Origin of the sequence: Neobacillus niacini (assembly GCF_030817695.1) — a bacterium.
GTDB lineage: Bacteria > Bacillota > Bacilli > Bacillales > Cytobacillaceae > Neobacillus > Neobacillus niacini_F.
In genome coordinates this window covers 185,515-300,857 of record NZ_JAUSZQ010000003.1, presented here as the reverse complement: position 1 = coordinate 300,857, position 115,343 = coordinate 185,515, and the positions used below count along the sequence as shown (strand labels likewise).

Annotated in this window: 93 protein-coding genes and 1 pseudogene (2 of these 94 only partly in view); 18 read left to right on the top strand and 76 right to left on the bottom strand. The window is 38.8% G+C overall.

The genetic code is table 11. From position 1 onward, the window contains the following. The 7 genes from araD to QFZ28_RS24930 all read right to left on the bottom strand — a co-directional run. Window positions 1–292, bottom strand: partial view of an L-ribulose-5-phosphate 4-epimerase gene (gene araD / locus QFZ28_RS24960; protein WP_307197333.1) — the start only. It extends 428 nt beyond the left edge of the window; 292 of the gene's 720 nt are visible here — the first part of the coding sequence; it begins with the start codon at window positions 290–292; its stop codon lies off the left edge, out of view. After that, entirely contained in the window at window positions 286–1,980 is a 1,695-nt protein-coding gene (araB, locus tag QFZ28_RS24955) for a ribulokinase (RefSeq protein ID WP_307197332.1), read from the bottom strand. The genes araD and araB overlap by 7 nt, the downstream gene beginning before the upstream one ends. Window positions 1,981–2,339: 359 nt before the next feature. Then, window positions 2,340–4,619: a glycoside hydrolase family 127 protein gene (locus QFZ28_RS24950; RefSeq protein ID WP_307197331.1), complete on the bottom strand. Its 2,280-nt coding sequence runs from the start codon at window positions 4,617–4,619 to the stop codon at window positions 2,340–2,342. Window positions 4,620–4,625: 6 nt separating this feature from the next. Then, window positions 4,626–6,101: an arabinan endo-1,5-alpha-L-arabinosidase gene (locus QFZ28_RS24945; RefSeq protein WP_307197330.1), complete on the bottom strand. Its 1,476-nt coding sequence runs from the start codon at window positions 6,099–6,101 to the stop codon at window positions 4,626–4,628. A gap of 140 nt (window positions 6,102–6,241) precedes the next feature. Beyond that, the gene (locus QFZ28_RS24940) at window positions 6,242–7,084 is read right to left on the bottom strand and encodes a carbohydrate ABC transporter permease (protein WP_307197762.1); all 843 of its coding nucleotides are present in this window, start codon (window positions 7,082–7,084) and stop codon (window positions 6,242–6,244) included. 85 nt (window positions 7,085–7,169) lie between these two features. After that, on the bottom strand, window positions 7,170–8,060 hold the full coding sequence (locus QFZ28_RS24935) for a carbohydrate ABC transporter permease (RefSeq protein ID WP_307197329.1): 891 nt from the start codon (window positions 8,058–8,060) through the stop codon (window positions 7,170–7,172). 153 nt (window positions 8,061–8,213) lie between these two features. Further along, a complete protein-coding gene (locus QFZ28_RS24930) occupies window positions 8,214–9,530 on the bottom strand; it encodes an ABC transporter substrate-binding protein (RefSeq protein ID WP_307197761.1) in 1,317 nt (438 codons plus the stop codon). Between the two features lie 486 nt (window positions 9,531–10,016). Here QFZ28_RS24930 and QFZ28_RS24925 point away from each other — a divergent pair, with 486 nt between their 5' ends. Beyond that, window positions 10,017–11,138, top strand: a complete 1,122-nt coding sequence (locus QFZ28_RS24925) for a GntR family transcriptional regulator (RefSeq protein ID WP_307197760.1) — start codon at window positions 10,017–10,019, stop codon at window positions 11,136–11,138. A gap of 131 nt (window positions 11,139–11,269) precedes the next feature. Here QFZ28_RS24925 and QFZ28_RS24920 read toward each other — a convergent pair whose 3' ends face one another. Continuing rightward, on the bottom strand, window positions 11,270–11,977 hold the full coding sequence (locus tag QFZ28_RS24920) for an HAD family hydrolase (RefSeq protein ID WP_307197328.1): 708 nt from the start codon (window positions 11,975–11,977) through the stop codon (window positions 11,270–11,272). Window positions 11,978–12,084: 107 nt separating this feature from the next. On the opposite strand from QFZ28_RS24920, the gene QFZ28_RS24915 reads away from it, so the two are divergent. Beyond that, window positions 12,085–12,678 carry a YesL family protein gene (locus QFZ28_RS24915; protein ID WP_307197327.1) on the top strand — a complete coding sequence of 198 codons (594 nt, stop codon included), beginning with the start codon at window positions 12,085–12,087 and terminating at the stop codon, window positions 12,676–12,678. Between the two features lie 118 nt (window positions 12,679–12,796). Here QFZ28_RS24915 and QFZ28_RS24910 read toward each other — a convergent pair whose 3' ends face one another. From QFZ28_RS24910 to QFZ28_RS24800, 23 genes are all read right to left on the bottom strand, one after another. Next, complete coding sequence (locus QFZ28_RS24910) at window positions 12,797–13,972, bottom strand: amidohydrolase (protein WP_307197326.1); 1,176 nt, start codon at window positions 13,970–13,972, stop codon at window positions 12,797–12,799. A 3-nt stretch (window positions 13,973–13,975) separates the two neighbouring features. Beyond that, a complete protein-coding gene (locus tag QFZ28_RS24905; RefSeq protein ID WP_307197759.1) occupies window positions 13,976–15,217 on the bottom strand; it encodes a Zn-dependent hydrolase in 1,242 nt (413 codons plus the stop codon). A gap of 28 nt (window positions 15,218–15,245) precedes the next feature. After that, entirely contained in the window at window positions 15,246–16,439 is a 1,194-nt protein-coding gene (locus QFZ28_RS24900) for a hypothetical protein (RefSeq protein ID WP_307197325.1), read from the bottom strand. Between the two features lie 241 nt (window positions 16,440–16,680). After that, a complete protein-coding gene (locus QFZ28_RS24895) occupies window positions 16,681–17,304 on the bottom strand; it encodes a histidine phosphatase family protein (RefSeq protein WP_307197324.1) in 624 nt (207 codons plus the stop codon). Between the two features lie 141 nt (window positions 17,305–17,445). Continuing rightward, window positions 17,446–18,612, bottom strand: coding sequence for a TraB/GumN family protein (locus tag QFZ28_RS24890; protein WP_307197323.1), 1,167 nt, complete (start codon window positions 18,610–18,612; stop codon window positions 17,446–17,448). 157 nt (window positions 18,613–18,769) lie between these two features. Then, a complete protein-coding gene (locus QFZ28_RS24885) occupies window positions 18,770–19,483 on the bottom strand; it encodes a class II aldolase/adducin family protein (protein ID WP_307197322.1) in 714 nt (237 codons plus the stop codon). A 179-nt stretch (window positions 19,484–19,662) separates the two neighbouring features. After that, window positions 19,663–20,325, bottom strand: coding sequence for an amino acid ABC transporter permease (locus QFZ28_RS24880; RefSeq protein ID WP_045514849.1), 663 nt, complete (start codon window positions 20,323–20,325; stop codon window positions 19,663–19,665). A gap of 13 nt (window positions 20,326–20,338) precedes the next feature. Next, the gene (locus tag QFZ28_RS24875; protein ID WP_307197758.1) at window positions 20,339–20,977 is read right to left on the bottom strand and encodes an amino acid ABC transporter permease; all 639 of its coding nucleotides are present in this window, start codon (window positions 20,975–20,977) and stop codon (window positions 20,339–20,341) included. Between the two features lie 88 nt (window positions 20,978–21,065). Beyond that, the gene (locus QFZ28_RS24870; RefSeq protein WP_307197321.1) at window positions 21,066–21,872 is read right to left on the bottom strand and encodes a transporter substrate-binding domain-containing protein; all 807 of its coding nucleotides are present in this window, start codon (window positions 21,870–21,872) and stop codon (window positions 21,066–21,068) included. A 17-nt stretch (window positions 21,873–21,889) separates the two neighbouring features. Further along, complete coding sequence (locus QFZ28_RS24865) at window positions 21,890–22,618, bottom strand: amino acid ABC transporter ATP-binding protein (protein ID WP_133371458.1); 729 nt, start codon at window positions 22,616–22,618, stop codon at window positions 21,890–21,892. A 298-nt stretch (window positions 22,619–22,916) separates the two neighbouring features. Next, window positions 22,917–23,981, bottom strand: a complete 1,065-nt coding sequence (mtnA, locus tag QFZ28_RS24860) for an S-methyl-5-thioribose-1-phosphate isomerase (RefSeq protein ID WP_307197320.1) — start codon at window positions 23,979–23,981, stop codon at window positions 22,917–22,919. 5 nt (window positions 23,982–23,986) lie between these two features. Further along, window positions 23,987–25,219, bottom strand: a complete 1,233-nt coding sequence (gene mtnK / locus QFZ28_RS24855; RefSeq protein ID WP_307197319.1) for an S-methyl-5-thioribose kinase — start codon at window positions 25,217–25,219, stop codon at window positions 23,987–23,989. Between the two features lie 123 nt (window positions 25,220–25,342). Next, window positions 25,343–26,335: a Gfo/Idh/MocA family protein gene (locus QFZ28_RS24850; RefSeq protein WP_307197318.1), complete on the bottom strand. Its 993-nt coding sequence runs from the start codon at window positions 26,333–26,335 to the stop codon at window positions 25,343–25,345. A 57-nt stretch (window positions 26,336–26,392) separates the two neighbouring features. Continuing rightward, on the bottom strand, window positions 26,393–27,514 hold the full coding sequence (locus QFZ28_RS24845) for a type I phosphomannose isomerase catalytic subunit (RefSeq protein WP_307197317.1): 1,122 nt from the start codon (window positions 27,512–27,514) through the stop codon (window positions 26,393–26,395). Continuing rightward, entirely contained in the window at window positions 27,502–27,702 is a 201-nt protein-coding gene (locus QFZ28_RS29895; protein ID WP_373428159.1) for a hypothetical protein, read from the bottom strand. Before QFZ28_RS29895 ends, QFZ28_RS24845 begins: the two co-directional genes overlap by 13 nt. Window positions 27,703–27,705: 3 nt before the next feature. After that, window positions 27,706–28,398, bottom strand: coding sequence for a GntR family transcriptional regulator (locus QFZ28_RS24835; RefSeq protein ID WP_307197316.1), 693 nt, complete (start codon window positions 28,396–28,398; stop codon window positions 27,706–27,708). Between the two features lie 194 nt (window positions 28,399–28,592). Beyond that, window positions 28,593–29,876, bottom strand: a complete 1,284-nt coding sequence (locus QFZ28_RS24830) for a TRAP transporter large permease (protein WP_307197315.1) — start codon at window positions 29,874–29,876, stop codon at window positions 28,593–28,595. 9 nt (window positions 29,877–29,885) lie between these two features. Then, window positions 29,886–30,353, bottom strand: coding sequence for a TRAP transporter small permease (locus QFZ28_RS24825; RefSeq protein WP_307197314.1), 468 nt, complete (start codon window positions 30,351–30,353; stop codon window positions 29,886–29,888). 21 nt (window positions 30,354–30,374) lie between these two features. Further along, complete coding sequence (locus QFZ28_RS24820) at window positions 30,375–31,379, bottom strand: C4-dicarboxylate TRAP transporter substrate-binding protein (RefSeq protein ID WP_307197313.1); 1,005 nt, start codon at window positions 31,377–31,379, stop codon at window positions 30,375–30,377. 198 nt (window positions 31,380–31,577) lie between these two features. Then, window positions 31,578–33,020, bottom strand: coding sequence for a PstS family phosphate ABC transporter substrate-binding protein (locus tag QFZ28_RS24815; RefSeq protein WP_307197312.1), 1,443 nt, complete (start codon window positions 33,018–33,020; stop codon window positions 31,578–31,580). A 393-nt stretch (window positions 33,021–33,413) separates the two neighbouring features. Then, window positions 33,414–33,548 carry a hypothetical protein gene (locus QFZ28_RS24810; protein WP_307197311.1) on the bottom strand — a complete coding sequence of 45 codons (135 nt, stop codon included), beginning with the start codon at window positions 33,546–33,548 and terminating at the stop codon, window positions 33,414–33,416. A 238-nt stretch (window positions 33,549–33,786) separates the two neighbouring features. Further along, a complete protein-coding gene (gene brnQ / locus QFZ28_RS24805; RefSeq protein WP_307197310.1) occupies window positions 33,787–35,115 on the bottom strand; it encodes a branched-chain amino acid transport system II carrier protein in 1,329 nt (442 codons plus the stop codon). Window positions 35,116–35,336: 221 nt separating this feature from the next. Further along, complete coding sequence (locus QFZ28_RS24800) at window positions 35,337–36,569, bottom strand: Zn-dependent hydrolase (RefSeq protein WP_307197309.1); 1,233 nt, start codon at window positions 36,567–36,569, stop codon at window positions 35,337–35,339. A 247-nt stretch (window positions 36,570–36,816) separates the two neighbouring features. On the opposite strand from QFZ28_RS24800, the gene QFZ28_RS24795 reads away from it, so the two are divergent. Together QFZ28_RS24795 and QFZ28_RS24790 are read left to right on the top strand one after the other, a co-directional pair. Further along, window positions 36,817–37,059 carry a hypothetical protein gene (locus QFZ28_RS24795; protein WP_307197308.1) on the top strand — a complete coding sequence of 81 codons (243 nt, stop codon included), beginning with the start codon at window positions 36,817–36,819 and terminating at the stop codon, window positions 37,057–37,059. 47 nt (window positions 37,060–37,106) lie between these two features. Then, window positions 37,107–37,268, top strand: a complete 162-nt coding sequence (locus QFZ28_RS24790) for a DUF3934 domain-containing protein (protein ID WP_307197307.1) — start codon at window positions 37,107–37,109, stop codon at window positions 37,266–37,268. Between the two features lie 73 nt (window positions 37,269–37,341). Here QFZ28_RS24790 and QFZ28_RS24785 read toward each other — a convergent pair whose 3' ends face one another. The 19 genes from QFZ28_RS24785 to QFZ28_RS24695 all read right to left on the bottom strand — a co-directional run bounded on the left by QFZ28_RS24785 (window position 37,342) and on the right by QFZ28_RS24695 (window position 67,835). Then, entirely contained in the window at window positions 37,342–38,100 is a 759-nt protein-coding gene (locus tag QFZ28_RS24785) for an NRDE family protein (protein WP_307197306.1), read from the bottom strand. 102 nt (window positions 38,101–38,202) lie between these two features. Next, window positions 38,203–39,225: a galactose/methyl galactoside ABC transporter permease MglC gene (gene mglC / locus QFZ28_RS24780; protein WP_307197305.1), complete on the bottom strand. Its 1,023-nt coding sequence runs from the start codon at window positions 39,223–39,225 to the stop codon at window positions 38,203–38,205. A gap of 13 nt (window positions 39,226–39,238) precedes the next feature. Beyond that, window positions 39,239–40,741, bottom strand: a complete 1,503-nt coding sequence (gene mglA / locus QFZ28_RS24775) for a galactose/methyl galactoside ABC transporter ATP-binding protein MglA (RefSeq protein ID WP_307197304.1) — start codon at window positions 40,739–40,741, stop codon at window positions 39,239–39,241. 189 nt (window positions 40,742–40,930) lie between these two features. After that, on the bottom strand, window positions 40,931–41,995 hold the full coding sequence (gene mglB / locus QFZ28_RS24770; RefSeq protein ID WP_307197303.1) for a galactose/glucose ABC transporter substrate-binding protein MglB: 1,065 nt from the start codon (window positions 41,993–41,995) through the stop codon (window positions 40,931–40,933). Between the two features lie 207 nt (window positions 41,996–42,202). Then, window positions 42,203–43,789 carry a response regulator gene (locus QFZ28_RS24765; RefSeq protein ID WP_307197302.1) on the bottom strand — a complete coding sequence of 529 codons (1,587 nt, stop codon included), beginning with the start codon at window positions 43,787–43,789 and terminating at the stop codon, window positions 42,203–42,205. Continuing rightward, window positions 43,764–45,245 (bottom strand): sensor histidine kinase, encoded by a 1,482-nt coding sequence (locus QFZ28_RS24760; RefSeq protein ID WP_307197301.1) that lies wholly within the window; start codon window positions 45,243–45,245, stop codon window positions 43,764–43,766. Before QFZ28_RS24760 ends, QFZ28_RS24765 begins: the two co-directional genes overlap by 26 nt. Beyond that, the gene (locus QFZ28_RS24755; RefSeq protein ID WP_307197300.1) at window positions 45,245–46,243 is read right to left on the bottom strand and encodes a sugar-binding protein; all 999 of its coding nucleotides are present in this window, start codon (window positions 46,241–46,243) and stop codon (window positions 45,245–45,247) included. The genes QFZ28_RS24760 and QFZ28_RS24755 overlap by 1 nt, the downstream gene beginning before the upstream one ends. 160 nt (window positions 46,244–46,403) lie before the next feature. Beyond that, the gene (locus tag QFZ28_RS24750; protein WP_307197299.1) at window positions 46,404–47,393 is read right to left on the bottom strand and encodes a LacI family DNA-binding transcriptional regulator; all 990 of its coding nucleotides are present in this window, start codon (window positions 47,391–47,393) and stop codon (window positions 46,404–46,406) included. 3 nt (window positions 47,394–47,396) lie between these two features. Then, window positions 47,397–48,455, bottom strand: coding sequence for an aldose epimerase family protein (locus QFZ28_RS24745; RefSeq protein ID WP_307197298.1), 1,059 nt, complete (start codon window positions 48,453–48,455; stop codon window positions 47,397–47,399). Window positions 48,456–48,527: 72 nt separating this feature from the next. Next, window positions 48,528–50,009, bottom strand: coding sequence for a UDP-glucose--hexose-1-phosphate uridylyltransferase (galT, locus tag QFZ28_RS24740; RefSeq protein ID WP_307197297.1), 1,482 nt, complete (start codon window positions 50,007–50,009; stop codon window positions 48,528–48,530). Between the two features lie 4 nt (window positions 50,010–50,013). Beyond that, a complete protein-coding gene (gene galE, locus QFZ28_RS24735) occupies window positions 50,014–51,003 on the bottom strand; it encodes a UDP-glucose 4-epimerase GalE (RefSeq protein WP_307197296.1) in 990 nt (329 codons plus the stop codon). Beyond that, entirely contained in the window at window positions 51,000–52,181 is a 1,182-nt protein-coding gene (locus tag QFZ28_RS24730; RefSeq protein ID WP_307197295.1) for a galactokinase, read from the bottom strand. Before QFZ28_RS24730 ends, galE begins: the two co-directional genes overlap by 4 nt. Window positions 52,182–52,344: 163 nt before the next feature. Continuing rightward, a complete protein-coding gene (locus QFZ28_RS24725; RefSeq protein ID WP_307197294.1) occupies window positions 52,345–54,927 on the bottom strand; it encodes an OmpL47-type beta-barrel domain-containing protein in 2,583 nt (860 codons plus the stop codon). A gap of 1,291 nt (window positions 54,928–56,218) precedes the next feature. Then, entirely contained in the window at window positions 56,219–59,245 is a 3,027-nt protein-coding gene (locus QFZ28_RS24720) for a glycoside hydrolase family 2 TIM barrel-domain containing protein (protein WP_307197293.1), read from the bottom strand. A gap of 21 nt (window positions 59,246–59,266) precedes the next feature. After that, complete coding sequence (locus QFZ28_RS24715; protein ID WP_307197292.1) at window positions 59,267–61,117, bottom strand: DUF2264 domain-containing protein; 1,851 nt, start codon at window positions 61,115–61,117, stop codon at window positions 59,267–59,269. Window positions 61,118–61,166: 49 nt separating this feature from the next. After that, window positions 61,167–62,288 (bottom strand): glycoside hydrolase family 88 protein, encoded by a 1,122-nt coding sequence (locus tag QFZ28_RS24710; RefSeq protein ID WP_307197291.1) that lies wholly within the window; start codon window positions 62,286–62,288, stop codon window positions 61,167–61,169. 13 nt (window positions 62,289–62,301) lie between these two features. Then, entirely contained in the window at window positions 62,302–64,128 is a 1,827-nt protein-coding gene (locus QFZ28_RS24705; RefSeq protein WP_307197290.1) for a heparinase II/III family protein, read from the bottom strand. 169 nt (window positions 64,129–64,297) lie between these two features. Continuing rightward, window positions 64,298–66,079 carry an ABC transporter ATP-binding protein gene (locus QFZ28_RS24700; RefSeq protein WP_307197289.1) on the bottom strand — a complete coding sequence of 594 codons (1,782 nt, stop codon included), beginning with the start codon at window positions 66,077–66,079 and terminating at the stop codon, window positions 64,298–64,300. Beyond that, the gene (locus QFZ28_RS24695) at window positions 66,066–67,835 is read right to left on the bottom strand and encodes an ABC transporter ATP-binding protein (RefSeq protein ID WP_307197757.1); all 1,770 of its coding nucleotides are present in this window, start codon (window positions 67,833–67,835) and stop codon (window positions 66,066–66,068) included. Before QFZ28_RS24695 ends, QFZ28_RS24700 begins: the two co-directional genes overlap by 14 nt. Window positions 67,836–68,042: 207 nt before the next feature. On the opposite strand from QFZ28_RS24695, the gene QFZ28_RS24690 reads away from it, so the two are divergent. Then, entirely contained in the window at window positions 68,043–68,918 is an 876-nt protein-coding gene (locus QFZ28_RS24690) for a helix-turn-helix transcriptional regulator (RefSeq protein WP_307197288.1), read from the top strand. Between the two features lie 65 nt (window positions 68,919–68,983). Here the strand turns inward: QFZ28_RS24690 and QFZ28_RS24685 are convergent, their stop codons facing one another. The 16 genes from QFZ28_RS24685 to QFZ28_RS24610 all read right to left on the bottom strand — a co-directional run bounded on the left by QFZ28_RS24685 (window position 68,984) and on the right by QFZ28_RS24610 (window position 91,868). After that, the gene (locus QFZ28_RS24685) at window positions 68,984–70,264 is read right to left on the bottom strand and encodes a glycoside hydrolase family 27 protein (RefSeq protein ID WP_307197287.1); all 1,281 of its coding nucleotides are present in this window, start codon (window positions 70,262–70,264) and stop codon (window positions 68,984–68,986) included. Between the two features lie 197 nt (window positions 70,265–70,461). Next, window positions 70,462–72,081 carry a response regulator transcription factor gene (locus tag QFZ28_RS24680; protein ID WP_307197286.1) on the bottom strand — a complete coding sequence of 540 codons (1,620 nt, stop codon included), beginning with the start codon at window positions 72,079–72,081 and terminating at the stop codon, window positions 70,462–70,464. Continuing rightward, window positions 72,059–73,897, bottom strand: a complete 1,839-nt coding sequence (locus tag QFZ28_RS24675; RefSeq protein ID WP_307197285.1) for a sensor histidine kinase — start codon at window positions 73,895–73,897, stop codon at window positions 72,059–72,061. Before QFZ28_RS24675 ends, QFZ28_RS24680 begins: the two co-directional genes overlap by 23 nt. A 63-nt stretch (window positions 73,898–73,960) precedes the next feature. Continuing rightward, a complete protein-coding gene (locus QFZ28_RS24670; protein ID WP_307197284.1) occupies window positions 73,961–75,304 on the bottom strand; it encodes an ABC transporter substrate-binding protein in 1,344 nt (447 codons plus the stop codon). 202 nt (window positions 75,305–75,506) lie between these two features. After that, entirely contained in the window at window positions 75,507–77,786 is a 2,280-nt protein-coding gene (locus QFZ28_RS24665; protein ID WP_307197283.1) for a glycoside hydrolase family 127 protein, read from the bottom strand. Between the two features lie 12 nt (window positions 77,787–77,798). Beyond that, complete coding sequence (locus QFZ28_RS24660; protein WP_307197282.1) at window positions 77,799–78,677, bottom strand: family 43 glycosylhydrolase; 879 nt, start codon at window positions 78,675–78,677, stop codon at window positions 77,799–77,801. Window positions 78,678–78,842: 165 nt separating this feature from the next. Next, entirely contained in the window at window positions 78,843–79,439 is a 597-nt protein-coding gene (locus QFZ28_RS24655; protein ID WP_307197281.1) for a YesL family protein, read from the bottom strand. A gap of 57 nt (window positions 79,440–79,496) precedes the next feature. Beyond that, the gene (locus QFZ28_RS24650; protein WP_307197280.1) at window positions 79,497–82,325 is read right to left on the bottom strand and encodes a beta-galactosidase; all 2,829 of its coding nucleotides are present in this window, start codon (window positions 82,323–82,325) and stop codon (window positions 79,497–79,499) included. Between the two features lie 15 nt (window positions 82,326–82,340). Further along, on the bottom strand, window positions 82,341–83,243 hold the full coding sequence (locus QFZ28_RS24645) for a carbohydrate ABC transporter permease (protein WP_307197279.1): 903 nt from the start codon (window positions 83,241–83,243) through the stop codon (window positions 82,341–82,343). Continuing rightward, complete coding sequence (locus tag QFZ28_RS24640) at window positions 83,230–84,147, bottom strand: carbohydrate ABC transporter permease (RefSeq protein WP_307197278.1); 918 nt, start codon at window positions 84,145–84,147, stop codon at window positions 83,230–83,232. Before QFZ28_RS24640 ends, QFZ28_RS24645 begins: the two co-directional genes overlap by 14 nt. Window positions 84,148–84,206: 59 nt before the next feature. Then, window positions 84,207–85,502: an ABC transporter substrate-binding protein gene (locus QFZ28_RS24635; protein ID WP_307197277.1), complete on the bottom strand. Its 1,296-nt coding sequence runs from the start codon at window positions 85,500–85,502 to the stop codon at window positions 84,207–84,209. Window positions 85,503–85,725: 223 nt separating this feature from the next. Beyond that, on the bottom strand, window positions 85,726–87,138 hold the full coding sequence (locus tag QFZ28_RS24630; RefSeq protein ID WP_307197276.1) for a sigma-54 interaction domain-containing protein: 1,413 nt from the start codon (window positions 87,136–87,138) through the stop codon (window positions 85,726–85,728). Window positions 87,139–87,248: 110 nt separating this feature from the next. Beyond that, complete coding sequence (locus QFZ28_RS24625) at window positions 87,249–88,025, bottom strand: 3-hydroxybutyrate dehydrogenase (RefSeq protein ID WP_307197275.1); 777 nt, start codon at window positions 88,023–88,025, stop codon at window positions 87,249–87,251. A 51-nt stretch (window positions 88,026–88,076) separates the two neighbouring features. Beyond that, complete coding sequence (locus QFZ28_RS24620) at window positions 88,077–89,513, bottom strand: GntP family permease (RefSeq protein WP_307197274.1); 1,437 nt, start codon at window positions 89,511–89,513, stop codon at window positions 88,077–88,079. A 409-nt stretch (window positions 89,514–89,922) separates the two neighbouring features. Next, entirely contained in the window at window positions 89,923–91,395 is a 1,473-nt protein-coding gene (locus tag QFZ28_RS24615) for a PAS domain-containing sensor histidine kinase (protein WP_307197273.1), read from the bottom strand. A gap of 230 nt (window positions 91,396–91,625) precedes the next feature. After that, window positions 91,626–91,868 carry a hypothetical protein gene (locus QFZ28_RS24610; RefSeq protein ID WP_307197272.1) on the bottom strand — a complete coding sequence of 81 codons (243 nt, stop codon included), beginning with the start codon at window positions 91,866–91,868 and terminating at the stop codon, window positions 91,626–91,628. 157 nt (window positions 91,869–92,025) lie between these two features. On the opposite strand from QFZ28_RS24610, the gene QFZ28_RS24605 reads away from it, so the two are divergent. From QFZ28_RS24605 to QFZ28_RS24595, 3 genes and pseudogenes are all read left to right on the top strand, one after another. Next, entirely contained in the window at window positions 92,026–92,748 is a 723-nt protein-coding gene (locus QFZ28_RS24605; RefSeq protein WP_307197271.1) for an ABC transporter ATP-binding protein, read from the top strand. Continuing rightward, window positions 92,745–93,844, top strand: a pseudogene (locus QFZ28_RS24600) (ABC transporter permease). Before QFZ28_RS24605 ends, QFZ28_RS24600 begins: the two are co-directional and overlap by 4 nt. A gap of 34 nt (window positions 93,845–93,878) precedes the next feature. Further along, window positions 93,879–94,526 (top strand): TetR/AcrR family transcriptional regulator, encoded by a 648-nt coding sequence (locus QFZ28_RS24595; protein ID WP_307197270.1) that lies wholly within the window; start codon window positions 93,879–93,881, stop codon window positions 94,524–94,526. A 342-nt stretch (window positions 94,527–94,868) separates the two neighbouring features. Here the strand turns inward: QFZ28_RS24595 and QFZ28_RS24590 are convergent, their stop codons facing one another. The 6 genes from QFZ28_RS24590 to QFZ28_RS24565 form a co-directional block, all read right to left on the bottom strand. After that, window positions 94,869–96,251, bottom strand: coding sequence for an L-cystine transporter (locus QFZ28_RS24590; RefSeq protein ID WP_307197269.1), 1,383 nt, complete (start codon window positions 96,249–96,251; stop codon window positions 94,869–94,871). Window positions 96,252–96,531: 280 nt separating this feature from the next. Further along, on the bottom strand, window positions 96,532–97,929 hold the full coding sequence (locus QFZ28_RS24585) for a sensor histidine kinase (protein WP_307197268.1): 1,398 nt from the start codon (window positions 97,927–97,929) through the stop codon (window positions 96,532–96,534). Continuing rightward, the gene (locus tag QFZ28_RS24580; RefSeq protein ID WP_307197267.1) at window positions 97,919–98,590 is read right to left on the bottom strand and encodes a response regulator transcription factor; all 672 of its coding nucleotides are present in this window, start codon (window positions 98,588–98,590) and stop codon (window positions 97,919–97,921) included. Before QFZ28_RS24580 ends, QFZ28_RS24585 begins: the two co-directional genes overlap by 11 nt. Window positions 98,591–98,609: 19 nt before the next feature. Further along, on the bottom strand, window positions 98,610–99,326 hold the full coding sequence (locus QFZ28_RS24575; RefSeq protein ID WP_307197266.1) for a M50 family metallopeptidase: 717 nt from the start codon (window positions 99,324–99,326) through the stop codon (window positions 98,610–98,612). A 363-nt stretch (window positions 99,327–99,689) separates the two neighbouring features. Beyond that, the gene (locus tag QFZ28_RS24570) at window positions 99,690–100,358 is read right to left on the bottom strand and encodes a PspA/IM30 family protein (RefSeq protein WP_307197265.1); all 669 of its coding nucleotides are present in this window, start codon (window positions 100,356–100,358) and stop codon (window positions 99,690–99,692) included. A gap of 5 nt (window positions 100,359–100,363) precedes the next feature. Further along, window positions 100,364–100,771 (bottom strand): hypothetical protein, encoded by a 408-nt coding sequence (locus QFZ28_RS24565; RefSeq protein WP_307197264.1) that lies wholly within the window; start codon window positions 100,769–100,771, stop codon window positions 100,364–100,366. A 199-nt stretch (window positions 100,772–100,970) separates the two neighbouring features. Here QFZ28_RS24565 and QFZ28_RS24560 point away from each other — a divergent pair, with 199 nt between their 5' ends. Together QFZ28_RS24560 and QFZ28_RS24555 are read left to right on the top strand one after the other, a co-directional pair. Then, window positions 100,971–102,167, top strand: coding sequence for an MFS transporter (locus QFZ28_RS24560; RefSeq protein WP_307197263.1), 1,197 nt, complete (start codon window positions 100,971–100,973; stop codon window positions 102,165–102,167). A gap of 92 nt (window positions 102,168–102,259) precedes the next feature. Further along, entirely contained in the window at window positions 102,260–102,769 is a 510-nt protein-coding gene (locus tag QFZ28_RS24555) for a DinB family protein (RefSeq protein WP_307197262.1), read from the top strand. A gap of 63 nt (window positions 102,770–102,832) precedes the next feature. Here the strand turns inward: QFZ28_RS24555 and QFZ28_RS24550 are convergent, their stop codons facing one another. Next, window positions 102,833–103,930 (bottom strand): amidohydrolase, encoded by a 1,098-nt coding sequence (locus QFZ28_RS24550; RefSeq protein WP_307197261.1) that lies wholly within the window; start codon window positions 103,928–103,930, stop codon window positions 102,833–102,835. Window positions 103,931–104,284: 354 nt separating this feature from the next. On the opposite strand from QFZ28_RS24550, the gene QFZ28_RS24545 reads away from it, so the two are divergent. The 5 genes from QFZ28_RS24545 to QFZ28_RS24525 all read left to right on the top strand — a co-directional run bounded on the left by QFZ28_RS24545 (window position 104,285) and on the right by QFZ28_RS24525 (window position 109,063). Next, the gene (locus tag QFZ28_RS24545) at window positions 104,285–104,821 is read left to right on the top strand and encodes a ribonuclease H-like YkuK family protein (protein ID WP_307197260.1); all 537 of its coding nucleotides are present in this window, start codon (window positions 104,285–104,287) and stop codon (window positions 104,819–104,821) included. A gap of 185 nt (window positions 104,822–105,006) precedes the next feature. After that, entirely contained in the window at window positions 105,007–106,335 is a 1,329-nt protein-coding gene (locus QFZ28_RS24540; RefSeq protein ID WP_307197259.1) for a UDP-glucose dehydrogenase family protein, read from the top strand. 18 nt (window positions 106,336–106,353) lie between these two features. Beyond that, window positions 106,354–106,881, top strand: a complete 528-nt coding sequence (locus QFZ28_RS24535; protein WP_307197258.1) for a phosphatase PAP2 family protein — start codon at window positions 106,354–106,356, stop codon at window positions 106,879–106,881. A gap of 32 nt (window positions 106,882–106,913) precedes the next feature. Further along, window positions 106,914–108,056 (top strand): glycosyltransferase family 4 protein, encoded by a 1,143-nt coding sequence (locus QFZ28_RS24530; protein WP_307197257.1) that lies wholly within the window; start codon window positions 106,914–106,916, stop codon window positions 108,054–108,056. Window positions 108,057–108,082: 26 nt separating this feature from the next. Then, window positions 108,083–109,063, top strand: coding sequence for a metal-dependent hydrolase (locus tag QFZ28_RS24525; protein WP_307197256.1), 981 nt, complete (start codon window positions 108,083–108,085; stop codon window positions 109,061–109,063). Window positions 109,064–109,120: 57 nt separating this feature from the next. On the opposite strand, the gene QFZ28_RS24520 is transcribed toward QFZ28_RS24525, so the two are convergent. Next, window positions 109,121–110,212 carry a cytochrome-c peroxidase gene (locus QFZ28_RS24520; RefSeq protein WP_307197255.1) on the bottom strand — a complete coding sequence of 364 codons (1,092 nt, stop codon included), beginning with the start codon at window positions 110,210–110,212 and terminating at the stop codon, window positions 109,121–109,123. 202 nt (window positions 110,213–110,414) lie between these two features. After that, window positions 110,415–111,752: an alkaline phosphatase gene (locus QFZ28_RS24515; protein ID WP_307197254.1), complete on the bottom strand. Its 1,338-nt coding sequence runs from the start codon at window positions 111,750–111,752 to the stop codon at window positions 110,415–110,417. Between the two features lie 233 nt (window positions 111,753–111,985). On the opposite strand from QFZ28_RS24515, the gene QFZ28_RS24510 reads away from it, so the two are divergent. From QFZ28_RS24510 to QFZ28_RS24500, 3 genes are all read left to right on the top strand, one after another. Next, window positions 111,986–113,491, top strand: a complete 1,506-nt coding sequence (locus QFZ28_RS24510; protein WP_307197253.1) for a sodium-dependent transporter — start codon at window positions 111,986–111,988, stop codon at window positions 113,489–113,491. A gap of 1 nt (window position 113,492) precedes the next feature. After that, window positions 113,493–113,600 (top strand): methionine/alanine import family NSS transporter small subunit, encoded by a 108-nt coding sequence (locus QFZ28_RS24505; protein ID WP_307197252.1) that lies wholly within the window; start codon window positions 113,493–113,495, stop codon window positions 113,598–113,600. Between the two features lie 273 nt (window positions 113,601–113,873). After that, window positions 113,874–114,554, top strand: a complete 681-nt coding sequence (locus QFZ28_RS24500; RefSeq protein ID WP_307197251.1) for a GNAT family N-acetyltransferase — start codon at window positions 113,874–113,876, stop codon at window positions 114,552–114,554. 51 nt (window positions 114,555–114,605) lie between these two features. Here QFZ28_RS24500 and QFZ28_RS24495 read toward each other — a convergent pair whose 3' ends face one another. Beyond that, window positions 114,606–115,343, bottom strand: partial view of a M14 family zinc carboxypeptidase gene (locus tag QFZ28_RS24495; protein WP_307197250.1) — the end only. Its footprint extends 1,641 nt past the window's final position; only the last 738 of its 2,379 coding nucleotides appear in the window; its start codon lies off the right edge, out of view — the gene reads right to left on this strand; the stop codon is at window positions 114,606–114,608.

Genomic DNA, 115,343 nt, shown 5'->3' with positions numbered 1-115,343 from the left:
GCGAATGGGTATGTACGACGCCGCCAATCGTTGGAAAAGCACGGTAGAGTGCAAGATGTGTTGGTGTATCAGATGAAGGGCGGAGAGTTCCTTCGACAATCCGTCCTTCCAAATCTACTACTACCAAGTCCTCAATGGTAAGCTCATCATAGGGTACACCGCTTGGTTTGATAACAACAAGGTTCTGTTCACGATCAATTCCACTTACGTTTCCCCAAGTAAAAGTGACCAAGTTATGTTTTGGAAGCTGCAAATTAGCATCCAAAACCTCTTTTTTTAGTCGTTCTAGCATACTGTCTCCTCCGTTCTTTCTAAGGAGCTTGCACTCTTAATTTTTTTCAAAGTTTTCATTACGTTATTTTCGCCGCGCCCAAAATAATCATATAGGCGTGCATATTCTTTATAAAGTTGATCGTAGACAACCTTATTTTCAGACTTTGGCTGATATACATAATCTTTGACTCTTCCCATATCCTTAGCTGCTTCCGTAATGCTGTCATATCCGCCGCGTTCTTTACCTGCCGCAACGGCACCAAACATCGCAGAACCTAGCGCTGGTGTTTGAGAAGAAGCAGAAATTTTAATACTCATATTTAATACATCTGCATAAATCTGCATCATCATTGCATTTTTCTCAGCAATTCCTCCTGCAGCATACACTTCATTAACCGGAACACCATTATCACGGAAGGTTTCAACGATCATTCGAGTTCCGTATGCGGTAGCCTCAATGAGCGCACGATAAATTTCCTCAGGTTTTGTTAATAACGTTTGTCCTAGCAGCACGCCTGTAAGATCGGCGTCAACAAGTGTTGAACGATTGCCGTTCCACCAATCAAGGGCGAGGAGACCGCTTTCACCAACGTTTAACTTACTTGCTTTATCTGTTAATAACTGGTGGATATTTACGCCTTTTTCTTTTGCTTCTTCGTAGTAACTTGCTGGAACACAGTTTTCCGTAAACCATTCAAAATGGTCTCCTACGCATGATTGACCAGCCTCATAACCCATGTATCCAGGAATGACTCCATCCTCAACCACACCGCACATACCCGGTACAATCTTTTCCTCTTCACCTAGTAAAATATGACATGTAGAAGTTCCCATAATCATTAGTAGTTTACCAGGTTCTGTAATCCCAACTGCTGGGACGGCAACGTGTGCATCCACATTCGCAACTGCTACTGCAGTGCCAGGATTCAATCTTGTTAACTTAGCGCCTTCAGCGGTAATTTCTCCTGCCTTTGAGCCAATTGGAACGATATCCGTAGATAATTTATCTTCAACTACGTTTTCTAAACGAGGATCAAGCGCTTTAAAAAATTCTTTTGATGGGTAGCCGTCCTGCTTATGCCACATTGCTTTATAACCTGCAGTACAGCTGTTGCGCTTTACTTGACCAGTCAATTGAGAAATAACCCAATCCGTTGCTTCTAAAATTTGATCTGCAGCTTCATAAATTTCAGGTGCCTCATCAAGGATTTGCCATACCTTCGGAATCATCCACTCGGAAGAAATCTTTCCGCCGTACCGTTGTAAAAACTTTTCGCCGCGTTGTTCGGCAATTTCATTCAAACCGTTTGCTTCGTCTTGTGCTGCATGGTGCTTCCAAAGTTTTACATAGCTGTGTGGATTTTTACTAAATTCAGGTTTCCAGCAAAGAGGAGTCCCAGTCTGATCAACCGGTAGGACCGTACAAGCTGTAAAGTCGATTCCTAATCCGATAACATCATCCGGGGAAACTTGTGCCTTATCTAATACTTCTGGAATTGTAATCTGTAAAACTTCTAAATAATCTGTGGGGTGCTGTAAAGCCCAATCATGTTCTAATTTAGTGGTTCCATCTGGTAAAAACTCATCCATTACTCCATGTGTGTATGGTTTTACAGCTGTTGCAACCTCTTTACCAGTTCCAATCTCAACTAAGACGGCTCTTCCTGACTGAGTACCATAGTCGACACCAATTGCATATTTAGCCATTTTTCTCTCCCTGCCTTTTAGAAAGAATACGTTTACATAATCAATAAAAAATTTTTCTGAGTTTAATAGAATGAAATGACTACATTACTATCTCACTCAGGTTAAAATTAAACGCTACTTTATAAGTTAGTATGTCATCCGTACAAGAATTATGATTACTCGAGAAAACATTATCTATTAGCTCTACAAGTTTACAGATGTTGTACCCACTTTCAAAACTTGTACGTATAACCTTTAAGTTGATTGTACCACCTATCCATATTTTTTCAAGGTATTTTCCTATATATTTAAAAACTTTTTGCATACAAGTTAAATGAGTGGGAAAAAATGTTATTTTTTCCCACTCATCTATTTTATTTCTAACCTTTTACCACTCGGATTGCAAATACCTTAGGTACCTTTTGACCATCACGAGCACGGAAAGTAACCCTTACTTTTTCCTTACCGGCAGTAGCTTGATTTGGAATTTCATATTTTACTTGTACAAACGTGTTCAACTCGACAAGTTCCACTTGACCATTTTCTAATTTAACTCCATCAATGGTGATATCAAAGGATTTCATTGTCTCAATTTCTTTTGTATACATGACAACAAGATGGTTCTGCTGGTGGGATTGAACCTTTAACGTAAAGGAAAAGTGCCCGCTTGGCCATGTGTCTCGATATTTCCGATTAGACTGGATACCATATCCCACGTGTTCCCCTTCAAACTCATGATCACGCTCTGGCTGCATTTCTCCAGGCTGAACAAAATCAACGGTCCGAAGCTGCAACTCACGCTCTTTTTCGACAGAGGCTTTGTATGATAGTTCTGCTTCTTTCCATTCTTCTTCTGTAAAAACGTCCCAATAAACAGAGGTACTTCGATCATGCAGTTGATAGAAAGGGAACAATCTCACATCACGAGGATAACCCAGCTTATTCATATCAAAATGATGATTATTATCTGATACCGGCACGATACGATTAAGTACGGTTGATTCGTCGGTGACTAATACCGGTGTAAATAATAGCTCTTTCGCAGACTCATCCTGTTTTATAGGCCCTAAATCACCTGCTAAAACAAGTGGACCATTCATAAATGCTATTCGATTTGGGTTATCATTCATACTTTCAACTCTTACTGTCATAGGTATTTCTAATTCAACTGTATCTCCGTTTTCCCAAACACGATCAATGGTGATAAAACTAGAAGGCGTAGAATCGTGGGTGTACGGTTCACCGTTCACTTTTACATACACACCTTTTTCCGCCCAGTATGGATAGCGGACAGATAGGGAGAATTGCTTCGGGTCACTAGACTCTACTAGCAATTTAATAGAACCTTTGTCAGGGTACGTAGTTTCCTGATGGATAATGACTCCTTTCTCGCTCCAATTTAGTTTGGATGGAATGTATTGGTTCACCACAAGAGATTGATCGTTATAATAGTAGATCCCATTGCCATAACTAGAATGATTCTCCATTCCCGTACCAACACAACAAGTAAAATCATTAAACTGAGAATTGTAAACCTTATGGCCGCCCATATCCAAGGACACAAAGTAAGTAACTGTGCCTTCCTGCGGGTGCTGGGACGCTAAAATATGATTGTATAAAACTCTTTCATAGAAATCTCCTTGTTCAGCAAGCGCATTCCACTGAATGAGGTGTCTAGTCAGTTTTAACATGTTATAGGAGTTACATGTTTCACAAGTATTCGCCCCAAGCCGGTCAGTTAATTTGTCTGGTTCCCCAAAATGCTCATTCATACTGTTTCCGCCAATTACGTAGGAATGATGGTGGACAACCTGTTTCCAGAAGAATTCTGAAATCCGACGGTAGGATTCGTTATTGGATATTTCATATTGCCGTGCTGCCCCGATGATCTTTGGTATTTGTGTATTGGCATGCCTTCCTGCTAACACATCATTTTCAGCCTCCAGCGAATCTAATAGTTCCTTGTGATGAAAGAGTTGTGATAGCTTCCAAAAACACTCATCGCCCGTATCTTCGGCAATGTCTGCCAACACTTCTGACATTCCACCATATTCACACTTCAGGACTTCCTGTATTTGCTGGTCATTTAGGTTTTCAAACACATCGTTGAGCCATAAGCCAAGTTTTGTTTCAACCTGCAATGCTTTTTTGTTAGCAGTATATTTGAAGGCGTCACGCAGACCAGCGAATAATTTATGAATAGAATAGAGAGGCACCCATCCTCCATTCAAATCAAAGCCTTGTGAGCGGATATCTCCTGCTTTTACTTCTTCAAAAATCTCTTTGCCGCGCGGAATACCTGAAATATATCCTGTTCCATGGGCTTCCTGACAAATATCGAGTTCATCTACAATATAATTTACTCTTTGATTGAATCGCTCATCGTCTGTTGCCACCGCCATCATGGCAACTGCCGATAAATAATGCCCTAATGTATGCCCAGAAATACCTTGTGCTTCCCAGCCTTCATAGTTTGCCGCCTTTGGCTGCAGCCCAGCGTACTCTCTGAATCTAGAAAGCAGTCTATCAGGCTCTAATTTTAAAAGATATTCCTTATTTAATTCCATTGCATGCTTTAGCGGACCGCCTGTAATCCGAATAGAGTTGAGATCAAATTCTTTTAGTTTCCTATTCACATTTACCTGATTGGTGGATAGCATGTAGTGTCACTCCATTTTATTTATTTTCAACTTCTTTTTACCCCAAAGGACAGTTCCCTCTTGATCCATACCGGTGAAAACAAGCGTACCGTTCCAATTTTCCCAGTCCCAGGCCGGAATCACTTTCAACGTGTACTTCCAGTAATCATCAGGTGCTCTATCAGGGTCATAGATAGTGAGTTTTAATGTCTTATCCCCCGTTAATTCCCAATGACTCTTATCATCACCTTCAATTTTCCCATTAGATTTTAACTGTAAGTTCTGGGAAACTTGTAAACTATCATCATATCTCGGGAGAAGGATCTTTTCCCATTCGCCAATAATATTTTCTTCGTTTATTTCTTGTACTGCTTCACCTGCGTATCTTTCCGGTGAAACCACTGGCCAGCCATCATCAGTCCAAACCATTTTCCTGACATGTAAATGGGACCAATAGATATCTTCACCAGCTCTAGCATTATGAGTCAGATAATATTCTCCATCTTCCTCAAACAAGGCATTATGACCTGTCCCCAGCCAGCCATCGCTATTTTCAAATTGATAAGCTCCTACTAATTTATTCCCAGTATTGAAGGATTCATCTGTGGTATCAATCATTTCGTTGCCATTATAGTCCACATACGGTCCCGTTATATTTTTCGACCTAGCTGTCCGGACATTATATGTATCCTCCAGCCACTCATAAGATACAGTTAAGTAATAATAACCGGTATCACGGTTATAGATAATTTCAGGTCCTTCTATGCCGTAATTCATATTTTTCCTTTGCGCCACTAACGTACCCTCATCATTTGGATCGACTAATTTTCCGGTGTTAGAATCTACCTTTGTGATAAAAATACCGCCAAAATAGGAGCCATATACCATCCAGGCCTGACCTTGTTCATCCAATACGATATCGGGATCGATGGCATTTACCGTGTGTTCATCGCCCTCTTGTGTTTTAAATACGGCACCTTCGTCTTTCCATGGACCCTCAATAGAGTCACTTACCGCCACACCAATATACGAGTTCCTTTTTCCAACCGAGGAAACGGAGTAATATAAATAATATTTATCATTCATTTTCACCACATCTGGAGCCCAAAAGGTTGTTCCTTTGGTCGATTCCCATGCCTCAGGTGATACCTGTTCAAACACACGTCCGACAAATTCCCAGTTAATTAAATCCTTAGACCTTCTAATTTGGATTCCTGGTTTTGGCGGAGCCCCTACCATGTAGTCTGTGGAAAACGCATAATACCAGCCATCTGCTTTAATAATCGAAGCATCATGGGTAAAATTGGTGGTCCAATCCTTTTCCTTGTAAAGGATATCGCCGTTGACATTTTGTACCTGCTTGTCGGCCGGCGCCGCTGGTAATGTAACTCCAGACAAATTTCCTGTTTTAGGTCCAGCAAGAGTCATAACAAGCCATGCTCCTATGATTAACACTATTAAAATGACGATCCCAACTAAATACTTTTTTGTTTTAAGTTTCATTGATGGACTCCCAAGGTATGTGAGTATTTTTTAAACAAAAAGCACTTATCATCTAGTAACTCTGATAAGTGCTTTTTCATTTCTCTATTAACTTCTAAATTGTTGAGCCAAAAAATGCACATGCATTTGATTTAGTTTTATTAACCTTTTACCCCTGAAATTGCAATAGATTCGATGATTTGTTTTTGGAAGATGATGAAAACAATTAACATCGGTAATAATGCGACAACAGATGCGGCCATGATAAGTGGATAATCACTTTGGATCGCATAGGAAGCATTAAAGTTTGCAATTACAAGCTGAAGTGTCTGTTTCTCTGGTGAGTTTAGATAAAGAATCGGTCCTAGGTAATCATTCCAAATCCCCATAAACCATAAAATTAACTGTGCTGCTACCGCAGGCTTAATTAACGGGAAGATGATTTTGTAAAAGATTTGGAAATATGAACAGCCATCAATCTTTGCAGCTTCAATGATTGAGTTAGGTATACTAGTTAAAAACTGACGTAAAAAGAAAATCATGAAAATGTTTCCGAAAAATCCAGGGACGATTAATGGCAGTAACGTATCAACCCATCCTATGGAAGAGAACATGATGAACTGCGGAATCATTAGCACTGGATAGGGAATCATAACCGACGCAAATAACATCATAAAGATTTTATTTTTGCCATTGAAATGCAGCTTTGAGAATGCAAATGCCGCCAAACTTGAGGTAAATGTACCAATCACTGTTACCGACACAGCTACTATTAAGCTATTGCTAATACCTGAAAGCAGCGGTCCCATTGACCAAATTTCAGAATACTTAGCAAAAGAAATCGTTTCTGGAATCCACACTGGAGGTAAGGCAAAAACATCCTCCCGTGTCTTGATCGAAGTCGAGAACATCCATAACAAAGGCGCTACCATGAAGATTGCTCCAATGCTTAGGAAAACAAATACAATGGAATCGGTAATTCTATTTTTCTTCTTGTCAGACATAGGTTCTGCTTTAACTGACTTTTTGTTTGCAACTGCAACTTCCATTTTATACGCTCCTCTCTATTACTCTCTTACTTTACGGTTATTAATCCAGTTCGAAGGAATTTTTCTCGTTTATCTTAAATTGGATTAAAGTAATAATGAAGATGAAAAGTCCTAATACTAACGCCATTGCAGATGCATAACCTAATTGGAAGTTACCAAATGCTTTTTGCCAAATATAAAACACTACTGATGCTGAACTATATTCAGGACCACCCGTTGGAGTCATTACGTTAATTTCAGTGAAAATCTGTGCACCGCCAATAATGTTGGTTACGATGATAAAGAATGTAACTGGCTTTACCATTGGAAGAGTGATATACCAAAATGTTTTGAAAGCGTTAGCTCCATCCAATTTTGCTGCTTCATAAAATGATTTAGGTACACTTTGAAGCGCAGCTAGGTATAGAAGCATTGTATATCCTAATCCCTTCCATACCGCCATGAGAATCAAGGCTGGTTTTACCGTAGAAGTATTTTGCAGCCAGTTTGGTCCTTCAATCCCAAAGATAGCCAAGAATTGATTGACTAATCCGTAATCCCCATTATAAGCCCATTGCCATAGGATGGAGATTGCAGCGATAGAAGAGATAACCGGAATATAGTATAGAACCCTAAATGTGTTGGTTCCAGGAATCCCGCGATTTAAAGCTAAAGCTAGTAATAACGCTAATACAATACCGATTGGAATACCAAGCATCATATAAATCGTGTTAAACATTGACTTATAGAAGTACTCGTCTTGAAATACATTTTTGAAATTCTCCAACCCAATAAAAGTCATTGATCCTAGGCCGTCCCAGTTTGTAAAGGCACCATAAATGGAATACATAAGCGGAACCATTGCGAATATGAGGAATCCTAGGACAGGTGCTGCAATAAATAAATAGGCATATCTTTGCTCTGTACGATACAGTTTGGATGTCGCTTTCATCTTCCCTCACCCTTTCAAAAACTATAATTATGACACATTTCCCTTTTTCTAAATTTCTTTTAACCAAAAAATTTAGATAAAAGGAATAAATGGTGCTAGTAGTTTTCAAGAAAACTAGCACCATTTACACTGTGTCAAAGTTCAATTTGTTGCTTATTTCTTAGCTTGTTTTTCTTGTTGGATTGCTGCATCCAGTAATTTTTGCATCTTAGGCTGTGCTTCTTTAACATATTCTTCTGCTGTCATCTTACCATCAAGAACTGGCTGGATGTTTTTGAAGAATTCATCATACCATTCAGCTGTGTAAGTTTTTTCAGCTGGGAATCCACGGCCGTAATCGTTAATAATATCTAAGAATTCTTGCTTGTTTTCAGGCTTAATTGATGTGTCCGCTGCCCATTTTTCTGCAACTGTTACACTGTTTGGTAATTGAACTTGAGCATCTACTAATGCTTGGTTACCTTCTTGGTCAGCAGATAGGTATAATGCTAACTCAGCTGCAGCTTCCGCATTCTTAGTTGTAGCTCCTACACCAATACCTAGAGATCCAATCCATGCAGCAGGTTTACCTGTTTTACCAGCAGGCCATGGAATTAAGTCATATTCAAACTTTAATTGTTCTGCATATGTTGCCATATCCCAAGGACCAACAGGGAAGAAAGCCAATTCGCCCTTCATCCATCTTTGGTACGTATCAAGTGTTTGTGCTTCTGCAATAGAAGGAGTGATTTTGTATTTATTTTGTTGATCCGCAAACCATTGTACTGCTTCAGCAAATTCAGGAGTATCAATTGTTACTTTTGTGCCAGTTTCATCAATCCAGTCTGCACCATTACTCCAAGCAATTGGCTGCAATGCCCACTGAATGTTAAATCCAGCACCAAATTGATCACTTTTTCCATCGCCATTTTTATCTTTTGTCAATTGTTGTGCTACATTAATGAATTCGTCGAAAGTATAAGGCTTATCTTTGTCAGGAAGTGGAATTCCAGCTTCTTCAAACATTGTTTTATTGTAACCTAATGCGAATGGTCCTAAGTCTTTCGGCAATCCATAAATTGCACCTTGTCCTAGAGTTTCGCCATCGAAACGATACTTAGCAACACCTTTTTCCCAAATATCTTCGATGTTTACATTTTCTGAACCTTCAACATACTCAGTAATATCTTTCAATACACCAGAGTTTACATATGCTTTAACTTGAGCTGGGTTATAGAAGAATACATCAGGAATCTTCTTACCAGCAATCGCTGCTTTTAACTTTGTATCATATTGGTCCGGAGCAACTTGTACCAAAGTCACTTTCACATCAGGATGTGTCTCTTCATAACGTTTTACAGTTGCTTCATAAGCTTTCAATTCTTGAGGCTGGCCTCTAAACATAAATGTAATAGCCGTTTTTCCATCTTTTGTTTTTCCCGTTGACTCTGAACTATTGGAACAACCAGCAAGGATGGAACCGATAATCATAATAGTAAGTAGAATCAATGAACCTAGCTTTTTTGTTGATTTCGACAAAGTAATCCCTCCAGAACTATTTTAGTTAGTAAAACAATTTCGCGAAAGTCTTTGAAAACGCAACCATAATTTAATAAAATAATAGTTGAATCGTTTTAATAGGTTTGTGTATTGTACGTACATGTTGGGCGACTACATAACAATCCCTCCTGAGTATTCTTCCGCCGTAGCCTTTTACACTTAATTAAAGGCATTATAATTACGTTTCTTGTTTCTTCGTAAAACTATGAAAGCGTATTCCCTACAGTTAAAATACTAATATACCTGTTCGTACATGTCAATCTGTTTTAAAAAAATTTTACTTATGTACGTACGTGTTTTTAAGGTATAATAGATATGTATAATAAACAAAGTAATTTTTTTTATTCTTCTGTAGTGCATTATTTTATGTTTATACGTATACGTAATAAAATTGTTTATATAGAAAGTGGTGACACAATGGCGCAAAAAACCAAATACATTATGGTGAAAGAAAAGATAACGGATTGGATCACCAGTGGGAAGGTTAAGCCTGGTGAAAAAATTTACTCGGAAAATGAACTTGTTAAAATGTTCGGTGTCAGCAGGCATACAGTTCGTCAGGCAGTCGGCGATTTAGTACATGAGGGATGGCTTTATAGGGAACAAGGAGCTGGAACCTTTTGTTCATTTAAACAGGAAGAAGTTGAGCAAACGGTTCTGCCTCCTCAAACGAATGGTAAAAATATCGGTGTAATAACAACCTATATTTCCGACTATATATTCCCGTCTATAATCAGAGGAATTGAATCCTATCTTACGGACCAGGGTTATTCGTTAACCTTTGCATGTACGGATAACGACATTGAAAAAGAAAAACAGTGCCTACAAACTATGTTAAGCAGAAATATCGATGGACTTATTGTTGAACCAACAAAAAGTAGTGTTTATAACCCTAACATTCACTACTATTTGGAACTAGAACAGCATAATATTCCATATTTAATGATTAATCAGTTTTATCCACAGTTAGCCCCTCCACATATTGTTGTTAATGATGAACACGGAGGATATATTGCAACTGAACATTTAATTAACCTCGGTCATCGCAAGATTATTGGATTATTTAAAACGGATGATCTTCAAGGAGTTAACCGTATGCAGGGCTTCATCCGCGCATTCCGGGAACACGGGATTACATTCTTCCCAGACATGGTTATCTCCTACTCAACCGAAGACATGAAAGAAAAAGTAAAGGGTCAATTAATGGACATTTTTTCATCAGATAAAAAACCCACGGCAATTGTTTGCTACAATGACCAATTAGCTCTGATGGTTGTAGATGTACTAAGAACTTTTCAAATAAGTGTTCCCGACGATGTTTCAATTGTTGGTTATGATGACTCATTTCTAGCTGAGGCCTTTGAAGTGAAACTAACATCTGTCGCCCACCCTAAAATGGATATGGGGATTGAGGCAGCGAAGAGGATCGTTTCAGCCGTAGAAGGAAGGGACAATAATCCTCAATCTGTGGTTTATGAACCTGAGTTGATAGTGAGAAGTTCTACTGCTCCTGTAAAAAGCGCAGATCTGGCTATATAAGAATAAGGTAATAGGGAATCTCTAATTTGGCTAAGGCTTTTACTACTGGAGAAGTATTTATATTTGAACAAAAACACACTCAAATGGTGTGTTTTTTGTTTCCTATGGATTGTCCTATTACAATAACTTTATTAAATGTCTTTATCTAAAATATCAATAATGGATAGAAGATGATCAATTACTGCTAAGGGTTTATGGTGGGTATCTGGCAGCCTTTTTCGGTGGTTATACCAAATTGCCTGCCAACCCGCCTCCATCGGTGCCACAACATCGTTAGGCCAGGAGTCCCCAATATATAGAATCTCACTTGGTATCAAATTAACTTTTTGTGCTACATGATGAAATAATTGTTTATTTGGTTTTGCTACTCCTACTTCATCAGAAATGAAGATGTGTTCTCTAGAAACGCAACTTGTAAGGCCAAGTGAGCTAATTTTATTAAACTGATGTTGGACTGGCCCATTTGTAATGATACCAACAAGTTTACCCTTAGCTTTTATAATGTTTATTAGTTCCGGAACCTCTTCAAATAACTGGAGGTTGTCTAAATTCAACTCATAATGGGCTTGGAAATCACTTGCCTGTTCATTTGTAATGCTCTTTTGAAAATATTCAAATGCCATTACAATTCTAGCTATCCGGAGTTCTTCTAACGACAATTCTTGATTACTATATTTTTTCCATAGCAAATCGCTGAAGTCCCTAAATTTTTTGTACAATGACTCAACATCCATTTGTTCATAAAGATCAGAAAATGAGTCATTAAACGCTTTTAAAAAAGGATGCAGGTGGTCATGTAATGTATCATCTAAGTCAAAGAAAATTGCTTTAATCGCCATTCTGTCCTCCTAAAATATAATTTTACCAATGCACTTGTACTTCTTTTTTAAAAAGTTGTATGGTATTTTAATAGTACTACTGAAAATAAAATATATGGAGAGCTAACATGAAACAATTATTCAGAATCCTAGAATTTGTAACGGCCTTTTTCCAATTAAATCTCCTATGGCTTTTATTTTGTCTTCCGGTCATTACGATTTTCCCCGCTACTGTGGCAATGTTCTGCGTGATCCGCCAGTGGGTATTACATAAAGACTATAGTGTTTTTCGGAATTTTTTCCAATACTTTAAAGAAAACTTTAAACAAAGTTTTATCTTAGGGATTATCTGGATTGGTTTTGCTGGACTATTTTTCCTTAATTTTATGTTATTGAAAAACTTTGCCTCTTTCCAATATGTACTCTTAGCTGTTTTAACTTTAATTGGATTAGTCATGCTTTTCATCACCATTTTTATTTTTCCAACCATCGCAAATTACAATGTTAATTGGACGACTGCAATCAAGAACTCCTTATTCTTCTCAATCAGGTATATACTAGTTACACTGTCTCTTATCGTCTTACTCATCTTAACAATATTTATCCTATTCACCTGGAAGATAACCTTCATGTTTATCTTCTGTGTATACGCTTATTGTAACTACCATTTATGTAATATCGTTTTTGACAGAATTCAACAACTACAACCAACTCAACAATAAAAGCAGCATAAAATGGATACCGCCAACGGCAGTATCCATTTTTATTTGTAACCTCTATCTATTTCCGGAACTGTCCGCCTGAGGTGGACAGTGTCCACGAGTGGTGACAGGCACCAAGCTAATCATTTAGGTATGCCCATGCATATTGGGCGTAGAGTTCTGCGCCTGTGGCAAGGGCGTCTTCGTCGATGTTGAATTTGCCGTGGTGATGGGCCCATTCTGTGTCTTTTTCGGGATTGCCGCTGCCGACTAGGGCGAAGCTTCCTGGTGCATAGGCCAGGTATTCACTGAAGTCTTCTCCGCCCATGGTTGGTTTTTCATTAAAGACCACATCATCCCCAAATGCTTCTGCGGCAACTTTTTGAACTAGGTTTGCACTGTATTCTTCGTTAATTACCGCTTTGGTTCCTCGAATATATTCCACCTTTGCGGTTGCACCGTAAATTGCAGCTACTTGGTCAGCGTAATGCTGGAGCTGGGTTTCAATATGGTCTCTCGTTTCAGGGTGGAAACAACGTACTGTCCCTTCGATTACGGCATTTTCTGCTATTACATTGAACCTTGTACCAACAACCATTTTACCGACTGTTAGAACAGCAGGATGTTGGGCATCAATGGTTCTGGATACAACGGTTTGTACATTCATAACAAAGGATGAAGCTACGATTGCTGCATCGATGCATGCATGCGGCATGGCTCCATGTCCGCCTCTGCCCTTGAACGTAACTTTAAATAAATCCGCTGAAGCAAAGGATGGTCCTGGTGTACAAGCCACCTTGCTAGTAGGCATCTGCGACCAGATGTGGATGCCAAAAACGTTATCCACGCCTTTCATTGCACCTTGTGCCACTAACACCTTCGCTCCTTCTGCTACTTCTTCAGCAGGCTGGAACAATAAGCGTACATTACCCGGTAATTCTTCTCTTATTTCATTTAAAGCTTTAGCCGCGATTAATAACATGGCCGTATGTGCGTCGTGTCCACAGGCATGCATTTTGCCATTTTCTTTTGAAGCATATGGCAGGTCTTGGTTCAATTCTTCTACCTGCAATGCATCCATGTCTCCACGCAGGGCCACCGTTTTACCGGGTCTTCCCCCTTGAATCTCCGCAATAACCCCAGTAGGTTCAGTCTTTCTGTATGAGATTCCTAAATCATCAAGATGCTCACAAATAAACTGAGTAGTTTTGAATTCCTCCCAGGATACTTCAGGTTCTGAATGAAGTTTTCGTCGTAATTCTGTTAGTTCCTCACTGTATGTTTGAATCGCTTCTTTAATTTTTGCATGAATCATTATTTATTCCGCCTCCGTCAACTTTTTGGCTGCTTCATATAAAACCTGAACAGCATTTGCTATGTGCCTTGAGTCGGACCATTCTTCCGGACAATGACTTAACCCATCTTTACTCGGAATAAACAACATACCTACATTCGTAAAATCGGAAAACACCATCGCGTCATGACCTGCACCGCTGTTAATCGAACACTTAGGAATACCCAGCTCACTGCTCTTTCTCTTTAACAAGGAGACAATATCCTTGTTCATCTCTTTTGGTTGTATATATAAAAGCTGCTCAACACTCACTTTAATACCTTGTTTACTATAAGAATCCGCTAAGTCTTTTACTTTTTGGATCACATTCAAAACATTTTCTTCCTTACCAGAACGGATGTCCACCGAAAATACTGTCCTATCTGGGATGACATTTGCTCCATTCGGAAATACACTTAAACTTCCAGTAGTAACGACCGTTCCTTCCCCTTCTGTTTCGGCAAGGTCAGGGAATTGCGCTATCATCTTAGCTGCAGTGACTAAAGCGTCTGCTCTACGATCCATCGGAGTGGTACCGGCATGTCCGGCCTGCCCCTTTACCGTCACTTCTAATTGAGTCAAACCAACAATCGCTTCAACAACCCCAATAGGGATATCCTTTTCTTCAAGAATCGGCCCTTGTTCAATATGCAATTCTAGGTATGCCTTCATGGTTTTTGGATCTCTCTTTTTCGGAAGCGAAGGATCGAGTCCAATCTTCTTCATGGCATCGACCGCATAGATTCCATCTTTATCTTTTAAACGATTAAAACTCTCCTCATCTAATAAACCTACGATTCCGCGTGAACCCATCAGTCCGCCGCCAAATCTTGACCCTTCTTCTTCGATAAGAGCAATCACTTCTAAAGGATATTTAGGTGTTAACTTGTTTTCAATAAAAAGCGCCGCGACTTCAAGTCCTGCGACAACTCCCGCAGGCCCATCATAGGAGCCGCCATTTGGAACGGAATCAAAATGGGAACCAATTAGAACACTGGGTGCACCCTTTAAGGTTCCTTCAAGCTTCCCAAAAATATTCCCAAAACCATCTTCTTGGACCGTCAAACCGTATTCTTCCATTTTACTTTTTATATATTGGCGAGCCTGCAAATCCTCGGGACTATATGTAAGCCGGGTAGTACCTTTACCCGGTGTAGCGGTAAAGGTACTCAATGTATCAATATGGCTTTCAATTCTAGCCTGCACCAGTTCTAAATTTGTTTCTATTTTTGTTTCCATTTACTCCAATCCCTTCTTACAAGAATCCTACAAAGATACCTGCTAGTATTACCGACACCATTGTAACGGTGATGAATCCTCCGACAAGCATAGGAGGCAGCATATTACTGGTCAGCATTTCTCTTTCTTTTTCATCTTCTGTTAAGGATTTAATGACTTCGTTTGTGATAATGTAATCGGCTGGAAATCCATATAATGCTGTCAGCGAAACAGCGAAAGCCATATCTTTGCTTACTTTTAAAATCTTTCCGGCAATAAAGGAGAAAATATACATCCCGATTACCCCTAATACAATTGTACCTACAAGAGGATAGATAATTTCAAGCATCATGCTTGGTGTCGCTTGTTTTAATCCGTCAAAGATAAACAGCATAAGCGCCAAGATGGCAAATCCGAAACCATTTGCTTTTTGTAAAACCTGCTTTTCCAGGAATCCAGCACTAGTGGCAATGACCCCGAACAATAAGCAAAGTACAAACGGGCTGATTGAAACCACTGGAGCTAATAGTGTTGAAGTTAAATAAGCTAGGTATGCGACCAATGAAAGCCTCAAAAACTTAAAGAAATCTGTATTATACTTTTCAGGCATATTCTTAAAAAGCTTTAGCTCAGGCTTAGCAACCGCTGTTGCAGCTGCAGCTTTACCTTGTGCCTCTAGCGCAAGTTTTCCACTGCGGTATTGCTGCAGAAGTCTCTTTCCTTCTTTTTTCAAAACGATAGATGTGATCGGATATCCCGCAAAGCCCTGCATAACATAAATAACGATGGCGAATACAGATAATGAAGCAAGTCCTGCTTCCTTAGCACCTTCAGACATGATTAAGGCGGACACAACTCCACCTACTAAAGGAGGAATAGCTACAACGACTGTCTGATAGCCGAAAAGGAATGTGCCAATTCCAAATAATATGGCAATGATTCCCAAAATCCCTGAGAGAGCAATTACAATCGTTTTCCACTGATTCTTCAATTCTTGAAGTGATAATAAAGTTCCCATATTGGTAATTAATAAGTACATCATCATGGTTGCAACCACAGGTGGTACTCCTGCTAATGCGACGATATCTTGCGGGAAGAATGTCCAATAGCCTAAAAGGAACAAAACAGCGCATACGAATATAGAAGGTACCCATGCCTTTGTTCGTACGGCAACTAAATCTCCAATAAATAAAATGGCCAAAAGAATAACTAAAGCTAACATCTGTGACATATAAGTCCCTTCTTTCTGGTTAGTTTTACTAAATTTTCGTTTTGCGAAAGATTTATTATTACTAGAATAATAATATAATTATACTTTTCAGTCAATTAAAATAATTGGAAATATTATCGCAAGCGTTTTCATCTTGTTTTTCATCAATCAAACTATTAATTTTCTATATTAGAAAAAAATGAAATTATTCCAAGAAAACAATATACCCCCAATCGAATGATTGAGGGTATATTGTTTGGTTTTAGTTAACGACTGGTACGAAAATTTTCTCGTACTGGTAATCTCCATCTACTTCATTTATTTTAATCACAGAAGCGTTTTCTACCGGTTTGAAATTTTTTAAATCCTCTATTGGCCAATTCATCAGGAAGGTTAGAAGCATGTGGATAAAGGCTGCATGGGTGACAATCACTATATTTTCATAGCGCTGCTGCTTCCTCACACGTTCTACTACCGTATGCATAAACATTGTCGCACGTAAGTATACATCCGCGAGGGATTCCCCATTTTGAAACCTGAAATAAAATTGCCCTGCTGCTTTGAACTCCTTCTTCTTTTCAGGAGGACGATCTGTAAAATCATATAGATTTCCCAGCTCCCACTCTCTTATTAAGGGATTCTCGTAAAATGGAACTCCTTCTGGCAGTAAAGAATGAATTGCCTTAGCGGTTTGTATTGTTCTCAGATAAGGTGAACTGTACAGAACCGTCTTTGGAGTGACAATCGTTTTGAAAAATTCAGCTGTTACCTGGGCTTGTTTATGCCCCAGTTCCGTTAAACTATGCTGTGAATCATGGGTATGCGCCATCACTGTTTTATCCACATTATGTTCTGCTTCACCGTGGCGGATGAGATAAATATTCAACCAATTCCAACCCCTTTTACTAGTCTATTACTTCTATTCTACTTCAGCCTGCTGCCCCATCACCTAGTAAACGTTCGACAACATTTTTACAACCATAAAAAACACCACAGCTCCTAGAACTGTGGCAGATATAAACCACTTTTACAAATTATTAAGGAATGTACGTATGACGTCTGCTCCGCCAATAAAGGTTCCAAACGAACCTCCGATGTTGGTAAGAATAATGACGAGCAAGACCCTTGTGAATTTATTACGCCAAAAGCCCTTTAGAGAGAAAACATCTTCTGATAATGTTTCAAAGTCAGCAACACTTGGACGTTTGAAATAAGCTTGTACAATCCCCGAAACCCAGCCTGCTGCCAATAATGGATGTAAGGTAGTAATAGGTGCGGCCAAAAAGGCTGATAAAATAGCCAGAGGGTGTCCCATAGCAGCAGCAGCACCAATTGCCGCTGTGATTCCCGTCCAAAGTATCCAGCTAATTGCTTGATCCATACCAGCGGCCGGATTAAGAAAAAAGGTAAACGCAATTAGAGCAACAATAAGCACTGGGATGGCCCAGCCGATAATTTGCGGTGTTCTTGATTTTGGCTTTGTTTTAGTGAGAGCCTCTAAATCCTGATCTTTGTGAATTTCTTTTGTAATTCCTGGGACGTGTGCTGCACCTAAAACCGCAACCACCTTCTTACCAGGTGCTTCTTTAATTTTTTGAGCTAAGTATTGGTCTCGTTCATCAATCAAAGGCTTCTTTAATCGAGGAAACGCTTCCGAAATCTCAGCTAGCGAGGCATTTAATGTATCCTGCGTTTTCATTTTCTCAAGTTCTTCTTCAGAAATAGACTCTTTATTGAAAATGCTATAGAAAATAGAGGTTAGCAGCTGTCCTTTACCCCAAAAGCTAACATTACTCCAAATTCGCGAAAAAGTAATTTGGATATTACGGTCGGCTAAAACGAGCTCAGCCCCTATTTCTTTTGCTGATTCAATCCCTTGGATCATTTCCTGTCCAGGCTTTGTATCAAACTGCTTGGCTAGTCGGTTTTGGAACGAAGAAATGGCAAGATTCATCAAGAGAAGTGTAGCCTTCTTTTCTTTGATCACCTTAAAGATATCCGTTTCTCTCCATTTGCTGCCTTCCATAATCGACTTGTAGCGTTGGTCATCCAATTCAATACAAACAGAATCCGGACGTTCTCGGTCAATAACCTCTTTAACCTGTTCTACGCTTTGTTTGGAAACATGAGCGGTACCAATTAATATAATTTCTTTGCCGTCCAAATCAATTCGGGTTATATTTTCTTCTGTCATAATCTACTTCCTTCATAAAAAAAGTCTCTATCCCTATAATGAAGGACAACCAACAGAATTTCAACAGAAAGAATAGTGACAAACAGGCTTAAAAATAAATTCCGCCCTCCAGAAAAACTATCTGAGTGTCCGAATGATTTTGATTGGATATATTTTGCTATTCTTCTTCAGCTTTCCTATCTACTTCACTTATCGGTATGCCGCCTGCTTTTATTCCCATCGATTCTCGAATCTTTATTAAGTCAGCAATTTGTGAACCATTTAATTCATTCGCCTTTTTCAAAATATTATTAGAGTACATAAGGATAGTAGCGTAATGTTCAAGCGATTCCATTCGGAAGTATGCCTCCATCAGATCTCTTCCCCATGTCAGGGCCCCGTGGTTGGCCAAAAGGACAGCATTGTGTGTCTTGCAATATGGAGCAATGGAATCAGGAACTTCTAGTGTTCCAGGTAAAGCATAAGGCGCTACTGGTACATTACCTAACAACACAATAGCCTCTGGCAAAACTGGTTTATCAAGAGGAATCCCAGCTATTGCAAACGAAGTTGCAACCGGAGGATGTGCATGAACGACAGCATTGACTTCTGGATTTTCATTGTAAACCCTAAGGTGCATTTTTACCTCAGATGAAGGTTTCATATTACCGGAAAGAACCTTACCAGATAGGTCCACTTTCACCATCATTTCTGGTCTCATATAGCCTTTACTTACTCCTGTAGGTGTTGTCCAAATTGCATTAGGGCTCACTTTTACCGAGATATTTCCATCATTGGCCGCTACATAATTTCTGTTATATACTCTTCTTCCAATTTCGCATATCATTTCTCTTGCTTCGAGATCGGAATAGTATTGTTTGTTATCCTGCATATGTATTGAACTCCTTTTTCAACAGAGATTTTTCAATTTTAATCATCCATTAACAATATTCTTATTTTATGGTTGTGCAGTCAATTTGTTAGTAACTTTTTCTGTTTTTTATGATAAACTTTAAATTTTTAAAAACAAAAAGAAAAGAAAAAACCGACCCTATTAATGAGCCGGATTTCTTAAGCTTGCTTTAATTCTAACCTTCGTGCAACTAGTGACAAAGCATAATTAACGATAAAATACATCAATGCTACAATTACGAAAACAGGTATTACATACGATCCCTTTTGTGCGTAAATAATTTGTCCGTTGTGCAATAAATCGGGTAACGCGATGACGACGGCTAATGATGTATCTTTAAGTAAAGAAATAAATTGACTGACAATAGGAGGAACCATTCTTCTCAGAGCTTGGGGCATGATAATAAAGCGTAATGTCTGGATGTAGTTCAGGCCAGACGCACGTCCTGCTTCAATCTGTCCTTTTTCGATCGAGTTTAAACCGCTTCGGATAATTTCTGACAGCATGGCTGATTCAAAAACCGTCAATGCTGCGATGGCCGCAGTCGTTATTTCCATTTCAATACCAATTTCGGGCAATGCAAAATAGGTGAAGAAAATGATTAGCAGCAAAGGAAGGTTACGAATCGTCTCGACAATCACGGCTAGTAATTGAGAAACAACGGGAATCCGTGCATATCTGAGAGTTCCGATAAGACCTCCAATAATGAAGCTGAGCACGATTGAAATTGCAGCAACCTTAAGAGTTACCCCAAATCCTTCCAGCAAAAATTTAAAATGTTCAGGTGTATATACTTCAATGAACGGTGCTAGAAAATCCATCTTGCGCACCTCCTTAATTACTTCTTGCCAAGCGTTTTTCTAAATATCCTACGCCAAGACTTAAAGGAATAGTTAAAATTAAATAAAATAAGGCAACAAAAACATAGGTATCAAAGGTTACGTACGTTTTTGCAGATATTAAATCCCCCTGATACATTAAATCCCCTCCTGCCACAACTGCTAACAAGGATGAATTTTTAACTAAATTGATAAATTGGTTGCCAAGGGGAGGTATGACGATCTTAATAGCCTGAGGGAGTATAACCATTCTCATTGCCTGACCGTAAGTTAATCCTGTCGAGCGGGCAGCTTCCATTTGCCCTCTTGGTACAGACATAATTCCGGCACGGATGGCTTCGGCAATGAAAGCGGCTGTATAGATGGTCAACCCGATTGTCCCTGCAGTCATCCCGCCAAAGTTACCAGCCAAATAAGCGAAAAACACGATAACCAGAACTGGTATATTACGAATAAATTCAACATATGCCGTCCCCAACCAGTTAAGGGGTTTAAACGGGGCAATACGCATAACAGCAAGAAGTGTTCCCAAAATAAAACTTCCTAATAAAGCTATTAAACTAGCAATGACGGTTATTTTTAATCCTTCTAAAAATGAATCCATATTAGTTGTTAATATCGAGAAATCCAGCAAACGATCTCCTCCTAAATAATCAGGATGAGCCGTCCGAAAAGATTGCATACGGATTAGCCCATCCTGATGAGAAACCTGGTATTATTAATTAATTTTTAATCCATTTATCCTTAATCTCATCGTACTTTCCTGAATCCTTCAGGCTTTTTAAGGCTTTATTCAACTCATCCACAAGCTCTTTATTTCCTTTTTTAACAGCAATTCCGTAGGGCTCTTCTGTAAACGTTCCTCCGACCAATTCAAATGACGGATCTTCTTCTGCCATACCATAAAGGATGGAATCATCTGTAGTCAGGGCATCACCCTTACCTGCCTTGAGTGCTGTAAAGGCTTCAGCATAGTTTTCGAATTCAAGTACAGTTGTTTCAGGCGCTTTCTCACGAATATTTATTGAAGAAGTAGAGCCTTTTACAGCAAGTACATTTGTGCCTTTTTTCAAGTCTTCAATGCTCTGAATCTTACTGCCTTTTTTCACAAGCAATGATTGCCCAGCATCAAAATAAACATCCGTAAAATCAACTTCTTTTTTGCGTTCTTCCGTGATCGTCATCGTAGCGACAACTGCATCAACCTTACCATTATTTAAGAGACCTACCCTCGTTTTCGAAGTAACCTCAACGAACTCAGGCTTAACATCCTTGCCAAACATTTCTACTGCCAACGCTTTTGAAAGATCGATATCGAACCCTTCCACTTCACCTGTCGATGGGTTTTTTAATCCAAACAAACGCGTGTCATGTTTTACGCCAAATACAATTTTTTTGTCTTCCTTGATCTGGGCTAGTACATCCTTGCTGCTATCAGTAGAGGCCTTGTCCCCGCCGCAACCGGCAAGAAATAAGGCAGCTAGTATTGTTACTAATGCCATTTTTACGAATTTTTTTGTTTTGAACATTCCATTTTCCCCCTTGGTTAATGATTTAATATACGGCTGAGAAATAAGCGAGCCCGTTCTTCACGTGGATTCTCATAAAATTCAGCCGGAACTGCTTCTTCTAAAATTCTTCCTGCATCCATAAATACAATTCGGTCGGCAACCTCCCTGGCAAAGCCCATTTCGTGAGTTACTACGACCATTGTCATGCCTTCCCTGGCTAAGGTTTTCATTACATCCAAAACCTCCCCGATCATTTCGGGATCAAGTGCAGAGGTGGGTTCATCGAAAAGCATAATTTCTGGTTTCATTGCAAGGCCTCGGGCAATTGCTACACGCTGCTGCTGGCCTCCGGATAGCTGAGAAGGATAAGATTCAGCCTTATCCAATATCCCTACCTTTTCAAGATAATGTCGGGCTGTTTCCTTAGCTTCTTTTTCGGATTGGCCCAATGCTTTCATAGGAGCAAGAGTGATATTTTCAAGCACGGTTTTGTGGGGATATAAATAAAAGTGCTGAAAAACCATTCCAATATTGCGCCTTAGCTTATTGATATCTGTTTTTTTATCCCCTACAGATATCCCATTTACGGTGAGTGTCCCGTCAGAGATTGTTTCCAGGTGATTGATACAACGCAACAGAGTACTTTTCCCTGAACCGGATGGACCTATTACGACAACTACTTCACCTTGATTGATTGTGAGATTAATATCTTTTAAGACTTGAAAATCTCCATAAAACTTATTTACCTGATTAAATACAATCATGCTTGACCTCCTGACTACAAAACCTATCAAATATCGAGTTTCTACTTTTAAAAATTTTCAGAATTAAGTAAATTATAGTCATGTTTTGTCAAAAATGTCAAATCGTGACAAATTACCTGTTTTTTTATAGGCTTTTAATACTATCTAGTAAAGTGGAATCAAAAAGAAACCTCGCCAAGATTGTGGCGAGGTTTTGCATTTTTAATATACCCATTACTATGTCAAACCGAATGTCAATTCGGCTTTTAAATTTTTTAATGGCACTTCAAAATTTATCAGTTAGACTCAGTTAAACGTATTATTTTTTAAACATTTTTGGAAGACTTTCGGTATATGGTGCGTATGCAATTCCATTTTCCGTGACAATCCCCGTGATTAATGAATGATCGGTAACATCAAAGGCTGGATTATAAGTCTGAACACCCTCCGGTGCCATCGATTGCTCATACCATTTCGTTGTGATTTCCTCAGAAGGGCGCAATTCGATATGAATGTCATCCCCTGTTTTACATTCTAAATCAATTGTAGATAACGGTGCACAAACATAAAAAGGAATATTGTAGTGCTTTGCGAGTATCGCAACGCCAGATGTTCCTATTTTATTCGCTGAATCGCCATTTGCAGCGACACGGTCACAGCCGACTAGCACGGCTTGAATTTTGCCTTCCTTCATTACAATGGAAGCCATATTATCACAAATTAACGTAACATCCACTCCTGCCTGCTGCAGCTCCCAAGCCGTTAAGCGGGCACCTTGGAGCAATGGTCTTGTTTCATCCGCGTAGACGTTAAAGTTATAACCTTTTTCCTGACCTAAATAAATCGGTGCTAATGCCGTGCCATATTTGGCTGTTGCGATTGTTCCCGCATTACAATGGGTTAGGATTCCCCAGCCTGGCTCCAGCAAGGATAATGCATGCTCTCCAATCGCTTCGCAGATTTTTTCATCCTCCGCACGGATGTTTTCAGATTCCTCTTTCAGTGCTGCCTTCACTTTCGCCACACTTTTCCCTGCTTCTTGTTTAAATCGTTCTTCCATCCGTTTTAATGCCCAGAACAGGTTTACAGCCGTTGGCCGTGAAGTGGCTAAGTAATCCTTCACCTTTGTAAAGTCCGCAAAAAGCGCTTCATAGGTTTCTGCAGTCGATTTCTTTGTTCCTAAATAGGCGCCATATGCTGCAGCAATCCCGATTGCTGGTGCCCCGCGGACTTTTAGTTGATAAATCGCTTCCCATATATCTTCCATTTCCTTCAATTCTAAGAATTTTGTTTCGTTTGGTAAAAGTGTTTGATCTAATAATACTAATGTATCATTCTCATCATCTAGTCTCACAGATTGTATAACCGTAACTGGATTTTGCATGACGTTTAAGCCCCTTTCACAGATGAAAGTTCAGCAGATTGAATCACATTGATAAAATCTGCTCCAGTTTTGATGGATTGACGACTTAAAATAAATGTTTTTCCAGCGGTTAAACAAATTTTTTCTGCCCGGATTCTTGCTTCACGCTCCTGAATGGAGGTGATATCCTTCACCTTCGCCAGCCCGATGATTCTTCGTAAAAGTTCAAGTCCCGCTACAGCTGCTGTATCTCTTAATATCGTATCTAAATAATATTCCTTAAATCCTTCATAGCGTGCAACTCGTTCAGTCGCTTTTTCATCCCAAGTTTTGTTGAATTTAACCGTAAATAAATTTATAACATCTTTAATCGTGGTGATAAGGTAATTTATATAGTCATCCCGGGTTTCCTTATCTTCGATGGTAAACTTACCATTTGCATATGCAAAGATAAGATTAGCAATCACATTCCCGATATCATAGCCGGCAGGTCCATAAAAAGCGAATTCAGGATCTATTACCTTGGTAGAATCTTTTTTTATAAAAATAGATCCAGTATGAAGGTCGCCATGCAGCAGCGACTGAGCATTCGTCATAAACTCGAATTTTAATTTAGCACTCTCAAGTACTAATTTTTTATCATTCCAGATGACTTCTTTTACAAATTCCTTTGACCCCTCAAACACTTCATTACGAGGGCAATCATAAAAAGGTTCTGTGTAAACCAAATCCTCTGTTATTTCACAAAGCTCTGGGTTAATGAATTGTTTAACGAGTTCTTTTTTTTCCTTGTGTTCCACGACAACATCTGAGGTTAATAATAAGGTATTGACTAGAAAAGTAGTAATATGGTCAGCAAAAAGCGGAAACTTCTTATGTTTCAATAATGCTGTTCTCATAATCTCATGATTTGATAAATCATCCATTACCGTGCAATTCATTATCGGGTCATAATTGTATACTTTCGGTACAAAACCAGGTGCTAGTTTATATTGGAGTCCGAGAATTTCACTTTCAATTCGATTGCGGTCTGGTGAAAGTTTAAATTCATCAGAGATTCGTGCCACTGGTCCCGCTTGTTTGATAATGATAGATTGATGGTTTTTTATGTTAACTATTTTAAAAACATAGTTTAAGTTACCATCGCCAATTTCTTTACACGTCAACTCCGCATCTTCTGGAAAAAGATTGATTGCTTTTGCATATTCCATTGCGTCTTGTTCCGTCATGGTGAAATAATCAACTGTGAAATCCTTCATTACAAAACCCCTCCAATTTATTTCTTTTTATAGTATGTTTATGTTTTTATTTGAAAATAAAACTAGGCGAAATAAAAAAACAGCATATTCCCTAATCATTCATAGGGATTATGCTGCTTTTTATTATATTAATTTAATACTTTTTCCTGTTTTTATAGATTGATAACAAGCTTCAATGACACGCATATTTTGAATGGCGTTTTCGCCTGTATAAGAAGGTTCGCCATCCTCCAAGATTACTTGCGAAATATGCTCAACCTCAGCTCGATAAATATCAGCAACTATTTTTTCTTCTCTTGTTACTCCCTCTTTTAGAACTATAACAAGTCCTTCTCCCCCTTGATTATCTGGGCGGAACGCTCTTGGAACCTTTATCTGACCCTCGGTTCCAATCACTTCATACTCTGCTCTAAAAACCATATCAAAGCTGCAATCAAAATGAGCATGAACACCATTTTCCAATTGCATATAACCGAAGGCGGATGTATCTACTTGATAATCTGAATCTATATTAGCATGAACGTGGACTTCTACTGGCTCTGCACCAACTATATTCCGTATGGCATGAATGGCATAACAGCCAACATCATAGAGACTGCCTCCGCCTTTATTTGGGTCCGTTTTTATATTGCCTTCTGGCTGGGCAAGCAAAAATGAAAAGCTAGCCCGCATGAATTTAACTTCACCAATCTCGCCACTTTTGATGATTTCTCTTACCCGTTCATGCTGGGGATGAAATTGATACATAAAGGCTTCCATAAATTTAACATTTTTCTCACGGCAAAACTCAACCATTTCTTTCGTTTCGTCCGCTGTTAAAGAAGCTGGCTTTTCACATAGAATATGCTTTCCATGTTTGGCCGCTTCTAGCGTCCACTTTTTATGTAAATGATTTGGCAGCGGGATATAGACTGCGTCTATCTCTGGATCTTGCAGCATTTCTTCATAATTACTGTATGACTTAGCTATATTAAATTGCGCTGCTGCCTCTTCAGCTTTTCCACTGCTTGAGGCAATTCCTGCGACCACAGCATTTTGCGCACGTTCAAATGCTGGGATTAATGATTTTTGAGCTATTTTTGCGGTGCTTAAAATTCCCCATCTAACTTTTTCCATCTTGTTTACCTCCCATGTGCAAAAGGCACCCTAAAAGGTGCCTCTTGCAACTTATCATTAGACTACTTTAGGCCCGAATAAACGTAACGCTTTAAACTTTTCATTTGTTTGATTTTTTATCAAAAAACTAGAAACATTTGCAGGTACAAAGAATTGCTCACCCTTATTAACAACCTGACTTTCTCCATCCTTTATGATTGTAGCATTACCCGATAGGATATATAACCCTGAGAACACTCCATTATCATTGATTTTCAATTCATTGTCCACTTCAACAAGTGACATCCGAAAATAAGGGGTGTTATTGTATCCAATCAATTCAGTTTCTTTATTGTCCTTTGTTTCATTCACTACAAAAGGAGCTACTTGCCATTTATTCAAGGTCTCCTCCCTAGTGAAATTTTCATACTTAAAACAATCGAACATTTTTTTAAATCCAATACCTTGATGACACATAAAATCATCTATTTTAAACCCAGACGGTGAAGTCTTCTCGATACGAATGGTATAATCAGTAGGCTCTTGAATTTCCACCAACAAACATCCTGATCCAATTGCATGTGGAGTACCGCCTTCTATTAAAAAGGTATCTCCAGTATTAACATAGAACTTATGCATACAATCTAGCATCCCTTGAATGTCTTGTTCATAGAATAATCTTTCCCACTGTTCTCTTGTTACACCTGGCTTAAACCCAAGGTAGACATAAGGCGGTTCACCATCAATTTCTCTTCCGCCTAAGATGTGCCAGCATTCCGTTTTCCCATAACTTGAATGAAATAATTCCTGAGCTTTTTCCCTGTCTGGGTGCACCTGAACAGTTAATCGCTCAGCTGAATCAATAATTTTTACTAATACGCCGGTTTGGTTGCCAAACTTCTCAAAATGGCGTTTTCCTAAAAATTTCTCAGGACTTCTGTCGATTAGTTTTTTCAAGGCCATATCTGTATCAGGGATATCTACTTTACTTAAACCTTCATCTACTATATGTTCTCGGCCAATATTTCGGGCGGATACAATCGACATAATCCATTCTTCAGGAAAATGATTATCCTCAGGCTGATTTGACCCATGGAGTTCGTCTATTAATTTCCCACCCAAATAGGTACGCCATGCTCGAGCTGAAGTTAACTTTATAGGCATTGATCCATCCAACTTTATTGTATTTACGTCCAACATAATCGAATCCCTTCTATTAGACTAAACTCCAGAATTCGCCATAACTCCTCCCTCAACAGGAGGGTTATTCCAGTAACGAATCCTGGATATTCCTCGTCAACTAGCCATAATAATGCACCTAACAACTCTTTCGGTTCTCTTTCTTCATTCCTCCATTTACGAAATACACCAAAACCCAATCGTTTCAACTACTAACTTTTAAAATAATCGGGATGTTTAGCCTTAATTACTCCCATATGAATAACAGCTTTTGTTAAGTGCTCTTTCACCAATTTTTCAGCTAGACAAGCATCTCTATTTTTCAAGGCTGTATACAAACCCTCATGTTCCCTCAATACTTCTTCCCAGTCGGTGGTTGTGGTTAGTGATAACCACAAGATTCTAACTCTTTTAAACTGAGAATTTATTTGTTCAATGGCCTGCCATGTTCTTTCTTTCCCCAGGCTTTTAAAAATAATCTCATGAAAGGCGTCATCGAGTGTGAAGAATTCTCGAAAATTCCCCTCTTTAATAATTAATTTTTGTTTATTAATACTTATCTCTAATTCTAACAACGTACTCTCTGTTATTTTTTCAGCGGCCTCTTTTATAGCAGCAATTTCTAACGTTTCTCTCATTGAACGTGATTCTTCCACTAATTCTGGATTGATTAATGATACAAAAGTTCCTATTTGTGGAACAATCTCAACCAGGTCTTGTTTTGCTAATTGAATCATTGCCTCTCTAACTGGTGTCCGGCTTACATTAAGCTGCTTTGCTATTTCATTTTCTGATAGAGCACATCCCGGCTGCAGGTTTAGACTTAATATATTTTGATATAAATAGGAATAAACATAGTGTCTCCTTGAACCCATCTCATTCCTTTGCATTGCCTTTACATTCATGCTTTTACACCTCTTAAAACAAGAATTAGTCTGAATCCCTGCCTTTTTAGTTAAATATATAATCAATTTAAGCATTTTAAGGTAAAAAAAAAAGCAAAGGGCCACCACTTATAGTACTCCCTGAGGACAAAGACATAACTGATGCCCTCAGGATAGCAACTATAGGTAGATTTCACCCAACTGCTAGAATCTTGTTATTCACCAAATACCATATCCGGTACAAATAAGATTAAATCAGGGAAGAATACCATAATTGCTACTACCAGCATAGTCGCAAAATAGAATGGTATTGCCTCTTTAACCGTATCTTGCGGTGAACATCCCATTATCTGAGAAACCGTAAATAATGAAACGCCCATTGGAGGTGTTATGATCCCAAAGGTTGTTACAGTCATCATAACAAGTCCAAAATGAACGGGATCAATTCCTACACTAGTAACAATCGGAACAAAAATTGGTGTAAGGAGTAACGTAATAACCGTTGTCTCTACAAACATTCCAGCTATAATTAATGTAAGGATAATGATACCAAATAACATGTATTGATTGTCTGTAATCCCTGTAATAATAGCAGACAGACCGCTTGTGACGTTATCATATACAATCCCGTAGCCAAATACTCCGGAGACTGAAATGATAAGCATTATCGCACCAATATCAATAGCACTTTCTTGAACCGTCTCTAAGAATGTCTTCCAAGTTAGTTCTTTATACACAACCACACCTATGAAAATTGCATATACGGCCGCAAATGCTCCTGACTCAGATGGTGTAAATATTCCATATCGAATTCCGACAATCAGAATAATAGGGAAAATCAATGCCCAAATTCCGTCTTTTACTGCAAGTAGAACTTCTTTAATGCCAGGCGGCTTTTTCCTCTCCGGCAAGTAATTATTCTTTCTACTCGTGTAAGATACGGCGATCATTAGAATAATCATCATCATAATCCCCGGCACAATTCCCGCCGCGAAAAGTCTTCCAATCGAAACCTCACCGATTGATCCATAAATAATTAGACCCATACTTGGAGGTATCGTTGCTGTAATAAGAGATGAGACACCGTTTATTGCTGCACCATAGGCAGGCTTATATCCTCTTTTTACCATATCAGGTCCCAAAATCCTTGACTGCATTGCTGCGTCTGCAACCGCGGATCCTGAAACTCCACCCATTAACGTACTAAGCACAACACTCACTTGTGCAAGATTTCCGTACATGTGACCCGTTAGCACGTTGGCTAATGTTATTAACCTTTTAGTAATACCGGTACTGTTCATTAAATGCCCTGCAAAAATAAACAAAGGAATCGCAAGCATTGTAAATGATTGAGAGGTCGTCAAGGTTCGCTGTACCGCAATTGAAAGCGGTACGTCTGGTGTTGTCAGGAAAAAGACTAAACCTGATATTCCGATAGCGAAAGCTACTGGCATTCCAAAAAACAAGAAAAATAAAAATACTCCTAAGACTAGTAACATACGCTCCCCCTACCAGTTCTCTTTTTTGAGAGCTTTAAATATTTTTATGCACGTACTAATAATCATTAATAATGCACCAACAGGTACACTTATCGTCGCCCATGAATAGCTGATACCCAATGTTTGGAATTGTCTATTGGTACTTTCAAGTGCTAGGGGAATTCCATGCCATATTAAAAAGAATAAGAACAGAATAATGATAATGTTCCAAAAAATATAGATGTTTTTTCTAATTTTCGCAGAAAATTTATTAATAAATAAATCAACATTAACTAATTCTGTATTTCTAAGTGCCATATTGGCACCTAGAAATACTACCCAAGCAAATAACAACATCGATAAATCTACTGCCCAATTCAATGGGTATTTCATTGTTCTAAATATAGCTGAAATAAAGACTAGAAACGTTATTGCGACCAAAAAACTTTTTACAAGCGTCTCTTCAAGTTTGCAAAAATACCCATATAAATTCTTCATGATTTCCCCTCTTTAAGGCTTTTATCTTCCCATCTCTTCATGGATTTGGTCTTTTAACTTCGTTAACCCTAAGACGTCATAAGCTTTATCAGCAGCCTTTTTGAATGCTTCTACATCTGGCTCTACAATTTCCATACCTTCAGCTACTAATTTTTCTTCTAAGTCTGCCTGCATACTTGCAATTTCTTTAGCATTGATTTCAGCAACTGCTTTTGTTTCTTCCAATAAAAGCGTTTGCAAATCTTCTGGTAAAGTGCTGAACCATTTTTCACCAACGATAATACCGTTAATTAATTGGAAGTGACTAGTTTTGTTTACATATTTTACAACTTCATACATTCTTGATGGATATGTTGATGTATGCTGTGCTTCTGCTCCATCAATTGCTCCTTGTTGTACTGCTGAATATGCTTCTCCCCAAGGCATTGCAATTGGAGTTGCCCCCATAGCTTTAATTGATTCCTGCCATACTGGTGAACCAGGTGTTCTGATTCTTAGACCCTTAAGATCTTCTGGCTTTTCAATAGGCTCATTTGTAAGGAAGTGTCTTGGTCCGTCATACCAGTTGAATGAAAGAACTCGAATACCGTGTTCTTCAGCTAATGCTTTTTCCCAAGTTTTAAATGTATCACCTTGAGTAATTTTCAATACATCTTCGTAATTATCTGCTAAGTATGGTGCACCAATAACACCCATATCCTTAACGTAAAGACCCATACGGCTTCCGTCAGTAAGAACCGCTACGTTAACTCCCTGTTCCGCTTGTTCAATTACATCATCGTCACTTCCAAGCTGCGCGCTTGGATAAACTTCCATCTTTAATCTTCCATCTGACTTTTCTTCTAATCTATCAGCTAGTTCATAGAAACCTTTTACAATTGGGGATGTTTCTGCCTGTTGAGTTGACATTTTTACCGTATAAACTTTTCCATCTTTTTCTTTTGAACCAGATGTTTCACTTTTACTGCAGCCTACTGCAACCATACATGCGATAAGGAACAATAACACTAAAGAAAGTTTTTTCATTTTTTCCCCCTGATAGTTTTATTTTTTGAAATCGCTTTCACCACACTAGTATACTAGCATATATATATTTGGAAAATCAATACTTTTTAGAAAATTCATTTAATTAATATACAAATTATTTTAAAATGCAAATCATGTAAAAAAGACACCCTTATTTTGGAAGGGTGCCTCTCTATAAAGCACTAATTTTATAAGATTTCAATTTCTAATATAACCAATTTTCTCAATAATCTCTTGACCTTGAGGCCCCTTCATCCACTCCAAAAATGGTTCAATAGTGTTCTTGGTATTATCTTTTAATGTTATCGCATAAAGGTTAGCAGTAAAAGGGTATTTTTCGCTCGCAATATTTTCAGGGGATGGTTCGATTCCATCAATTGCAAGTAGTTTAATATCAGAATTTCCCCTCATTCCGGTTGCAAAAAAACGGAACGAGAATCCGATTGAATTATCGTAATTCCGATAATCGGCAACTTGTTCGATGATCCCGCCCATTCCCTCTGGAACATCTTCTTTCAAAGGTTCCATAATCGGCGTATCACCCATAATCTTTTCTAGGAGTGTTTGGCTGCCAGAATTTTTCGGACGTTGAAAAGCTATTATTCTTTCATTCTTTCCTCCAAGCTCTGACCAATTCTTTATTTTCCCAGAATAAATGCTCTGAATCTCGGAGACGTCTAAACTATCTACTTTATTATCCGGATTAACAAAAAAGACAAATGCCTCCTTGCCAATGGGCGTCATAACCATTTCCTTTCCCTGCCTTTTAGCCATTTCCTGCTGCTCTTTCGATGGTTCAGCACCAAAGTAGATATCTACCTCACCCGAAAGGAGCCTTTCATAAGAATAAATTGTATTGGTAAAGCTGACGATATCCCATACATTATCTAATTGACTGATGTTTTCATAGACTGTGTTAGCAAAAGCGGAATAGACTGGATACGCTGCTTCTGCACCGTCTAATCTAGGCATTTCAAAAGAATTCTTTATTGTAAAAGTAGAAGGAGATTCTAGCTTGGGCAGGATATTACTTGGATTTGTTACTTCATATGGTGTTAAATCCGTAGATGAATAGCCGCCGCCATACTCAAAGCCATAGGATGGCAGGACCGTCTTACTCCGCTCCCACTGAACTACAGCCCCCGTACCCATTGCCAGTACGAAAACGGTCAAAAGCGTCACTGCCTGCTTCTTGTCAAAAGTGGGGCGTACCCTTTTTATGAGGAATACTAGGAAAATAGTAAACACAACTGCAAGTTCATATGATAATGGTGCCCATAGAAACAATCTTCCCTCGCCCATTAGCATCGTCATAAAGAAAATCGGTGCCATCGCTATATGTAAAATACCATAAGATAACCACGAATCTGCCCCGTAAAACCCGCCGCTAATCAGCATAAAAATCGCCCAAATTACCGCTGTATAAGCTAGTGGAAAGAGGAACAGTAGACTATGCGTGCTATTTTCATCTTGTCTTAGCAGTGTTCTACTTGCATACCCACCAGCAATACACCCGCCGATGATAAGTGGCAAAATTGTAGAAAACAAAAAGTTATCTGCTGTAATAAAAATGGTGATGAATGAAATAACAACTGGAATTACACCAAAATACAAAAACATTTGAAGCATATTTTTCCCCATAAATAACACTCCTAAAAACTTTTTATGTTCGTTTAGTGTAATTTTACACTTTTATGCAGTTTTTTACAATACCTCCTTTAAATGGGATAGTAATGGTAGAATGATAGTCTTATTCGGATAGCTAATTCGGAAAGGGCTAGCTAGTTTTTGAGGTTAACAGTCCAAATGGGTGACCGAAATGGTTGGAAAAATGAGAAAGTGGTAACCAAAGAGGGATATTGGTGACCGATACCGTTGGAAAAATGAGAAAGTGGTAATCAAAGAGGGATATTGGTAACCGAAATCGTTGGAAAAATGGGAAAGTGGGAATCAAAGGGGGCTCTTGGTGACCGAAATCTGTTGGAAACAGATCAGATAGACAGTAAATTTTAAAAAAAAAAACGAATCCCAATATTATCTTTGAGAATCGTCTCTAAACAAGCTTACCATATACTCTAACTCACTTTTAGTCCATTGTTTTTGAGCAAATGCTGCTACAGCCATGTATTTTCCGTAAGTATCCATGAAGTTTTCAATTGCCTTTTTCATATTATTACCACCTTTGTAAAATTTATATCCTTATTATCGTACATAGGCGCCACTTTTTACAAAGCTCCGGAAAACGGAAACATTTGCCATAAAAACGATAACAAATCTAATGTAAGCGAGTATCATATCCAGTTTTCTTAGTATTTCGCTGTTTTTCGTTAATTTACCCGCAAGAGGCTTTCTTCTTCAGTTAACCGTTAATGCCATAAGAAAAGACTAGGGAAACATGCCCTAGTCTTTATTTTGATGAAGGAACCCAATTAAGCAGCTTTGCATATTGAAAAAGTAACCCTAGCAGCCCGCCCACAATACTTGGGAGCAGCCAGCCTAATCCATTCGTGTAAAGCGGAATGAAAGTGAGTGCTGTCGAAATCGGTGCTGCTTCAATACCAGCAGTTGTTAAACCATCATATATACTAACCATTCCTGCACCAATGATTGCACCTATATAAACAGCCCTCGACACTGGTATATAGGAATGCAATAGTGATAATAAAATCAGGACAATCGCAATCGGATAAATACTAATTAGCAGTGGAATTGATACTGAAATTAATTGACTTAAACCAAGATTCGCCATTGTAAAACTAAATAAACATAGAATCGTCACGACTACTGGATAGGAAAGTCTCGTAAATCGTTGACTTAGATACTCACCACAAGCAGCAACCAAACCTACAGACGTGGTTAAACATGCCCCAGTAATAACCAATGCAAGAATAATCGACCCAAACGGACCGAATAAAAGTGATGTGACAGATGAAAGAATAGCCCCGCCATTTTCCTGCATTCCAACAGCCTCAACAGAGGTAGCACCAATAAACGATAATGAGATATAGACAAACGATAAACCAATCCCTGCAATGATCCCTGCCTTAATCGTATAAGAACGAATAAATGATTCCGTTTTTATTCCCATTTCCTGCACCCGATTAATTACAACAACCCCAAATACTAGAGCAGCGATGGCATCCATCGTTAAATACCCTTCGACAAACCCACCAAAAAACGCTCCGTCCCTGTATTTTCCTACTGTCTCACTAAACGAACCAATCGGAGAAGCAAATCCTCTGATTGAAATCACTACGATTAACAGTAACAGTATCGGAGTAAGAATTTTTCCTACACGATCTACTAGTTTGGCTGGATTGAGCGCAAGCCAGTAGGTGATAAGGAAAAATACGAATGTTGAGATAAATAATCCCATGCTGCTGTCGTTTGGCAGGAATGGAGCAACACCAATTTCATACGTTACCGTTCCAGTACGCGGTATTCCGAATAATGGTCCAATCGTTAAATAAATAATAACGGGAAAGACCTTAGCGAATCCAGGGTGTACTCGATTGGATAAGTCATTTAAATCCCCGCCAGATCTTGCAATCGTGAAGACAGCCAATAAAGGCAGGCCCACACCGGTAACTAAAAAGCCAATGATAGCTGACAATAGAGATTCTCCAGCTTGCTGACCTAGTAATGGCGGGAAAATTATATTTCCAGCACCTAAAAATAAGGCAAACATAAAAAAGCCCAAGGCTATGGTTTCTTTTAATGGTAATTTCCGTTCCATGTGAAGCTCCCATCTATAAAATAATATTTTTTAATTCATTATTCAGAAAAATAAAGAATTAATGAAGTAAATTCCCTTAATATGAACTATATTAATATACAAAATTTCGACAAAAACTGCAAAGAATTTTTAAAATAGTTGTTCAATTACTATTGGAAATTACCCAATAAAAACCAAAAAGAGACACCAGGTGATTAAAATTGAACCTAGTGTCACAGCTTTTATTTCGATAACAACGCTAATACGGTATCCAATAGGACGTTTACGCCCTTTTCACATTCTTCCCACGAGGTCAGTTCTTCTTCACAATGGCTTTTTCCATTATAGCTCGGAACAAATAACATCGCAGCAGGGACAAGACTGGCAATAAATTGTGCATCGTGCCCTGCACCGCTGACCATTCTTTTGTTACTATATCCGAGAGACAGTGCTGATTTTTCTAATTGGTTAACGATTTCTGTATCAAACCAAACCGTATCCCGCTCCCATAATTTCGTTGTTTTTACCTCACAGCCCTCGTTTAAACCTCGGTTTGGGAGATCTTCAACAAATTCTTTAAAGGTTTTTACAATCTCAGGATTTTTATGTCTGGCTTCTAGGGAAAACACCACTTTATTTGGAATCACGGTATGAATACTCGGATAAACATTCACCCTGCCGATTGTAAAAACCAATTCTTCATCTAATGGACCAAGTACCCTGCGGATCTCATTAATCAGGTTATTGGCGGCAAATAGAGCATCTTTTCTCATACTCATCGGCGTCGTTCCGGCGTGATCGGATTCACCTGTAATTTCAATATCATAGCATGCCATGCCGACCACACATTCCACCACGCCAACCGACAAAGCTTCTTTTTCAAGAATCGGACCTTGTTCAATATGCAATTCTAAAAATGCAGACCCCTCATTTAAACGATTCTCTACTTCTCCCTCATAACCAATCTCTTTAAGTGCTTCCTCAAAAGTAATCCCCGCAGCATCTTTCTTTCGCAGCATCACATTCTTATCAAATTTGCCGGAAAGCACTCCTGACGCCATCATCGAAGGCTCAAATCTCGCCCCCTCTTCATTTGTAAAATTAACAAGAGTTATCGGAATTTGAAGTTTAATATTATTATCTACAAGTGTTCTAACTACTTCTAAACCAGCTAATACTCCCAGCACACCGTCAAACCTGCCGCCTTTTTTAACCGAATCCAAATGAGAGCCAATCAAGATTGGAGCCTTATTTTCCGCGCCCTCTAATGTAGCATACATGCAGCCCATATCATCAACCTTCACGTTTAAGCCTAACTCTTCACAGCATGACCGAAAAAAATCTCTGGCTAAACGATCTTCATCTGATAATGCCAGACGGGTTACACCATTGTTCTCCGTCCTGCCAAAGCGCGCAAACCGTTCAAGCTCATTCTTTAATCTTTCTCCATTAATTAAAAGCTTTTGCCGCTGCATGCACATCTCTCCTTTTAAATGATGGTAGTCTAGTCAGGGAGTCTGTATTATATTTATGTAAATATTCAGTCAATATTAATTATAACTATTCTATAATGTCTGTCATTAGACAAATGATCAATTTATTTCACTCCTTGGTTTTCTAGTTTGCAATAAAGGAATTTCCTGCAAATAAATGTTTATATTTTACGTTTTTTGTATAACCTATGTTCGAATGTGGACTAGAAGTAATTACGGAGGTGTGGTAATGTCAGAGTTAGAACCTTTAGAGTACCAAACGGGAGCACCTATATTGGATTACGATATTATTGAAATTAAGAATACAGCCAATGGGTTTGAAGTCCTGCTCGATATTAATTTAGATAGCGGATATTCATTATCAGGGACAACCCTGGAAATTACTCATGAGGATTTACAAGGTTATGATACAAATGAAATTGAAGAAGGTATTAAATATGCATTAGGTTTTTTTGGGAACCAAACCCAATAGCCTTTTTCAAAATAAAATCCTGTCTTCAATCATGATGGAGTGGTTATATGCCCAAAGCAAAGGCAAAAAGTGGAGTAGGTCGAGGAACAGGTAAGAAAGGCTGGAATCGTTGGCAGGCTGGTGCTAAAAAAGCAAAAAATGCTAAGCCCTATGTCAGCAAAGGGACTAAAAGAGCAGAGTCTGATAAGACCCCCGATAGTACCGACTAATGATTCAACAAAGCAATTAATCAAACGTTTGATTAGTTTAGAAACTTTATTAATCAAACGTTTGATTAGTTTTTTATTTCAATTCAACTATATATTTTTGGGTATTTACCTCATTATTAGAGAAAACACGTTCCACATAGTTAATTTCTTGTTCAGACATCAACATAACAGTTGAACTTCTTGTACCATATCCTTCACTCTTGATAAACATCGGGGAAAGCATTCTTTCCAATTCTAATGAAACTCCGGTTTTAGGAAGTTTTTCATCCGGAGCTTGGTCTGCCTTTTGAAGCAGAGTTAAAAGAGGTTCTACTAAATCGGTCTGTTTAGTGGTTATGATCTCTGTTAATCCCTCTTTGCCCATTTGCACTTTCGGCCACTCCGTATTTAATAAATGATTACTGACACCGTAAATACCTGGGGGTACCTCCAACAGCTCCTGCCCGACATTTGAATAATAATAAAGCATATTTCCATCTCCAGCCAGTAAGTTGTAACCAGGATACTTGTCTTTATTTATTACTAGGTTTTCCATATAATCCTTTATGTCACCTTGGTATTGTAGAGCATCCAATACCAGCTCTCCTCTAGAACGTTTTCCGTTTGAATCCTCTTTTGGGTTTCGATAATTGGTTAAAGCTGAAAATCGTCCCATTTTGGTAACGCCCATCCAGGTGCCCATCTTTTCTAAATCCCTGCCAGCAAGAATGTCCGGATCATCCTCCCAAAAATAAGCAGGTGCTGTAGGCCTTTGATAAAACTCATCACGATTTGCTGCAACAATCAGTTTATATTTTGGATGTACTTTATAAGCAAATAATATTAAACACATGACATTCACCACCTTCTATAAAAACTTGATATTGTTATTTTATCAATTAATTTCCATAAATAATAATAAAGAGGCACTCCTGCTTAGGAATGCCCCTTACTATTATTTTTTCTTAGCATGTTTCCGCATATCAAAGGCAACTGCCACGATGATGATGGCGCCTTTTACGATAAATTGAATGTATGGACTTACACCGAGGAAGGCTAAACCATAGTTAATGACTTGGAAAATCAGCACTCCTGTGATGACTCCCGGGACAGTTCCAATTCCGCCTGATAAAGAAACACCGCCAACTACACAGGCTGCAATTGCGTCTAACTCATACATATTTCCCGTATTATTCGTTGCACTGCCAACACGGCCTGCCTCTAATGTACCTGAGAATCCATATAATAAACCAGCGATCATGTAAATGATGATAATGTTTTTTGCTACGTTAACGCCTGATACCTTTGCAGCTTCAGGATTTCCGCCAATTGCATACATATTTTTACCAAGTTGTGTTTTATTCCAAAGCACCCAAATAATGATTGAAAATGCAATCGCATATAAAATCAGGTATGGGAATTCATATTGACCTAATTTAATCCCTTTTTGCGCAAAGGTTGTAAAGCTTTCACTTAATCCGCCAATCGGCTGTGCTCCATATGGAGGGCGATCAAAGTAAATGGACGTAATTCCGTAGACACCAATCATCATACCTAAGGTAGCAATAAAAGGAGGTACATGAAACTTAGATACAATAAAACCGTTTAATGTCCCAAAAAGGCCTGTTACCAACATTGCAATAATAATAGGAACAAATAAAGGCAATTCAGGTAAATTTGGATACATTTTATACGCATAATCACCAGCTTGCAGCAAGGACGCTGAAACTACTGCTGCAAGTCCAACCATTCGTCCTGCTGATAAGTCCGTCCCTCCTAAAATCAAGATTCCTGCTATACCTAGTGCAATAATGATCCTTGAGGATGACTGACTTAGGATATTAATTAAGTTTGTCATGGACAAAAAGTCAGGAGACGCGATAACAATTCCAATTACTAGTAAAATCAAAAATACATAAATAACATTATCAAACAGCCATTTTACAATAGTAGACTTTTTTGTAGCCTGAGTATTCATTTTGCTTCTCCTCCTAATACAACGCTGCCAGTCGCATAATTTCTTCTTGTGTGGTTGTTTTTGTTTCTACGATTCCGGCTGCTCTTCCATTACTCATTACTAAGATTCTGTCTGTAACACCAAGCAGTTCAGGCATTTCTGAAGAAATCATGATAATTCCTTTTCCCTCAGCTGCTAATTGGTTAATTAGCTGGTAAATTTCAAATTTTGCTCCAACGTCAATTCCCCTGGTTGGTTCATCTAACAATAGTACTTCCGGTTTTGTTAGCAGCCAGCGGCCAATGATGACCTTCTGCTGGTTACCACCTGAAAGACTTCCGATTGGCGTTTTTTGCGATGGCGTCTTTACTTTCATTGAATCTATAACCCATTTTGTATCATCATGGACTTTGTTTTCTGAGAGAAACAGGCCTTTTCGATACTGTGGAAGGTTTGCAATAATAGAGTTGAAGCTAATGCTGAGTTGTGGATAAATCCCCGTTGTTCTTCTTTCTTCCGTCACTAGAGCAAAACCATTTTTAATCGCATGCTGCGGCGAATGATTATGAACAACCTTTCCATTTAGCTCAATACTTCCAGATTTTATTCCTCTGATACCGAACAGCGCCTCCATTACCTCTGTACGCTTGGAGCCGACTAATCCTGCAACACCTAATATTTCTCCCTTTCTCAATTCGAAGTTAATATTAGAGAATGACCCTTCTGTTTCAGCAGTTAAATCCTTTACTTTAAGGGTTACAACTCCAGGTTTGTTGATTTTTTCTGGAAAACGCTGTGATAGGTCACGGCCAACCATTAGCTTAATGATTTCATCCGTTGTTAGTTCCTTCGCACTTTTTGTTGCAATATACTGACCGTCACGCATGATTGTCACTTCGTCGGAGATTTTTAAAATTTCTTCCATTTTGTGCGAGATATAAATAATGGCTACGTTATCACTTTGCAGCTTTCTAATAATGGTAAATAAATGATTTACCTCTTTCTCCGTTAGAGAGGATATTGGTTCATCCATTACAATGAGTTTGGAATTATATGAAACAGCTTTTGCAATTTCCACCATCTGCATTTCAGAAACTGACAAACTTCCTACTTTGCTTCGTGGGTCAATATGAATGTCCAGACTTTTAAAAATTGCTGCTGTATCCTCATACATCCTTTTTTCATCGATAAAAATTCCTTTTTTCGGATACCTTCCCAGCCAAATGTTATCCATTACATTTTGCTGACGGACTTGGTTCAGTTCCTGGTGGACCATTGACACTCCGTTTTCTAGTGCTTGTTTAGAATTTGCAAATGTAACCTCTTTTCCATCCAACAGGATTTTTCCTTCATCCATTGAATAGATACCGAATAAGCACTTCATTAAGGTTGATTTTCCAGCACCATTCTCACCCATTAAGGCATGTACTGACCCTGCCTTAACTTTTAGGGAAACGTTGTTAAGAGCAATAACGCCAGGAAATCTTTTGGTTAAATTAATCATTTCAAGTAAATTGGCTGAACTTGCCTCTGACATACTTAAACCTCCTTGCCTAACCATATAACATGCATTTTTATAATAAAATTTAATTTCGTCAGTCCTGTTTCAAATGATTAGCTTGAAACATTGACCCCGAACGAAGGAAAAGAATAATGTACCTTTTCCTTCGTTCGAGGAGCGCTATAGGGGTTAAACCCTTAACCCCTGGACAGGCGCTTCCGCTTTTTATTTATATGCGTCTTTACCAACCTGGATATTGTCTTTTGTGATTTCAATATAAGGTACACGAACCGCTTTTGCGTCATCTAGCTTCCATTCTGTTCCTTCTAATACGTCCTTACCGTTTGCAGCATTGGCAGCTAATTGAACAGTGGCGGCACCTTGGTTTTTCGCATCATTTAAGATAGATCCAACCATTTTTCCTTTTTCAATCATTTCAAGTGCTTCTGGAATCGCGTCTACACCTACAACTGGCATAAACTTATCACCTGAGAAGTAGCCTGCTTTTTCAAGAGAAGCAATCGCACCTAATGCCATACCATCGTTATTAGCAATAACAAATTCAATCTCATCGTTGTATTTTGCAATCCAAGCGTCCATTTTCTCGGTTGCTTTCATTGCATCCCACATACCAGTGTCTAAAGCAAGTTCATCTACTTCAATTCCTTTTTCTTTAACGGTATCAACTACAAACTTTGTACGAGCTTCCGCATCCGGGTGGCCTGGCTCACCCTTTAAGAGGACGTATTGAAGCTTGCCATCACCATTTTTATCCCAAGTGTCTTTATTTGCTTCCCAAGCCTTGGCGATTAATTCACCTTGAAGAATTCCCGATTCAGATGAAGTGGTTCCGACATAATAAGCTTTTTCGTAGCCTTTTAATACACTTGCATCTGGCTCTTTGTTAAAGAAGATAACAGGAATATCCTTTACTTTAGCTTTATCAATAATGGTTTGTGCCGCTTTAGGGTCTACAAGGTTGATGGCCAGCGATTTTGCTCCTTTTGCAATAAGTGTATCGACTTGTTCAACCTGTTTAGCCTGGTCGTTTTGAGAGTCGTTCAGCATTAAGTTGACCTTTCCATCAGCTGCTGTTTCCATAGCACGACGAACATAGGACATGAAATTATCATCAAATTTGTAAATGGTTGCACCCACTGCAGGAAGGTCGCCGTCCTTGCCTTTTCCAGAATCTGTTGAACTTTTTTCTGTACCGCCGCAGCCAGTTGCTAATAGAATACTAGACGCAACTGTTAATGATAGAATTAATCCTTTTTTCTTTTTAAACATGTCATCCTTCTCCTTTTGCTAGTTAGTAAGGCTCTGGTAAACTTCGCTTACCTTCACCTAATTGAAAACCCTTACATATATAGTAGCACTGGGATATTTCATTCAATAGTTCCAACCTATAGCACAAATTTGCGATTTCCTAGATTTTTTTGTTAACACGAAAAAAGACCGATTCATTACGAATCAGTCTAATAAAATGAAATTCTATTAACAAACCGTTTCCCTACGAAATTCAGTTGGGGATAAACCTGTCTGTTTTTTAAATACACGGCTAAAGTAATTTGGATCTTTATAGCCAACAGAATAGCAAATTTCCTTTAAGCTCTTTGAAGCATCAACCATTTCAAGTTTAGCCTGCTTTATTCTGATTTCGGTTACGTAATCAATAAAAGTCATACCAAACCGATCTTTAAATAATTTACTTAAATAAAATGGACTTAGCTCCACATATTCTGCTACGTGTTCCAAAGTAATGGAATCCGCATAATGGATTTCAATATATTCCTTCGCCCTATGAAGCATTCCCTTGGCATGGTTGTTCCTCCATAGCTGAACATGCTTGACGACTGTCAGTAAATTCGCTTTTCCTTTTTCTAAGATAAGGTTAATATCCTCTGCCTCATCTATTATCAAAGAACCTTCAAAGTGTATCCCTAAGTCATGCATCATCCTTGAAAGGAGAATAAACAATTCATCAAAAGATTTTTTCACTATTGTAGCGTTTACTTCTTTGTTACCGGTAAGTTTGGTTACAAACGAATCAAAGATAAACATAACTTGGTTTATATCACCTTGTCGTACACCATCCAGCAACTTTTTCTCTATTTCCAGAACATCTGAAACGGAAGGCAGCTCGGCTGCTCCTTGTTTACTGCTAAATAAATATTTTCGGTTGGGGGTTTTTGATAGATGCTGTAGAGCAACAACCGCTTCATGATAAGATTTATTGAGCTCATGGCCATGACAATATGGGAGTCCTACCCCTATTTTTAATTCTACATTTATTTGATTCTTTTGAAAGGAGCTAAATAGACTTTCAATGGTCTGCTGGGCACTTGTTTTAAAGTGCACCCTTTCTGGAAGTTCTTTACAAAGAACTAAAACAGGTACTTGAGAATCTGTCATCGGTCCTATCATGAATTCTTCTTTTTTTACTGCTGATTTTAAGACATCCTTAAGCCATAAATAAAAGTTTTGCTTTACATGTATGTCAAGTTCTCCTTTTTCCTTGGGGAGAGCGGAAAACAACATAATATAACCAGAGGTAATTTCTACACCTAACAGTTGACTCCATTCATCAAACGAAATATCTTGGACCTGGTTTAGGATTAGAGAAGACACCCACTCTTTCTGGGCTATCGAGACTGCACGGTCTAGGTTCTCCATCAAGCTTTGCTTTTCCTTCATAGACTTGCGCTCTTCAAAAATCTCATCTGAAATACGTTGTAAACTCTCGAGAATATCCTGTTTTCTACTAGGTTTTAAGATATATTCTTTTACACCCTGCCGCATAACTTCCTTGGCATATTCAAAGGTATTAAAGGCTGAAACCATAATAAATCGGGTGTGGTGATCCGTGCTTTTGATTTCCTTTACAGCTTGAACCCCATCAATTCCGGGCATCTTTATATCCATAAAGATGATATCCGGCTTAAGTTCTCTAGCCATTTCAATAGCCTTTCTTCCATTAGGCGCTTCACCAATTACCATTACGTTCTCAGAGGAGCCGTTTATAATCTTAGTCAATGCTTTTCTCTCTAAAACCTCATCATCCACAATTAGAATTTTCAACAAGCTCAGTTCCTCCTTTTACAACGTTTGGAATGGTCAGTTTAAACGTAGTCCCTTTTCGTAATTCTGATTGTATTTCTATAATGTCTTTTTGATTATAAAAAAGCTGAAGCCTGCGAATAACATTTTTTACTCCTATACCAGTTGAATGTCCTTTTGATTTTTCATATTCGTATACTTCTTTTTCAGTTCTGCTTACATAGTTTAGCAATCTATTTTTGGTCGTTTCATCCATTCCATCTCCATTGTCGACTATTTCTACATTAATTCTGTCATTACTTTTGTAAATTTGAAGCCGGATTTCTGCATTTTCTTCATACGATTCCACACCATGTATGAATGCATTTTCGATTAATGGCTGAAGGGTTAAACTAGGAATTTCTATATCCAAACAATCCTCTTCTATTTCCGTAACGAATTGAATTCGGTCTCCAAATCTTGTTTGTTGAATAAAAAAGTACTCTTTAACAATAGATACCTCGTCCCGTAGAGTGGCAGCCTTATTCAAATCGCCACCTAGGTTGTATCGCAGTAAGGCGGCTACAGATTCAATTAATCTAGAAGTATGTTCCGCATCCTCTAGATAAGCCATTTTTGAAACCGTATTCAAAGTATTGAATAGGAAATGTGGATTGATTTGGTTTTGAAGACTCCTTAGCTCTAATTCTTTTAGGAGCTTATCTAGCTCCGATTTCTGCTTGATTTCTTTTACCAATTCTCTAAGATTCGAACGCATTTGGTTAAAGGTTTCGGTTAAAGGCTTCAATTCATCCTTGGTCGTTATCTTAATATCTTCGCCAGAAAGATCACCTTTTGAAATTTTCCTCGCTGCCTGTGATAATAGCGTAATTGGTTTTGTAATACCGCCCGAGATCCAAAGGGCAATCAATGTACTAAGAAAAAAAGCACAGGAGAAAAGGGAAAAAGACAACAATTTAAAATAATGATTTTGCCTTTCCATTTGATTATAGAAATTTTGATAGTCTGTTAGTTTACTATTTAAGAGTTCAAGTGTACTTTCCTGAAGGAATCCTGATATTTTTAATGCTTCATTTAAGTGATCTGAATACTCATTAATTTTGTCTTTATGAAAAGCTTCTATTGTTGCGTCACATTCTTCTAGAAAGCTGTTTATCATATTTTGGTAGTTAATAACCCCTATATCATTCGATTGCATTTCTTTATTAAAAAGCCATTGGTCATTAAGCAGCTTAGATTTTTCCAGGTTATATTCTTTTAAATAGGTGCTTTCCTTATCTAACAAATATCCCTGCAGGTTTTCCATAATTAGCGTAGTTCTTTGTGAGATATCATTTAACATTAGGAATCGCTCAAAACTATCATCATATTCATTAATTAGGTTTTCACTACTTTGATAAAAAAGGACTCCGACAGACGTTAACAGCACGACAAGGACAATAAAATACAGTAATAATTTCGATCGAATACGAAATAACATTATCGGCCTGCCTCCCATTCGTCCTCTTTGCGTTTTAATAGATCAGCGGCCCTCATAATGCGGGTATCGGTATGAACGACCGGAGAGACCTTCTTTCCTTCAATGAGGTCAATCATCATTGTCACGGAACGGTACCCCATTTCATAGGGCTCCTGCACCACTGTTGCTTGAATCGTTCCTTTTGAAATGTACTTAAGTGTTTCAGGCAGACTATCAAATCCAATAATATATACTTGATTCTGCTTCCTAAACTTATCTACTACTTGAGCAATTCCAATTGCATCTAGTGCACTTGTCCCATAGAACGCATCGACTTCAGGATAATCGGTTAATATTTGATAGGTTTTTTCAGCCGCTCGAACTCGACTAATTTCAGATTCTTCCACTGTAATTATCGTTATTCCCTCTTCTGATTCCACAGCGTCACGAAAACCCTGAACTCGCTGCTGCTGATGGTTCGCATAATAATTGCCTGTAATAATGGCAACATTGGCCTGACCATTGGTGTCTTCAATTAAAGCTTTACCAGCCAAAAAGCCAGAATAATAATTGTCTGTTCCAATATAAGCCATCCGGTCACTATTGGCCGCATCTGTATCAATGGTTATGACAGGCAGTTTTTCTACAACTCTATTAATTAACGGGGTAAATTGCTCGTCACTCAAACCTTGTGTAATAATACCATCCACTTTAGATGCCATTGACATTTCAATCGTTTTCAAATGTTCATCAATATTAGCCTGCCTCGGTCCTGCATACTCCAATAAAACACCGTGTTCCTCCGCTGCCTTCTTTGCCCCTTCTTCAACAAGCCGCCAATAATCATTGTCTAGCTCCTCAGGAACCAACACAAAATGATAATTATACTTTTCCCCTGTTTGATCCTCAGCAGGCAAATCATGACTAACAACCTTATAGCCATAAAATACAGAAAAAGCACAACTCGCAAGAAAACACAAAATACCAAATGTATACGCTACCACAGTTAATCTGCTCATAAACAACCCCATTATCCTCACCAGTCTAGATAACTAAAATTATACGAAAAATACCAATATCCGACAATGACAAATGGTGCCTGTCACCACATTAAAGTCATTCTAATGTGGTGACAGGCACCATTAAAACACAAGTGTCCACCCAGGGTGGACATTTGTGTTAAGAGCTGCTGTCTCTTATGATAAGCTGGGTGGTGATGGTGATTTTTTTGGCTGTTTTTCTGCCTTGGATTCTTTCTACTAGGGTGTTGACGGCTGTTTCTCCCATTAGTTCTGTATAGACTTTTACTGTGCTTAATGAGGGAAACACATATTTGGAAATGCTTATGTCATTTACACCAATGATGTTAACACGACTAGGAACAGAGATCCCTTCCTCCAGTAAAGCCCTAAGCGCACCAACTGCCAGTGAATCATTGGCTGCAAAAAAGGCAGTTGGTAGGTTTTCTCCATGTTCTTGTATAGCTTTTTTCATTAGTGAATGGCCATCATGAACGGTAAATGCTCCAACGTACATGAAGGCTTCATTCAATAGCCCTCTGCCTTCTAAATATACTTTAAAGGTGACTTCTCTAGGGTCTTCGATGAGAGAGGTTTGATCTTTGAAACCTTCTCTGCCGCCAATATACCCAATATTCACATGGCCGCTCTCCAAAAAGTGGTCGATGACTTTTTTAGTGACCTTTTCAAAATCAGTAACCACTGAATCAAACTGTTCCTCATCAGGAGAGGTATCCACAAACACGATATTATTTGTAATGGAAAGCATCTCTTTAATTTGTTTATCACTAAACTTTCCAATTGCAATTAGGCCATGAATCTCATCCTGCTTTAAATTCTCGAAGTTATCTTGAAAGTACTTGTCTACAGAAAAACCCAATTGCCTGGCTTGATTTTCGACTCCTAAACGAATCGACATATAATATAGGTCTTCCAGCTCTTCTTTTTCTGTATACCACTGTATAAGTGCGATTTTCCCTGTTTCTAGTTTTCTAGCCTGTTTCTTTTTATAAGAAAGCTGCTCCGCAACCTCAAATATTCTCTTTTTTGTTTCATCACCAACTGATAAAGTACTATCATAATTCAATACTCGGGATACGGTTGCGATCGAAACTCCTGCTAATTCTGCAATATCCTTTATGGTAGCCATTCATTAAACTCCTATTGTATTTGAAAAAAAGCGATATTTTGTTGTTGCCTTGTATACTTCTTCTGGGTTTAAGACGATGGATGGAAAATCTGGCTGGTTGATGGCGTCAGGAAGCCCCTGAGTTTCAAGGCATACGCCCAAGTAGTTCCTTGCTCGAACACCAGATATAGAAAAAGGACCTTCCAGCTGATTCGACGTATAAAGGACCACGCATGGCTGATCGGTCGTAACTAATAATGTCCTTCCGCTCTCCTTGTCACTTAATACCGCTGTATTTTCTCTGCTTTTTGAAAAAAGGAGCGGATGATCATAACCATTGCCAGCAAGCACATTTTGTGGATGTTCGGATTTCATCCCTGCCTTCAGCAAACGGCCACGCTTAAAGTCAAAAGGAGTATTCGTAACGTCTATCATTTTTCCGGTGGGTATTAAATCTGGTCCCAGCTCTAAGAAACGGTCACTTTCTAGCTGAAGAATATGTTCAGAAACATCCCTTTTTAAATTTCCGCTTAGGTTAAAGTATGAATGATTCGTTAAATTCACGATCGTTTTTTGATCCGTACGCGCCTCATAGCTAATACTCAACTCATTTTGATTATTTAAAAGATAGGTGGCGGTACAATCCAAATTACCTGGATAGCCTTCTTCACCATTTACACTACGATAGAAAAATTTTAATCCAACTGCATTCGTTGTTTTAAACGGCTCTGTTTTCCAAATGACCGAATTAAAGCCGTTTTTACCTCCATGCAGGTGGTTAGGGGCCTCGTTGGGTGTCAGCCTGTAAATTTCTCCATCCAACTCAAACTCCGAATGATTAATTCTTCCAGCCACTCGACCAACAATTGATCCAAAATACGGGGACAAATCCACATAATCCTCAAATTGGTCGAAACCAAGCACTACATTTTCAATTTTCCCAATGCGGTCGGGGACCAAAATCTTTGTGATAATGCAACCATAATTCAGGCATGAAACGGACATACCTGAATCGTTGACTAGGGTATACTCAATCACTGACTCATCCTTATAAACACCGAACAGTCTATCTGTAATTTTCATCCATTTCCACTCCATTATTTCACTTTTAAAGTAAGAGCCATTACTGCCATCCCTTTGATGTCAACTTTTACACTATGATAAAGATAAGATAAAACGATTAAACCCGGCTTTACCTTCTTCATTCCGCTTAAAAACACCCGCGTCCTCTAAAACCCTTAAAAACTTTTTCCCTGTCTCTTCTCTCACTATTGCTTCAACATTAGAGTCTGTGACAACAGATTGATAGTCGTCTTTTAGACTTTTTGCCCATTCAATATGGTAATCAGCCACCACATCCGATTTACCTAAAATGAAGTTTTCAACCTCTTCAAGTTCATTTTTTAACCGTGCTGGCAATACAGCTAAGCCCATTACTTCAATTAGCCCAATGTTTTCCTTCTTAATATGATGAACATCTTGATGAGGGTGAAAAATCCCAAGTGGATGCTCCTCGTTCGTCCGGTTGTTACGAAGAACTAAATCTAGTTCGTAATAATTCTGATTTTTTCGTGAAATAGGTGTAATCGTATTATGAGGAGTTTCCCCTGTTTTGGCATAGATTCCTACAGTTTCATCACTATAATTTCTCCACTTTGATAGAATATGCTCTCCCGCCTCGACAAGCGGTTCAATTTCTTCCGAACGCAATCGAATGACTGACATTGGCCACTTCACAACGGAAGCCTTGATATTCGGAAAACGATCAATCGCAAATGTCCATTCATCCTCTGCTTTGGCCATTGCAAAGTCATAATGACCACCCTGATAATGATCGTGAGACAAAATCGATCCACCCACTATGGGTAAGTCTGCATTAGACCCAACAAAATAATGAGGGAATTGCTCGACAAAGCGAAGTAACCGACTAAAGGCAGACGAAGTAATTTTCATATCCCTATGGTCCTCAGACAGTACAATACAATGCTCATTATAGTAAACATAAGGAGAATATTGTAAAAGCCAGTTTTCTTCTAGAAGCTTTAACCTTATCATACGGTGATTAGAACGTGCAGGGTGGCCAATTCTTCCTGCATACCCTTCATTTTCAATACAAAGCAAGCATTTAGGATAATTCGTTTTTTCTACAGCACGTTCAAGTGCAATGCTTCTCGGGTCCTTTTCCGGCTTTGATAAATTTATGGTAATGTCTAGTTCACCATACTCCGTTTTTACCTTATACTCAATATTATTGCGAATCCGGTTCATCTGGATATAGTTACTGTTTTTGCTTAACTCATAAAAATACTCTGTTGCTTTTTTGGGATGCTGTTTATATTTTTCAAAAAATATCTGATTAACGGTTGATGGCCGCGCCATAAAACAGTTCATGATTTTACTTGAAAAAATCTCTTTTTCATCAAAAACATCTTCAATAATGCCTTGCTTACAAGCATAATCTACAATCTGATCAAGTAAATCAGGTATGTCTTCATTAGACTCTGCGTCACTTTCTTTAAACTCGACTAAATGTAAGAGTGAAAGGATTTGATTGCGGGCATAAATTTCATCATCAGGTTCCATTAATTGAGCAGCAATTGCTTGATTAATTAATTGTTGGATTAGTTGGTAAATCATGCCCTCACCTCTCATAACCATTTGGGTGATGTTGGTGCCAATTCCATGCATCGCTGATGATTTGATGAATTGAAGTCCTCTTTGGGTTCCAGCCCAGCACACTTCTTGCCTTTTCCGAAGATGCAATTAGCGTACTAGGGTCCCCAGAACGGCGTTCCCCTAATTGGACCGGAATATCAATACCGGTTACCTCTTTTGCTGTCTCAATAATTTCCTTTACCGAAAATCCTTGGCTGCTGCCTAGATTGAAAACATTACTCTCCCCGCCATTCTGCAAAAACGCGAGTGCAAGAAGGTGCGCTTCAATCAGGTCCTCAACATGAATATAATCACGTATGCAGGTGCCATCTGGTGTATCATAATCTTGTCCAAAGACCGTAATAGCGGGTCTTTTTCCTAAAGCGGCTTCTAAAATAACAGGAATGAGGTGCGTTTCAGGATTATGATCCTCGCCAATTTGTCCGTCACTTCTCGCTGCTGCCACGTTAAAATAACGAAGAGATACATATTTAAGGTCAAATGCCTTCTCACACCAAGCAATCATTTTTTCCATCGTAAGCTTGGTTTCACCATAAGTGTTCGTTGGCAATGTTGCCGCATCTTCCTTAATTGGCACCACCTTTTGCTCACCATATACTGCAGCTGTTGATGAAAAGATGATGTACTTAACGTTAAATTCCTTCATCATTTCGAGGACGATTTGTGTCCCGAATACATTGTTGTCGTAGTATTTTAGCGGCTCTGTCATAGATTCACCAACAAGAGAGTTGGCAGCAAAATGGAGAATCGCTTCAATGTTTTCTTTTTCAAATACAGAACGCATAAACTCACGGCTGCGGATATCACCTTCATAAAAGTTTGCCTTCGGATGTACCGCCCCGCGGTGACCACTTTGCAAATTATCAATAACGACTACTTCAGATCCCTGGTCAATTAACTGGTAAACAGCATGCGAACCAACGTAACCCGCACCGCCTAAAACAAGAATACTCATTCCGACACCTCCATTGGGATTTCTTTTGCTCCATCACCGATACTTGCTACATAAAAATCAGCAGGATAGCCGATTTTCTCCTGATAGGCTGCACCGACATTTGCTATAAAGCTCTCAACCTGTTCATTTTCAACAACTGCAATGGCGCAGCCCCCGAATCCTGCCCCCGTCATCCGGGCGCCTAAGACACCGAGCTGTTTCCAGGCAGCCTCAACCAAACTGTCAAGCTCTACTCCCGTTACTTCATAATCATCACGCAATGATATATGCGATTGATTCATTAGTTGTCCAAATCCCTCTAAATTACCAGCATTTAGGGCTTCAAGCGCTTTTAACGTTCTCACATTCTCATATACTGCGTGTTTAGCCCGTTTACGAACGGTTTCATTAGCTATTAGTGATTGATTTTCATCAAACTCTTCTTCCGTCAGCTGTCCGAGCGCTTCAATCGGTAGTTTTTTCTGGAGCTGAGACAACGCTTCTTCACATTCTCCTCGGCGCTCATTGTATTTCGAATCTGCCAACTCCCTGCGCTTGTTTGTATTCATAATTAAGATTTTGTGGCCTTCAAGTTGAATCGGTGCATATTGATAGTTTAAAGTCTGGCAATCAAGCAAAATTCCAGCATCCTCTTTTCCCATCCCAATCGCAAATTGATCCATTATGCCGCTGTTGACACCAATAAATTCATTTTCAACTTTTTTACCAATCTTGATCATATCTAGGCGATCTATTCCTAATTTAAACAACCCGTCTAGGAGTACGCCTGTCAATAACTCAATAGATGCGGAAGAGGATAGGCCTGCGCCATTAGGAATGTTACCTTCAATTACACATTCAAATCCGGATGGAATTGAAAATCCTGCTTCCTTTATATAACGAATCATTCCCTTTGGGTAATTTGCCCAATTATGCTGTTTATCGTACTCTAATTGTGTTAAATCAAACTCAATGATTTCTTTATCTGGAAAGTTTACTGAATAAAGGCGGACAAGATTGTCCTCTCTTTTCTTTGCAACGGCATAAGTACCATAAGTAATCGCACATGGAAATACGTGACCGCCGTTGTAATCTGTGTGTTCGCCAATTAAATTAATTCTCCCCGGAGCAAAGAATGCTTGCTCAGGCTGGACCTGAAATAATTCTCTAAATGTAGTCGTTAACTTTGTGATGTTCATTGTCGTCCCTCCACTATTTGGCTTTATATTTAGTTTAATACACAAGGTAAAATAAATCTATTATTTTTACTAAAATTTTTACTAAAAAATTAAAAGCAGTGTGTATACCTATACACACTGCTTTTTCTAAGTCACCACTTAAATCAAAACCACAGTAGCAAACCTATTTCAAAAGATACTCTGCATCTCTCAGCAAGTAGGATGCCGCCTCATTTGAGATGTGCTTGCTGCTTTGCGCTTTTACTTCGTTCATGAAGCTTTGTAATTCATTATCTTCCAACTTCTTTAGTAGACTGTTAGCTATTCCATCATTAGTAATTGATCCGTTGGTTTGGAACAGATTTACAAGCTCTATTAATGAAGAAATGCTTGTACTAGTCATAAACGATTTTGTTACCGAAGCAGGATTTCCCGCTTGATCCACCGCACTCACAGTGAGAACATGCTGTCCAAGTGATAGCTTATAAAGCGGAATAACGGTACCATTTACGATTGGTTGTCCATCCAACAACGCAACCACGGACGAATTATTCACACCTGATATAGTGTCAGATACCGTGTAATTCACTGTCACGGTTTCGTCGTCCAAATAGCTTTCATCCGCTAGACCTTCGATATTGATTTCGGGACGAGTCTGATCTAGATTAATTGGATCTAAAGTAAGTACCTGTTCAGTATTGCCCGCTTTATCCACCGAATAGTATTTTACATTATTTTTCCCATCCTGACTGACCACAAATGGTGCCGTATATGTTTCCCAGGTAGTGCCGCCATCCAAGCTATAGAAGGTAGACTCTACTCCAGGCTTGGTATCCGTCGCACTCAATGTGACTGTAACAGGGTTTTTATACCAGCCATTTTCCCCATCCGGCTTTGCCGGGTTCATTTCAGCAGTCGTCTCAGGCGGCGTGTTGTCGACGTTTGAGTAAACTTGAACCTCAACGAGCCCGCTTCCCCAACCATTGCTGAGAGCATTGTTGTTAACACGCCTTACCTCATTCACCTTGAGCTTTACATACCTGTAATTTCCATTTAGTTTATCCGAGGTGAACCCGGCCCACATATTCGTATTATTGTTGACCAACTCAGTCCAATTTTTATTATCCGATGAACCGAAAATCTGATACCTGTGGTACATTTCAGAACCGTTATATAGCCTATAGGCAACGTCAATTCGCGCTAAGTCATAGACTTCACCTAAATCAATCGTATATTCATACGGAGCAACTAAGCCGCCAAAGAAGTGGCTCGTATCACCCCATGTATTAAGGTTATAGGTAATGCCGTCATTTGCTTTCTCTATTCCTGTAACAGAATCATTATTAGTGATGGTTGCTGGCTTGCCCTCTGAAATGAGCTCAACCTTAGGAAATTGTACATCGCCGGTCTCTGCATTCAGTTTCCAACCGGTTGTGAAGGTGGCCGAAGCATTATGTTCTGCCTCGTTGAAGGCAATCGGTAACCACACATAACGTGAATCGGAAAGTTGACTTGGTCTCCATCTGTCACCCATATAAACATAGCTATTTGACCCATCCGGTTTAGTCAGTTTCATGATGTTGGTTGATTGACTGTAGTATGTGCTGTTGTTCCCAAAAGTGAAATTTGGAAGTATCTTACCATTCTCATCTTTTATAGGAGTCCAGCCATGTGGATCGGTAATGTCTGCATTATAGCTAATCGCACTCTGATTTGGCAGCCAACCCGATTGTCCGGAGGTAATTAAATAATAACCATCGCCCGTACTTACAACCGCTGGTGCTTCTCGTCCGACATCCTCATAGAAGTTGTAGGATTCGAAATCTGCCGCCTTTGCAGCAGGGTCGCTGAAGGTGTAGGTCGTAAAGTCCACATCTGTATATTCGTCATTTAGTCGGTGAATCCTCATGGAATGTCCTTCCGACGATACCAGATAAGCAGTCCCGTCATCATCGGCAAACACTGTAAAATCACGTGAAATATATCCCATTTGAGTAACATCGCTTTGCACGCTCGCTGGAACGGCCGTCCTGGTACCGCTGGACTTATAGTATTCGGAATCGGTGTAAATACCGTTGTCACTACGCCAGTTACGCAGGGTACCTCCTGGACGCCAGTGTCCTAGGAAGGTATACGGACCTGCTACATGATCTGCTGTAGCTACCGCAATTTGACTGCTTGCATAGCTGCCCGCTGTTTCCCAGTGGCCCCAAAGAACATACTTTTTGGTTTTTTCATTGTAAAGAAGCTTCGGACGCTCCCATTTGTTATTGAGAAGTCCGTATTCCGCACCTTCTACAGTTTGAGAGAATTGGTCAAGAATGTTACCTTCATAATTCCAATTCACCAAATCGCGGGAGGAGTAAAGCGATACTGCATGGAAAACTGCACTGTTGTGAATTTTGTTTTCCCCTACCCAATAGTAGATTGGCTTGCCGTCTTCTGCAGTTTGCTGAAGGAACCCGCCGCCGTGGGCTTGGATGGGGTTCCCCTCAGTATCGTACCAGGTTTCCCCAACAGGTACACCGGCAGTGGAATAGTTCACTACATTCTCAGGTTGAACGGTTTGTGCCCATTTGAAGGCTTCGTCTATTTGCAAAGCCGCCCGGTCTATATCCCATTGCGTCGCAGATTCATCTGCTAAAATCGCTTTCGCATGATCGAGAGCCCGAGTAATGGTTTTCCATGTTCCGTTGGTATAATCCCCTCTTATTGTATCTTTCTTCTCAGCGTATTTAGCCTGAAGCTCCGATTTGAGCGACGGCACCGACACAGTGTATTCCTGACTGAGGTCAAACCATTTCATGGTCAGTATGACTTGTTTTGCGCTCGATCCTTCTGTCGGACGATTTACTAAACCTGTGCTTGGATCAATCACGCTGTTGTCGCTTGAGGTCCAGCTAATATTGGGATCGTGGAACAACGAAAGATCCTCACGAACCACCATCCCATCGGTGAGCGGCTTTAAAGCAAGTAGGTCGTTCCATGTAAAACTGCGAATTTCCTTCGCAAAATAAGTCGCAGCATCTTGATCAAGTGCGTCTTTAAATACACGCACATCGCGGTAATGCGAATCAAGATTGGAGAAGGTTGCAATCGTACGGTTCAGTCGAAATTGTCCATTGCCAAGTTCGTCCGCACCAATCCCGTTAGAAGCAACCTCCGCTGTCTTAACTCCATCGACCCAGACGATCAGCTTACCAGTACTGGCTGTTCCGTCCAGCGAAATTGTATAATTATGCCACATATCTGGTGCTGGTGCCGGGAAAGATGCCACTATAGAATCCGTCCCATTCCGTTTAAGAACGACCGCAGCCATACCATTACTGTAGTAAGGTCGAAGCGTAAGATTGTTATTATTATCAGCCCCATAAGATAAGAGGGTATTTACCGCACTAGTAGAACGCGTTTGCGTCTTATTCAATTTAATATTTAACGAAAAAGAAATTTTCCTTCCCGTTACAGGGGATCCCGGATTGTTGCCCGCAATATGTCCATTGTTTGCATTTCCTGGATTGACTAATGTAACATAGTCCGTTTTCCAGGACACGTCACTGCCGGATAATTGCTGATTCTCATTCAACCTATTTTTATACTGATAAAAACTATTTAACGGGTAGTGCGCCACAGTGACACTATCTAGCGAACTTACATCGAAGTCAAATTCTGTATCGGCTGCTTGGACGAAATGAGATGGCGTAAAGCCGCTGGTGATTACGCTTACAATTAACACCATAAGCAATAATCTCTTACCCCATTTACTAAAATTTATCCATAATCTAGATTTCATCATTACTATTCTCCTTTTCTCTTCTATCAATCTTCAAAGTTTAAAACTCTTATCCTCCTTATATTATTTTGAATCATTTTCAACTATTAGGTTATCTAATTTATCCTTCCTTCATATATGAATATTTTTACTTGGTTTTTAAAAATTTTGACTTTTTTGATAAATACAATCCAACTTTACTTTCCCCCCAAAAAAGCAGTTAGATTCCTCTTTATGAACCTACTGCTTTTTTGAGATTTGTTCTGAAACCTATTCAAATCAAGTTTTTTTAAATTCTTTGAATCATAAAGTCAAAATCCATGAATTCATTTGCCTTAATAAGATGTTCATCGTGAACAGGAGCACCCCAGCTGTCGTCACCGCCAACCCCCATCTGCTTACCGGCAACTGTTACAACCGTATAGTGGACATTCGGCAGCTCGTAAATATGCTGGGCATTTTCAAGCTCGAAGGCAGTATATGGTGAAAAATTGCACTCTAACGGTTCCGTGACCGAAGAAATTCTAATTCCCTGACCGTTTTGATTCGTGACGTTCACACGCCGGACTCCAGTACGATTCCCCGATTCCTGCGGCATAACATAACCTGATAGATTATCACGTACTTGATTTTTAAAGATCCCAAGTTTAGCACCCATAGCCCGGTCAGAGTAATTTTCTTCTGGACCCATCGCATACCAGTCTAATTGATCATAATCTGCTGGAATCTTGAACGACACTGCAAAAATCGGCAGCTGCGGTAAATTCTCAGCCCCTTTATACCCAGACTTTACGCGAACACTTCCATCTGGATAAACAGTGTATCCTGCCTTAACCTCAATATCTGGATTAATTGAGAACTTATAGGTAAAAGCAATACGAACATTACTGCTGTTCTCTTCGACTTCTATATTTACACACTTTCTCGTTAAGCTCGCTGCATACCAAGGTCCGGAATGGAAACCTTGAGAATAACCGCGATCATTGTCAGTCGTGGCTCTCCAAAACAGTGGTGCTGGAGGAAGTGAAATCATTTCTTTACCTGCATAGTTAAGGGAAACTAAACTGCCTGCACCTTTTGAGAACATTACCGTGAAATCACGACCATGAACACCAATATTGACATCCCCATGGACAACTCGTAAATCACCGCTAGGCTGGGCGATCTCCCTTGTACCCACTTGATATACAAACTGTCCGAATGCAATTTCATACCCCGGTTCTGCCCAAAGGGTGCTTTCCTTCAACACGAGTGATGTTTGAATACAATATTCACCTGTTTCAGCATTGAATTCTTCAGGGATTTTAAACTCAAATCGTCCCTCACGCTGCGGTTCAACACGAGCTAACAACTTATTTCGATATACTTCCTTGCCTTCATGTAATAAGACATATTCTAGTTCAAAGTCACTCGTATTCGTGAACAGACTCTCATTTTTGACGGTTACACCTGTCCCATCTGTTACTAGTTTGAAATCTTGATATAAGAACTTAACTTCCTGCATTTTAGGAGAAAGCTCTCGGTTAGCGTAGACAATTCCATTTGTACAGAATCCGTAATCAGTCGGACGATCACCGAAATCACCGCCATAGGCAAGGTATTCATTTCCGTATCGGTCCCTTTTATATATGGCTTGATCAATATAATCCCAAATAAACCCGCCTTGATACATTGGATACTTCTGCTCAAGGTCCGTATATTTGTACATACCGCCAAGTGAGTTCCCCATTGCATGCATGTACTCGCAGCTAATGTATGGCTTCTCCGGATTTCCATTTAGGTACTTCTCAATATCAACTGGCTTTGCGTACATGCGGCTTTCCATATCACTTGTGTCGTTATAATCACGGTTGTGGAAAACTCCTTCATAGTGAACAAGTCTACTAGGGTCCTTCTTTTTGAAATATTTAGAGACATTTAGAATCACTTCACCAGCGTATGATTCGTTACCACAGGACCAAATCAAGATAGATGGGTGATTCTTATCCCGTTCTACCATGGAGATTGCACGGTCCATGACAATAGCTTCCCATTCCGGCTTATTACCAGGAATATTCCATGACGGCTCAACAGCACCCATTTTTTGCCACGATCCATGCGTTTCAAGATTCATCTCATCGATGACATAAATCCCATACTCATCACATAACTCGTACCAATAGCTTTGGTTAGGATAGTGAGAGGTACGGACTGCATTGATGTTATGACGTTTTAGGGTTTTAATATCCCAGAGCATGTCTTCTTTTGTAATGGCACGACCGTGACGGGGGTTGAATTCATGACGGTTCACACCCTTGAATACAACCCGCTCTCCATTGAGGTGCATCATTTTATTCACAAGCTCAAATCTTCTAAAACCAGCCTTCTGAGCTACAACCTCTACTAAACTTCCAGCTTCGTTGTAGATTTGTATAAATAATTTGTACAAATACGGATTTTCTGCACTCCAAAGTGCAGGCTGCTCAACAGCAAGGTTAATCGACCAATTGCCATCAATATTTTCAGCATCGCCCGTTTTAACGAGAGTACCATTGGCATCCACTAATTCTGCCGTTATTTTTGAAGCGGCCGCCCCTTGAAGCTTTAGGTCGACAGAAAGAGTCCCTCTTGTAAAAGTGGAATCCAGTTCAGGGCGAACAAAGAGGTCGGCGGCATGAATTTCCGGAACTGTGTAAAGGTAAACCTCACGGAAAATCCCAGAAAAACGCCAAAAATCCTGATCTTCAAGCCAACTGCCGGTACTCCGCTGATAAACCTCCACTGCCAGCTTGTTTTCACCATCCACCAAATACGGTGTAAGTTCAAACTCACTAGGGGTAAAAGAATCCTCGCTGTATCCGACAAACTCACCATTTAACCATACATAAAAAGCAGACTCTACACCTTGGAAGGAAATATAAACTGGCTTATTTTCCATGTTAGCTGGAACGCTGAAGTATTTTACATAACTTCCTACCGGATTATGGTCGGTTGGAATTTCTGGCGGACGAATGTCATTATGACCGTCCCAAGGATACATCGTATTTACATACTGGGGCTGACCATAGCCTTGAAGCTGAATATGACCAGGAACACTGATATCCCCCCAGCTGGAGCATTGATATTCTTTTTTATAAAATTGATCAGGTCTGTGGTCCGGATTAATACTATAGAAAAATTTCCAATTTCCATTTAAATCATGACGCATTTTCATCGGAGCTCCACTTCGTGCCTCCTCCAATTTCTCATAATAGAAATGATCTGAATGCGCTGGAAGACGGTTTACAGAAAACACACCCACATCTGTAAGCCAGTTTAAATTTGGAATGGTTGTCATATCTACTTACACTTCCTATCTTCATTTATGAATAATAATCTTCTCTTCTCCGAGCTCCAAGTATATCTTTTCATCTTGAAACTCAATCTTTGGAGCAGTATCCCATTGATTAAAAATGGTTTCACTACCTGGTTCCCCAAATACGGCATTTACAAGCCAATGTGTCCCTGGTTTTAGACTAGCCTTTATGGTTGGGATAACGGTGCGTGTATTTACTAGATTTGTATTTGCATTTGGATAGACGAGCTCCGCTTTGCCATTTCCATATAAGTTCTTTATACCGCTTACAGCCCAAGGCGAAATAGCTGCGCTTTCTTTTAAATGTGTAATTGCCTCTGACTTTTGCCCATTATATTGGGTATGCTCCAATCCAAGAGCGAATCCACCCTCTGCAACGTCAAGGTTTCTACTTGTCTTTATACAATGGACTCGGATATGCCACGGGGTCCCTGGAACAAGCCATGTTTTAATTTCAACATCATCCCACGGCTTCCATTTCGTGTAGATTACATTCTCGTTTACCTCATATTCCTCGCATTTTCTTTTACCTCTATAGATATTGTCGCCCTCGCTAACAGCAAGCATCGAATCAAATGCACCCTGTGCAAGTCCCCATTCTGCTTTTTGAACACTAAATCCAAAAAAATTGGAGTAAACAAATTTTTCATATTTCGCAGCAGTATGTGAGTGATCATTTGTGTGCTGATACCCAGCATTAAATGCAGCCATATAGTTTTGTTCATCGTTCCTGCACAGGATAAAACGTGGTGAGTGTTGAACCACTTTCTCCTTTAATAAAGGAAGAGGTTCCTCCTCCACCTTCCAAAAAGGATGATTAACAGGCAGTGATAAAGGCAGGAAGGTTTTTAACGCCCAATATGGTGAACAGGGTGAATTATAGTTCTCTGCCATGACCAAATTGGGATAACTATAGCCAATGGTAAGCAGTCCATTATGGTCAAATATATTTTGACTAAACCACCAGCGGAGATTCCGCAGGATCAGTCCCTTCATCACGCCTAGCGGAAACACCTCGACCTCTGCGTAGACAAGCGCACTCCAAAAGGAAGATTGTGCAAATCGATACGCTAGGCTTCTCCCATAAGGCAGGGCGGAACCATCATTTGCAAACCAGTAGATAAAATCCTTAGCAAATGCCGCTGCCCTGCTTTTGTACAACATTGCTCTTTCTGGATCCTCACTGCCCATCAATTTTGCATAAAGCAGGCTATAAAAATGAATCGCAAACGGTCCATAATAATCACAATGAGCAGTCACCCCATCCGAATACCAACCATTCTGTAAGTAAAAGCTTTCTATTCGATCAATATTCCCATTCACTATTTCACGATTATACGGTAAGCCAACTCTCTTAAACCCCAGGTTGACTATCACCGGAAAAAATAACCAGTTACAATCATAAACTTTGATGGTGTTTATTTGATTCAGCCACTGGAACAAATTGGACTTTTCCAAATCACTTAAAGGATCCCAAATCTTTTCAGGAATAAGCGCGAGTGCATATCCAAATGCCGCCATTTCTACTGCACGCTGATCAAAGTCTGCGATATCTCCCCAATATTCTTCATGAGAAGGATCTGTACCATTCTTTATGCCCTGTATGTGGATATCCCAAATTTCCGATTCCTCTCCACCTGCTAACAAGGGTACAAGTCCCCATAATATTCTTGAGAACCCTTCCATTCCCGCCAGAGAATCTGGGTACCCTGCCCCTGTACTGCCTAATCGGAGGAGGGTTTTCCCCTTGGAGTAAAAAGGTTTTAATGGGTTTAAAATTTGTTTAACAGCCTCACTTAAATCCTCCCGTGATTTAAGTGGATTTTTCTGAATAGGTAAATCGAGTTTTATCATAAACTTCCCTCCTGACAGAGAAATGGTTCTTTTTTCAGTTGCTATCAATCTACCAAAATAATTCTTTAAACCCTTTTAAATACGCTAGACCCTCGACAAAATAGTAGTCACCATATATAAGCGGATTATCTGTATATTTTCCTTGCGGGAAATGACTTGTTGCATGGAGAATCAATCCCTCTTCTAACCCTTCCCAATCACTATAATGGTTATATAAGGACTGAAGAATCCTTTCTCCTGCCTTCTTATATATAGGAGACTCATGCGTAGCTACTTTGTCTCCAAGCAAGAGCAGACCGCACGCAGCTATGGCTCCTGCCGAGGAGTCCTTTGGTGAAGCTACATCCGCAGGGAGACGAAAATCCCAATCTGGAACGAAGTCTTCCGGCAAGTGAGAAATAAAAAAGTGAGCAACACGTTTGGCATATTCTAGGTATTTTTCTTCGCCTGTATAATGATAAGTCAATGTGAGACCATATATGGCCCATGCGGTTCCTCGAGACCATGCCGATTCTGGCGCATATCCCTGCCCGCCAAGCGCTTCTATCTTTTCACCGCTATCAGGGTTGAACACAATAATATGGTGAACTCCGCCATCGCTCCGGATAAAGTGATCTAATACCATTTCGGCATGCTTTTTTGCCACACCCTTGAACCTGGGATCACCCGTTTCTTCAGATGCCCAATACAAGAGCGGCAGGTTCATCATACAGTCGATAATGGCAATTCCACTATTGTCTTCTCCTTCTGTCCAAGGATTCCAAGCGCGAATATAGTTACCATTTGGGTTAAAGCGGCCCATTAATAGATTTGCCGCTACCAACGCCCGCCGTTTCGATTCTTCTTCACCTAGGATTTTATGTCTAGCGACACTGGTCAATGTCCACATAAAACCCATATCATGATCGAGTTTGTAATAGTCCCGTTGTACAGCATCTAACTTTTGCTCACAGTCTTCGGCAAGTATTCTTAAATTCTCATCTTTTGAATCTCGATAAATAAGCCATAATATTCCTGGCCAAAACCCTGCAGTCCACCAATGAGGTTCTGCAAGTACATACTGGCCATTCTCACTTGCATGCGGAAAATTAGCACCTATTCTCTCACTTGTTCTACTAATCTTATTCGTTACTTTTTCCCACGCTTCATCTACCCACTTTTGTTCAGTCATGTCTTTTCCCCTCCTATTCAAATTGAAATGCCAACTCGACACTACACTCTCTATCAGGTTGCAGTACAATAAAGTCGAGGGCTAGATTATCTTCTGATTTACCGAAATGATTAATAAAACTAATCAATTTTGTTTCTAGTTTTAACTGATTCGTATCATATAAAATTCTAACTTTATTCTTTCCTTCTAGAAGGACTCCATCATGTGTTTTTGTTATTACTAATACAGGTGTAATGAACCGTTCCACGATTGAACGTGGCTGCTCAGCAAAAGAATAAGTGTCTTCCACTACTAGTTTTGGAAGATTTGTTTTTACCCACGTAAACCTTCGCTTTACACTTTGAAGACTCTTAACCTCATACGCATTTTCGATATCCATTTCATAGATATCAACGTCTTCCCCTATTAAAACTTGAAGAATGTTTGCATATTTTGCTAACCCTAGTGTTTGAAATTGTTCGTTTATTATTGGGACAGAGTGCCCTTGTGAGCCATTACATAAAATAGAATAACGTTTTTCACTAAAGTAATCCTTACTGTATAAGCCACTTCCTAAATCTTTTAAAAACACTTCTGTATTACCTTGCAGAATGAAATGGCCAATGTCGTTATGATTATGAGGCTCGTCGTTATGTCCGCCTTTTGCTGCAAATGCAAAACTTCCGGATTCAGAATGATGCCTCGAAAGAAACCACTCCGAGTCCTTTGAAAAATGGGTGCCATTTCTCCAAGGTAATGGAACAGAATCTTCATCAAACCACAATAGATTCCGGATTGCTGGAGCCCATCTGCTGCAATGGTCGTCCGTATAATGAGCACGAAGATATGTTTCTGGAACTTCGAAATCACTATAAATTTTGCTTAAATAATGGCTCAGCCCCAGAAAAACGGATGCGGTTGGAAGTGAATCTGAAAAGTTAACAACAAGATTTTGATTTAAAAAGGTCCTTTGTTGAAAGAGAGCAATTTGATGAACCTTCTCTGATTCGAATAAATTCAGCTTTCCATCTGTCTTTTTTTTCAATAAATCTGCAAAATAGACATAATATCCAAAACCATATTGCCAATAACCATAACCCTCAAGGCATATCCCATCATCCTGGAAGCCTTTTAAGTAAGAATCCATTGCGTCGATTACCCGTTCTAAAATGCTGGCAAGTTCATCCTGATTTTGGATTATATGCAGTGCTGCACAACCAATGGATCCGGCACATACTGCCGCCCAATTATGTGTTTGTTTCTCCCATCCAAAGGTTTTTTCTTTAAATGGAAAGAAGATTCTATTGTATATTTCTTCATAAATGCGCTTACAAATTTGCGGATTTAAATGTTCCTCGGTTAGTTTTACTATTTCAGCTAACGAAAATGCCGTTTCAGCGGCGAATAAATCAATAGAATACTCTTTCTTACTTGGCTCATTGAGTGAGTAATTAACGTTCACCGATGTTTCCGGACTATTTTGTAAATGTGCAGGCAGGCACCAGGAATATTCATTACAAACGGACCATATCGTGTTTTCTAGTGCTGTCAAATATTCGTCTTGTTCAGGTTCAAGTAAAACCATAATTGCAAAGGTCGTTAGTCGTCTCCGCTTTTCGAAATATACCTTTTCGAATTCTAGTCGGGAGCCGGTTTCACCAAAAATGTTGAACAAGGAAAACGTTAGTTCAGGATCACTTTCTTTTAAAAGTCTATCCCCTTCATCTCTTATTTCATTAAGAAACTGTTGATAAGCGGGATTTTCCCTAATATCTGTCCACCAATTTAATTTAGATTCCCTAGTAGGAAACAATAGGGAAGTTTCGGAACCTAATAAACTCTTAAGCTGTGCGGTAAGCAAAATATATACCTCCTACTCCAATTCCTTTTATTATAAATTAGTACCAGTTGAAAATATTAACGGTATTTTGATATATATATACAAAATTTTGACTATCTTTTCTCAATAAAAATGACCCAATAGAACATTCCCTATTGGGTCACTTTACATAACTCTCTTACTCTTTTGGTTATCCCACTTCTAAGGATTGATGCTGTGATTGATGAAGCTTCCAATAGTAACTTTTTTGACCAATCAATTCTTGATGAGAACCTTCCTCTATAATTCTACCTTTATCGATGACAAGGATCCGGTTTGCATTTTGAATGGTGGAAAGACGATGTGCAATAATAAAGGATGTTCTCCCAGCTAGCAGTGTTTCAAGTCCCTTTTGTAATGCAAGCTCCGTTTCTGTATCGATGGATGATGTAGCCTCATCAAGAATTAATATCTTGGGATCAGCTAAAAGCGCTCGTGCAAACGATATCAGCTGTCTCTGTCCAGTAGAAAGCCTTGTGCCTCTTTCATTTACCTCCGTTTTATACCCCTCAGACAATCCACTAATAAATGGATGAGCCTGCACAGCTTTCGCTGCTTCAATCACTTCTTCATCTGTAGCATCAAGTCGTCCATAACGGATATTATCCATAATCGTACCTGAGAAAATAAAAGGATCCTGAAGCATGACACCCATCTGTTTTCTAAGGGAGGCAATGGTTACCGAATGAATATCCACTCCGTCTATTTCAATTGTGCCGCTGCTTACATCATAAAAACGGCTAAGCAAACTGACTATTGTTGTCTTTCCTGATCCAGTAGCTCCGACTAGAGCAATCGTTTCACCTGGATTCACACTTAGATTAATATTTTTAAGAATTTTTTCCCCTTCTTCATACCCAAAAGAGACATCATTAAACTCAACTTTACCCTTTATCAAAGGGAGCTCAGACGCAATCGGGAGATCTTTAACTGTTGGTTTTTCATCAATCATTTCAAATATTCTTTCTAAATATGCTGTGGCATTTATGATCGCATTATAAAAGTTCCCAATATTCGCAATTGGCGCCCAAAACATCCCTATGTAACCAACAAATGCAACCAATGCTCCAACTGTTACACCATCACCAATAAGGGAGATCCCGACAACATAAATGAGTGAGGTGGTAAGTACTGAAATGTTTTCAATCGATGGCCATAACAGGAACTGAATCTTTACTGCCCTCATCCACGAGCTTCTATAACTATCAGATACTTCACTAAAAATTCGTTTGTTTTCTTCTTCTCTTGTAAATGCCTGCGTTACTTTAATACCATTAATACTTTCATGAATATAAGCATTCATATTGGATTGTTTGTTACTTAGCAGCTGCCATGCCTTACGCTGGGCATTTTTTATAAGCAGAATCACCGCTGCAAGAATTGGAAACCCAATCATCGCCATAAGGGTTAATTTTACGTCAATCGCAAACATAAACCCTAGAATTACAACAAGACTGAAAAGGTCAGTAATCAAATTAATTAGTCCATTCGATAATAAATCACTTAAGGAGTTTACGTAGTTTACTACCCTCACCAAAATTTTCCCATGCGGTCTGCTGTCATAGAAGGTAAATGATAGCTTTTGTAAATGAGTAAACAAGTCTTTCCTTATCTGGACGATGACACTTTGCCCAATCTGGGACATCATTCTAATTTTATATTTCATACAAATCCCAGTAATGATTATGGCGATTAAGTAAACACCTGCAAGAACCATTAAGCCGCCTATATCCTTGCCTGGAATCTCCTCGTCAATGGCTTTACTAATTAAATACGGCCCAATTAAGTTTGCTCCACTGGCAATCAACATGATAAAAACAGTAAATAAGATCTTTTTTTTGTACGGCTTTAAATAAACCATCAACCGCTTAAGCTGTATAAAACTAAATGGAGATTCCAACTCTTCATCCACATCAAATTTATTGCGCGCCATTGAGATAGTTCACCTCCTCAAGGTCCTGCATACCATCAAAGTTTCCAACTTGATTTTTAAATACTTTGTAGTAACTTCTCTTTTTCGCAAGCAATTCTTTATGATTCCCTCTTTCAATAATTGTGCCATTTTCCATTACAAGAATTAAATCTGCATCTTTTACGGAAGAAATACGATGAGCAATAATAAAACAGGTTTTTTCCTTTAGCAATGATTTTAAGGTTCTTTGGATACGCAGCTCTGTTTCCATATCCAATGCTGATGTTGTATCGTCCAAAATCAAGATGGATGGGTTTTTTAAAATTGCCCGCGCTAACGCAATCCTTTGCCGCTGTCCTCCGGAAAGACCTACTCCCCGTTCTCCAATAATGGTATCGTACCCATCAGGCAGCTTTAAAATAAAATCATCCGCTTCTGCCATTTTAGCCGCAGCTTGAACAGCATGGAAGGAGGCATTTGGGTTCCCATAAGCTATATTTCCTTCAATCGTATCTGAAAAAAGAAAAATATCCTGCATAACTGTAGCCATGCTATTTCTCAATTTATGAATATCCCAATCTCTTACATTAAGTCCATCCAATCTTACTTCCCCTTTGGAAGCGTCATAAAACCTGCTTAGAAGATTGACTAATGTCGATTTACCGGCCCCTGTAGGACCGATAATGCCTACCGTTTGTCCCTGTCTAATCTTGAAGCTTATATCATTCAATACTTGTTCGTCACCATAACTAAAGGAAACTTGGTCAAATTCCACAACACCTTTGAATTGTTTAACATTGTACCTTTTTGTTTCATTCTTAATTTCTGGTTCTGTATTTAATAATTCTTCCACTTTTTCAGCCGATGCCACAAACCTTTGGACATCATTAAGTAACCACCCAGCCATTCGCATTGGATTATTTAATGCCCAGATTAATGAATTAAATGTGACCAACTCACCCATAGTCAGAGACTGATTAATGACCATGTATCCTCCAACTACGATCATTACCACTGTTAATACACCTGCAAGTGAATCGAGTATAGGTAAATACTTTTCCCAAACTCTTGAGGAGGCAAGATTCTTCTCCTTGAAAGCTTCATTTTCTTTTGAAAACTTTTCAATTTCGTATCCTTCCTTTGCAAAAGCCTTTACGACACGATTGCCACTAATGTTTTCCTGAACAACTGAATTTAATCTTGCAAACTGTCCCCTAATGTCCGAAAACGTTGGTTTGACCGTAAAGGATAAACGCATCGCAAAGAATCCAATAATTGGTGTAACCGCAAGCATGGCTAAAGCTAACGGCGGATGAATATAGAACATAAACCCAATGGCAAAAACCAGGATCGTAATATTCTCAAATATCATATAAATCGTCCACGCAGTAAAATGCCTGACAGCTTCTAAATCCCCTGTCATTCGAGCCATGATATCTCCTGTTTTTGTCTGATCGAAAAACCTAAAGTCTAATTGGTTAAGCCGGTCATATAGTTTTTCCCGTATGTTGAATATGACACTTTGGGAAACTCGTTCGAACATGATCTGATAATTATAGCGAACGATTGTTTTAATAACGGTTACGCCAATCATTGAACCTAAAAAGATCCATAATAGTTCATTCTCTTGGCCATAAATAACCTTATCAACGATTTTCCCAGCGAAATAGGGGTTTAGCATATTTAATACAGAAACCACTAACGCTAGAAAAAGGCCGCTAAATAACCTTATCCGAAAGTTCCTAATATACCCCCATACCCAGCGAATGCTTTGCATCATTCACTTCATCCCTCCCCGATGCTAAAACATAAATACATATTATTATCGCAATTCCCTTTATATGTATTTATATTTAACTTTTAGTCTTTTTTCCTTAGTAACAAAAATAAAACATTTATGAACCTATTATATGGTTATAATTAAAGAATAAAATACAAAATCATAACAAAAATTTGCACAATCCTAACATAAAAGGAGATAGAAATGCTTCAATTATTTTCCCCTCCACTGCCAACATTGGTTGCTGCTGGTCAAAATACTTTTGATATTGGACAATCACATATAAATCGTAACAAGATTGGTGTTTTTGATTTGTTAGTTGTCACAGAAGGACGATTGCACATGGGTGAAGATGACCAACAATTTCAGGTTAGCAGAGGGGATACGCTAATCCTCTACCCAGACCGGCACCATTTTTCTATATCACCCTGTGACCAAATTACTCACTTTTTTTGGTTTCATTTCACTGCATCCAAAGGCTGGCAGGACCTAATGACATCTAAACCCTTCCAATACGGTGAAAAAGCAACTGAAGAGTCGAGAAACGTTTTTGTTGAAAGTCCATTCGGCATTACACTGCCTCAGTATTGTAAATTATCAAATCTAGAAACAATCGATCATTTGTGCTCGAAAATTATTTCTTCTGAACATGAGTCAATCTACACGGGAGAATGGCAGCGTCAAATTCTCTTTCAACAATTACTTCAGGAGCTTTCAACGCATACGAAATTAGCAAACTCTATGCCTGCATTTGCAGTCGCAGAAAAAGCTGCCATTTATTTGAGGAAAAATTATGCCCAAAAGATCACTTACGAAGATCTAGGCCATGCACTCAGGTTTCATCCTAATCATATTGCAAGATGTATGATCCAGGCTTTTGGCTGTACGCCGATTGAATATATTAATAAAATACGTATAGACCAAGCAAAGATTCTGCTCGTTTCAACAGATTGGAGTACGGATAGGATTTCAGAAGTTTGCGGATTTACCCAGTCGGCATATTTTAGCAGGGTCTTTAAAAAACTAGAAAAACTATCACCCAGTCAATTTCGAAAACAATATGTTGGGAACATTCTGTAAAGAAACCCACTATCATAACAAAATCGAGCAAAGTCTTTATTCTCAAAGACTTTGCCCGACTTCAATCAATAAAGCTTAATCAGCACAGATCCATGCGGCCGGAGAGTTTTGCTAATCCTATCTTGGACTTGCCCAAGCTCTTCCTGCTTCCAAATATCCCTCATCCTTTTTGAGGATGTAAGTCCTAACTGTTCCAACGATACTTGTACCAATGCAGCTTCATCACTTGCATTGAATAATGCTACGTAAGTATGATCCTGTCTATCTTTAGCGGTCCAGACAATCCTATCATCTTGATTGTAAACAAGACGTTTGCTATGGCTGTTCTGATTTAATTCCAATACTTCTTTATTGGTAAGCAACGAAAGGGTCCATTCATCATTGTCTCGGAGTTCTCCGCCAAACATCAGTGGTGAGCGGAAAATAGACCACAGTGTCATCATTGTTACTTGTTCATCTCTGGTGAAGCGTGTCCAGCGGTCACTACCGCCTCCATCAACAGAACGGATGCCGATATGTCCAAGCGGCAGCATGTCACAGTCAGGCCAATGACCCGGAGCAGAATGCTCGCTCCATTTTTCACATCTTTCAAACATTCCATAGAGAAGGTTCCACTGATCCCAAAAATCATCCGTCATTCTCCACATGTTGGCATTCGCTTTAAGTGTCTCTGCATATTCAAGTGGTGCGGGTCCTGGTGATAAGCTTAGGACCATATCTCTCCCACTATGATCAATGGCTTTTCGAATCAGTTCTATTTCTTCATTATGAATGTGGTAAAGCCTCGAGGCTGCAATATCATCCACTTTAACAAAATCTACTCCCCATTCTGCGTATAATTGAAACAGGGAATTATAATATTCCTGCGCCCCTTCTTTAGATGCATCTACCCCATACATGTCCGTATTCCATGGACAAATCGAATTTGGATGGGCTATATCTCTCGCCCCGACGTTTGTTCCTAAAATTGGTGTGTTCTTATGAACAGCCTGCCGCGGAATTCCTCGCATGATGTGAATACCGAATTTTAATCCCAGGTTATGCACATAGTCTGCTAAGGGTTTGAACCCTTTACCTCCTTCTGCAGAAGGAAAGCGGTTTACCGCAGGAATTAACCTAGAATACTCATCCATTTCCAGAGGTACAAATGGGCGGTATATAGAAGAGACTGCACCTGGTTCATACCATTGAATATCTACCACTACATACTCCCAGCCATACGGTTTTAAATGTTCAGCCATGTACTGAGCATTGCCTTTTACTTCTTCTTCCCTAACGGCTGCACCGTAACAATCCCAGCTATTCCAGCCTAATGGAGGTGTTTTTGCTAATGTATGATGTCTCATTTGGATTTTAGTTCCTTTCAAAGTGTTATCCATTCGTAATTCAAAGCGCTTACAAACTATTATAATATTTAATATATTTAACACAATGCAATTATTTTTACTGAACACTCAAGTAATTTTACTTTTTAGCCTTATTAGCGGCAGACATATTTAGTTTACTGAACAAAAAAAGCCCAGAACTTTGAAAGATCTGGACTTTACCCTGCTGATACTTTCCCACTCCGAAACTCAATTGGCGTTACCCCTACATGCGTTTTAAATAGTTTAATAAAATAGCTTTGGTTATCATATCCGAGACGTTCACAAATTTTCCCTACAGAGTCAGTCGTTTGTTCAAGCAATTCCTTAGCCCTGGAAATCTTCATTTTGGTAACAAATTCAACAAAGTTTTCACCAACCTCTTTCTTGAACAGGCGGCTAAAGTAACTTTGGTTTATAAATAAATAGCTGGATACCTCTTCCAGACTGATTCTTTTTTCTAAATTTCTAGAAACGTAACCGATAGCATCCAAAATTTCCTTTCGCTTTGTCTGACTATAAGCCGCTTCAGAACGCTTCAAAAGTGATTTAAAAAAGTCAATGAGCAAGACTTTTAATTCACATAAATAATTACTGGAAATAATCTTATTATGCAGACCTTCCACAATATATTTGGAACGAAATAATTGCAGTGCCTGTAATTTAACCTTAAAATCTAAAAGCAGTTTTAACATCCATTCCTTCACCAATTCAGGATGAAACTTCTTTTCTTCAATAAAGGTTATCCATTTGGTAACAATATGGTTTATCATACCCTCATCTTTAACGACCATTAACTCTCTAAAGTCTGAAGCTGCTTCGTCGTATTTCGAAAATAAGTCATCATTTTCAGTTTGTACAACTTCTCTTTTATGAATGGTTCCAGGTGGCATATAAAACCGCTGATGTTTTGCACTTTGTAAAAGTATTAATTCATGTCTCAATTCAGTAAAGCTTGAGAAGCTTTCACCAATCATAAAAGATAGATTCATATTAAAATATTTTGTTAAGGCATGTTGAACTTTTTTTATACATTCTTGTTTTTCATCAAAGGAGCCTTTTTTTCGTTTAAGTGAAACCGGAAAACACAGAATAAATTCTCTTGCCCCGATACTAAAGAAAACTGCTTCAGATTTAGAATCTTTAATAATATCTGAGAAAATATTTTGAATGGCAAAAGTTAATATATCTTCTGATAGGTATCTTTCTTTTTCTACATTGTAGTCAAGAATCATGGCCATTGAAGCTGTGTATGTTGTTCTATCTAACTGAAGTCCTAAAGATTCCGCCTCATTTAGCCACTCTTTTTCATCCACTGATACTTGATTGATGGTTTTCTTGATAAATCTTTCCCTCATGCTGTTCTTATTTTTATCTAACAGCTGTTGTAATTGAACCTGCTTAACATCTTTCTTTTTTTGTTTTTCAAGGGTATCTACGATCTTTTTGATTACCTGGCATAGGTCTTCTGGATCAAACATGTCCTTTACTAAATAATCCTGTACCTGCAGCCTTAGTGCCTGTTTTGCAAATTCAAATTCAGAATGGCACGATAAAATGACAACCTGCAAATGGGGATTTAGCTCTTTTAGCCGTTTAGTTAATTCAATTCCGTTCATCTTTGGCATGCCGATATCTGTAATTAATATATCAGGCATCTCATTCAGAGCTTTTTCGAAGGCGGCTGCACCATTTTCGTGCGTACTTTGAAGCATTAATCCCAGGTTCTCCCACTCAATCGTTTCTGACAATAATTCTATTACTGGATAGTCATCGTCAACTAGCATTACTTTGTACATTAGGTCTCCTGCCTCCTTTAGGGATGGACATAATGACTTGTGTTCCCTTACCTAATTCACTTTTTATATCCATTTTGAATTCCTCACCAAAAGTCATATACATTCGTTCATATACATTTGATATTCCTATAGACGAGAAGCCTTTATTATTTTTAGATGTGCTAATATCTAGAGTGTTAGAGTGAATAAATTTCCTCTTTAATTGAAATAATGTCTGCTCGTCCATTCCTCCGCCATTATCTTCTACTATGATCATTACTTCATTTTCTGTCATTTCCGCATTGACTATAATCTTGCCTGCACTCTGGTTTAGACCATGAATGATGCTGTTTTCAATAATTGGCTGAAGAATAAACCTTGGAATCATGATTAAATTAGTCTCTTCATGAATGGTTATTTCTACATTCACTTTTTCTTTTTGCCTCATATTCATGATGTTAATAAAATCCAAGACGATTTGAACCTCTTCCTGAAATGTGATGATTTCTTTGTCTTTCGATATCGTCATACGAAGTAGTTTTGACAAGGAACTAATCATGTTAGCACTTTCTTTATCTCCTTTTACCATGACCTTCATTCGAATGGAATTAAGAACATTAAAAAGGAAATGAGGATTGATTTGTGCCTGAAGCATATCCAATTCTGCTTTTCTTTTTCTTTCCTGAGTATCTGTGATGTCCCGAATCATATCATTGATGGTATTAAGCATCTGATCGAAGGAGGCAGAAAGTCTCCCTATCTCGTCCTTGCTTTGAATACGGGAGCGGATGTTTAAATTTCCTTGCTGGACTAAGTCTGCTACATTACCTAGACGTACTATCGGCTTTGTAATCGTTCTTAAAAAATATGTCATAAGGATTAGAAAAATAGTGAAAGATACAACCTGAACAATGAATAATTTGTTAAATATTCCGTTAATTTTATTTGTTGCTTGTTTATAGGGTATTATCGATACTAACTTCCAGCCGGTAAACGAGATTTTTTGTTCAGCAATTAAATAGTCCTTTTTTGAAATCCGAAAGATATTTGAGGAGTTTTCTTCCGTAAGCTGATTACTGTATTGGAATTGCTCGCCAATTCTAGAATCATTGTTGTGTGAAATAATATGGTTTGACGAATCTAAAAGAATCATATCTTCATCACCATTCATGTTCTCGAATACTTGATTAATATTATTTTCCATTATGGTTACGGTTACATATCCGTAAATATTTAAACTTTCATCCCTTAATGTTCTTGCAACTGATATTTGATAGGGATTAATGGGCTTCTCGGTTTTAAACATTGTGGGCTGACTTCTAATCCACACCGTTTCGTAGCCTTTTATATTATTTAATTCCTTAAACCAATCTTCCATATATAAATCAGTAGGATCTAATTCCGAGTTAGAATAATTTGTATAGGATATACCGTTTTTCAAAAGAATCGTAACATAGGATTTTTCTCCAACCAATGTAATATTCTCTAGTGTTTTGTTAATTTTACTATCATCTAAAAACTGCTGATATTTTTGTTCTTCAGTTTGTTCAACAGCACTCTTTATTTTTCGTTTTAATATCGTATTCATTTCCGCGTCCACTTGAATAAAGTTTGTAATATACATCATATCTTCCAGAAGCTTCTCCACGTATTCATTGGCAATTGTAAGCTCCGTATTTGCATTTAACTGCGCCTGTTCCTTTATTGTATCTTTCGTTAAATAGTTATAGATAAATAAGGTCAAAGTTGCAGGAATGACAAGACAAATGATAGAGATGAACATAACTTTAAAACGAAAAGAACTTGATGATAGCATCTCCTTACCCTTGTTCCTCATAATCCTCAATCCTCCTACCGGAGCTGTGGGGTACCATTAGAACCCCCTCGATAGTCAAATAAATTATTTATTGTTGTTAAGTATTTCTTGTACTCTCTCTTGTGAAACCTCAATCGTCCTATCGATATTTTGTTCACCAAAAATTAACTTTTCGTATTCTTCGTTAAGTACTTTATAAATTTCAGCCTGATTGGGAACAGGTGAAATAATTTTAGAAGACTTCGAGTTTGTTAAGACATGAATAAGAGAATCCTCATCAATTCTTTCAGGATTTTTTGTTCCACCAAGAATCTTATCAATTATTTTAGTCAATTCACGATCACTAACTTTATTCCATGATGGCACGTTCTTACCTTGAATAATTTGTCCTTCCGTTGTGTACCATCGGATAAATGTGTATGCTTCCTTCTTGTGCTCTGATTTAGCAGCAATTGCCATATAGTCGGTTGTTACTGGAGTATATCCTCCTATATCAGCTTTATCATTTTTAGGGAAAGGAGCAACAGTAATATTGAAATTTAATGGATTTATCTCAGTGCCTCCAAGCTCGCTATTCATCCAGCTTCCTATTATAATGGAGCTTGCTGCTTGATTAAAAAACTGTTCCCTGTAATTAAGCTTATTTGTTAGGATGTCTGCATACGGAACAGCTGATTGGTCCGCTTTTTCCATCTTTACTCTAATTTCAAGTGTCTTCTTAAAGAGGGAATGATTGAGATTTGAATTCCCGTCATCTGTTGTAAATTCAGTTTTTTCAGCTTCACTTGCAAGCGCCAGCCTCAAATACTCCATCCAGCTTCCATTTTGCGGCCCGTGGAAATAGGTTCCGTAATGCCCGTCCCGTGTCATAGCTTTTGCATATTCCATGAATTCATCCCAAGTCCAATCCTTTGGGATCTTAAGACCTGCGGCATCCAAATGGTCTTTATTTAAAAGAACATACCAAGGGTTAAATTTTCCTGGCAGAGCATAATATTTCCCGTTTATTTCAGTATCGACTTTATATTCTTCTGAAACTTTGTATCCTTCTTTCTTAATAAATTCATCAAGAGGAGCAACCATACCCATGCTTACACGCTGTGAATAACTTGCGGATTCACTGAACATGATGACATCCATCTGTTCACCGGATGCTGCAGCAAGATCTAATTTCTTAGTAGCTTCCTGCGTGTCTCCCTTTTCACTGAGAATCACTAATTCTACATCAATGTTTGGATACTTTTTCTCAAAAGCATCGATCGTGTTCTTCCAGTTGTAAGATTTCTCATTCCCATGGGAATGGAATTTTATCGTGACCTTATTTTCATTTTTCGAGTCAGACAATGCCTTGTTATCGATTTCAGAACAACCTGTAACTAGAACTGGAAATATCACCGTACATATCAATAAAGCCCAAATATTCTTCATCCTTTTCCCCCCGGAGATTTATCCTTAGAATGAAAACCTTTACAAAATAGTCGTCAATTTTCCAAATTTATATAAATTAGTATACTATTTTTACAGAAAATTTGGCATCTTATTTTTTTCCAGTATTCAACAAAGAAACTTTGCCTATCCCTCACTTGGTATAGGCAAATATTTTTTGGGGGCTGTTTGATATAAAAGTTTTTTAATAGTGAGGAGAATTAATTACTCTAACCCCATAAACTCCACCTGCAACTTTCCCAGTAAGAGAAGAGAATCTGACTTCCACCTTCTGTTTTCCCTCTGTCAAAGCATTGGGAATTTCATAACATATATCTATAAGAGTATCAGATAATTTACCATCTAGTTTTTGAAGGGCGATAACTTTTCCATCAATTAGAATTTCGAAGTCACGGTCATAATTCTCTCCATTATCAAAAAAAGCATTATCACGGCCATAATATGAAACCAGAAGATACATTTGTTTATTTGGCTCTACTGCCATCTTATAACTAAAATACCCTTCTCCTCTGCAATCACGCCAAGACTTTTGAAGATAATGAGAATAGCCGGTGTATGAATGTTTAGATTTGATTCCATGTTCGATTTCTGGCTGCTGCTCCCCTGGCTGAACCACATCAACAGTCACTGACCTCAATCTTTCCAGTTCATCCTTTTCTTTATCCTCAAATATCTTATACGCTTCTTTATCCAGTAGATTCCAATATAATGTATATCGTTGGTGATGCAGCTCATAAAACGGGATAAGGTTTATCTTTACATTTCCAGGCTGTCCCACTTCTAACGTTTCAAAAGTCAATGGTAAACCTTCAACGGGTTTGATCCACTCTTCTAGATTATTTTTATCAGCGACAAGGCTTGGTACTTCTATTAATGGATGATTGTTTAATTTAAGGTGATCCTCTAAAATGTCGCTTTCAGGAAAATTTTCTTTCCCTAAAGCACCTGCCAAAACAACTGGACCGTACATGATTCCTACTCTGGCAGGATTATCTTTTGCGGAATAGATATGGAGATTCATAGGAAGTTCAAATTCTACGGTATCTCCTGAATCCCAGTTCCTAGCAATTGTCAAATAGCCGTTTTTAGATACAGAGATTTGTTCTGCTCCATTTATTACTGCACGCACTTCACCAGTTACCCAATTTGGTACTCGGATATGCAGTTTTACAAATTCAGCATGCGACTCTTCAAACAATATTTTCACTTTATTTGATTTTGGAAAGTCCGTTATTTGTTTCATTCTTATTCTCTTATTATCCATTACTAATTCCGATGCAATAAATAGATTGACATACACATCATCATCTTCCCAGTAATAGATATTCCTTGTGTAACGGGCCGGATTTTCCATTCCTGTCCCTGTACAGCACCAGAAAGAATCGTCATGTGAACAATACACCTTAAAATGACCTGGCTGGGTTGACACAAAATACGTTTTCATTCCTGAATCAGGATCCTGAGAGGCAAGGATATGATTGTAAAGTGCTCTTTCATAGTAATCTATATATTCAGTTTGGTGAGACCACTTGTACAAATGCTCTGTTAACTTTAGCATGTTGTATGTATTACAAGTTTCATTCGTGGTAACCCCTAGTGTTTCTTTATTGATGGGTCCAAAGTGTTCCCCTATACTATTACCGCCAATAATATAGGTCCGATTTTTTGTGACCTCATTCCAAAAGAAAACGACCATTTTTTTATACTCTTCATTTCCAGTGATTTCATAAAGCTTAGCAGCCCCTATCACTTTGGGAATTTGGGTATTGGCATGTTTTCCTTCGAGTTCATCGATTCCTTTAGACAAAGGGTCAAGGATTGCCTGATGACAAAAGCGAATGGCCAACTCCAAATAATCCTGATTATTTGTAATGGAGTAAAGATCAGCCAATGCTTCATTCATACCTCCATGCTCACAGACTAACATTCTCTGAAACTGCTCGTCATTTAAGTTATCAGTTCCTTTTTTAGCCCAATCGGCCAGTTTTATTACTACTTCCAGTGCTTTTTTACTACCTGTTACGTTATAGACATCAATAAGCCCTGCATAAATTTTATGAATACTGTACCAAGGCACCCATCCACCAGCAAGTTTAAAATTCTCGACTTCAAAATCGCCCGTAAACACCTGGTCAAAACAAGCACTAGGGAAACCGCTGACATATCCATCCTGATCAAAGCCTTGTACATAAGCAAGTTCGTCCACTGCATATTGAAGTTTATTTAGCAGATCTTCATCATTTGTGACCGCATACATCGTTGCCGCAGCAGAAAGCCAGTGGCCAATGGAGTGCCCGCTGATTCCCGTAGATTCCCAGCCTCCGTAACGAGGTTTTTTAGGTATTTGTGAAACGGCTTCATAGCAAGGAGCTATTAGCCTATCGACATCAAGGTAAATTAAATACTCTTTTCCCTTTTCCTGGGATTCTTTAAAAATACCTGCTAATAATTTAACCTTTTCCATAATGTAAACTCCTTATATTTGTTTGTCTACATCCACAATTGGATTACCATTAATAAAGTTAATTTGACTTATACATGTTTCCCGGAGTAAAGAACAATCAGGATTAATTAATCGGTGATACACTAAATACCAGTTTTCCTTATACTCTGTCATAGACGCATGACCAGTTCCAAAAAATTGGTCTGAAGGTTGTGTTACACGATTGTCTTCCGGAGTTTCGTATGGTCCATAAATATTGTTGCTCGTTGCAAAACAAATTTGATACCTCGGGTCACGTGTATCATAATTGCTCCAAGTGAGTAAATAGGTTCCATCAATTTTTTGAAGATGAGGTCCTTCGTTGTAAACACTGTTGTCAAATATATTCGGGTCTTTACCTCGATTTTTATAAAGTTGGTCTGAAAGGAGAACAGGTTCGGATTTGAATGTAACCATATCCTCTTCAAAAGGAACAATCCAACACTTACCTTGCCCCCATAATAGATATGGCTGATTGTCATCATCTATGAATAGGTCAGCATCGATACTTTGGCATTCATATTCAACTTTACTAATTAATGGACGGCCTAATATATCCTTAAATGGTCCCAATGGAGAATCAGAAACAGCAACACCAATCTGCGCTTCAGCAGAAAAATACATATAATATTTTCCGTTATACTTATTTATCCCTGGTGCCCATGCTCTTGTTTTTGCCCATGCTACATCCTTCAAATCTAGCGCTAAATAAGGACCAGCCCACTGTATGAGGTCTTTACTATGAAATACATGAAATTTTTCGTAAAGCCAGCCTGCACTATCTTTTGTTGGATACAAATAATAATCGTCGCCATCTTTTAAAATAAATGGATCCGCCCATTCACCCTCAATAATTGGTCCTTGTCTATCCATATTAACTTGTCCTCCGTTTTCTAATAATTATTTAATGACTTCTATCAGTCTCTTATATTCAGAAATCTATTATGGATAAATAAAAGAAGACTGCCTCATAGTAGTAGCAATTCGCCCCTTTTGAAACAATCTCCTTTAATTAATATCGCGTACTCTTTTCAACACTTATGTTATAGTTGCATGAATAAACTTCTTTTCAGAAAACCAATAAGTAATAAACGCTGAAACACTGAAAAAGAAGAATACTAAGAAAAAAGAAAAACGAAGCGATATAAATATCAAGCCTATTATGGTCAATAAATTCACCAAAGTTATGAAAGGCTTAAATATTGCTAATTGAAAAGCATTTTTCACCAATTGTTTGGATGAATAGTAACCACTAACCATTAAAGGTAATAGATAAAGTACAGAAATGAATAAAAAGAAGCTAATCATCAGTAGACAAATAAATAAAATTTCCTTTATACCTATTTGCATCCGACTAATGAAATAGAAATCTGCAAAGATTAGCATAAATAGTCCCGTTACAACTGGACCAAGTATCATACTCTGCTTAAAATTTTCAACAAAAAGCAATTTGTAGGTAGTAAAAACAGGTGGATCATTCTTTTTTACCCATTGTCTAACCACACCAAAGAGTGCTGCAGCAGCAGGAAAAATGGTTATGATTGGGAGACAACTAACTAAGAATAATAGGTTTAAATAAGAAAAACGATATATCCATGTGCATACACGATGAACTAAGCCATCTACTTTAAACATTTGATCCACTTCCTTATCTGTTTTTACTACTACGCTGCATGTATATTCTACTTTACATTATCTGCATTTCCATTCATCTTCCACTTGTAAGAAACGCAGCTCTTCCACAACACCAGGTTCGCCCTGTTCAATAGACTCTAGCAAGATAGCAAATGTATTACCTTCTTTCTGAATCCATGGGCCTGGGATAAAGGTTATTTCAGGATTTCCGCCTCTCATTTGCGGCCTCGATGTACTGGATGGGTTCCATATTCGGCCAATCAGTCTGCCATTCAAATAAAAGGTTAACTTCATATTTGAACCAATGGATACTGCCTTCCAACAGTTGGTTGTATCGACGCCATCAAGATTTCCAAAAACCCAAGCACTGCTTCCTGGAGCTAACTCAACAGGTAAATCAGTTGAAGTTGCTAATGATTTAGCCTTTAACGCTTGGTTCCATAAATCCGCTTCATCTGCAGAAGTTAACTCCCAATCTACTGCTTTTACACCTTCGTAAAGTAGGACAGTTCCAGCACTTAAGCCATAATAGGTTTCTAAAAATAAGGTAAGCTTATTTTCCTCACCACCCCTTACCCATTGAGTAAGGTCTATATATGGATTTAATGGATTAACCTTTCCTGCCTCGTTACCGTTTATAAATACAGTAACAAGCGACTTTATTCCCGGAAGATGGAGGATCCAAGAGTTGGAATCGTTAGATGCATTGAAACTTTTTTTGTAATAACCATATGATGGATGATGTTCAGTCATCCAAGAGCCCCAACTAATTAGCGGCCATCCTTTGGTGTCACAAGACAAGTGAGTGTATGAATGATGCTCATTGGAGGAAAGAACTTCTTTAAAGCACCAATTACTGTTTAGTTTTAAAATATCAGTCACGGCAACAGCACCCGTTAACCCTTTTTGCCCCTTCAGACGAAAAGCAGGCAGCCGGGAATCATCAAAGTTGGAATGTCCCCAAATTTCTGAACGAACCAATAACTTCATTTCCCTGCTAGATTTTTCAGCTTCGAATGGAAGATAATAACTTCCGCCTCCAGGTACAACCGTACCAAGATATTGATCGTCCGTATAAACAGAACAAATATCACTTGCATTCTGCAGCAGAACTCCTGCTACGCCTCTAGATTCTGGTGTATTAAATTTAGCCTTATACCAAGAATATCCTTTGTAAACTCCTCTGTTTTCCAACCATTCTGCATCGGAGCCAAGTTGTTGAAGGTTCCCGCCTAATTCAGGTGCACCGTTATTTAATGCCGCAACTGACCATTGAATTTGAGGGATATCCTTTTCTACTGTTTGTGCAATGAGCTCTTCAAAAATGAATTGCCCATCTGCTTGTACTTCCTTTAATCTAAGTGCCTGTTCACGCACAAGCAGGTCAATTGTAAGGTTTTGCCCTGTTGTTAAGATGATTTTTGCAGAGCCTGTAGCATTTCTTTGAGCTGTTAAGATAATTCGTTCTCCATTTTGTATAAATTCGAGATCGCCTATCGTTTCAATACCCGCCAAATTAGGAAGAATAAATGATAACTCTGACTCACCCTGCCCAGAGAACACAAAGTTAGTTTGATTGCCTTGAGTCTGTGCATAAATCAGTTCAGCAGAAGCAAATTCTAATCTTCCTTCGGGCACACCCCAATGACTTAGCGGCGTTTGAGCTAATAATAGCGGGCAGCCTCCCTCTGGAATAATCAGTTTTGTCTGTTCCGGGAAGGTATAACCTTCTATATGAACGGCAACAGTTTGCTCTTGATTACTAACATTAGGTAGTGAATACATATATCCGCCGCCATATAATGCCAAAACATTAGGTCCTGTCACCTCATCTGAGGAAGCCCCGCTTAGCGTAAAACTGTGATCGTTTGTATAAGAGGAAAGTGCCAATGAATCACCTGCAGCTTGTATGATCCCGCTCATTAATCTGCCTTCGTATGCTTCAGGACGTACTTCTCCAGTAGAAGAAATCATTCCTCCAAAGTCATAATCAGAAGTCAATAGCGCTAGCGGATCTCCCCAATTATTTGCTGCATTCGTAAAGCCAAAGTTTGTTCCTGACACCTGCAAGTAAGGTCCTAATAATTTTGCGCCGCCTGCCAATAAACGTCGCAGTAAAAAGTGAGATCGATTTGTTTCTGTTACCATTAATGGTATATTTTCACTGCTTAAGGTATCTACATATGCATGGACCTTAGCCTCAAATTCTGGATCTCGATCATTTGGATATAAATTACACGCCGGGATAACACCCGTTGAATTTCCTGTTGCTAAAAATAAATCCCCTTGACCCGCACAGGCAATTAATGGGACCTCTAAACCATTCCCCAACACCATATCCCGGAGTGCTGAAATATAACCCTCAGGGTCTTGGCAGCCATAAAAATCAAGTTCGTTATCAAGCTGAACACAGATGATCGTTCCTTTTTGACCCAATTCATATTTTTTTAGAATTGGCAAGATTTGATCAAACCATCGATTAACATGGGATAGAAAAACAGGATCATTATCTCTCAATCTAATATTTGTATCGGAAAATAAGTAAGAAGGAAGAGCTCCGCCATCCCACTCAGAACAAATATATGGCCCTGGACGTGCCACAACATAGAGCCCTTCTTCGGCAGCCATCTGCAGAAATGCTTCTACATCTTTCTCTCCGCTAAAATCCCAATTATTTTGTTCCGTTTCATGAAAGTTCCAAGGAAAGTAGACATCTATACAGTTGTACCCAGCCTTTTTAACTTTTAATAGACGATCTTTCCAAAGATCTCTTGGAATGCGAAAATAAAAGAGGGAGGCACAAAGGATAACGGTTGGCTTACCATTAATTTCAATACCTTTACTAGATAATTGAACACCTGTTTTAGTTTTATCTTGTATTCTCATAGAATCACTTCTCCTTTAACCTTTAAGGGCTCCACCAAGTTTGATTCCACTCATAAAATATTTCTGACCTACTGCGAATAGCAAAAGAGTTGGAATTAATGCTAATAATGTTGCGGCAAACATCATACCGTAATCTGTGATTCCCTGTTGCCCGGCATTTAAACTATAGATTCCTAGCTGTAATGTAAACTTTTCTGGATCATTCAAGTAAATAAGCGGTCCCATGAAATCATTCCAGTTGGCGTTAAACGTCCAAATCATGATGGTGATAATAATTGGTTTACACATTGGGGCGATGATTCTCGTTAGAATCCCAAAGGAACTGCAGCCATCCATTTTTGCGGACTCATCCAATTCTTTTGGAATTCCCATAATAAATTGACGTAATAAAAAGATGTTAATCGCAGCAGCAAAAAAGTTAGGAACAATTAGTGGTAAGTAAGTGTTAATCCAGCCAAATTCTTTGTACATTAAAAACTGCGGAATCATGGTAACCTGTCCAGGAATCATCATGGTGGCTAATACAAGCAGGAATATTACATTAGCTAGCGGATGACGAAAACGGGCAAATCCGTATGCGACACAAACGGAGGATAATACTTGTCCGATAATGGCGCTGATGGTAATAACAAGCGTATTAGCTGAATATTGAAACATTGGGAAAATACTTAGAACTCTGGAGTAATTATCCCATTTAAACTCAGAAGGAATCCATTTGATTGGAACGGAAAAGATATCACTTGACGGTTTTAAAGAAGCCGAAATGGTCCAAACTAAAGGCAATAACAGCATAGCTGCAATTATAGTTAGAACCAAATACCGTAAGGACCGTAACATAATCTTCGGAAGTTTTGATCTCGTCCTTGCTTTTTGATTGATTTGAACTTGTGAAATGACCTCCGTATTAGTTTGACTCATAGTATACCCACCTCTTTGAGACTACTAGATTAATAACAGTCAATACCATTATCATGATGAACAGAACCCACGCGATTGCAGAAGCGTAGCCCATTTTGTAAAATGTAAAAGCATTGTCAAATAAATTAACCATTAAACTGTCTGTCCATGCTTTTTGGTTACCAGGCATAATCTTTGGCTCCATAAAAATTTGGAAAGATCCAATGATGCCCATAGTAACTTGGAAGAAAATAGCTGGAGTTATCAATGGAAATGTAACACTCCAAAATTTCCTCCATCTTGATGCTCCATCTATTTCAGCTGCTTCATGCAGTTCCTTAGGAACACCCGCTAACGCTGGCAGCCAAATCATCATACTTCCCCCTACACCCCATAGACCTACGAGTATAACTGCTGGTTTAGACCAAAACTCACTCTGAGACCAGCCGGGACCCTCAATTCCAAACCATCCAAGTGCTGCATTAATTAATCCAGCGTCTCCATTTCCGGTTCCTGGATATAACAAGTAGCTCCATAACATAAGGACAGCTACTCCACCGAACACTGCTGGCAGGTAAAAAATAATTCTGAAGACATTTATTCCTTTAATTTCTTTTGAAAGCAAGATCGATAAGAGCAAACCTAATGTCACTGAGAGCGGAACCCCTACTAGCGCATAAAAGATTGTATTACGTAAGGCATTCCAAAAATAAATCTTGTCATCCATTAGTTCTTTATAATTATCAAATCCCACCCATTTGGGAGGAGTAATGATATCCCACTGCATAAAACTTAAAGCTAATGATGAAAAAAATGGGATAGCAGTAAATGCTAGAAAACCAATAATCCAAGGTGAAATATAAATCCAGAAATTTCTCTTTTCATGTTTGGAAATGGAAGAAAAGTTTTGTTTTGTTTTTGCCACTATAGAACCCTCCTAACTTTTAGGAGGATAGAAGTATCTACCTCTACCCTCCCATTTTTTCACTTTGCCTGTTGAGCCTCAGTAAGCATTTTTTCTACTTGAGGCTTCATATCCTTAAGTTGTTTTTCAACATCTGCATTTTCTGAAAAAATTGGAGCCAAGTAAGTATCTGCTAGTTTGTTGATTTCGCCCCACTTTGATGTAATTGGCGGTACGAAGGCATTATCTACGGAAGTAACAAGTGCTTGAAGATTTACTGCATCTCCATGAACTTTAAGGTAAGCATCAGAGTTTGCTACTGATTTTAAAGGAGGTACTTCTCCACCTTCTTTGGCCAAAATGGTTTGACCAACTTCACCTGTCCAAAACTTTACAACCTTCCAAGCTGCTTCCTTGTGTTCTGATCCTTTTGGAATCGCAAAAGCATTAGAGAATAGCGGTGTTGTAAATTTCTCCCCTGTAGGAATAGGAGCAACTTCCCATTTGAAGTCTTTAATGTTTGCAATCGCTGATAGTATATGCCATGGACCATCTACTAACATACCAATCTTTCCGCTTGTCCATAAATCAACGCCTTTTGGTATATCACTAGCAAGAGGAGCAACTTTATCCTTATAGATTAAATCCTGCATAAATTGAAGTCCCTTTACTGACTCTGGTGAATCCAAATTAAACTTAGTATGGTCTTCGGTCATTAAGCTTCCGCCAAATGATTCAACATAAGCCATGTAGTTTGCCCACCAAGTTCCAACACCTTGAACACCGAAAACTCCATCTTGTTTGTTGGTAATTTTAAGGGCTGCATTATGGAAATCTTCCCATGTCCATTGGTCAGTCGGATAAGGGATACCATTTTTATCGAATAAATCTTTATTGTATAACATGATCATTGCACCTAAACGCATAGGCATTGCCATGACTTTATCGTCGTATGTGTACGCTTCCATACCTGCGCTGAAATAATCATCCTTAGAAACTCCGTCTTTTTCCATATACGGTGTCAAGTCTTCTAATGTTCCTTTGCCAGCATAAGTATTAAATGCTTCAGCTAACTGAACAACATCATAAGAAGATCCGCCAGCCATGGACGTTAGCAATTTCTGATCATAACCATCAGAAGGAATCTGAATTAATTTTACATTGATATCTGGATTCTCTTTATTGAATTCTGTTCGAATGGCTTCCATTCGCTTCTTGTCAAAGTCCCCTCCCCAATATGTAAAGGAAACTGTTTCTTTTTTGTCTCCATCACTACCTGACGAGCCAGAGGTTTTCGCAGAATCACTTGAACAGCCCGCCGCAAGTAATGTCGCAGAAAGCGTTACTGCAGTAAGTATTTTCTTTAAACTTTTCATCATTTACCCCCCGAATTTAGCTTTTTTTAAACCATACAAATATGTTTGGTCTCAATCACCTTTTCCCTGTCCTTCACCTCTCATCTTTACTTGTAAGCCTTTACAAATAAATCTTATCAAATTTACTTTTCGACACTATAATACTAATTTTACTTGTTATACGAAATTTTTGACCATTACACACAAAGAAGGGCATCTTCCGTTTGGGAAGATACCCTTCTCTTTAATGAATTGAATAAATTTTACATTTCTCATAGAATTTCGTTTTCCCTACTTCGAGTAACTTTGCTGCTTCCAGTTTATTACCATTTGAAATTGAAAGAGCATTTAGTATTGCTTGTTTTTCCGCATGTGCAAGTGTTTCTTTTAATGACTGAACATGCCTTTCAGTAACGTTTACTGACTCTTTTTCATTTAATTTTTTTGGAACACTTACTGTTTCGCGATCTCGTAGATATAATGGCAGGTGGGCTATTTCTATTGTATCTCCGTCTAAGACATTGATAGACCTTTCTAGAACATTCTCGAGTTCCCGTATATTCCCTGGCCACTTATGCTGATTTAGTCTCTCTATTACTTCAGAAGATAGCTTAATACCTTTACGATAGAATTTTCTTTCTAATTTTTTTAATAGATTGTTGGCTATTAACTCAATATCGCCATTACGCTCTCTAAGTGGGGGAATTTCAATTTTAATTACGTTTAACCGGTAATATAAATCTTGACGAAATGTTCCTTCTTCGACCATTTTCTCTAAATTTCGATGTGTAGCTGCAATGATACGAACATCTACAGCAATTGATGTTTGACCACCAACGGGAAGTATTTCACGCTCCTGTAATACTCTCAAAAGCTTACTTTGCGCAGCGAGCGGCATATCACCAATTTCATCAAGAAAAATCGTTCCACGATTGGCGATTTGAAAATGACCTTTTTTTCCACCCTTTTTAGCACCAGTAAATGCACCATCATCATAACCAAACAATTCCGATTCGAGTAAATGCTCCGGAATTGACGCACAATTTATTGGTACGAATGGGAAAGCTGCACGCGTGCTGTTATTGTGAATTGCCGAAGCAAATAATTCCTTACCCGTACCCGATTCTCCAAGTATTAAAACGGCTGATTGACTGACGGAAATTCTTTCAGCTAATTTTTTGACAGCGGAAAAAGAAGGACTATTCCCAATTAGGTTACTGAAGTGATACTTGCTTTTACTGTTTTTTTCAGCCTTTGTTTTATAATAATTGACCTCTTCAACAAGATGCTGAATTTTATTTTTGTATAATAACCAATCCTCGGGATTACGAAACATAACCGTTCCGACCGCTCCTACTAATTCACCATCAATGATAAGCGGATATCGGTTTGCAATCATATCACTGCCGTTGATGGGATGAAGGGCGTCCAGCTCTTTTTGTCCGGTTTTCGCGACGATATGCATCCTTGAGTTCTCAATTACATCTTGAACAGGCTTTCCTATCGCTTTTTCAACCGTGGTGCCTAGAAATTCACAATATGCTGCATTGATGTAAAGAATAATCCCCTCACGATCAACCACAACAATTCGTTCACCTGCAAGGTTGATAATTTCTTCCATCCAATGATGTGGAATTTTTTCCGTTCCTAGTTTCATATCTTTTCACCTTAGTAGATTTGTTTATGTTCATTATATCAAAGAGGCTTGGTTATTCACCAAGTAAGAATAAAAGAATCCTGTTCGGTAAACCGAGCAGGATTTCTTTTCTATTGAACAGTATAACCGCCATCAAGAATAACGGCTTGACCTGTAACTCCTCGTGCTTTGTCACTAGCTAAGAAAGCAGCGTAATCGGCTATTTCAGATACCGCTAACAGCCTTTTTTGAGGTACAAGCGTAAGAAGGACATCATCGATGACACGTTCGAGACTAACATTTCTTGTGATAGACAAGTCTTTAAGCTGATTTCTAACTAGTGGTGTATCAACATAACCTGGGCATAAAGCATTTACCGTGATTCCATGTTGAGCGCCCTCTAAAGCCGCAACCTTTGTTAATCCAATCACTCCGTGCTTCGCACTATTGTAGGCAGCCTTACCAGCAAAACCAATAACTCCGTTAATCGATGCCATATTGATGACTCTTCCAAAGCCCTGTTGTTTCATGATAGGGAATACATGTTTAATGCCAATAAATGGAGCCGTCAGCATGACTTTTATTAAAAACTCAAATTTTTCAGTAGGGAATTCCTCAATTGGTGAAACATACTGAAGTCCAGCATTATTTACTAAAATATCAATTCTTCCAAATCTGCCATGTGCCGATTCTAACGCATTCTTGAATGCTTCTTCATCCGTGACATCACAAGGAGCAGAAAATGCTTCATATCCTTGCTCTCTTAGCTCGCTCGCAACCATATCACTTTTTTCTTTATTCAAATCAGAGATGACCACTTTTGCTCCTTCTTGTGCAAAAGTCTTAGCGATTTCTAAACCTATTCCACTTGCAGATCCAGTAATAAACGCTACTTTTCCTACTAACATGTAGACCCTCCTAAAATATTTATTTACTAATCTAACGTATGTTTTTGAATGTTATACAAGACCTAGGAAAGTATAGATAGCAATAACGAAGAAAACTGCTACTGTTTTAATGATCGTAATGGCAAAAATATCACGGTAGGATTGTTTATGCGTTAATCCTGTAACCGCTAAAAGAGTAATGACCGCACCATTGTGTGGTAGTGTATCCATACCGCCTGACGCCATGGCAACAACACGGTGCATAACTTCAGGTGGAATATTGGCTGCGGCAATGGCCTTATTGTATTGGTCAGCCATAGCTCCTAGTGCAATTCCCATACCGCCAGACGCAGAACCGGTAACACCTGCAAGTGCACTAGTTGTAACAGCACCGTTTACAAGCGGATTGGTGAAAGTCGATGAAATTCCATCACTGATTTTTGCAAATCCTGGAAGTGCCGCAATAACCCCGCCAAAACCATATTCAACACTAGTGTTCATCGTTGCTAGTAGTGAACCGCCAATACTTTGGTTAAGTCCTTCTTTAAATTTATGCGTTACTCGTTTCCAATCATATAGTAGTGAGGTGATAATACCGACAACTAAAGCCATTTCAATAGCCCAGATAGCAGCACTCGCTGCCACGTCTACTGTATATGGTAAACCTATAGCTTTAAAATCAAATCCATTTGGATACCATTTCGGGATAAACGTAATGAAAAGTTTATTGGTAACACCTACAAGAATAAGTGGAACAAATGCTAAAACTTGTCTCAAAACAGATTGATTAGAAGTTAAATCAGGTGCTCCGTCCTCTTTTTCTTCTAGTAAGTCTTTTGCTAAGGCCGCGGCATTCTCAGTGCCAAAACCGTAATAGCCTTCTCCCGCTTTTTCTGCTTTTTTCCTTCTCATTTCTAAGTACAATAAGCCTAATGCTAGGACAAAAATAGCTCCTATGATACCAAGGATTGGTGCCGCATAAATGTCAGTTTTAAAGAACGCAATCGGAATTACGTTTTGTATTTGCGGCGTTCCTGGTAATGCGTCCATGGTGAATGTAAAAGCACCAAGTGCAATCGTACCGGGAATAAGTCGTTTAGGGATATTTGCTTCTCTAAACATTTGAGCTGCAAATGGATAAATAGCGAATACAGCAACGAATAAACTTACACCGCTATATGTTAGGATTGCACCTAGTAACACAATAGTAAGCATGGCACGTTTTGCACCTAAGATACGAACAATTGTCTTCGCAATGGATTCGGCAATCCCTGACATTTCAACTACCTTCCCGAAGATTGCTCCTAATAAGAAGACTGGGAAGTAGGATTTGATGAATCCAACCATTTTTTCCATAAATACACCAGAGAAAAACGGTAAAACTTGACTTGGATCAATAAATAAAACAGCTAAAATTGCACATAATGGAGCGAATAAAATAACTGAAAAACCACGGTAGGCGGCGAACATTAGCAGTCCAAGCGCCAGAAGAATAACAATTAAATCCATTTAAATCCCCCTATACCTTTTATTTTGCAAGCCTCCAAACAAAATACCCCTTTTCGTAAGCGTTTTCATTTGGTGCCTACGTTTTTATAAATGCAAGTTCCATGCCAGTTTTTCTTTTTAATTCAAAATAATAGTAATATTCTTACTTATTATACTAGTTAATACTATTATCTAGTTGGTTAACGTTATAAAAACTAGCAAACATGATTCGTTGTTTTTTCCGGAAATGCGGAATAATGAGAATTGTCGATTCCGGAAATCCGGAATTTTCCGCATTTCCGGAATTAACTTTTTTTCTAGCTCCACAATTCGCAAGAAGTGGTGTGCCAACAAAAATAGCGAATCACCCTGAAGCTAGAGCATTAAAAAAGAGGACCACCTTCCCTTAAGGAAAGTGCTCCTCTCTTTTTTAACTTGCCAAAGGTAATTTTATTTCAACTAACGTACCCTGTTGTGCTTTACTATGATACGTAATACTTCCATGGTGCTGTTTAATAATTTTATTACAGATCATTAACCCAAGTCCGGTGCCTTTTTCTTTTAAGGTATAGAAAGGTTCACCTAGTCGAGGCAAAATTTCTTCAGGTATTCCACAGCCTTCATCCTTAACGGAGAGAACACATTCACCCTTTTCACCTTTATGCAGGTTAATGTGAATATTCCCTCCTTCAGGCATTGATTCCATGGCGTTTTTGAGAACGTTAAGAAAAACCTGCTTTAATTGATTCTTTTCGCCTATTATAAAAAACTCCCCTTCTTCCACATATAGATTGAATTGAATATTTTCCATATGTGCCTGCGGGGAAAGGAGCTCAAGGGTATTCTCAACCAATTCTCTTATATCTGTACGATGAAGTTGTACAGCCTGTGGTTTTCCTAAAGTTAGCATTTCACTGGTAATTGTTTCAATCCGCGCAAGTTCACTTAGGACCAGTTCATTTATTTCATCAGAACCATTTTCCCATTTATAAAGCTGTACAAATCCTTTAATTGTAGTAAGTGGATTCCGAATTTCATGGGCAACGCCTGCCGCTAACTCACCGACAATCGACAGTTTCTCAGATTGCAATAGAAATTCTTCTGCCTTTTTACGTTCAGAAATATCACGGCTGATAATCACAATATGTTCGACTTCACCATTTCCTCCCTCAACAGGTACGCACCTTGACTCAAATTCAATCCATTGACCTTGTTTATGGTTAAGACTAAATTCAATTGATTTCAACTCTTTACTATCAAACATTCCGTCAATCGTATTTTTAAACAATTCAACATCATCAGGGTGGATGAACCTGCATATTTTAAATGCCTCCAACTCACTGGATTGATAACCTAAAACCATTTCATGAGATGGAGAGAAATAAGTAAGATTATGATCTTTATCCATCACCATAATTAAGTCTGATGTATTTTCAGCAATCAGCCTGTACTTTGATTCACTTGCCTCAACCATCTTATACATATCTGATAATCTATTATTCAGTCTATAGAGCTTTAAATAGGATTCCATTAGTAAGACCCCAATCATTACACCTAAGATAACAAAGAGTAAATATTGAAAATGGAAGAATGGATTGTCTCTAAATACATTAAAAATAATAGGAACGGTAATCGTATAAATGATTAAATAAGTTCCCGATAAAATAACGGTTCTTTTTATAGGTGTAAGTTTTTTTATATACATATGCATAAGGGAGAAGCCTGACATCATACATGTCCAGCCGATAATAGCTGTGTCCCAATGACCGCTTGAGAACAGCCTTGCCAGTAGACCAAATGCTCCTGTTATAATTCCAGCAATTGGACCTAAGTAGGCAAATACCAGAATGATGGGTGAATAACGAATATCGTATGTATACCCCTGCTCCTGAATAGACAGCAAAATGAGAATAACGGCAACAATTCCTCCATAACAGCCTACCCAAAGACGAAAATTTTTTAGGGGTTTATGTTTAATAAAGGAACGTATTACCAATGGGGTACTAACTAAGAGTGAAAAAATAGACAGATTTACTATATAATCTATTAAAAACAATGAACTCCCCCGCCCCAAAAATTATACTTTTCACTCTATCATAAACTAGAAATTTCTCTATTACTATATGTAATTTTTTATTTTAAATGGAATTTAAACCCAGAAAAAAAGCACCAAAGATAAAGATTCTTTGGTACTGCCTTTTTAGTGAACTTCCTGTGCTGCTTCTGGTTTATCTTTTTGCTTGATACCTCGTATTCCTTAGTACTTGGGGAAAGGACAGACAGCAGTATGGTTACTAAAAGCCAGATTCCAAGTGTAATCCACATTCCCTTTTTTGAGGTAACCCGGTCTGTTACCGCCTGTAAGAATGAATTCATGCTTTCGTTCTCCTTCACTTGAGTATAAGTGACACTATTGTAACTTTGGTCAAAAAAATAATTGACAAAAAATCACTTTCATTCCTATTGACCTAAGGTGTGAATTTGTTATAATCGGAGTGAGTAATCACTCATTTTTAGAGAGGATTGATTAGTGATGTCATCAATTATAGTCATAAATGAAGTGAGTAAACGTTTCGGAAAAAAGTTAGTTCTAAATGAAATTAGCTTGACCGTGGAATCCGGACAAATATTTGGACTTATTGGTCCTTCCGGTTCAGGCAAAACAACCTTGGTAAAAATTATCGTGGGCATGGATTCCCCCAGCCAAGGCGACGTTCAAGTACTGAATACACCTGTTCCAAGTTTGCCGCTGTTGCAGAGAATCGGCTATACGGCACAAGCTGATGCCTTGTACAATGATTTAACTGGAGAAGAAAATCTCGCTTTCTTTGCCTCCCTTTTTAAATTGAAAAAGGACGTCCAAAAAGAACGGATTGCCTATGCAGCGAAATTAGTAAATCTAACGGCAGATTTAAAAAAGAAGGTCCAAAACTATTCTGGAGGTATGAAGCGCCGGTTATCACTGGCGGTTGCAGTAATACAGGATCCTGAAGTCCTTATTTTAGATGAGCCTACAGTCGGAATTGACCCCGAGCTCAGGCAGTCCATTTGGGCTGAGTTATATCGTTTAAAAAATGAAGGGAAAACGATATTAGTAACGACTCATGTTATGGATGAAGCAGAAAAGTGTGATTGTCTCGCTATGGTACGTGATGGTGAAATTATCACTAGCGGCTCACCTTCGCAGTTGAAGAATCAATATGGGATCACCAGTTTAGAAGATGTATTTTTAAAAGCAGGGGGTAACCAGCTATGAGAATATCAGCCATGGTAAAACGGATATTTCATCAAATGGTACGTGATAAAAGAGCTTTAGCATTGATGATGGTTGCTCCCTTACTCGTTTTAACGCTGCTGAATTATCTGCTTTCTGGAAATACGGTGGATCCAAGACTTGGTGTAATTAATGCAGATAATGCACTAGTAGAAAGATTAAAAGATAGCGACATTAGGATCATACAGGTTGAAGAGAATACTAAAGACCTTTTACTTAACAAAGACCTAGATGGTATTCTTCAAGTTAATGGTGAAGATATATCCTTGACTCTTACTAACGACCAGCCTACATTAGCAAAGGGTTTACAAGCGAAAGTCCTACAAGCTATTGCGGCTGAGAAGGCAAAAGAACAAACGTTGAAATTTTCCACATTCATGAAAGATATCCAGAGTATGCTGCCAGTGGATCCACTAAAAATGGAGATTGGAAAAACACCTGAACTGAATACCTCTTATATTTATGGAGATGAAGATACCATCTTTTTTGACCAGTTAAGCCCGATACTCGTTGGATTCTTTGTATTCTTCTTCGTGTTCTTAATTTCTGGGATTGCTTTGCTGCGGAACGTACTACTGGTACCCTTGAACGATTACTGGCTACACCTATCCAAAGAAGAGATATTGTTTTTGGTTATTTGCTGGGATATGGATTATTTGCAGTGATTCAAACCATCATTGTCGTAACGTATGCTGTAAAAGTTTTAGATATCACGCTGGTAGGTTCATTCTGGAATGTTGTAATTATAAATTTAACCCTTGCATTAGTGGCGTTATCACTTGGCATTCTATTGTCGTCCTTCGCCAATTCCGAGTTTCAAATGATGCAATTTATTCCGATAGCTATCATCCCTCAGGTCTTTTTTGCTGGAATCTTTCCATTTGAGTCTATGGCTGGGTGGATGCAGATTCTTGCTAAATGTATGCCGATGTATTATGGCGGAAACGCGTTAGTTGAGGTTATGTATAAAGGTTCGGGATTAAGCGAAATCACGAATGAGCTTTTAGCTTTGTTAGGCTATGCCCTTGTCTTCATTGTTTTAAATGTAGTAGCATTGAAGAAATATCGAAAGATTTAATATGGTTCATTTTTGATGAATAAAGGAGTTAATAATGACTGAAGAAGAATTAATGCTGCAGCAGTTATTTGATGAAGATAAATTGACAGATAAACAAAAAAAAATCATTGTAGCCGCTATTGAAACCTTTTCTGAAAAAGGCTATGCCGCTTCTTCTACAAGTGAAATTGCCAAAAAGGCTGGAGTAGCGGAAGGAACGATTTTTCGGCATTACAAAACGAAGAAGGACTTATTGGTTTCGATTGTTGCTCCGTTAATGACAAAGTTCATTGCTCCATTAGTGGTAAAGGATTTTAATAAGGTACTCAATCGGGAATTTGAAACAGTAGAGGAATTCTTGCGGGCAACGATAGAAAACAGAAGAGACCTTCTCATCCGAATGCTTCCTGTGGTGAAAATTATGTTTCAAGAGATTCCTTTTCAGCCGGAATTGCGTGAACAATTTCTTGAACTGGTTGTAAAAAATATCTTTAACTCCGTTGAAAAAGTGATCATTGGCTATCAGGAAAAAGGACTATTAATTGAAATGCCCCCAGAAAGTATCGCTAGGTTAACCATTACCAATATACTTGGCTTCTTATTTTCCCGTTATCTCCTATTCCCCCAGTTGGATTGGGATGATGAGCTTGAAATTGAGCGGACTATACAATTTATCATGCATGGCATTGGGAAAAAAGATTGAGTACAAGGGCAGTCTCGGCAATAGTAAGATTGAAGGGATTGTTTCTTCATGTGGTTTAATTAATCAATCGTTTGATTAATTTAATAACCGATTTAATCAAACGTTTAATTAGCTTTCATAGAAGACTACTATTTTTAAATAAACACACTATTCCCAAGGGTCCGAGACCATTTAATCAATCGATTGATTAGTTTACCTTCCAATCTAATCAAACGTTTAATTAATTATTTAGCCTAAAAAAACTGGATAGCCACAAGGACTATCCAGTAATTCCCAAAGTGTCCATACCACACGGACTGTGTCCACGAGTGGTGCCTGTCACCTTTTTATTGTCACTGATTTTTATGCTTCAACAATTTTTGGTTGTTGATATACTTCTTTATCGAATTCCCCTGTTGCTTTGCTTGTTAGGACTCCGGATGTGATTGATCCGCTTACGTTTAGGGCTGTACGTCCCATGTCGATTAACGGTTCAACTGAGATTAGGAGACCCACGATAGCAACTGGAAGGTTCATAACAGATAGAACGATTAGCGCTGCGAATGTTGCACCGCCGCCCACTCCTGCTACACCGAATGAACTAATTGCCACAACAAGAATCAATGAAATAATGAATCCAGGGCTTAGTGGGTCAATTCCTGCTGCTGGTGCAACCATAACAGCTAACATTGCCGGATAAACCCCTGCACATCCATTTTGACCGATTGTTAGACCAAAGGAACCTGCAAAGTTTGCAATCCCTTCAGAAACACCTAGGTCTTTTGTTTGCGTTTTAATCGTTAAAGGCAGTGTTCCTGCACTTGAACGAGAAGTGAAGGCAAATGTTAAAGTTGGTAAAGCCTTCTTCACAAAATTAACTGGGTTAATTTTTGCGATTGCTAATAACAGTAAATGAACAATAAACACAAGAATAAGTGCTACATAAGAAGCGATAACAAACTTTCCTAATTTTACAATCGCGTCATAGTTACTTGTTGCTGCAACCTTTGTAATAATGGCTAAAATACCATATGGTGTTAATCGAAGGATTAACGTAACAATTCTCATAGTAACCACGTACAGAGTATCAATAATTTTTGCGAAAAGTTCAGCATGTTCTGGCTCTTTACGTTTTACTCCAAGGTAGGCCACCCCGATAAAAGCCGCAAAGATAACAACCGCAATCGTTGAAGTTGCACGAGCACCTGTTAAATCCGCAAACGGATTAGCTGGGAAGAACTCAAGAATTTGTTGAGGAATGGTCATAGTTTCAACCGTAACAACTCTTTCCTCTAAGGCAGCATTTCGTGCCGCTTCTTCTTCACCTTCAGTCAGTTCGATACCATCTAGACCAAAGCCTAATGAGGTACCAATACCAATTGCTGCAGAAATAGCGGTGGTTCCAAGTAAAATCCCTATTACAAGGATGCTGATTTTTCCGATATTCTTGGTTAATTTTAATTTTGTAAAAGCTCCTACAATTGAAATGAATACAAGCGGCATAACCACCATTTGTAATAACTTAACGTAACCTGATCCTACAATATTAAACCATGCCATTGATTCCGTTGTAACCTCGGAATCTGTACCATAAATTAAATGAATTATAAAACCAAAAATAAGACCTAAACCTAAACCAGTGAATACACGTTTTGAGAATGATACATGTTTCTTTGCCATCATGCGTAAACCGACCATGAGTAAAAGCAATACTGCAACATTCACAATAATTAGAAATGCATTCATCTTGTTCCCCCCTTATGTTCAATATATTTCGTGTTGCGTAAATTAGTCTATGAGAATATTAGACTATATATTCCTATCAGTCAAGTCGGAATAATTTGTTTTTTAATTCTAACGATTCCGATAATTTCCTCCTAAAGAGTACAGTTGTAGCAAACACCTATCAGTGAGGCCACAAAAAAATGCCTGACCCTTTATAGAGGATCAGGCATTTTCCATTCAGACTGTCCGCCTCAGGTGGAAAGTGTCCACGAGTGGTGACAGGCACCTTAAAAACAGCCTACTAATTCAGTGGAATACGAATGGTAAACTGTGTTCCTTTTCCGATTTCACTTGATATGTTTATTGTTCCGTTGTGTGTTTCGACGATCCATTTGGCGATGGATAGTCCTAATCCATGCCCTCCCATTTGCCGTGAACGGGATTTGTCTGCTCGATAGAAACGTTCAAAAATGCGATGGTAATCTTCTTTCTTAATTCCGACTCCCGTATCCTTAACTCTGATACACATTTCCTGCCCTTCCCGTGAAAGCAAGAGCGATACTTTACCTTGATTCGGTGTGTATTTAATGGCATTGTCTAAAAGGATATATAATAATTGAGATAATCTTTCCGGATCTCCCTTTGTTATCAAGCTATCAGGAGCTTCTAAATGAAGGGTAATCTGCTTTGTGTCAGCTAATGGCTGGACAGATTCTATCGCTTTCTCGGCATGAGGAAGAAAGTCAAACGTCTCTGATCTTCGCTCGATGATATTTGAATCTGAACGTGCCAGTGTTAACAAGTCACTTACCAAACCTGTCATCCGTTTCACTTCCTGCCTCATATTAGAAAGCAGTTTACCGGCAAATTCCTCTTTCTTGGTATCTATCGTCATTTCTATGGCGTCGAGCGACGATAACAGCACGCTTAATGGAGTTCGGAGCTCGTGCGATGCGTCTGCAACAAACTCCCGCTGTCTCGAAAACGCTCTGCTAATCGGTATCATAGCTTTTTTGGACATCGCTGCACTAATAAATAGGGCCACACCGACAAACACAAATCCAATTATTAAAAGGATAATCAATAACCAGTGGAAAAGCTGATAGGCAAAGGTAATATCCTTTCCAATAAACAATTTACCCACAAAACGGCCATTATCGTATATCGACTGGCTGGCAATGATTAGGGTGATATCTCTCTCAGGCTCACGCTGAAAAAATTCGCCCGGTTTTCCTCTGCCTCTCTCGTTTCTTTCTAGATGAAGTGTTTCCTTAAGAATCTCTCCATCATTGAGGCCACTGCGATTCAAAATTTCTAACACAGCAGATCTTATGCGCTGATCTGCTTCGTTTCCCATAATCAATTCTCCATTTGAATTCACAACATAATAAAATAATTGATTAACCCCTGCAAATACCACTTCTTGATTTTGAATCCCGCGAAAATCACTTTTTTCATTTGTTGTTAAATAATCCTCAAGGAAACCTGCTTCCTGCTTCACTAATGTTTCAAGTTCAGTCTCCTGATTCCTAAGAAGACTAAAATAAAGGACTGAATAAACAATCATAATAAACAGGATGAGAAATATAATAAGCAATCCACTATAAATGCGGGTAAGCCAGCCTTGGGTACTTTTAAAAACATCCCTCTCACCAAAGTTTGTTAATAACCGGAAGAATGAAAGAAGATTAATTTTCAAGCTTATACCCTACCCCTCTTACACTTTGTATTAACTCTTGTTTCCCCGCCTTATCTAACTTTTTCCGGATTAATTTAACGGTTGCATCAATCGTCTTAGGCGCAACATCAGAATCCAGCCCCCAAATTCGCTCAAGAATAACCTCGCGCGGGATGACTTGTCCTTTATTTTGGACCAATAAATCTAATAGTTGATACTCCCTGGGACTTAACTGGATTTCTTCGCTCCCAAATCGAAAGAAATGGCCGTTTCGATTCAGCACTAGATCCTGTAACTTAATTTCCTCTTCTAAAAGAGGTGCATAATTACGCCGTGAAAGTGCCCGCAATCGTGCCTGCAATTCCCCTATTTCAAAAGGCTTAACAAGGTAATCATCCGCTCCAGAATCCAAACCCTCAATTCGGTCTTCTACCGTATCCTTAGCCGTCAGCATCAGGATGGCTCCCGGGTATCCTTGTTTCCGTAATCTGCGGCAGACATCTACTCCATCGCCGTTTGGCATCATCCAATCCAGGATTAAGACATCATAGTGTGCATTGGAAGCGTAATAATACGCATCTTCCCCTTCCATCACCCACTCTACGTTGTATCCACTTTTCGTTAGCATATATACAATTAGTTCACCAAGCTGTGAATCGTCTTCTGCTAATAAAATTTTCATGATTTCAGTAACTCCTTAATCAGGTGATAAACTTCTCCATTATCTGGTAAATCTCTAACAACTCAAATCTTATCATAGCCACCTTATATTTTAGAACATGATTGAATATAAAATAAGTTGCATAGAGCGACTGGCCAAGCAGGGCGACTCCACAAATAATAGCTGGTATCCTCGCTATTTTTGTTTTAGCTCCCGGTTTTCCTTCGGTATTAAAACTTTGTCTTATTACCTGTAAGGCATTTATAATAGCTTGAATGAGAATAAGTGAGGATAAAAAGATACTAATATGCATAATCGCTAGTTCATTTCTGCAATACAGTGGTACAGCTAATAGCACGACAAATGATAACGCCCATATAACCCCGAAAAAGTTTCGAATCCAGAGTAAAATAGAGATCACCAGGAGACCAATAAAGAAATAAATAACGAAAAGAAACTTATATGATGATAGTAAATAAAATAAACCCAATGCTATTATCAAAGTACCTGTATATCCAATATAAACAATCATTACCTTTTTGATTTTCGAATTGACATTGCTTGTTGTCTCGCCTGATCCGTTTTTGTACAATTTAATTTTATTTGATTTTCCTTCTCTCGTAACCACAACGGCTAAAACATGAATGATTTTCTCAATTAGTGTATTACATAGGGAAAAATAAACTCTAAACATAGGAAGCCTGCTAATAGCCAGCGCCGCGGCCAAATATAGCAGTATAAGGCTTGTAGTACTCACGTTGAATTCTCCTTTCCATTTATATAAAGAAAAGGGCTCTGTTATTATTCATTGTTGATTTTCGTGTAGGGTTAAGAATTCATAGGCGGAGAATTTCCAGCTATTGTATATAGAGGAAGCTTAAGAAGCAGATATAAGCGGAGATATTCCGGTTAACTGCTTTAAATAAGACAAATTCCAAGGATTTGGATACAATAAGCGGAAAAACTCCGCTTATTTTTAAGGAAATATTGGTATTTCCCAATTTAAACGGAAATTCTCCGCTTATTTTCCAAACACAGTGAAATCAACATGCAGTTTTAACAGAGCCAAAGAAAAAGAAGCACCCATCCTTCAAAGAGTGCCTCCTTTCTCTCGTTATCCCTACAATGTCACTTTTTCGCGTTTTAGTTTTTCAAGTTCCTGTTCGAGCTCTTCTTCTCTTATATAATTTTGAAATGCGGCATCATGCTGCGCTAAAGGGCTGGAGAACTGACTGCCAGCTTGGACCTGAGCCTCCATCAACATAATACGCTCTTCCGCACGTGCAACTCCTCTTGCAATGTTATCTGTTTGGAAGGTAACCGTCGCTTTTTGAATCTGTTTAATAGACTGAGCCACATTTGCACGGGAAGCTAATAAAATTTTCTTATGCTGCAATTCATTATAGGTTTCCTTCAACTGATTCAATTTCTCTATTAAGATTTGAGTTTGTTCCTTAATAGCCTCAAATTGCTGCTGATACAGGTTAATTTGTTTTTCATGAAGGAGTTTTTCCTGAACAGCTAATTTAGCGATTGTATCCTCTTCTTGTTCAATGGCAAGTCTGACCTGACGAGTTCTTTTTGTAATCAATTCTTCTGTTTCTAACAGTAAAGCTGCTTGTTTCTTCTCAACCAGATATTGCTGTGATAATGCTTTTTGACCTTTCAGAATTTCCTGCTCCAATTCTCTTGAATATTCATTCAACATCGCAATTGGATCTTCCATCCCATCTAATAATCCATTAATTTCAGCCTTCGTAATTGTTTTTACTCTTTTAAAAATACCCATTTTCGCTATTCTCCTTTTTTAGTTATATTTTTTTCCCACTGGTCTAGCATGCTCGCATTTTGATTGATGATTGGAATATGTGAACCTACTACAGGTGTATCAATGAACTGCTGCATAGCAGAATTTTTTGCTTTCCTTCTAACCCATTTCACGATTAGAACTAAAACAGCTAGTCCAATAATCAGAAAAAATAAAAGTCCAAGCCAAGAAAATTCTCCTCCGTGATGAGGACCATTCATAAACTGGTGAGGTCCCCTTCCTCCATGGTGCCCCCGCCCTTCAGGTCGAAATCCATTTTGGAACACCACATTCGTTTGACGTCCTCCTAATAAATGCAGGAAGAAATTAATTACAACCAGTGCAGCAGTAATGATCACACCCCAGAAAATGGCTAGTTTAACTCTCGTATTCATCTCTATTTTTCCTCCTTTCGTTCTTGATAGTTTGAAGTTTATAGGACAATGGTGAAAACTTGGTGAAAAAGAGGACAAGTGTTAAAAAAAATTTTTCAAAAACCCAACTAAGTAAAAGTAATGATTCTATTCTATTAGCAATTAGATTATTATTGTGATTGGATGAATATTATATTTAAAGACTGAGAGGCTCGTGCCTATGTGGAAAAACAGAAATGTTTGGATTATTTTAACAGGGGAATTTATTGCTGGTCTTGGCTTATGGCTTGGGATTATTGGGAATTTAGAGTTCATGCAGGAAAAGATACCTTCTGATTTCCTAAAATCACTTCTTATGGCTACTGGGCTAGTAGCAGGTATTATCGTCGGCCCCTATGCCGGCAAAATCACCGACCAAAAAAGTAAAAAAACCGTCATGCTATGGTCAGGGGTATTGCGTACGATCAGTGTCGTTTTCATGCTTATCGCGATAGCTACAGGATCTGTTTGGTGGATGCTCGTCTTTTTCGTATCTATTCAGATCTCCGCTGCCTTCTACTTTCCAGCACTGCAAGCAGCGATTCCTCTTATTGTAAAAGATAAGGATTTACTCCAGCTCAATGGAGTTCATATGAATGTGTCTACTCTGTCGCGGATTATTGGAACAGCGGTTGCAGGGATTCTCTTGGTACTACTGCCCTTATCCATGCTCTATATTAGCTCTTTAGTGGCATACCTTGCATTACTAATCCTAACCTGTTTCCTAAATTTCGAAGAAAATAATGATACACCCTCAACAAGAAAAAATACCAGTGGAAAAACTAGTTTTAAAGATGTATTGCCTGTAATAAAAGGTGTGCCGATTGTTTTTATGACGCTATTAATGACCCTTGTTCCCCTATTGTTTCTAGGGGGGTTCAACCTTCTAGTCATCAATATTAGTGAGCTGCAAGATAGTTCAGCAATCAAAGGCTATATATACGCAGCAGAAGGAATTTCCTTTATGATAGGAGCCCTTTTTATTAAAAAAATCAGTGAAAAATTCTCGCCTTACAAAATATTATTTGGCAGCTCTCTCCTGGTTGGCTTTTCCCAGATTATGCTTTATTTTGCGGATGTATTTACCGTAACCATAGCAGCATTCCTCGTTTTTGGTTTTTCAGTTGGCTGCTTTTTTCCAACGGCATCAACGATTTTCCAAACAAAGGTTCCAAAGGATTTTCACGGAAGATTTTTCTCGTTCCGCAACATGCTCGATCGAATTGGCTTCCAAGTGGTCCTGCTATTGACTGGATTCCTCCTAGATTTCATAGGTTTGCAGTTAATGTGTGTCCTTTATGGGTTACTAGCCATCGTTACGACTATCATTTTCTACGTTAAAAACAACGATATGCGTACGGCTAAACAGGAGATCTAAAGAAGTCATCATCCATTAGGATGGTGTCTTTTACATGGAATACTTTTCTCTTATGGTGAATATAAACAATACTGAATGTTTATTTGAGGAGCGTGATTGATATTAAGACACTGGTTACGGAAAATCTAACTGAAACAAGGAATAGGCTGTTAAATGAAATTTCCGGTTTAAGCTATGAAATGCTGAATAAAAAGCCCGACACCGAAACTTGGAGTATTGCTCAGGTGTGTCATCATTTGTACTTATCTGAAAGCATTTTTACACAAGCGATTATTTACGGTCTTAATAAAAGCAATGGAAAAAAGGCAGAGCCGAAGCCTATTCAGCTGGCAGTTGACCGCTCTCAGAAGGCAAAGGCACCTGATATGGTTGTCCCTGGCGATGAGCCGTTGTATCTGGAGAAAATTACAGAGCTTTTAAATCAATCAAGGAACCTATTTTTTGAGTTTTATAATCAGCTTGAAGATAAGTCCATCCTAAAAGAAAAATCCACCAAGCACCCTCTATTTGGCTACACACCTTTAGACCAATGGGTTGACTTAATCTATCTTCACGAAGAGCGGCATATCGAACAAATCAGAGAAATTAAATCTTTGTTATAAAAAATTGGTGCCTGTCACCAACATGGATGGTAACAGGCACCGAGAAGTTTATCTTATTCTTTTTTAGGCTCTCAGCAGCGTTTCAGCTAGAATACGTGCTCCAAGATCTAGGGTTGATTGATTAAACGTCATTTTAGGATGATGTAACCCTGGTTGAAGGTCCGCCCCCACCCCAATCATGGCTGCTTTTAACTTTGGATTCTTAACGGTATAAAAATGGAAATCATCACTGCCAGATGTGATAACGGGTGGTGCAAGCGCCTCTCGACCAGCAACATTCAGAATCGCTTCTTCGGCAATCGCCTCCGCCCCAGCAGAAACCTCTGCTCCAGGAGTAAAATCGCTCCATTTCCATTCGATATCGACCCCATAAAGGTCCTTTAAGCTGTTAATTCCGTGATCGATTTGGTCCTTAAGTTTTCCTAGAACTTCATTTTTTTGTGCCCGGACATCAATTGCAAATTCGGCTGAACCCGGAATAATGTTTAAGCTTTCTCCGCCGGCGATCACTTTTGTTAGTTTTGCAGAATAGGCCTCAAACGGTGAAAGATAAATAGACTTGACGAACTGGTGCAGTCCAACAATCACATCAAGAGCATTTTTGCCTTGGTGCGGCCTGGCACCGTGCGCGTCCTCACCGTGAACTTTACCTTCTAAAAAGATCGCTGCTCCGTGATGAATAGAAGCTGAGACTCGTCCCATGGGCAGCTCTTCTATTGGTCGAAGGTGAATACCGAATAAGTGGCTAACGTTATCGATCGCTCCCCTCTCGATCATCGCAATCGAACCGTTCCCTTTTTCCTCAGCAGGCTGAAAAATAAAACGCAGCTTCTTAGTGAGACGCTGATTCTTCAAATAAAGTAGTGCTCCTAGCACCATAGAGATAATGGCGTCGTGACCACAGGAATGATTCCCCTGCCAAATTCCGTCCACCTCCTGCCATAAAGCATCTATTTCCGCTCGGACAGCAACCACTTCTTCTCCCTCACCGATTTCCGCTATAAGTCCAGTTACATCATCAAATCGACGGTATGTAACATCCAAATTATCTAAAATATCCGCAATTGCTTGGGTCGTTTTAACCTCTTTCCAGCTAACCTCGGGGTGAGCGTGAAAATGTTCAAACCAAGTCAAAATCTGTCTCTCAAAACTCTCCGTCAACTTTACACACTCTCCAATCCATAAAAAACTAATAAAGTCATAGTACAACAAAAGAACTTGTTCCTACAATATTTTTTAAAAAGGGGGACATTAAAAAGAGACATTAAGAGGTGACAGGCACCACAGAAAGACACTTTCCACCCCAGGTGGACAGTTGGCGGTTCATTTACGAAAAATTAACATCGTTCTATTTAAGGGGCAAAAGCCTTTTTGGGACTTGGTATAAATGGTATTAGACAACTTTGTTTGGCTATGTCCCATTACTGCTGCACAAGAATAATTTTTATTCCATAAAATAATATTAAGAATTGTAAGAGTTATTATAATAACGAAAGGAAAGATGTGGTGTTCTAAATGAAAAATTATCAGGTTTTTGATTATTCGTTTCAGAATCTCCGTGAAAAAAGTATGTCGTTTGAACAGGTTTTCGAACATATTGTAAAATTCATGAATTTAGCTCCCAGCGGGAATTTTCGCTTAATGGTTGGAACGGATTCACAGGTCCATAAACGTCATACCATTTTTATTACGGGTATTGTCATTCAAAATGAAGGTAAAGGCGCATGGGCTTGCATTAGGAAGATCGTGATTCCAAGAAAAATGACACATCTTCATGAGCGGATTTCCTTTGAGCTGTCATTAACAGAGGACATAGTGGCCTTATTTACGGAGGAAAGAAAAACACGGCTAATCAATATCGTCCTTCCCTTTGTCTATCAAGGGGCAACTTTCACCATGGAAGGTCATATTGATATCGGAGCAGGAAAACGCAATAAAACAAGAGAATTCGTGAAAGAAATGGTAGCCAGAATGGAATCCATGGGGGTCGAACCAAAGATAAAGCCAAATGCCTTTGTTGCCTCAAGCTATGCCAACCGATACACAAAATAGGGACCTGAGCCATGTTGCGTTCACTAAAAACGCACCAGGGCTCAGGTCTTTACTTTATTTTAGCCAGTAAAACGCTAGTTCCCTTCCAACTATACAAAGTCTTTACACTCTCTTAACACTAGGTTAAGAAAAATTTCAAACTTTTCAGATAAAATTAATCAAACGCTATTATTTGGAGGGATAAAATGAGGATTACAGTTGCAGGAGCAGGAAATGTTGGGCTAGTTACAGCAGTATGTTTCGCTGAAGCAGGTCACCAAGTAACCTGTTTAGATACTCAAAAAGAGAAAATAGAAATGCTCGAAAAAGGACAATCGCCATTCTTTGAGCCTGGACTGGAACCTTTATTAGAAAAGAACCTCGCTAGCGGTAAACTTCGGTTTTCGACGAACCCAAGGCAAGCCTATCGTGACGCTGAAATCATTTTTATTGCGGTTGGAACTCCTGAAAAAAAGGATGGATCTGTTGACTTATCCTATATTTATATTGCTTCCTACCACATTGCTGAAAATATCGAGAATGATGTCATTGTCTGTACAAAAAGTACCGTTCCAGTTGGAACAAACGAAATTATCAAACAAATTTTCCAGAACCGCAAGCCCCGCCACCTTAAAGTGGATGTTGTATCAAACCCTGAATTTCTTCGCGAGGGTTCAGCAATAATGGACTTCTATTTAGGAGATCGAATCGTAATTGGTGCAGATAACCCGGAAGCAGCATCCATTATGGAGCAGCTCTATCTTCCATTAAAAATACCGATAGTTGTGACGGATATTAAAAGTGCTGAGATGATTAAATATGCCTCCAATGCCTTTCTTGCCACGAAGATAAGCTTTATCAATGAAATTGCCAATCTCTGCGAAAAGGTTGGCGCAAATATTGAGGAAGTCTGTTATGGGATGGGAATGGATAAACGAATTGGAGCTAACTATCTTCAGCCTGGAGTTGGTTATGGAGGGTCATGCTTTCCTAAGGACACAAAGGCTCTCGTTCAACTGGCAGGTAATGTCCAGCATCCCTTCGAATTACTGGAATCGGTCATTAAGGTAAATCAGCATCAGCATTCTCTTCTAGTGAGGAAGGCAAAAGAAATGTTCGGATCATTAAAAGGGAAAAAAGCAGCAGTACTTGGGCTCGCTTTTAAACCAGAAACAGATGATGTCCGAGAAGCGGTTTCCTTAACCATTATTAAAGAATTACTTGAAGAAGGTTCTATGGTCACTGCTTATGACCCGATTGCGATTCCCAATGCCCATAAGCTAATTGGAAATTCAATTGAGTATACAACCAATATTCATGAAGCGCTGAAAGAGGCTGACTTTGCTGTCATTGCAACAGAGTGGGACCAAATAAAGCACCTTCCATTGGATGCTTACATCGCCTATATGAAGGAACCGATTATTTTCGATGGACGAAATTGTTACGCACTAAAAGACATTCAACGATATCCGATTACTTACGTATCCATTGGAAGACCAACTATATTAAATGCTAAGCCCGCCCAACGTCTTTAACATAAGGGAGACACAATCATGATGAGAATAATCCAATCCTTTTATCATTTTGAATGCAGGGTTTTTCAAGAGATCAATAGCCATTTTGACAAAAAAATTATTAATCTCTTTTTTCGTACGATTACCGGAATAGGAGGGGCATGGTTTATAAGTGTAACGACCCTGTTACTCATCATTTTTACATCGGGTGCAACCAGACTTACAGCGGTATCTAGCGCGGCATCCCTAGCGCTAAGTCATATACCGGTTCAAGTGGTAAAGAAGCTTTTCCCTCGTAAAAGGCCCTATTTATTATTTGAAACAACAAAGATTTTACCGAACCCATTAAAGGATCATTCTTTCCCGTCTGGTCATACAACAGCCGTATTCTCAGTCATTGTTCCATTTGTTATTCTAAACCCTGTTCTAGCCGCAGTTCTAATTCCTCTAGGAATATGTGTCGGGATATCAAGAATCTATCTTGGCCTGCATTATCCATCAGACGTCATTGCAGGAGGAACTCTCGGGGCGTTCTTCGGCAGCCTTTGCTTTTATTTTTTATCATAAAATGATTTGAAAACTGCGAAGGAGGGGTTTATATGAAAATTGCTATTTTCTCTGACACCTTTTATCCGGATATAAACGGGGTTGCCCAAACCCTCAAAAAATTTACAAACTATCTTGAGGGGCAGCATATTTCCTATAAAGTATTTGCACCTAATCCCGTTTCAAATGAATATGTTTCCGAACATATTCATCGGTTAAAAAGTCGATCCTTTTTCCTTTATCCTGAATGCCGATTAGCGTTCCCAAACTTTACTCAGGTTAAATCAGAAATCGAGCAGTTCTCACCTGATTTGATTCATGTAGCAACTCCGTTTACGGTTGGCCTTTGTGGTCTTTACTTTGCCAAAAAATATAACATCCCAATTGTCGGCTCCTATCACACCGATTTCAATGACTATTTACATTTTTATGACCTTGAGTTCCTTTCTAACCCTCTTTGGAAATACATGAAATGGTTTCATAGTCCTTTAAAAAAGCTCTTTGTCCCTTCCATTGATACACTGGAAAAACTGAAAAACCGCGGGTTTAGAAATTTGGAAATTTTTCCAAGGGGCGTCGATTGTCAGCTATATCATCCAAATTATCAAAAAGAGGTTGTTCTTAATCGTTACGGAATTTCTAAAAAATTTCTCCTCACCTATGTTGGCAGGCTGGCACCTGAAAAAGATTTAAAAACTCTTATGAAAGTCGTAAACTCCTTGCCACCTGAGATCAATAAACAGGTACATTGGTTAATTGCGGGAGACGGTCCCTTACTAGAAGAACTTCAACAGGTTGCACTGCCAAACATGACTTTTACTGGATATTTAAAAGGTGCTGAATTAGCTGAGGTCTATTCAGCTACAGACCTATTCATTTTTCCTTCTCCCACTGAAACGTTTGGAAATGTTGCGTTAGAGGCTCTTGCAAGTGGAACACCGGTAATCGGGGCGAATGCTGGCGGAGTGAAACATATTATTGCAAACGGGGTTAATGGACAATTGTGTGAGCCAGGTAATGCAGAAGATTTTGTTACCCGTATTGTTCAGTTGTTAGGAAATGACCCTTTCCGGAATCAAATGTCGTTAAATGCTAGGAAGTATGCACTTACTCAAAGGTGGGATCAGATATTTGATAACCTGCTAAACCATTATTCTGCCGTTATCGAAGAACCATCAAAGAAAATTTATGCATGAAGTATTATCGGTAAGGAGGAATATGGATGGATACAGTTTCTCACATCATCATCGGTTTCGGCTTAGGTGCTCTTGCTCAAATGGATCCAGTGATTTCAACTAATAGCGCCTTATCGACTGCTGTCCTTGTCGGAACAGTAGTGGGTTCCAACGCACCGGATTTTGATTTTTTCTATCGATTGAAGGGGAAAAGCAGTTATTTCCGAAATCACCGAGGGTGGTCGCACTCCCTGCCGGCAATTCCTTTATGGAGCATACTTACTACAGCTGCCATTTTGCCATTCTTCCCAGGCAGCTCTATGTCCCACTTGTTTTTATGGATATTGCTTGCCGTTACCTTACACGTTCTTTTAGATTTGTTTAATGTGAATGGGGCGCAAGCACTGCGCCCATTTTCTGAAAAATGGCTGTCTTTAGATTTCCTCCCCTTAATCGACCCATATATCATCATGCTCCATATTCTTGGATTTAGCCTGCTTCCTTTTTTTGAAACTGGGAGAGTCTTTACTTTCATTTATCTAGCAATGGTTGTTTACCTGCTGGCTCGGCTCATTTTTACACAATACACGAAATGGAAGCTTTCACAGCACTTTCAAAATGCGTTCCGGGTAAAAATGATCCCTAAAATATCACCATTCCACTGGAATATTCTCATTGAAACCAATCAGGACTTTTTATTTGGTTCTTACTCAATGGGCGAGTTTTGGATCGAACATACTTTTTCCAAAAAAGTAGAATACCCAGGGTTAGTAATCGATAGCAGTCAGAACCCTGAAGTAGAAAGCTTTCTAAGAAGTACCCACTTCGCCTACCCTTTTGTTCAAAAGAGAAAAAGCGGATATTTCATTTATTGGAAAGACCTTCGGTTCCGGTCTAAGAAATTTTTCCCGAAGCTTACAATCATGTTTATTTCTTTAGATTATAAAAAGCATGCTTCCTATACTGGCAAACTTACTTCTATTAAACATTATAAAAAGGTAGTTAAAAAGTTGGAAACCTCGATATAATAAAGTCCTGAGTCTAGGTTGCGCTTATAAGGCAACTTAACTCAGGACTTATTTATATTATGGAAGTTCTGGTTTTATAAAAATCGGCGGCTTTCCACCCAAGGTTTTTAGAAACGCTAGTAAATCTTCCTTCTCCTGGTCTATTAAACCAATCGGACTCATAAATTTTTGGATAAAAAAGCTCTTATTAGGATGGCTATCCCCGCCGCGGTCATAGTAGTCGATTACTTCCTCAAGCGTTGCCAGACTGCCATCCCGCATATATGGTGCTGTATCGGTAATTCCATATAATCCAGGGGTGCGAATTCTGCCTAAATCCCCTTCCTGCCCAGTTACTGCTTGGCGGCCCTTGTCCTCTGTATCAAGACCTATATTGTAGAAATTGTTATCAGAGAGATTCGGTCCATTGTGGCAGGTCACGCAAAATGCTTTTCCTGTGAATAATCTTAACCCGCTGAGTTCTTGTTTTGTTAATGCCTTTGTGTCCCCTTCAAGGAACCTGTCGTAAGGAGTATCCTTTACAACAATTTGCCGTTGGAAAGCAGCTAGAGATTTAGCAACATTTTGCTGTGTGATTCCATCAGGAAATGCAGCCTGAAAACGTTCCTGATATCCTTTAATGGCTGATAATTCTTTTATGAGTTCGTCAAGAGGCTGATTCATCTCATCGGGATTTTGAATCGGTCCCAGAGCTTGTTCCTCTAGTGACGCTGCTCGGCCATCCCAAAAATTAGATGTGTAATAACCTGAATTAATCACAGTTGGGCTGTTTCTAGCTCCATTGCCGCCAGTATATTTATCAAAAGTAGGCTGATTATCTCCATAACCCATATTTGGATCATGGCAAGTCTGGCAGCTTACCTCATTATTCCCTGATAAACGCGGGTCAAAAAACAACATTTGCCCAAGTTCAAGCACTTCAGGCTTCATCGGATTATCCGCAGGTATTGGTACAACACCGATTTGAACAAGATTGGTATGATTTCGAAGGCTCGTTAGAAGCTCCTCAGGATCAATTTCATTCCCTCGTGCTTCACTCTGCTCAGTTGACAGATTCGTTGGCGCCATCACCTTCTCCTTCTCTCCACAAGCCGACAAACCAATACACAGTAAAAGAGTCAAAACCGTGCCCTTTACTAATTTATTCATAAATAGAGTGCTCCTCCGAATTTTAATATCTTATCACCATTATAAAATTGGTATTAATAAAAAAGAGCACCCGAATGTGAAGAAATTAGCAAATGTTACAGGTTCGAAACCCCACTGTCCGCCTGAGGTGGACAGTGTCCACGAGCGGTGCCTGTCACCAAGTGACATCACTAGGTGACAGGCACCAACGATTTTACCTACCTCAACGAAGTATATCAAAGATGATTTTAGCATGGTCGGTATTGTCGATTTGGCCTTTTAGGCGCTCGCTTCCTGGTCCGTAAGCATAGACGTTTACGTCTTCGCCTGTGTGTCCACTGGTTGTCCAGCCTGTGTAGGAACGGGTGTTAATGATTTCTTCAATGGCATTGTCGATGTTTCTTGCATTTTGCGTTCTAGCTGCTCTTTCAACATATCTTATTTCGTTTTTTGTTAAAGGAAGCTCAATATATTTCGTTAACGTATCTTTCACACCTGCCCCTTTGACAATCTCTGAAGCCATATAGTTTGGTGTCACCTTCACTGTATTTATTACGGAACTAAACCAATTGTATTGTCCTTGCGCACCTAAAGAAAAACCGCCGGTTGAATGGTCTGCTGTAGCAATAACCAAGGTATGTCCATCCTTTTTGGCAAAATCAATGGCCACTTTAAATGCTTTCTCGAAATCTTCCATTTCACTCATCACACCCACGATATCATTATCGTGTGCTGCCCAGTCAATCTGACTTCCTTCCACCATTAAAAAAAACCCGTTCGCGTTCTGATTTAGTGCCTCGATTGCTGAAGTAGTCATGTCAGCAAGAGATGGAGTATCGTTTGAACGATCAATCATTTTCAGCAGCCCTCTTTTTGCAAAAAGGCCTAAAACCTGAGCACTTTTGTTGTTGTTCATCTCATTTGAGTTTGTTACATAGCTGTAGCCGTCTTTAACAAACTCTTCCACTAGGTTCCTATCTTTACGGATAAACCATTCTGAACCACCGCCAAGCAATACATCTATTTTATGCTTACCATTAACTAAATCATCAAAATAATCATCTGCAATGGAACTCATGTTTTTTCGCTGGTCAACATGAGCACCAAAAGCTGCAGGAGTGCCATGGGTCATTTGCGCTGTGGCAACCAGCCCCGTTCCCTTCCCTTTTTCCTTAGCCGCTTCGAGGACTGATTTTAATTTCGTGTGGTCATTGGCAATCCCAATTGCTCCATTATATGTCTTCACACCGGTTGCCATCGCCGTTGCTGAAGCAGCAGAATCAGTTACATTATGCCTTGGGTCGTTCGGGTAGGTCGTCTGCTGACCAACAAGGTACGGTCCAAATTCTGTTGATTCTAGTTCAAAAGTGGCTGGATTATCTTTGAAATAACGGTACCCCGATGTGAATGAAACACCCATGCCATCACCAATTAAAAAAATGATATTTCTAATATCGTCATTCCCTTCATTACCATTGGCTTCACAGGTTTCTAAAGAGGTTGTCAACGTTATGGATAAGCTACTGGCGATTATAAATATCCACTTAACCAGAAGTTTCATATTCCAATTTCCTCCAGATGTATTAAATGGTATTTATTATGGTTAAAAGATATTAATATTATCCAAATTAAAAAATACACTTTTTTTCTTTATCTCTTAATCAATACAAGCTCACTTTTTTATATAAACTATTTGACATTTCTAAAAACAATAGATATATTAATATAACAAATTAATTATCTGAATTTTAGTAAAAGATAGATAATATAGATTTCATCAAGGAGGATTACATTATGGAAAAACGTCAGCAATGGGGGTCACGATACGGTTTTATTTTAGCAGCCGTTGGCTCCGCAGTTGGTTTAGGAAACATCTGGAGATTTCCTGCAGTTGCATATGAAAATGGCGGAGGGGCCTTTTTCTTACCTTATCTATTCGCGATTTTAACAGCAGGTATTCCTATTTTAATTATGGAATTCACTATTGGACATAAATATAGAGGCTCTGCACCACTCTCCTTTTTTCGAATCAATAAAAAGGCAGAATGGCTTGGTTGGTGGCAGCTACTAATTTCGTTCGTTATCTGTACGTATTATGCAGTGATAATCGCATGGGCTGTAAAATACACTATTTATTCCTTTGGAACTCAGTGGGGAACAGACCCTGGCAGCTTTTTATTCGGAGATGTTTTGAAGCTTGCTGAAAATCCTGGACAAATCGGTGGATTAGTTCCTGGTGTGGTAGTTCCACTCCTTTTTGTCTGGGCAGTTACTCTTTTTGTCCTTTATCGTGGCGTATCAAAAGGAATTGAAAAATTAAATAAAATTTTCCTTCCAACTCTAGTAGTTATGTTTTTAATCATCGTGGTTCGCGCCTTAACACTCGATGGGGCTGCACAAGGTTTAGACGCCTTTTTTAAGCCAAACTGGGATATGATTTTCGACGGTAAGGTCTGGATTGCAGCATACGGGCAAATCTTCTTCTCGTTATCAATTGGATTTGCAATCATGCTAACGTATTCAAGCTATCTTCCAAAGAAGTCCGATATCAACAATAATGCATTCATTACGGCTTTCGCCAATTCAGGATTCGAATTACTAGCTGGTATTGGTGTATTCGCGGCTCTTGGTTTTATGGCAAATCAACAGGGTGTTGCGGTAGACGAAGTAGTAAGCAGTGGAATTGGTTTAGCATTTGTTGTCTTCCCAAGCATTATTAACGAATTCCCAGGCATGAATGGATTCTTTGGAGTATTGTTCTTCTTATCTCTAGTATTTGCTGGGATGACTTCATTGATTTCTATTGTGGAAACATTTGTCGCGGGTATTCAGGAAAAATTCAATGTATCACGTACAAAAGCAGTATTAACAAGCGGATTAACTGCAACTGTCATTTCCTTGCTTTTCGCAACAAATGGCGGCTTATACTTGCTTGACGTTGTCGATTATTTCATCAATAACTTCGGGGTTGTTACAGCAGGATTAGTAGAGCTAGTTTTAATTGCTTGGTTCTTCAAAGGGCTTGGCGGTTTGCAATCCCACGCAAATGCAATATCTGACCTTCGCGTAGGGGCTTGGTGGAAAATCTGCTTAAGCTTCGTAACACCGATTGTTCTTGGGTATATGATGTTTGACAACATCCGTCAGAACTTAAAGGAAAACTATGAGGGCTACCCTACAGACCTCATCATGTACGGAGGGTTACTGGTAGTCGTAGTAAGTATCGTTGGAGGAATCCTCCTCTCTCTTAAAGGCTGGAAAGCTAATAAAAATACAGAACTAAAAAAGGGGGCTGTATAACATGTCAGCAAGTGCAATCACAATGATGATCGTCGGAATGGTCATACTCTGGGGCGGTTTAGCAGCCAGCCTTTACAACGTAATTAGAGTTTCAAAAAAATCATCATGATAAAAAGGATTGGGCAAATAACATTGCTCAATCCTTTTTTTGTATATAGTGTCCGCCTCAAGTGGAAAGTGTCCACGAGCGGTGCCTGTCACCATCTTACCGTGTAAATGCCATCCAACCATCTCCTCCACTTCCCATATGATATACGTATTTCGCTGACTGCTATTGGATTACCTGCAAAAATAAAAGCCTGATTCAAAAGCTGAATCATCGGCCTTCACTTATCAATAATGTCATCGTTGTTGTACTATTAATAGGGGGGAGGATTTAATTATGAACTTTCTCTGGGATGAGATAACAGAAGATAACTTAAACCACATTGAAATGGTTTTTAAATTATATGATTTAGTATTTCCAATTGTTGTGAGAGAACCTCATACTATTTTTTTAAATGGTTTGCATTATGCACGGCATCGAAAGCCTAACAATTTTCGTTTCCTGATAGGTTTTGAAGGGGAACAACTTATTTCTTTCGCAACAGGCCACTATTTAGAGGAAGTTAATGCAGGGTTTATTGTTTATATCGCAACAAATCCACATCCTAGAAGCAAAGGAAGAGGAACGAAAACGTTAGCAAAAATGGAAGAGTTATTTATCGAAGACGCTATTGCAGCAGGAAACTCTTCATTAAACACAATCATTCTAGAAACAGAAACAGAGGATCTGGTCAATACGAAGGAAGAGAAAGATAATTGTAAGAAGAGAAATGAATTTTTTAAAAGGAATGGTTTTAAAAGGTCAGAAGGAATCGGCTACCTCCAACCACCACTTCATAATGAAGATGAAGAGGTTCCATTAAATATTTTTATTAAAAATCTACAAAAAAACGAACAAGATATTAAAAAAATTATTTATGCAATTTATAAAGAAAAATATTATCTAGTAAACGGGATTGATAAAGAGGTACTTAATAACAGTCTTATAAAAATGGAACTAGGTCACAAATTAATATAAAGTTTCAACAGAAAAAGCCTGGTCCAAAGTCGGACCAGGCTTTGCTCATTATTATTTTTCAAATATTGCATTGGACAGGAGTCGGAACAAATAGTCAGTGTGGTCACGGAACCCTGCCTCTAAACCAATTAGAGTGACGTCCTTATGTTCTTCATTTACAATGACAGCTTTACCCTTTGCCTCTGCTTTGTTACCTCTCCAATGGCCTGCTACAAAGAAATCATCCGAATTTGCTAGAGTAGCCGCTACTTCATCGTTTCCTGTAACCGTGTACCAAGCTGGGCGGTAAACAAATCCAAGGTCATCCTGGTCATAGCCTGCAGTTAATCCAGTACCTTCATAATTGACCTTCACAATACCGTTACTGTTTGATCCAGCGCTATAAATCTCGTTGTCGGTCAAACCTAATGTTTTGGTTGCTCGGGATGCACCAGCACCTACTGCAATATACTTTCCGCCATTGTCAACAAAACTGTTAACATTGCCTTCAAAAGCTGTTAGTTGTTCCACATTTTGGAATCCAAATTCTTTGTTTGCAGCAGATAAGTTAGTAGAAATAAGACTTTCTGTCCCACTGTAAACAAATACATCGAAGCCTGCTAAACCTTTCTCCGCTACTTCCACTGGCGTCACTTCTGTAACTTCAAAGCCTAATCTCTTCAAGGCAAGCTTTGTCCCGCTGTGAGACTGTACTTTCCCCATACCGCCATCCTTCAAAATTGCTACCTGCAAACTAGATACCTCAGCAGCGTCCCCTGGTATACTTGCAACTGAACCAATCTGGAGACC

What these genes read in the sequence shown, in the direction of transcription:
- araB (WP_307197332.1), bottom strand. Translation starts at nt 1,980, where the DNA reads ATGGCTAAATATGCAATTGGTGTCGACTATGGTACTCAGTCAGGAAGA.
- QFZ28_RS24950 (WP_307197331.1), bottom strand. Translation starts at nt 4,619, where the DNA reads ATGCTATCCACCAATCAGGTAAATGTGAATAGGAAACTAAAAGAATTT.
- QFZ28_RS24945 (WP_307197330.1), bottom strand. Translation starts at nt 6,101, where the DNA reads ATGAAACTTAAAACAAAAAAGTATTTAGTTGGGATCGTCATTTTAATA.
- QFZ28_RS24940 (WP_307197762.1), bottom strand. Translation starts at nt 7,084, where the DNA reads ATGTCTGACAAGAAGAAAAATAGAATTACCGATTCCATTGTATTTGTT.
- QFZ28_RS24935 (WP_307197329.1), bottom strand. Translation starts at nt 8,060, where the DNA reads ATGAAAGCGACATCCAAACTGTATCGTACAGAGCAAAGATATGCCTAT.
- QFZ28_RS24930 (WP_307197761.1), bottom strand. Translation starts at nt 9,530, where the DNA reads ATGATTATCGGTTCCATCCTTGCTGGTTGTTCCAATAGTTCAGAGTCA.
- QFZ28_RS24925 (WP_307197760.1), top strand. Translation starts at nt 10,017, where the DNA reads ATGGCGCAAAAAACCAAATACATTATGGTGAAAGAAAAGATAACGGAT.
- QFZ28_RS24920 (WP_307197328.1), bottom strand. Translation starts at nt 11,977, where the DNA reads ATGGCGATTAAAGCAATTTTCTTTGACTTAGATGATACATTACATGAC.
- QFZ28_RS24915 (WP_307197327.1), top strand. Translation starts at nt 12,085, where the DNA reads ATGAAACAATTATTCAGAATCCTAGAATTTGTAACGGCCTTTTTCCAA.
- QFZ28_RS24910 (WP_307197326.1), bottom strand. Translation starts at nt 13,972, where the DNA reads ATGATTCATGCAAAAATTAAAGAAGCGATTCAAACATACAGTGAGGAA.
- QFZ28_RS24900 (WP_307197325.1), bottom strand. Translation starts at nt 16,439, where the DNA reads ATGTCACAGATGTTAGCTTTAGTTATTCTTTTGGCCATTTTATTTATT.
- QFZ28_RS24890 (WP_307197323.1), bottom strand. Translation starts at nt 18,612, where the DNA reads ATGACAGAAGAAAATATAACCCGAATTGATTTGGACGGCAAAGAAATT.
- QFZ28_RS24885 (WP_307197322.1), bottom strand. Translation starts at nt 19,483, where the DNA reads ATGCAGGATAACAAACAATACTATTCCGATCTCGAAGCAAGAGAAATG.
- QFZ28_RS24880 (WP_045514849.1), bottom strand. Translation starts at nt 20,325, where the DNA reads ATGGATTTTCTAGCACCGTTCATTGAAGTATATACACCTGAACATTTT.
- QFZ28_RS24870 (WP_307197321.1), bottom strand. Translation starts at nt 21,872, where the DNA reads ATGTTCAAAACAAAAAAATTCGTAAAAATGGCATTAGTAACAATACTA.
- QFZ28_RS24865 (WP_133371458.1), bottom strand. Translation starts at nt 22,618, where the DNA reads ATGATTGTATTTAATCAGGTAAATAAGTTTTATGGAGATTTTCAAGTC.
- mtnA (WP_307197320.1), bottom strand. Translation starts at nt 23,981, where the DNA reads ATGCAAAATCCAGTTACGGTTATACAATCTGTGAGACTAGATGATGAG.
- mtnK (WP_307197319.1), bottom strand. Translation starts at nt 25,219, where the DNA reads ATGAAGGATTTCACAGTTGATTATTTCACCATGACGGAACAAGACGCA.
- QFZ28_RS24850 (WP_307197318.1), bottom strand. Translation starts at nt 26,335, where the DNA reads ATGGAAAAAGTTAGATGGGGAATTTTAAGCACCGCAAAAATAGCTCAA.
- QFZ28_RS24845 (WP_307197317.1), bottom strand. Translation starts at nt 27,514, where the DNA reads ATGTTGGACGTAAATACAATAAAGTTGGATGGATCAATGCCTATAAAG.
- QFZ28_RS24835 (WP_307197316.1), bottom strand. Translation starts at nt 28,398, where the DNA reads ATGAATGTAAAGGCAATGCAAAGGAATGAGATGGGTTCAAGGAGACAC.
- QFZ28_RS24830 (WP_307197315.1), bottom strand. Translation starts at nt 29,876, where the DNA reads ATGTTACTAGTCTTAGGAGTATTTTTATTTTTCTTGTTTTTTGGAATG.
- QFZ28_RS24825 (WP_307197314.1), bottom strand. Translation starts at nt 30,353, where the DNA reads ATGAAGAATTTATATGGGTATTTTTGCAAACTTGAAGAGACGCTTGTA.
- QFZ28_RS24820 (WP_307197313.1), bottom strand. Translation starts at nt 31,379, where the DNA reads ATGAAAAAACTTTCTTTAGTGTTATTGTTCCTTATCGCATGTATGGTT.
- QFZ28_RS24815 (WP_307197312.1), bottom strand. Translation starts at nt 33,020, where the DNA reads ATGGGGAAAAATATGCTTCAAATGTTTTTGTATTTTGGTGTAATTCCA.
- QFZ28_RS24810 (WP_307197311.1), bottom strand. Translation starts at nt 33,548, where the DNA reads ATGAAAAAGGCAATTGAAAACTTCATGGATACTTACGGAAAATACATG.
- brnQ (WP_307197310.1), bottom strand. Translation starts at nt 35,115, where the DNA reads ATGGAACGGAAATTACCATTAAAAGAAACCATAGCCTTGGGCTTTTTT.
- QFZ28_RS24800 (WP_307197309.1), bottom strand. Translation starts at nt 36,569, where the DNA reads ATGCAGCGGCAAAAGCTTTTAATTAATGGAGAAAGATTAAAGAATGAG.
- QFZ28_RS24795 (WP_307197308.1), top strand. Translation starts at nt 36,817, where the DNA reads ATGTCAGAGTTAGAACCTTTAGAGTACCAAACGGGAGCACCTATATTG.
- QFZ28_RS24790 (WP_307197307.1), top strand. Translation starts at nt 37,107, where the DNA reads ATGCCCAAAGCAAAGGCAAAAAGTGGAGTAGGTCGAGGAACAGGTAAG.
- QFZ28_RS24785 (WP_307197306.1), bottom strand. Translation starts at nt 38,100, where the DNA reads ATGTGTTTAATATTATTTGCTTATAAAGTACATCCAAAATATAAACTG.
- mglC (WP_307197305.1), bottom strand. Translation starts at nt 39,225, where the DNA reads ATGAATACTCAGGCTACAAAAAAGTCTACTATTGTAAAATGGCTGTTT.
- mglA (WP_307197304.1), bottom strand. Translation starts at nt 40,741, where the DNA reads ATGTCAGAGGCAAGTTCAGCCAATTTACTTGAAATGATTAATTTAACC.
- mglB (WP_307197303.1), bottom strand. Translation starts at nt 41,995, where the DNA reads ATGTTTAAAAAGAAAAAAGGATTAATTCTATCATTAACAGTTGCGTCT.
- QFZ28_RS24760 (WP_307197301.1), bottom strand. Translation starts at nt 45,245, where the DNA reads ATGTTATTTCGTATTCGATCGAAATTATTACTGTATTTTATTGTCCTT.
- QFZ28_RS24755 (WP_307197300.1), bottom strand. Translation starts at nt 46,243, where the DNA reads ATGAGCAGATTAACTGTGGTAGCGTATACATTTGGTATTTTGTGTTTT.
- QFZ28_RS24750 (WP_307197299.1), bottom strand. Translation starts at nt 47,393, where the DNA reads ATGGCTACCATAAAGGATATTGCAGAATTAGCAGGAGTTTCGATCGCA.
- QFZ28_RS24745 (WP_307197298.1), bottom strand. Translation starts at nt 48,455, where the DNA reads ATGAAAATTACAGATAGACTGTTCGGTGTTTATAAGGATGAGTCAGTG.
- galT (WP_307197297.1), bottom strand. Translation starts at nt 50,009, where the DNA reads ATGATTTACCAACTAATCCAACAATTAATTAATCAAGCAATTGCTGCT.
- galE (WP_307197296.1), bottom strand. Translation starts at nt 51,003, where the DNA reads ATGAGTATTCTTGTTTTAGGCGGTGCGGGTTACGTTGGTTCGCATGCT.
- QFZ28_RS24730 (WP_307197295.1), bottom strand. Translation starts at nt 52,181, where the DNA reads ATGAACATCACAAAGTTAACGACTACATTTAGAGAATTATTTCAGGTC.
- QFZ28_RS24720 (WP_307197293.1), bottom strand. Translation starts at nt 59,245, where the DNA reads ATGACAACCATTCCAAATTTAAACTGGCTTACAGATGTGGGTGTGTTT.
- QFZ28_RS24715 (WP_307197292.1), bottom strand. Translation starts at nt 61,117, where the DNA reads ATGATAAAACTCGATTTACCTATTCAGAAAAATCCACTTAAATCACGG.
- QFZ28_RS24710 (WP_307197291.1), bottom strand. Translation starts at nt 62,288, where the DNA reads ATGACTGAACAAAAGTGGGTAGATGAAGCGTGGGAAAAAGTAACGAAT.
- QFZ28_RS24700 (WP_307197289.1), bottom strand. Translation starts at nt 66,079, where the DNA reads ATGGCGCGCAATAAATTTGATGTGGATGAAGAGTTGGAATCTCCATTT.
- QFZ28_RS24695 (WP_307197757.1), bottom strand. Translation starts at nt 67,835, where the DNA reads ATGCAAAGCATTCGCTGGGTATGGGGGTATATTAGGAACTTTCGGATA.
- QFZ28_RS24690 (WP_307197288.1), top strand. Translation starts at nt 68,043, where the DNA reads ATGCTTCAATTATTTTCCCCTCCACTGCCAACATTGGTTGCTGCTGGT.
- QFZ28_RS24685 (WP_307197287.1), bottom strand. Translation starts at nt 70,264, where the DNA reads ATGAGACATCATACATTAGCAAAAACACCTCCATTAGGCTGGAATAGC.
- QFZ28_RS24680 (WP_307197286.1), bottom strand. Translation starts at nt 72,081, where the DNA reads ATGTACAAAGTAATGCTAGTTGACGATGACTATCCAGTAATAGAATTA.
- QFZ28_RS24675 (WP_307197285.1), bottom strand. Translation starts at nt 73,897, where the DNA reads ATGAGGAACAAGGGTAAGGAGATGCTATCATCAAGTTCTTTTCGTTTT.
- QFZ28_RS24670 (WP_307197284.1), bottom strand. Translation starts at nt 75,304, where the DNA reads ATGAAGAATATTTGGGCTTTATTGATATGTACGGTGATATTTCCAGTT.
- QFZ28_RS24665 (WP_307197283.1), bottom strand. Translation starts at nt 77,786, where the DNA reads ATGGAAAAGGTTAAATTATTAGCAGGTATTTTTAAAGAATCCCAGGAA.
- QFZ28_RS24660 (WP_307197282.1), bottom strand. Translation starts at nt 78,677, where the DNA reads ATGGATAGACAAGGACCAATTATTGAGGGTGAATGGGCGGATCCATTT.
- QFZ28_RS24655 (WP_307197281.1), bottom strand. Translation starts at nt 79,439, where the DNA reads ATGTTTAAAGTAGATGGCTTAGTTCATCGTGTATGCACATGGATATAT.
- QFZ28_RS24650 (WP_307197280.1), bottom strand. Translation starts at nt 82,325, where the DNA reads ATGAGAATACAAGATAAAACTAAAACAGGTGTTCAATTATCTAGTAAA.
- QFZ28_RS24645 (WP_307197279.1), bottom strand. Translation starts at nt 83,243, where the DNA reads ATGAGTCAAACTAATACGGAGGTCATTTCACAAGTTCAAATCAATCAA.
- QFZ28_RS24635 (WP_307197277.1), bottom strand. Translation starts at nt 85,502, where the DNA reads ATGAAAAGTTTAAAGAAAATACTTACTGCAGTAACGCTTTCTGCGACA.
- QFZ28_RS24630 (WP_307197276.1), bottom strand. Translation starts at nt 87,138, where the DNA reads ATGAAACTAGGAACGGAAAAAATTCCACATCATTGGATGGAAGAAATT.
- QFZ28_RS24625 (WP_307197275.1), bottom strand. Translation starts at nt 88,025, where the DNA reads ATGTTAGTAGGAAAAGTAGCGTTTATTACTGGATCTGCAAGTGGAATA.
- QFZ28_RS24620 (WP_307197274.1), bottom strand. Translation starts at nt 89,513, where the DNA reads ATGGATTTAATTGTTATTCTTCTGGCGCTTGGACTGCTAATGTTCGCC.
- QFZ28_RS24610 (WP_307197272.1), bottom strand. Translation starts at nt 91,868, where the DNA reads ATGAATTCATTCTTACAGGCGGTAACAGACCGGGTTACCTCAAAAAAG.
- QFZ28_RS24605 (WP_307197271.1), top strand. Translation starts at nt 92,026, where the DNA reads ATGTCATCAATTATAGTCATAAATGAAGTGAGTAAACGTTTCGGAAAA.
- QFZ28_RS24595 (WP_307197270.1), top strand. Translation starts at nt 93,879, where the DNA reads ATGACTGAAGAAGAATTAATGCTGCAGCAGTTATTTGATGAAGATAAA.
- QFZ28_RS24590 (WP_307197269.1), bottom strand. Translation starts at nt 96,251, where the DNA reads ATGAATGCATTTCTAATTATTGTGAATGTTGCAGTATTGCTTTTACTC.
- QFZ28_RS24580 (WP_307197267.1), bottom strand. Translation starts at nt 98,590, where the DNA reads ATGAAAATTTTATTAGCAGAAGACGATTCACAGCTTGGTGAACTAATT.
- QFZ28_RS24570 (WP_307197265.1), bottom strand. Translation starts at nt 100,358, where the DNA reads ATGGGTATTTTTAAAAGAGTAAAAACAATTACGAAGGCTGAAATTAAT.
- QFZ28_RS24565 (WP_307197264.1), bottom strand. Translation starts at nt 100,771, where the DNA reads ATGAATACGAGAGTTAAACTAGCCATTTTCTGGGGTGTGATCATTACT.
- QFZ28_RS24560 (WP_307197263.1), top strand. Translation starts at nt 100,971, where the DNA reads ATGTGGAAAAACAGAAATGTTTGGATTATTTTAACAGGGGAATTTATT.
- QFZ28_RS24545 (WP_307197260.1), top strand. Translation starts at nt 104,285, where the DNA reads ATGAAAAATTATCAGGTTTTTGATTATTCGTTTCAGAATCTCCGTGAA.
- QFZ28_RS24540 (WP_307197259.1), top strand. Translation starts at nt 105,007, where the DNA reads ATGAGGATTACAGTTGCAGGAGCAGGAAATGTTGGGCTAGTTACAGCA.
- QFZ28_RS24535 (WP_307197258.1), top strand. Translation starts at nt 106,354, where the DNA reads ATGATGAGAATAATCCAATCCTTTTATCATTTTGAATGCAGGGTTTTT.
- QFZ28_RS24530 (WP_307197257.1), top strand. Translation starts at nt 106,914, where the DNA reads ATGAAAATTGCTATTTTCTCTGACACCTTTTATCCGGATATAAACGGG.
- QFZ28_RS24525 (WP_307197256.1), top strand. Translation starts at nt 108,083, where the DNA reads ATGGATACAGTTTCTCACATCATCATCGGTTTCGGCTTAGGTGCTCTT.
- QFZ28_RS24520 (WP_307197255.1), bottom strand. Translation starts at nt 110,212, where the DNA reads ATGAATAAATTAGTAAAGGGCACGGTTTTGACTCTTTTACTGTGTATT.
- QFZ28_RS24515 (WP_307197254.1), bottom strand. Translation starts at nt 111,752, where the DNA reads ATGAAACTTCTGGTTAAGTGGATATTTATAATCGCCAGTAGCTTATCC.
- QFZ28_RS24510 (WP_307197253.1), top strand. Translation starts at nt 111,986, where the DNA reads ATGGAAAAACGTCAGCAATGGGGGTCACGATACGGTTTTATTTTAGCA.
- QFZ28_RS24505 (WP_307197252.1), top strand. Translation starts at nt 113,493, where the DNA reads ATGTCAGCAAGTGCAATCACAATGATGATCGTCGGAATGGTCATACTC.
- QFZ28_RS24500 (WP_307197251.1), top strand. Translation starts at nt 113,874, where the DNA reads ATGAACTTTCTCTGGGATGAGATAACAGAAGATAACTTAAACCACATT.